Source organism: Caulobacter sp. 05T431, assembly GCF_056665975.1.
On sequence record NZ_JBFTKU010000011.1, the window covers coordinates 1 to 112878 of the forward strand.

The window sequence follows — 112878 nt, forward strand, 5'->3', positions numbered from 1 at the left end:
GCGGCCAGCTGCCGGGGCGCGCCGCGCACGGCCACCAGGCCGGTGGCCGGCCAGCGCTCGCCCGGCTCGCCCGCCAGGATCGGCGGCCGGCGGGGTCCGCCATAACCGATCGGCGGGGGCGGCCCGCCGCAGCTGACGGACTGGACCTCGCGCGCCACCAGCTGGCCGTCGCGCACGTCGAGCCGGTAGTCGACGCCCCGGCCGATGGAGAAGCAGTCGCGCGGCACGCGGACCTGCGAGCTGGGCAGGTCGACCGGCGTCACCACCGGCCCGCCGGCGCCCAGCGACACGTCGTAGAGGCGGAAGTCGCGGCCCAGCTGGCCGGAGATCACCGCCCCCGCCCCACCCTCGACGCCGCGGCCGGTCAGGGCCCTGTCGACCGTCGCGCCGCGCGCCTTCATCCCGGCCACCACGCGGTCCAGGCACGCGCCGTCCGGCAGGGTCAGGGGCTTGGGGCATTTCGGACTGGGCGTGGCCACCGACAGGGTCGCGCCCAGCACGTCGCGCAACTCGCCATAGACCGGGCCGTTGATCAGCTTCATGTCCGGCGTCTGGGCCGAGGCGGCGCCCGCCATACCGACGACGAACACGCCCAAGGCCGCGAGGCCCGCGCCAAGCTTCACGCTGATCATGATCCCTACCCCCAAGGTCGTCCGACCGACCGTGACAACCTTAACCATAAAGGGAACCTGCCGCCACCTGCCGCCAAGCTGCTGACAGTCCGTGTCAGCAGGCCCCCTAGCCTTCCCGGCCCGGCGGACCTACCTTCCCATCATGGCCCGATCCCCCCAGACCGATGCCGGCGGCGTCTCCGACGTCTCCGCCAAGTTCATCCATGACGTCGCCCTGGACGCCGAGGTCGACGCCGCCGCCACGCCCATGCTGTGGCAGCCGCACCGCCCCGCGCGGCCGGAGAAGTCGGAAGGCGGCAAGCGGTTCAAGCTGGTCAGCGACTACCAGCCCGCCGGCGACCAGCCGACGGCCATCGCCGAACTCGTGGCCGGTCTCGAAGGCCGCGAGAACGACCAGGTGCTGCTGGGCGTCACCGGCTCGGGCAAGACCTTCACCATGGCCAAGGTCATCGAGGCCACCCAGCGCCCGGCCCTGATCCTGGCCCCGAACAAGACCCTGGCCGCCCAGCTCTACAGCGAGATGAAGGGCTTCTTCCCCGACAACGCGGTCGAGTACTTCGTCAGCTACTACGACTACTACCAGCCCGAGGCCTACGTGCCGCGGACCGACACCTACATAGAGAAGGACAGCTCGATCAACGAACAGATCGACCGCATGCGCCACTCGGCCACGCGGGCGATCCTGGAGCGCGACGACGTCATCGTGGTCGCCTCGGTCAGCTGCATCTACGGCATCGGCTCGGTCGAGACCTACACGGCCATGACCTTCACCCTGGAGGTGGGCCAGACCATCAACGAAAAGCAGATGATGGCCGACCTGGTCGCCCAGCAGTACAAGCGCAACGACGCCGCCTTCGAGCGCGGCACGTTCCGCCGCCGCGGCGACACCATCGAGATCTTCCCCGCACACTACGAGGACCGCGCCTGGCGCGTGTCGCTCTTCGGCGACGAGGTCGAGGCGATCAGCGAGTTCGACCCGCTGACCGGCAAGAAGACCGGCGACCTGGAGATGATCAAGGTCTACGCCAACAGCCACCACGTCACCCCGCGCCCCACCCTGCGCCAGGCCATCGTCAGCATCCGCGAGGAGCTGAAGGAGCGGCTGGAATGGCTGACCGCCAACGGCAAGCTGCTGGAGGCCCAGCGCCTGGAGCAGCGCACCACCTTCGACCTGGAGATGATCGAGACCACCGGCTCGTGCGCCGGCATCGAGAACTACAGCCGCTACCTGTCGGGCCGCCGGCCGGGCGAGCCGCCGCCCACCTTCTTCGAATACATCCCCGACAACGCCCTCCTCTTCACCGACGAGAGCCACCAGACGGTTCCGCAGATCGGCGCCATGTACAAGGGCGACCGCAACCGCAAATGGACCCTGGCCGAGTACGGCTTCCGCCTGCCGTCAGCCCTCGACAACCGCCCCCTCAAGTTCGAGGAGTGGGACGCCATGCGCCCGCAGTCGGTGCACGTCAGCGCCACCCCGGCCAAGTGGGAGCTGGAGCGGGCCGGCGGCGTCTTCGCCGAGCAGGTGATCCGCCCCACCGGCCTGATCGACCCGCCGGTCGAGGTCCGCCCGGTCTCCAAGGACGGCGCCAGCCAGGTCGACGACGTGGTCGACGAGATCCGCCAGACCAAGGCCAAGGGCTACCGCACCCTGGTCACCGTCCTGACCAAGAAGATGGCCGAGGACCTGACCGAATACCTCAACGAGCAGGGCATCGCCGTGCGCTACATGCACAGCGACGTCGACACCATGGAGCGGATCGAGATCATCCGCGACCTGCGCCTGGGCATGTTCGACGTGCTGGTCGGCATCAACCTGCTGCGCGAGGGCCTGGACATCCCCGAATGCGGCCTGGTCGCCATCCTCGACGCCGACAAGGAAGGCTTCCTGCGCTCGGAGACCTCCCTGATCCAGACCATCGGCCGCGCCGCCCGCAACGTCGACGGCAAGGTCATCCTCTATGCCGACCGCGTCACGGGCAGCATGGAGCGGGCCATGGAGGAGACCGCCCGCCGCCGCGAGAAGCAGCACGCCTACAATCTCGAGCACGGCATCACGCCCGAGAGCGTCAAGCGCGACATCAAGGACATCCTCGACAGCCCCTACGAGCGCGGCGACCGCATCCTGGTGCCGATCGGCGGCATCGGCGACGGCAAGGACGCCAAGCCGTTCAGCGGCGACAACTTCAAGGCCGCCCTCAAGGACCTGGAGGCCAAGATGCGCGAGGCCGCCGCGAACCTGGAGTTCGAGACCGCCGCGCGGCTGCGCGACGAGATCAAGCGGATGAAGCTGATGGACCTCGAGTTCGCCAACGAGGCCCTGACGGCCCCGGGCGAGGCGGTGGACAAGGCGATGCCGAAGCGGGTGCGCGCGGAACTGCGGGCGGAGCAGGCGGAGGCGTTTCGGAAGGGAAGGCTGTAGGGGGAGATAGGAGCCGTCCCACCACCTGACGACAGGAAAAGATCGAGACGCGTCAGAACGCGTTAAACGAGAGGCGTTAACGCGAAAAAGAAAAAACTTAACCTTTGTTTCTAACGCTCGTCGCGAAGCCGTTCACAAGCAGTCGCCCATAAACAACACCCACGTGCCGCTCAAGTCTCTTTTGAGACAAATGGACAATTGATGCGGAACCAACCCCTTGCTTGTGAACACTGTTCACAGCTCCCGAGACTCCGAGATTCACACCGCTATTAAACGGCAGCTCAAATTGCTCGGTTTTCTTCACGGATTGACTCTATCGAGTTGGGATAGGGGGCTGGGCAGCAAAAAGCTTATTCAATCCACCTGTAGCTATATCCTCTCTAATCGCGAAATCGTCAAGTGGCTCCTTGATCACCGGACTCGCCGTACGCGGGTCGCTTTCGACTCTCCGACCATTGCGCTTTCGATCCAGACCGTTCTTAAAAACGGCCAGATAATTGTTCGGAGATACACCTTCATATTGAACAAATATAACTTTAGTAGATTCATCTTTTTCGTCAGTAGACACAGCGTCTTCATGCAATTCTATTGCAAGACTTTTTGCATACGGCTCTATGTAAACAGCTCTTTTAATTCCAGCTGCGACTATATGCCGAGCGCAACTATGGCATGGAAATGTTGTTGAGAATATCGTAGACCCAACAATGCCTTTACCTCCAGTTCTAGCCACAGAGACAATTGCCTCCATTTCGGCATGAACCGCCCTAGAAAATTCTATAAGTGATTTAATTTCCGAAGAAGCGATAGCTTTTCGAACATCTTCCTTCTTACCAGCCATTATTGAAGTTAAAAGATCTTCTACCGCATTATCTACAAGACTCTTTTTATGGTCGTCATTATGGCAAATACCATCTTTCCACTTATAACATCTATTATCTTGCTCTATAGAACCAGTAACCGGTCGACTCGGATACAACCCGCCGCCAAATTTTGKAACATCGTTAGTTCCAGTTCCTATAATTTCCCCATCTACGTTTACAATTACCGCCCCGACTTGCCGCGACAAACACGCGCTTCTTGATGCAGCGGCCGCCGCAGCGTACATGGAACTTTCATCAACGGTCGGTGTATTAACACCAACATTGAATATAATTTTCAGAAACCTCTCAACTGACTTTGAGAGATCATCTATGGAATCTCCATTGTTGCGGATAAAATAATCCGAAAGTTCCATAGTTTTTGCAACCTTCTGTCCAAATTTATTCTCGTCATCTTCGTCAATACGCATCGCCTTCGCTAAATCTTCCGATTTAACAAATCTGTTTTTTAACCTACGGCGTCGCTTTTCTTCCGGAGCAAAAACACCAACAAGCCAGAAGGCAGATTTATACACAGCCCTCAGCCTTCTCACTTCAGCCGGGTTTTTCACGGCGTCAATAATTGTGATGAAGCGTCGAGACTGAGGAGCGATTTTACGAATTTCGCCGTCTACGTTTTCTTCTCGCGCAGGTCTGGATTCCGATATACTACCAATCGTCAAATCGACTACTATTGTTGATCCAAATTGCTCACGTAATTTGGTGCCAGCCTTTTGAAGGCTTTCCGTACGCTCATATGGCTTGGATTCATCTATATCTACGCCAACTTTTGGCGCATATAACTTGATGAAATCACTTACTTTACTGATACCTTTAGAGGTATAATTGTACTTATCCACCAACTGACTCTCAATCAGCTTTCCACAGGCGGTTACGCCCGAGCCAATTGGTCCCACAAGTGCGATGACGATTTCCTCAGTGCCTCGGTCCTCCGGCACAGCGACCACGATCTGGTCATCGTTCACCGGAAGTTTCTCCGGCACGGGCAAGTTCAGCTCCCCCAAGCCACCACTCCCTTAATTTTGAATATTCTCCCATATTTCTCGCACCAATTACGCGAGTCGAGCAAATGCTCGCTGAAGACAGCGATTACCATCCGCCTCCATCTCTTTGGTGGCAGCAACTTGCCGGTCTGGACATGCGACCTGCCGCGAAGCGGCGGCGCGGAGCGCCGTCCTTGAGTGACCTGCCCAGACCGGCGATCGTCTCGCCGTGAGATGAAAGGCTGGCTCTCATCCGGGCGGATGAACTTAGCGGTTGTGCTGCCATTTCCGCTTTGGGCGCTCCTCATGATAGGCGCTCCATTCAATCGAAAACCGCTCTTTGAACTCAGCAAGTTCATCATCCGAGGCCAAGTGAGCCTTTGCGTTGGAAAGCGGCCGCCATCTACGGCCTTTGTAGAGCGTACTCCACGGCGCAAGAACCAGTTCCAGTTCCATGCCGGAGCAACCCGGTTGTTCCCACAGCGCGTCTTGTAGAGCTCGCAGCGCTAACCGCTCCTGAGCCTCCGTCATCTCTTTACGCCAGAAATGGTAGTGCAGCGCGACCTCGCGGCCCGGCAGCACAAGGCGTGCATCGAACCTCACAGGCAACGAGGTCTTGGCGTCCAGGGATACGCTCGTCGGAGAAAGTTGATGGACCACGCCCCCCTCCCGTTGGCGGAGGTAACCGCGCCCGAGCCGCAGCAGTTCGACGGCGTGACGCGCCTGCTCCTTCGCCGATGACGCCTTTGCTTCCTTGACCGCCCATTGGAGCGGTCTTCCGCGCAAAACGGCATCAAAACAATCTCGAGCCAAGGTGTATTTGGGCGTCGGCGGGCGCTCCAGGCGCGCTATGGCGGCAAACGTTTCCCTTCGCGTTTTCTGAAGCATGCGGATGCCAGAAACGAGCGGCGGAAACGGCAACGGGGGGTCAGCAAATAGCTGCATCCACCGAGCATGCGCCCATTTTCGAATTTACGGAATGGTAGAGCTCCGCCCCGCTTCTCGACCACCTCCTCCGCAAAGGGAGAAAGACGCTACTTCGCGTCCGCCTCAGCGAAGAACACCTGCGGACTAACCTCCAGCCCGCGCGCGATGCGGACGATGTTCACCAGCGCCACGTTGCGCTCGCCGCGTTCGATGCCGCCGATGTAGGTGCGGTCCAGGCCGCAGATTAGCGCCAGGCCTTCCTGCGAGACGCCGGCCGCCGTGCGCAGCGCCCGGAGGCGTTCGCCGAATCGTTTCTTGATGACGGCCTCGTCCGCGTCCATGGCGGCATTTGCCGCGACACGATGCCTATGGGTCCACGGACTATAGGTATCACTCCTGACCCACACTCGCGCTTTCGGACCACACGTCCAGCTTGCCGCGCGACCGTATGATGACTATAAGTATCCGGACTATAAGCCTCTGAAAGCCCCATCATGAAACCCACCGCCGGCCCCCATCCCGTCGACGTCCATGTCGGGCGGGCCGTGCGATGGCGGCGGAAGCTGCGGGGGTTGAGCCAGCAGGCGCTGGCCGAGCGGATCGGGCTGACGTTCCAGCAGGTCCAGAAGTACGAGACCGGCGCCAACCGGATCAGCGCCTCGGCCCTGCACGCCATCTCCGGGGCGCTGGAGGTCCCGATCGCCTTCTTCTTCGACGGCCTGCCGGAGACGGTCGCCGACGCGCCCGAGCCCGAAGCCTCGCTGACGGCGCGGATGCTGGGCGCGCCCGGCGGCCTGGCCCTGGCCGAGGCCTGGCTGGACCTGCCGCCCGGCCCGCTGCGCCACCGCCTGGCCGCCCTGGTCCAGACCACGGCGGCGGCGTTGCGGGGCTCGGGAGCGGTCGGCGCCTGAGCCCCGTGGGCGCGCGTCTCGCGCAGCGCCCGCCTTGCATCTCCTGGAGGCTGCAGCGTGCCTGGCTGTCCAGGTCAGTCAAGGACGACGCTCCGCGTCGCCGCGACGCGGCTGGCCGCGGGCCAGTCCTTGAGTGACCTGGACAGCCAGGCGACCGTCTCGCCGTGAGATGAAAGGCCGGCTCCCCTTCGCGAGGAAGGGAGGCGGAACGGGGACGCGCACTCACGACCGTGCGCCGGCCGGTCCGCACTGAGCATAGGGTGAGTGCGTGTCCCCCAAGTCGTCGCCGCGTTCGGGGGCTGGTCCTGTGGCGTCGTGGGCGAAGGTGGGGACACGCACTCACCCTGCGCCCGGCGGATCGCCTCCCAAGGCTCGGGCGTGAGTGCGCGTCCCCGGCGGGGATCGGGCCGCCTCTATCCCCGCCAACCGCGCCCGCAACCCCAACCCCGCCAAGGCCTCGCGGAAAAAGCAGCGTCACATCCGCCGCCGCGCTGAAACCGGCCGTACACTCATAAGCACCTCGTCGCAGGGAAAGGGCGCATGGCCAGCGACCGATGCGGCGGCGGGGGGCGATCGAGCGGGACTGGGCTGGAGGGGGTTACTCCAGCGTGTCCGGGGCCTTCCATCGTTGGGGAGCCCGCCCGCCGTCGGCGTGGCTGGGGATCGGCGCGTGTGTCTCATGATCCGCGTCCCCCAGCGCCGGGCCTCGTCGGAAACGACGGACCCGGTGTCCGGCTAAGCCTCAACAGGGCTGCCTACCGGACGCTGGCGGATAACGAGCGCGCGGAGCGATCGGCTTCGTCGAAACGGTTACAACACAAAGAACTCCGGACGTCGTCCGGCGCTCCGCGTCCCTTTCCAGCTCACAGCCATCGGCGTGGGATCACACCGACTTGCCCCCACCTGGCGGCTTCGCCGCCTGTCCGCCCCCCTAGGGGGCGGAGGACGCGTTCTCACCCCCTCTTCCCCCTCCGGGGGAAGACGACCGCGCAGCGGTCCGTAGGGGGCAAGTGTTCGCCGCACAGTCCTCAAGAGAAGGAGCCCTCCATGACCCGACCCCGCCCCAAGACGCCCGAGCCCCCGAAGCAGGGGCGGCGCCCCCGCCTCGCCAAACCCCCGCCCCTGCACCTCAGGACGCCCGAGGAACAGGCCCGGTTCGAGATCCTCTATCGCGAGATCGACCGGCGGCTGGCCGCCCTCCAGGCCGCGCGGGACGCGGCGGCCGCGCGGCGTTGAGCCCTACTCCCCCCGCTTCAGCCGCTCGCGATAGGCGCCCGAGCTCGCCACATAGCCCTCGGCGTCGCCATAGGCCTGGTAGGTCCGGTAGCGCTCGTGGCTGCCCTTGACCTTCAGGGCGTGCTTGATCGGGCACCAGTACTGCTCGGTGCGCGCGGTGATCTCGCGGGCGTAGGCGATGACGCCGTTGCCGTAGCCGCAGAACACGCAGTTGAGCTTCTGGATCGGGTTCAGGTAGCCCAGGCGATGGCGGTCGATGACCACGTATTCGCGGCGCTTGACCCGGGCGATGCCCCAGGCCGTGAAGCAGCCCAGCTGGTAGAGGCTGACGCTGAGGTCGAGGATGAACAGCGGCAGGGCCATGCCGTAGATCAGCGGCATGGTCAGCAGGGTGGGCCAGGGCGTGCGGGCCACGTTCAGGCCCTTGCGGTGCGCCTTCTGGCGGCGGAGAGCGTCGGCCTTGAAGCAGGGCTTGCCGTTCTCGATCGTGAACCCGGCCTCCGCGGCCCTGGCCGCGTCCCGCGCGGCGAACGCGGCCTCGATCTCGGTCTCCACGGCGCGGAGGCGGTCGATGAGCTGGTCGAGGGTCTGGTCGGGCATGAAGCGAGCATGGAGCGAGTCGCTGCTTGCCCCCACCTGACCGCTTCGCGGTCTGTCCGCCCCCATAGGGGGCGGAGGACGCGCGCACGAAGCTTCTTCCCCCTGTGGGGGAAGACGACCGCGAAGCGGTCCGTAGGGGGCAAGTGTTCACCGGCAAGGCGGCGCCGGAATTGCTCAGCTCCAACGACAACGACCCATTTCGAGACAAGGCCGCCGCCATGTTCGCCAAGAAGAAAGACACCGCCCCCGCCCCGGCCTTCACGCCGCTGGCCATGGAGCCCGCCGCGCCGGTCGCTCCGGCCCAGCCCGTCCCGCCGCCGCGTCCCAAGCCCGCCTCGATGCTGGCCCAGGGCGTGGCCATCAAGGGCGACGTGATGGGCGACGGCGAGGTGCACCTGGACTGCGTGGTCCAGGGCGACATCCGCGTGGGCAAGCTGGTCCTGGGCCCCAACGCCCGGGTCGAGGGCTCGCTGCACGCCCAGGTCATCGAGATCCACGGCCGGGTGACCGGCCAGGTCTCGGCCAAGCAGGTGCGCCTTTATGGGACGGCCGTGGTGGACGGCGACATCACCCACGAGCAGCTGGCCATGGAGAGCGGCGCCCAGTTCCAGGGCCGCAGCCTGAAGTTCCAGCGCCAGGCCCCGGCTTCGACGGGCGGCTCGGCCCCGGCTCAGGCCGCCCCGACGCCGGCCCCCGGCGTCCAGTMGCCGGCCATGGCCATCTATCCGGGCTGATCGCGCGTTCAGGTCTTTGGGCGGCGCGGCCAAGGCATGGGGTCTTGGCCGTCGGCCCCCGACCGCGCTAGGATTTGCCATGCGTTCCCTGGTCCAGAACCCGCGTCTCCTGGCTCCGATCCTGTTCGGCCTGATCGTCTCCGGCCTCGCCGGCTGCTCGCGGACCGACGACCGGGCCGGCGCGCCGGGGGCGGCGGGCTCGAGCGCGACTCCGGCGATGGGCGCCCAGGACGCCGCGCCCGCGGCGGGCGGTCCCACCACCCTCAAGCCCGGCCTCTGGAAGACCGTGACCAAGACCCCGGCCGGTCCCCAGGAGTCGACCCAGTGCGTGGCCGAGGGCTTCGACCMCGGCGCCGAGGCGGCCCGCAAGGTCTCGCCCTGCGGCAGTCCCAAGATGACCCGCACCGTCGACGGCTTCCTGCTCGACCTGTCCTGCCAGAAGAACCACATCGACTACGTGCTGACCGGCACGGTGAAGGGCGACTTCGTCACCACCGCGCAGTCCGACCTGCAGCTGGTCATCTCGGCCTTCGGACGCCGCCAGACCCTGCACGCCCAGGCCGTCAGCACCTACCAGGGCCCCTGCGAGCCGGGCGCCAAGATCGCGGGCAAGGATGCGGGCAAAACCGGCGCCCGATAGCCTCCGAAACAGGCGCCGGAATCCCCCGGGGCGCGAAGCTGTGGCAGGCAGGACACTTAACCCGGCCGATCGCACGGATCGGGCGAAACCCGGGGAACGGTGGAGGTCCAAGCCACCTTGTACTCACGAGGGCCGGCGCCGCGTTCGGACGCCGCCCGAGGAGTGAAGACGCCATGAATGGTCCGCTCTTGACCGTGGTCCCCGACCAGGCCCAGCCGGTCGAGGTCTACAACCTGAGCCGGGGTCCGGAGACCACCACCCAGCGCGTGCGGCGCCTGCAGCAGGAGGCCCGCCTGCTGGCCCGCGAGCAGATCGAGGCCATGGGCCGCGACCTGGACGATCTGGCCGCCCGGGCCCACGAGATCGCCGAGGGCGGCGACGCCTACGCCGTCGGGGTGCGGGAAATGGCCTCGCGCCTGGCCGCCGACCTGCCGCAGAAGGCGCAAGGGTTGCGCGCCATCCTGAACCGTTCGGGCAAGGACTAGGCGCCGGCGGAATCCCTCGCCGGAGGACGCGGCGGGCTGGTCAAACCGTCACATCGGCGCGCTAGATGGCCGACATGACCCTGCTGACCCGACGCGCCCTCACCACCGCCGCCCTGGCGGGAACCCTGACGCCCGGCCTGACCTTCGCCGCCGCGAAGCTGAAGAAGCCGATCGTCATCGCCCACCGGGGGGCCTCGGGCCTGCGGCCGGAGCACACACAGCTCTCGTACGACCTGGCCATCGACCAGGGCTGCGACTTCATCGAGCCCGACCTGGTGCCGACCAAGGACGGCCACCTGATCGCCCGGCACGAGAACGAGATCGGCGGCACCACCGACGTCGGCTCGCGCGCCGAGTTCGCCGACCGCAAGGCCACCAAGACCATCGACGGCCAGTCGATCACCGGCTGGTTCACCGAGGACTTCACCCTGGCCGAGATCAAGACCCTGCGGGCCCGCGAGCGGCTGCCGCAGCTGCGTCCCGGCAACACGAAATACGACGGCCAGGCCCAGCTTCTGACCTTCGACGAGGTCGTGGCCATCGCCAAGGCGGGCAGCCAGCGCACCGGGCGGACGATCGGGGTTTACCCGGAGATGAAGCACCCCAGCTACTTCGCCGGCATCGGCCTGCCGGTCGAGGACCGGCTGGTGGCCCTGCTGAAGAAGAACGAGCTGGACTCGGCCACCGCCCCGGTCTTCGTCCAGTGCTTCGAGGTCACGCCGCTGAAGACCATCCGGGCCAAGACCAAGGCCCGGCTGGTGCTGCTGACCGCCGGCGAGGGCGGCCCGGCCGACCTGCCGAACGTGACCTACGCCCAACTCTGCACCGCCTCGGGCCTGAAGGAGGTCGCGCTCTACGCCGACGGCCTGGGCCCGGAGAAGACCCAGATCGTGCCGCAGGACGCCAACGCCCTGCTGCCGGCCACCTCGCTGGTGAAGGACGCCCATGCCGCCGGCCTGGTCGTCCACCCCTGGACCGTGCGGGCCGAGAACTACTTCCTGCCTTCGAGCCTGCGCCGGGGCGACGCCGCGGCGGCCGACTACCTGGCCCAGCCGGGCGACGTGGGCGCCGTCTTCAAGGCCCTGTACGCCGCCGGCGTCGACGGCCTGTTCAGCGACTTCCCGGGCCTGGCGGTGGCGGCGCGGAGCCAGACCGGCGCTTGACCCGGCCGGAGTCGCGGGCGGAGACTGACCGCGGCGGGTCCGAGGCTCGTCGAGGGGGGAAGACCATGCGCGCGAAGATCCTGGCCGCCGGCCTGACGATGGCCCTTGTCCCGGGCCTGACCCAGGCCGACATGGTCGCCCCGCCGATCCTGGCCATGGGCCTGTGCGCCTCGGGCGCCGGCGACGTCGCCGCCACGGCCTCGCCGCCGCGCCAGACCGCGCTGATGAGCGGCTACGGCACGGTCCACTGGAAGATCGCCACCGCCTCGCCCGAGGCCCAGGCCTTCTTCGACAACGGGCTGGAGCTGGGCCACGCCTTCGCCCACAAGTCCGCCCTGGCCGCCTTCGAGGAGGCCTCGCGCCGCGATCCGGACTGCGCCATGTGCCTGTGGGGCCAGGCCTGGGCCGGCGGGGCCACGATCAACTTCACCGTCGACGCCAAGACGCAGGGCAAGATGGCGGCGCTGATGGCCCGCGCCGCGACCCTGGCCGCGAACGGCCCGCCCCGCGAGCGCGAGCTGATCGCGGCCATGACGCTCCGCTACAGGAACGGCGGCGGCAAGGGACCGGGCGATGACGCCTACGCCAAGGCCATGGACGCCCTGGCCCGCGCCAATCCGGACGACAACGAGCTGGCCGTGCTRGCGGCCGACGCCCTGATGGTCCCMGCTTCGCTGCGCAACGCCAAGGGCAACCTGCCGCGCGCCGTCGAATTGCTGGAGGGGACGCTCAAGCGCGATCCCGACAACGCCCCGGCCATCCACTTCTACATCCACGCCACCGAGATGAGCGGCTTCACGGCCCGGGCCGAGCCCTATGCCGACAAGCTGGAAGGCCTGGCGCCCTCGGCCAGCCACCTGGTCCACATGCCCTCGCACACCTACTACTGGGTGGGCCGCTACGAGGACGCGATGGCGTCCAACATCCGGGCTTCCAAGCTGGACGAGGCTAACGCCAAGGCCCAGGGCTTCACCGGCGACGGCGCGGCCTTCAACCTGTTCTATCACGGGCATAACGTGCAGTTCGGCCTCGCCGGGGCCCTGATGTCCGGCGACGCGGCCGGCGGCCTGGCCCTGGCCCGTCCCGCCGTCGCCAACGGCCCCAAGCTGAAGTCCGACGACGCCTGGAACCAGATGGTGGCCGGCGCGGCCTACGACCTGATGGGCCGCTACGCCCCGACCGACGAGGTGCTGGCCCTGGCCGATCCCGGCCAGCCCTATCTGCGGGCGATGTGGCGTCACGCCCGCGCCGAGGCCCTGGGCCGCCACGGCGACGTCGCCGGCCTGCGCCGCGAGGCCGCCCTGGTCGAGATCGACAAGGGCCAGCTGAAGGCCTTGGGCAAATATGCCGGTCAGATGGCCGAGGTCACCCGGCTGGCGCACCTGGTGCTGGAAGGCCGCGCGGCCATGCTGGACGGCCAGCCCAAGGTCGCCGCCGGTTTCCTGCGCAAGGCCGCCGAGCTGGAGGAGAGGCATTTCGGCGACATGACTGATCCGCCGATCTGGTCGCCGGTGCGCCGCAGCCTGGCGGCCGCCCTGCTGGCCTCGGGCGACGCCCAGGGCGCGGCGACCGAGGCGCGCGCCGCCCTGGTCCGCCGCACCGGCGACCCGGTCAGCCTCAGCGTGCTGGCCCAGGCCGAGCGCCAGCTGGGTCAGGTCGAGGCCGCCGACCAGCATCTGGCCCAGGCCCGCAAGGGCTGGATGGGCGGCGACCTGTCGAAGGTGACCCTGGCCCAGAGCTAGCCCGCTTGCGCCGGACGAAGGGTCGGGGCAGCTTGCCCGCCTTCTCCGTCCCGGAACGCCTTCGATGATCCTCCGCCTGGCCGCCACCGCCGCCGCCCTCGCCCTGCTCGCCGCGCCCGCCCTGGCGGCGCCCGCGGCCAAAACGGCGCAAAGCGCCAAGCTGGACGTCATCGCCAAGGACTTCGTGCGCCTGACCCTGGAGGCCGGCGAGCGCGAGCCGGGCTATGTCGACGCCTATTACGGCCCGGCCGACTGGGCCGCGGCCGCCAAGGCCAAGCCGCGCGAGGTTCCGGCCCTGCGCGCCGAGGCCGACCGGCTGGCGGCGGCGCTGAAGGCCGTCGACGGCAAGGCCCTCACCCCGGACGAAGTCCGCCGCAAGGCCTTCCTGGCCGGCCAGGTCAAGGCCGCCCAGACCCGCCTGGCCATGCTGGCCGGCGTCAAGTTCAGCTTCCAGGACGAGGCCGAGGGCCTGTTCGGCGTGCGTCCGCCGCTGAAGCCGCTGACCGCCTACGACCCGATCCTGGCCAGGATCGACAAGCTGGTGCCCGGCGAGGGCGACCTGGCGACGCGCGTCAGCGCCTTCCAGGCCCGCTACACCATCCCGACCGACCGGCTGGAGCCGGTGATGAAGGCCGCCATCGCCGAGTGCAAGGCGCGTACGCAAGCCCACATCGCCCTGCCCAAGGGCGAGCGCTTCGACCTGTCGTTCGTCACCAAGAAGCCGTGGAGCGGCTACAACTGGTACAAGGGCGACGCCCACAGCCTGATCGAGGTCAACACCGACCTGCCCACCCCGATCAGCCGCGCCGTCGACCTGGGCTGCCACGAGGGCTATCCCGGCCACCACGTGCTGAACGCCCTGCTGGAAGAGAAGCTGACCAAGGGCAAGGGCTGGGTCGAGTTCAGCGTCTATCCGCTGTTCTCGCCGCAGTCGCTGATCGCCGAGGGCAGCGCCAACTACGGCATCAAGCTGGCCTTCCCGGGCGAGGACAAGCTGGCCTTCGAGCGCAAGACGCTCTACCCGCTGGCCGGCCTGGACCCGGCCACGGCGGCCACCTACGACGCCCTGACCAGCGCCACGGCCGACCTCGCCAGCGTCCAGAACACCGTCGCCGATCTCTATCTGTCGGGAAAGCTGGACAAGGCCGCCGCCGTCGACGCCCTGGCCAAGTACACCCTGGCCACCCGCGCCAAGGCCGAGAAGTCGCTGAGCTTCATCGAGACCTACCGTAGCTATGTGATCAACTACAACCTCGGCCAGGACATGGTCCGCGCCCACGTCGAGCGCGCCGGCCCGTCGCAGGACGCCCGCTGGGCGCGGATGGAGGCGGTGATCTCGCAGCCGACCACGCCGGCGGACCTGGCGAAGTAGACGACGAAGGGGACACACACTCGCGCTCGGGGCCCGGCCAGGCAGGCGAGGCCTTGCCGCGAGTGTGTGTCCCCTCCTTGGCCCTCCCTCCTTAGGGGGCGGGGCTCAAGACACGCCCCTCGTCGGCGCCCGACTTGCCCTCCACCGCGGCGGCATAGGCCTCGGCGACAGCCTCCGGCCCGGCGCCCTCGACGATCCTCAGCCAGCGCGGCGCGTCGGCGACGAACGGGGCCCAGGCGGCGTCGTGGCGTTCGTCCAGTCCGCCCGGCCCCCAGTCGGTGGCGCGCTTGCGGATGCGGTCGGGGGCGAAGAAGAACTGGGGCTTGGGACCCGGCAAGGCGCCCGTCCCGCGCTCGCCCTCCCAGTGGGTGCCGCCCACCAGGCACGAATAGGCAAGGCCGTCGCCGAACCGCTCGTGCGCGGCCCGCAGCAGAGCCGCGTCGCCGGCGAAGTCGACCAGCACGACCGGTTCCTCGATCGGCGCGGTCGCCAGGTCGTCATAGACCACCACCTGGTCGTAGAAGCCCAGCCCCTCGACGAAGGCGCGGTTGCGGGCCGAGGTCAGGCCGACGACCTTGGCCTTGCCGCGTTGCTTGAGCTGGAAGGCCAGACTGATCGCGGTCTTGGACGAGGCGCTGGTCAGCACCACCGACCGCGCCCCGAACAGGTCGTTCTCATCCAGGAAGTCCTCGATCAGGAAGCCGGTGATGAACAGCGGCCGCAGCAGGGCCTGGTGGTCCTCGGACGGATCGGCCGCCCCGACCGCCTGATACTGGTTGTAGACGGGCGGCAGGCCCTGGCGGTGCGGCGCGGCGTCGGCGAAGCCCAGGCGGGTCTTGCGCGGCGTCACCGTCAGGTGGGTCGACATCGGCCAGTAGCCGTAGAACCTCTGGCCGACGGCCAGGTCGGGATCGCGGGACGCCTGGACCCGCGCGAAGCCCCAGACTGGGATCCGCCCCCAGCCCTCCGGCCCCGGGAAGAAGTCCCAGTAGCGCATGGCCTCGCCGAACAGGGCGTAGGTGATGTTGTTGGACGTCAGGGCGAAGCGCTCGATCGCCAGGCGCGCTTCGCCCTCGGCCAGAGGCGGCGGATCGACGGGCGCGATCCTGGACTGTCGGAGGTCGGCCTTGCCGACCAGGAAATCCCAGCTGGACATCGTCGTGGCTCCCATGGGCTCCCTTACTCGACGCCAAGCTAAACGCGTTCCATGACAGAACGTCAAACAGTTGTTTGAATTCCAACAAGAGCGCCGCCGCTTGACGGCCACATTGGCGCGGTCACCTTAAGGACGGCCCCGTTGGAGGACAGGCTATGGCACGGCGGAGATCGGCGGCCCTCTTGGCGCTCCTGGCGCTGGCCGCCCCGGCGAGCGGATGGGCGCGGCAGCCCCAGACGATCAGCAAGACCCAGGCGCGCGCCCTGCCGCCGGCCGAGCTGACCCACCGGGTCATGGACCTGGTCGCCGACCAGCTGGCCCCCGCCGATCCCCGCCCTACGCCCGGCCGCGTCCCGACCAAGCCGCTGCGCGACCTTGCCTTCGAGAGCAAGCCCCGCGCCACCTGGGCGCCCGGGGTGTGCGCCCGTGACGGCGTGGTCGTGACCTTCGAGCCAGCAGGTCCGGATCAAGGCGCCGACACCCCCATGCGCGCCGCCAGCCTCAAGGCCTCGACCCGCTACCACCTGGTGTCGCCGCCGGCCCGCGAGGACGACTACTATGACGGCCCGCCGCCCCCGGACGCCCAGGAAGCCTGCGGCCGCCTGGCCGGCCAGGACACGACCTACTTCTCGGCCCCCACCGCCGAGGCTGCGCTCAGCGGCGCCTGGTGGCTGAGGCGCGCGGCCGAGGGCGCGGCGGTCCCGAATCCGGCCTTCGACATCGACTGCGGGMTGGGACCGGCCACGCCGGAGTCGTGCCCGGCGATCCTGCGCCGCCTGACCCTGGACGACCTGCGCTCGGCCTGGCCCTGCACCGACGACCACAGCACGGCCGTGACCCTACGCTGCTGGTCGCTGCGGGTCGCGCCGGCCGACAAGACCTACAGCCTGCGGGTGTTCGCCCCGCGCGCTCCCGACGCCGCGATCACCCGCATCGAGATCGACGAGCAGGTGTTGACGGGCGAGACCCTCGCGGACYGAAATCCGCTCGTCCGCGCCTCGGAAGGCTGCCTCCCGCCGCGCGGGACTTGCGACGCTTGGCCGGAAGGTCCAAGTCCGGACGGCTTCACCGGATCGGACCCCGCCCATGACCGACACGCCCCTGCCCCTCCGCCACTTCCTGCTGGCGCTGGCCGTGGTCGCGGTCTGGGGCACCAATTTCGTGGTCATCCGCGTTGCCCTGGACCACCTGCCGCCGCTGCTGTTCGCCACCCTGCGCTTCACCCTGGTGCTGCTGCCGATGGCGTTCTTCGTCAAGCGGCCCAAGGTCCCGTGGAGCAACCTGGCGGCCTACGGCGTGCTGATCGGGGCCGGGCAGTTCGGCCTGCTGTTCGTGGCCATGAAGGGCCACATCTCGCCGGGCCTGGCCTCGCTGGTGGTGCAGACCCAGGTGTTCTTCACCATCGGCATGGCGATGAAGATCAGCGGCGAGCGCGTGAAGGGCTTCCAGATCGCGGCCCTGCTGCTGGCGGCCTCGGGCATCGTGCTGATCGCCGCCCACGGCGGCGGGGMGGCCACCCCGCTGGGCGTGGTCCTGGTGCTGGGCGCGGCCGCCAGCTGGKCCGGCGGCAACATCGTCGCCCGCCAGGCCGGGACGGTGAACATGCTGGCCTATGTGGTCTGGGCCAGCCTGTTCTCGATCCCGCCGCTGTTCCTGATGTCGCTGTGGCTGGAGGGCTGGCCGGCCATCGTGGCGGGCGTGGCCCACGCCGACGCCCTGACCTGGGGCGCGGTGGCCTGGCAGGCGGTGGGCAACACCATGTTTGGCTACGCGGCCTGGGGCTGGCTGCTGGCCCGCCACCCGGCCGCCACGGTGACGCCCATGGCCCTGCTGGTCCCGGTGTTCGGCATGGGCGCCTCGGCCCTCCTGCTGCACGAGAGCCTGCCGGGCTGGAAGCTGCTGGCCGCGGTGCTGGTGCTGGCGGGACTGGCGGTGAACATGCTGTGGCCTAAGATCAAGGTGCGGTTCCTGGCTCCGGCTTGACCCCTCAAAACCGCTCATCCCGGCGAATGCCGGGACCCAGATGGAATGGCTTTGAGGTGGGCTCCTCGAACTCGGAGCCTATCCAGCCCGACGCACCGCTACGGGATTTGGGTCCCGGCGTTCGCCGGGATGAGCGGATTGTTTGGGCGCGGGTTATCCACAAGACCCAGTGAGCTTTGGATGACTCGATCATCCGACGTGCGGAAATCGCACAATCCGCTTATGTTCACGCTCTAAACCGCCATGCGTTTCGACGACCACTTCCTCGACGAACTGAAGCAACGCCTTCGCCCTTCCGACGTGATCGGGAAGACGGTGAAGCTGCGGCGGCAGGGGCGCGAGTATGCGGGGCTGTCGCCGTTCACCAAGGAGAAGAGCCCGTCGTTCTTCGTCAACGACGACAAGGGCTTCTACCACTGCTTCTCCAGCGGCAAGCACGGCGACATCATCTCCTACCTGCAGGAGACCGAGCGGCTGACCTTCACCGAGGCGGTGGAGCGGCTGGCGGCCGAGGCGGGCATGGCCCTGCCCGAGCCCGACGCCCGCGCCGCCCAGGAGGACAAGAAGCGTTCCACCCTGACCGACTGGATGGAGCTGGCCGCCGCCTGGTTCGAGGGCGAGCTGCGCCGCCCCGTCGGCCAGGCCGCCCGCGACTACCTCAAGCGCCGCGCCCTGCCGGAAGACCAGTGGAGCCGGTTCCGCATCGGCTTCTCGCCCAACGGCCGCACGGCGCTGAAGGACTATCTGATCGCCAAGGGCGCCAAGCCGGCCGAACTGATCGATGCGGGCCTGCTGATCGCGCCCGAGGACGGCGGCCAGCCCTATGACCGGTTCCGCGACCGGATCATCTTCCCGATCACCGACACCCGGGGGAAGGTCGTCTCGTTCGGCGGCAGGGCCATGGATCCCGCCGCCCGCGCCAAGTACCTGAACGGGCCGGAGACCACGCTCTTCCACAAGGGCCGGCTGCTGTACGGCCTGTACGAGGCCCGCAAGCTGCTGCACGCCGCCCAGGCCGCCGCCCCCACAGAACAGACCCCGATGCTGGTGGTCGAGGGCTACATGGACGTCATCGCCTGCCAGCGGGCGGGCCTGCCGGCCGTCGCGCCCATGGGGACGGCCATGACCGAGGAGCAGATGGAGGTGCTGTGGCGCCTGCATCCCGAGCCCACCCTCAGCTTCGACGGCGACAAGGCCGGCCAGCGCGCCGCCAGCCGGGCCATCGACCGCGCCCTGCCGCTGCTGAAACCCGGCCGCTCGTTCAAGTTCTCGATCGTGGTCGGCGGCAAGGACCCCGACGACGTACTACGCGAGCAAGGGCCGGCGGCCCTGAAGAGCCAACTGACCCAGACCACGCCCTTCGTCGAGGCGCTGTTCGCCCGCGAGCGCGACCTGGAGCCGCTGGACACGCCCGAGCGCAAGGCCGGCTTCAAGCAGCGCCTGCGGGCCGCCGCCGGGACCATCGCCGACAAGGACCTGTCGGCCGCGTATCGCGACGACCTCTACGCCCGGCTGGACGCGCTGTTCCCCAAACCCAACGCCGGCGGCGGACAGGGCGGCGGTGGGTCCTGGGGCGACGGCGGCGGCCGGCCGTTCGTCCCGCGCGGCCAATGGAAGGGCGGACGCGATCGCGGCCCGCCCGATCCGGGCATCCGGGGCGTGGCCCGGGCCGAGATCACCACCCGGCTCAAGCCCTTCCACGCCGCGGTGGCGATCGCCGCCCTGCGCCATCCGGCCTGGGCCCGGCCCTATGACGAGGCGATCGAGCGGGTCGGCTTCGGCGATCCGCGCCTGTCGACCCTGGCCCACGAGCTGTTCGAGGCCCTGGCCGACGACATCGGCGACGACGCCCCGTTCCGCGCCATTCTCGAGCGCAAGGGCCTGGGCGACCACGTCGCCGAGGTCGAGCGCGTGGCCTCGGCCATCGACGCCCCGTTCCTGGACCCGAAGATGGAGCCGCACCGGGCCAAGGCCCTGTGGTCGGCCTGCTACGAGGCCCTGGTCGAGATCGGCGACAGCGAGCGGGCCCTGGAGGCCCTGCGCCGCGAAGCCGTCACGTCCGGCACCTTGGCCGCGACGCGCGACCTGCGCACCCGGATCGGCGCGCTGGAACGCCAGATCAGCGGGCTGGAGTTCTGGCAGGCGGCTTCGTAGCCGCTCCTCCATGTCCGTCATCCTCGGACTTGTTCCGAGGACCCCTGGTTCAGCCGAGAAGAACGAAGATCCGTGGAGCGGCGGGTTCTCGGCCCCCATCCAACGACAACGCGGCGGACCTAGGGGTCCTCGGAACAAGTCCGAGGATGACGGGCGTTGGGGATGAAGGACGGGCCGGAACGGCTGGGCGATGCTTCGTAGCCGCCTGAAATAGAACGATACTGATCACTACCCATCTTGACTCCTGCGTCATGCAACGCCATCTGGCGACTCAAGGATTTGCCACGCAGCTGATTGACATCACCCGGGCCGCCGTCGCGCGCGCCCTCCTTGAAACAGGATGTCACCCTCGCCGCCCCCAAGTCCCAGTGGCTGCCGAAAACCCCTCAAGGGCCGACGCTGACCGCGCGCGAAGACAGACCCTCCGCAAAGAGCCCAGCTCGCGGAGCGTTAGGTCATGGTTCTTTCGCGCGTCTCAGGCGTTTCTTGAGAATATTTTCAGCGGTTGGCTGGACAGCTTGCACGGACGACAGGGCGCTACGCGCGGGCGACCCATCACGGACACATTTCTCGACGCGCGCCACGTATCGGCGCCGCGTCGCTTCGGAGACCTGAATGAGCACCAATTCCTCGGCCGAGACGGAAGCGCCTGAAGCCACCGGCGGCGATGGTCCCCTGCTCGACCTCACCGACGCCGGCGTAAAGAAGTTCATCAAGCAGGCCAAGGCGCGCGGCTACGTCACGATGGACGAGCTGAACAAGGTGCTGCCGTCGGAAGAAGTGACCTCGGAAGCCATCGAAGACACCCTCGCCATGCTGAGCGAGATGGGCGTCAACGTGGTCKAGGCCGAAGAGGACGCCGAAAACTCGGAAGGCGGCGAAGTCGTCGCCCGCGAGGACAACCAGGCGGTCATCACCAGMGACAAGCCGGCGGCCTATGACCGCACGGACGATCCCGTGCGCATGTACCTGCGCKAGATGGGCTCGGTCGAGCTGCTGTCGCGCGAGGGCGAGATCGCCATCGCCAAGCGCATCGAGGCCGGCCGCGACACCAYGATCCGCGGTCTGTGCGAGTCCGCCCTGACCTTCGAAGCCATCATGGTGTGGCGCGAGGAGCTGGGCACGGGCCGCATCCTGCTGCGCGAAGTGATCGACCTTGAAGGCACCTACGCCGCGATCAACGGCGTGGCCGCCGCCCCGGCCGCCGAGGACGAGCCGGCCGAGCCGGTCGACGAGGAAGCCGGCGGCGAACCCAAGGCCGAGGGCGAAGGCGAGGACGACGACGACTTCGACGACGGCGCCGGCCCGACGGTCAGCGCCATGGAAGGCGAGCTGCGCGAAGGCGTGATGGCCATCCTCGACGCGATCGCCGGCGAGTTCGAGACCTTCCGCAAGCTGCAGGACAAGCTGGTCGGCAGCCGCCTGAAGGGCGAGGACCTGTCGGACAACGACCGCAAGGCCTACGAGGCCCTGTCGGCGACGATCATCCAGCACCTGAAGACGCTGAAGCTGAACAACAACCGCATCGAGGCGCTGGTCGAGCAGCTGTATGCGATCAACAAGCGCCTGATCGGCCTGGAAGGCCGCCTGCTGCGCCTGGCCGACAGCTACGGCATCAGCCGCGGCGAGTTCCTGAAGGCCTATTTCGGTTCCGAGCTGAACCCGAACTGGGTCGACCAGGTGAAGGCCATGGGCGTGCGCTGGACCAAGTTCGTCGAGAACGACCTGAACTCGGTCGGCGACATCCGCCAGGAGATCGCGGCTCTGGCCACCGAGACCGGCGTGCCGATCGACGACTACCGCCGCATCGTCCAGACCGTGCAGAAGGGCGAGCGCGAGGCCCGTCAGGCCAAGAAGGAGATGGTGGAAGCCAACCTCCGTCTCGTGATCTCGATCGCCAAGAAGTACACCAACCGCGGCCTGCAGTTCCTGGACCTGATCCAGGAAGGCAACATCGGCCTGATGAAGGCCGTCGATAAGTTCGAATACCGCCGCGGCTACAAGTTCTCGACCTACGCCACCTGGTGGATCCGTCAGGCGATCACCCGCTCGATCGCCGACCAGGCCCGGACCATCCGCATCCCGGTGCACATGATCGAGACGATCAACAAGATCGTCCGCACCAGCCGCCAGATGCTGCACGAGATCGGCCGCGAGCCGACCCCGGAAGAGCTGGCCGAAAAGCTGGCCATGCCGCTGGAGAAGGTGCGCAAGGTCCTGAAGATCGCCAAGGAGCCGATCAGCCTCGAGACCCCGATCGGGGACGAAGAGGACAGCCACCTGGGCGACTTCATCGAGGACAAGAACGCCATCCTGCCGATCGACGCGGCCATCCAGTCCAACCTGCGGGAAACCACCACCCGCGTGCTGGCCTCGCTGACCCCGCGCGAAGAGCGCGTGCTGCGCATGCGCTTCGGCATCGGCATGAACACCGACCACACCCTGGAAGAGGTCGGCCAGCAGTTCTCGGTCACCCGCGAACGCATCCGCCAGATCGAGGCCAAGGCCCTGCGCAAGCTGAAGCACCCGTCGCGGTCGCGGAAGCTGCGCAGCTTCCTGGACAGCTAGGATCGGAAKGGCGGCCCCCAGGGGCCGCCCTTTTCCGTTCGGACCTCAGTCCGCGGTCGCCCATTCCGGCCAGGTGTCGAGGGCGTCGACCTTCGCCTCGTTGACGATCACGGCCGCCAGCGTGGCCAGGAGATCGGGATGCGGATGCCCCTGGGCGACCGCAAAGGCCACGTTCTCCGACAGGTCCCAGCCCGGCGAACGCGCGCCCTGCAGCACCAGGGCCTTGGCCGCCGCCAGGCGATCCTCGACCGGCGACCGCTCGTCGTGGGCGTAGGCGTAGAACGCCAGCTCGACGCCCAGGGACGCGCGGATGCTTTCGCTCTGGGCGGGCTGGTGCAGGCGCGCGCGGTCCAGCAAGGCAAGACCGGCGACATCGCCCCGCGCCAGGAGCAGCTTGGCGTAGTTGCCCAGGTTGTTCGCGTGTTTGGGACCGGCCTCGATCGCCCGGCGATAATATTCCTCGCCCCCGACGGGGTCCCGACGGATCCTGACCAGGAAGGTCGCGTAGTTGCCCAGGATGTTGACGTCGACCGGGTCAGCCTGGAGCGCCTTCTGGTAGTAGACCTCGGCCCGCGTCGGATCCAGGCGCGTGACGTCGAGGAAAAAGGCGTAGTTGCCCAAGTTGCCGGCGTGGCTCGGCTCGAGGTCGATCGCCTCGAGGAACAGGCGCTCGGCTTCGTCGTGCCGCTTGCGCGCGACCGTCAGGAACAGAGCGTAGTTGCCGAGGTTCGAGGCATGCTTCGGATCGGCCGCGATCGCCCGCCTATAATAGTGCTCGGCCGCGTCGTAGTCCTTTTTGATCTTCCGCAGGAAGATGGCGTAGTTACCCAGCAGGACGGCGTCGTTGGGGAACTCCGCCACCCCTTCCCGATAGATTTGGTCGGCCAGGGCGGGGTCGTTGTGGGCTTCGATCGCCCGCAGGGTGTAGCCCCAGGCCCCCGACAGCGAGGCGGTGGAAGCCGCGGAACTCCGCTCCAGCGCCTCCCGGGTGGCCATGTCGCCTTCGGCCTTTTCGCCCAGCTTGTAGTCCTGCAGCGCCCTGACATATCTGTCCCGGGCCCGGGTCCAGCGGTCCTCGGCGGGGTGGTCGATCTTCAAGCTGCCACGCAGCATGTGCATGACCCGGTCGAAGTCGCGATGGTCCACCCGGATAGCTTCCCGCTTTTCCAGCCATGCCGCCATGTCCTCCGACGGATCGTCGAGCCCCACCCAGAAGATCGGCGGGGCCAGCCCCGGCAGGGGGCACTTGCTGAGGAAGGCGTTGATGCTCCGGTCGTTGCCCCCGTAGCCGAGGAAGACCATCGCGCTGTTGCGCAGGAAGGGATGTAGGTGCTCGGCCACCGCATCGTCGATGGCGGCGGTTTCGCTGCTCAGGTTCTTGGGGTCCAGGTGCGCGTCGCCGTGCAGCTTGATGATCGTCGGCCGGCTCAGGCTGATCCGCGCATAACGGGCGACGGCCTCGTGGGCGATCATCTGTGGCCGGACACCGAGATTGCCGTACAGATAGACCGCCTCGGCGATCAGGTCGTCGAAATTGGTGGTGAGGACGGTGTTGCAGCGACCGCCGATCGCCGGATTGGTGATGATCTGGGCCAGGGTGGCGTAGCCGTATGCGGCCTCGCCGCGCGCGCAGACCCGCTCGATCTCCTGCTGCCGATCGGCGGCGTTGGGGTGTCGCTCCTCGAAGACCTCGGCATAGGCCCGCGCGGGGCAGGCCGGATCGTAGGTCGCGAAGGTGCTCGTCGCCCAGGCCTGGCGCTCCAGGTCGGGCGCGCGCATCTCGTGCAGTTCCTCGACCCAGCGCGTGACCAGGCCGCCAGCCGCCGGTATTCCCGAGCTGATCGAGCATCCGGCGCCCAGGAACCAGACGACTTCCAGGCTGTCGTCGACGATCCTCTGGCGAATACGCTCCGCGAACTCCAACAGCTTAATGCGTTTCATGTGGCCCCCCGGTCCTTAACTATGACCAGAGGTTGAAGTCAGGGCAACCACACGGCGGATCCAGACAAGGACGGAAGGCGGAATGCCCTTTCACGTGGCGCTTCGACGGATCGGGAGAGAATGAGAACGCCCGCCCCGGCTAGCCGGGGCGGGCGTCCTGGTTTCAGGTCGTGACGGCGAAAAGGCCTACTTGTTGACCTTGGCGTCGGTCGAGGCGCTGCCGCCCACCGAGGCCGAGGCCCCGTCGCGAGTGGCCGAGCCGGAGACGCCGACCGAGCCGGCGCCGTTGCCCCCGCCCAGCTTGTTGCCGGCGCCGGTCGCGGTCGAACCGCCCAGCGAACCCGACACGCCGTTGGTCGACAGGTCGCCGGCCGCGTTGGCCGCGCCCGAGGCGTTGGCGGTGGCCGAACCGGCCGTATMGGTGGCCGAGCCGACGACGGCGTCGGCGGCCGAGCGGCCCTTCCGGGCGGTCCGGCCGGCGGTGTCGCGGGTGGTCTGGACCGCGTCGCCGGCGCGCTGGCGCGTGCGTTCGGTGGTGTTCTGCAGATGGGAGGTCAGGCCGCTGGTGTCGGGATTGACCTGGCCAGCGCCGCTCAGCGACCCGCCCGCCTGGCCCGTCAGCCCGCCGACCGTGCCGCCCAATCCTCCGGTGAGACCGCCCGAGGCGCCGCCGGATCCGCCGAGGATCTGGGCCTGCACCATGGGGGCGGACAGCAGGACGACCGCGGTGGCTGCGCCCGTCAGGAAGGAAATCTTGCGCATCTTGTTCTCCTATCGATCGACGACTCCGACGGTCGCCTCTCGAACGGTCAGAACGCGGCTGCGGCCGTTTGCTTCCGTGCGGCGAAGATTATTTTCGCTGCCGGAAAGGTTATCCGCCTCCGTTTTCAACCTTAGGGACTTTCAGGGACCACCGAACTGGCGACCCGCCCGCCGCGCGTTTAGAGTGTCCGCAGAGACCAAGGAGACCGCCATGACCGTTCCCGACGAAGAGGTCTTCGCCTTTGTCGACGGCGAGCTGCCGCCCGAGGCCATGGCCCGGATCGAGGCGGCCATGGCGACCGATCCGCAGCTGGCCCTGCGGGTCGAAACCCAGCGCTCGCTGCGCCGGCTGCTGTCGGGTTCCCACGGCGGACCGCCGCGCCAGCCCGAGACGCGCGGCGCGGGACCGGCCCAGCCGCCGCCCGAGGCCAAGGAGGCCGAGGTGATCGCCTTCCCGGGCGCCCAGGCCAAGAAGGACAAGGCCCGCAAGGACAAGGTCAAGGCCAAGGAACTGGTCCGGCCGCGCGAGGCCAAGGCGCCCAAGCCCGGCGACGGGTCGGGTCGGGGTTTCCCCACCTGGATCGGCCTGGCCGCCTGCCTGCTGGTCGGGCTGGCGGTGGGACGCCTGGCCGCGCCGCCGCCGGTCACCCTGAGCGGGGCCGACGATCCGCCCCCGATCGCCGCCGGACCGTTGGCCAAGGCCCTGAACGCCGACGCCTCGGGCGTCGCCGAGGGGCCGGTGCGCGTCGCCCTGTCGTTCAGGACCGCCTCGGGCGTCTATTGCCGCGCCTTCCAGGCCGCCGGCCGCGCGCCCGTGGCCGGGATCGCCTGCCGGGAAGACACCTGGCGGGTGCACGCGACCGTGCCGGACAAGGCCGGGTCGCCGCTGCCGGCCGCCGTCCTGACCGCCGTCGATGCGATGGCCGCCGGGCCGCCGCTGGACGCCGCCGCCGAGGACAAGGCGCGCGCGACCGGCTGGAAGCCGGCGCGATAAGGGGGAGCCGCCCCCCGGCGGAGCCGGAGGGCGGCGGGTCCGAGCCCGCGCAGGGGGGAATGCGGGATGGGCTCGAACCGGCTGGCGCCGGGCGTCGGGTCCTAGGCGATCATGTCCAGGAGGGCGCCCGTCATCTCGTCGGCCGTCCGGATGACGGCGGCGTTGGCCTTGAAATCGGTCTTGGCCGAAACCTGTTCGACGGCCTCGTGGGCCAGGTCGACCTTCTGTTCGGCCTGGGTCTGCTCCGCGCCCCAGGCGACGGTGCGCTGGGCGCTGGCGGTGAAGCGGTCGGCGGCGGCGAACATGCCCGCGGCGGCGGTGTTGAGGACCTGCACGACCATCTCCCTGACCCGTTTGCTTGGGGGTTGCCGGGTCAATGTGTGGCGCTTCGGTTAAGCGGTGTTCACCAAACGAGGTGAAGTTACACGGTTAATCGTGGAATCCCGCGCGGGGCGACCGCCCGTCTTCGCGGCGCCGAACTAGACGCTGATGTCGACGAGGACCCCGGCCAGTTCGCCGGTGGCCTGGCCCAGGGCCGCCCCGGCCGCGGCCGTCATCTTGACGTTGGTCTGGGCGACGGCCAGCTGGGTCAGATCGACCGGCGGCGGGGCCTGGGGCGCGGCCGGACGCTGGGTGGCGGCGCTGAAGCTGGCGGCGGCGATCTGCACGTCTTTCCCTCGGAAGTCTCCGCCAACCTCGTCGGCAACCCTTAAGTCCAGCTGACCAAGGATGGTAAACGCCGCTCCCGCCCCGGATAACGCGTTCTTTCGGCGGGACTTTTCCGGGAAGATTACAAAAGGTTCAGGTTCGAGAACCTCGACAATCCGCCTCCGTCTGGCCAAGGTTCGCCCCTTTCGCGGGCCGAGCCCGTATTTGGAGCCTGCCTTGATGCCGTTCTCCCGTCGCGCCGCGCTCGCCGGCGTCGCCTTGGCGCTGATCGTCCAGCCCGCCCTCGCCGCGCCCGCCGCGAAAGCCAAGCCGGCGACCGCCGCCAAGCCCGTCGGCTTCAAGCCGTCGGCCGACGCCATCAAGGCGCACATGGGCTTCCTGGCCGACGACCTGCTGGAAGGCCGCGAGGCCGGCACGCGCGGCTACGACATCGCCGCCAACTACGTGGCCGCCCAGTACGCGCTGATGCATGTGAAGCCGGCCGGCGACAACGGGACCTACCTGCAGCAAGTGCCGCTGACCGCCTTCCGCGTGGCCAACGAAGGCGGCGTGTCCTACACCGGCGCCGACGGCAAGTCGGGCGCCCTGACCTTCGGCGAGGACTACCTGCCCTCGGCCCAGGCCCGCCAGGACGAGACCAAGATCACCGCCCCGCTGGTCTTCGTCGGCTACGGCATCGTGGCCCCGGAACGCGGCCGCGACGACTACGCGGGCCTGGACGTGAAGGGCAAGATCGTCGTCATCCTGAACGGCGCCCCCACCGGCCTGCAGACCGAGATCCGCGCCCACTACAGCAACGTCAACACCAAGCGGGTCGAGGCGGCCAAGCACGGCGCGATCGGCGTCCTGACCCTGCCGACCACCGCCTCGGAAAAGAACCGCCCGTTCGCGCGCGGCGTCGGCAACTACCAGGAATGGCGGATGACCTGGAACGACGCCCAGGGCGTGGCCAATGTCCGCGGCGCCTCGGCGCGGGGCCTGGCCACCCTGAGCCTGAAGGGCGGCGCCAAGCTGTTCGCCGGCGCTCCGACCTCGCTGGACGCCGTGCTGGCCGCGGCCGACACGCCCGAAGGCCTGGTCAAGGGCTTCGACCTGCCCACCAACGTCACGATCCAGCTGAAGACCGAGATCGAGAAGCGCCAGAGCAGCAACGTGGTCGGCCTGATCGAAGGCTCGGACCCGACGCTGAAGGCCCAGACCATCATCCTGTCCGCCCACCTCGACCACCTGGGCATCCACGGCAAGGACGCCGACAAGATCAACAACGGCGCGCTGGACAACGCCTCGGGCGTGGCCACCCTGCTGGAGGTGGCGCGCGGCTTCAAGGAAGCCAAGACCAAGCCCAGGCGCTCGATCGTGCTGCTGGCGGTGACGGCCGAGGAGAAGGGCCTGATCGGCTCGGACTACTTCGCCAACAACCCGACCGTGCCCAAGGCCGGCATCGCCGCCGACGTCAATCTGGACATGCCGATCCTGCTGTACGACTTCCAGGACGTGATCGCTTTCGGCGCCGACCGCTCGTCGATCGGCCCGGCCGTGGCCCGCGCCGCCGGCCGCGTCGGCATCGGCCTGTCGGCCGACCCGCTGCCGGAAGAGGGCCTGTTCACCCGCTCGGACCACTACCGCTTCGTCGAGCAGGGCGTGCCGTCGGTGTTCCTGATGACCGGCTTCAAGAACGGCGGCGAGAAGGGCTTCAAGGACTTCCTGGCCACCCACTACCACAAGCCCAACGACGACCTGAACCAGCCGATCAACTACCAGGCCGGCGCCCGCTTCGCCCTGGTCAACTACGAGATCGCCCGCGAACTGGCCGACGCCCCGGCGCGGCCCAGCTGGAACAAGGGCGACTTCTTCGGGAACCTGTTCGGGAAGAAGTAGGGGTTGATCCCCGATCGGGGACAGGCGCATGCGCCTGTCCCCATCAGCTCCGCTCACCTTTCAACCGTCATCCTCGGACTTGTTCCGAGGACCCCTCGCGCCGCTGAACTGTCGTTCGATGTCATGCCGCGACCTCGCCGCTACACGGATCAACCTTCTTCGCGGTTGAAACAGGGGTCCTCGGAACAAGTCCGAGGATGACGGTCGTAGGGATCGCTCATGTTGAACCCATCACGCGACCTCATCCAACCTTGACCCCGCCCCCGCCCGGCGCGATCTAGATCGCTCTGACAAGCCGGAGGCCGGACAGGTGAAGAGCGTTGGCGTCCTGCTGAGGATCGGCCTGATCGTGCCCGCGATCATGGTGGCCGATGTCCTGGTGGCCCAGCACCTGTTCCCGGGCTTCGACGCCGGCGCCCAGTTCATCAGCGAGCTGGGCGGGCCCAAGGCTCCCAATCCGCAGATCTTCAACATCGGCATGATCCTGGCCGGCCTGGCCGGCGTCGCGGCCGGGGCCGGCTTCGCCCACGCTCTGGAGCACGCCGGCGGCCGCCGCCGGGTCTCGGCCTTCGCGGGCCTGTGGGTGGCGATGACCGGTCTGGGCGCCCTGTTCGCCGGCCTGTTCCACTGGCCCGACCCCATGCACCGCGCCTGCGGCGTGGGCCTGGCCATCCAGTTCGCCCCGCTGTTCACCGCCTGGGCCCTGTGGGGCAAGCCGGCGCATCGCCGCCTGGCGCGGTTCTCGCTGGGCTGGTTCTTCTTCTTGCTGATCGTGCTGGCCCTGCTGACAGGCGTGTGGAACGTGCGGACCGGCAGCGACGTGGGCTTCTGGCAGCGCGGCCACGCGGCCCTGGGCCTGCTGTGGCTGGCGATCGCCGCCTTCTGCCTGGAGCGCCACTGGCGGGCCCGCGACCTGATCCCGCCCCTGCCCTCTCCCCAGGCCGGGTCCGACGCCGAGACCGAAGCCGACCCTGACTACGCCCCCGCCGCCTCGTAGGTGACGATCAGGTCGTCCGACGCCAGGGCGTCGCCCTTCAGCGCGTTGACCAGGTCGGCCACCACGGTCTTCTCGTCGAACGGCAGGCGCTCGGCCAGGGCGAAGATCTGGACATGGTAGTGGTGGACGCCGTGGCCGACGGGCGGGCGCGGACCGAACCAGCCGACCGTGCCGTTGTCGTTCACGCCCTGGGTCGCGCCGCCGATCAGGCCCAGGCTCGCATCGTTCGGCAGCCCCTCGGGCAGGCTGGTGGCCTCGCCGGGGATGTTCCAGATCAGCCAGTGCACGAACGGCGTCTCGCGCGGCGCGTCGGGGTCCTCGACGATGATCGCATAGGCCGCCGCGCCCTCCACCGCCGTCCAGACCAGCGGCGGCGAGACGTTGTCGTGATAGGCGCTGTAGCGGTCGGGCAGGCGGCCGTCCGGATCGGTGACGGGCGTCGTCAGGACCAGGTTGTCCTCGCCATAGGGCTGGACACGCTGGATGGCGATCGCGGCGCCGGAATGGTCCGGKGTCTGGGCGTGGGGCATGGCCGTCCTCCTGGGCTCAGGAGATAACCCCCGCCGAGAGGCCCGGTTCACGGCCTCGCTTAGCGCCAGGCGTAGTTGAAGCTGAGGCTGATCCGCTGTTCCTCGGCCTGGTTGGGCGTCACCTCGTGGCGCAGCCAGCTTTCCCACATCAGGATCGTGCCCGGTTCGGGCTGGACATAAACGAACGGCCGCAGCTCCTCCGGGGCGTCATCGTCACGCGTCGGGGCGGCCATCATCATCGGCAGGCGCGGGTCCTCGAACTTCAGGGCCGAGGCGCCGGGCGGGATGGTCACATAGACCGTGCCTGAGATGACGCTGTGTGGGTGGATGTGGCCGGTGTGCTGGCCGCCCGGCTCCAGGATGTTGATCCAGAAACTGTCCATGACCAGCTTGCCGCCGGCCAGGTCGAAGTGGAGCGCCTTGGCGAAGGCCAGCGCGTGCTTGTCGAGTTTCTTCCTGAGGTCGGCGAACAGGCTGTCGCGCTGTGCCAGGTCGTCCAGCGAGGCGTAGGAGGTGTAGCCCAGATAGCCCTTCTTCTCGGCCCAAGCCTGGCCGGCGTCGTCGTCCTCGGCCACGGCGATGCAGGCGTCGTGGAGGTCGTCGATGAAGGCCTCGAAGCCCTTCTCGCCGACGAGGCTGGCTTCATAGAGCGGCGTAACGAAGAGCGGGCGCGTGATCATGGGGCGGGTCATAGCGCCCCTCGTGATTGACGACAAACCCCGAATGGAACATCATGAGAACATGGCTCGCGACGACGTCATCCTGAGGATCGATCCGGATCTCGCTGAACGGCTGAACGCCCGTGCGCAGGCGGCGGGACAAACCGTAGAGGACTACGCGCTCGGCATCCTGGCGCAAGCTGTCGAAGAACCGGGGTTCGGAGAAAGCGAGACCTCGTGGAGCGGAGCGCCGAATGCTCGCTTCCCCAAACGCGACGCCGCTTACTGGGAAGACATTCAACGCATTTGCGACGAGACAGACCGCGATGGCGGTATTCCTTGGGAGCAGGTCGAAGCCAGGCTGCGAAACTTCGGCCAGAAGCGCTGATCCGTGCGTCGCATTGAGCTTTCCAGGCTCGCGGGTATCGATGTCGATCGCCTGGAAGCATGGCTTGTAGGCAACGGCGCGCCATACGCTTCAGACCTGGGCGACGTGTTGGCTGACGCCATTGACAGCTTGCGAGATTTTCCAGAGCGGGGCCGTCATTCCGGCTTCGGCGAATTGCGCGAACTGGTCGTGCCGTTCCGCACCTGGGGTTACGTCGTCACCTATTCCGTGAGTGTCAGCAGCGTGATCATCGCGCGCATTCATCACGGTCTGGAAGATCGCTGACCGCGCCAGACTCGCCTATATGTCGCTCGTGAACGACGCGACCACCGACACCCCCGCCGCCAACGCCCTGAAGGGCGCCGCCCTGATCAAGGACGAAGTCACGCGCCTGCCCGACGGGCCTGGCGTCTACCGGATGATCGGCGAGAACGACGAGGTCCTGTACGTCGGCAAGGCCAAGAGCCTGAAGAAGCGTGTCATCCAGTACGCCCAGGGCCGCTTCCACACCAACCGCATCGCCCACATGGTCGACGCTACGCGGGCCATGGAGTTCGTCACCACCCGCACCGAAGCCGACGCCCTGCTGCTCGAGATCAATCTGATCAAGTCGCTGAAGCCCCGCTTCAACGTGCTGCTGCGCGACGATAAGAGCTTTCCCGAGATCATGATCCGCCGGGATCACGACGCGCCCCAGCTGCGCAAGCATCGCGGCGCCCACACGATCAAGGGCGACTATTTCGGACCGTTCGCCAGCGCCGGGGCGGTGAATCGCACGCTCAACACCCTGCAGAAGGCGTTTCTTCTCCGCTCGTGCAGCGACAGCGTCTACGAGACCCGCTCGCGGCCCTGCATGCTGCACCAGATCAAGCGCTGCGCGGCGCCCTGCACTGGCCTGATCGGCAAGGACGACTACCAGGCCCTGGTCGACCAGGCCGAGGCGTTCCTGCGGGGCAAGTCGCGCGCGGTGATGGCGTCGATCGCCCAGCAGATGGAGGCCGCCGCCGAAGACCTGGAGTTCGAGCGCGCCGCCCGCCTGCGCGACCGCATCCGCGCCCTGGCCTCGGTGGCCCAGGAGAGCCAGATCAATCCCGAGACCGTGGACGAGGCCGACGTCGTGGCCCTGCACGTCGAGGGCGGCCAGGCCTGCGTGCAGGTGTTCTTCTTCCGCGCCAGCCAGAACTGGGGCAACCGCGCCTATTTCCCGCGCGTGACCGGCAACGCCGAGGAGGGCGAAGGCGAGGGAGAGACCAGCACCGAGGAGCAGCGGATCCTGACCGCCTTCCTGGGCCAGTTCTACGACGACAAGCCCATCCCGCGCCTGATCCTGACCAATCTGGACCCGGCCGACCGCGACCTGCTGGCCGAGGCCTTCGCCCTGAAGAGCGGCCGCAAGGTGGAGATCAGCACCCCCAAGCGCGGCGAGAAGGCCGACCTGGTCGGTCACGCCCTGACCAACGCCCGCGAGGCGCTGGGGCGGAAGATGGCCGAGGGCAGCGCCCAGACGAAGCTGCTGGCCGGCGTTTGCGAAGCGTTCGGCCTGGAGGCCCCGCCCGAGCGGATCGAGGTCTACGACAACAGCCACATCCAGGGCACCAACGCCGTGGGCGGCATGATCGTGGCTGGGCCGGAAGGCTTCATGAAGGGCCAGTACCGCAAGTTCAACATCCGCTCGACCGAGCTGACGCCCGGCGACGACTACGGGATGATGAAGGAGGTCCTGCGCCGTCGCTTCTCCCGCCTGGTCAAGGAAGAGGAAGAGGGCGACAGCGAGAACCGCCCCGACCTGGTGCTGGTGGACGGCGGCAAGGGCCAGCTGGACGCGGCGCTTGAGGTGATGGCCGACCTGGGCGTCGACGACATCGCCATCGTCGGGGTGGCCAAGGGTCCGGATCGCGACGCGGGGCTGGAGCGGTTCTTCCTGCCCGACAAGGTCCCGTTCATGCTCGAGCCCAAGTCGCCGGTGCTCTACTACCTCCAGCGCCTGCGCGACGAGGCCCACCGCTTCGCGATCGGCGCCCACCGCACCCGGCGCTCGATGGACCTGAAGAAGAACCCGCTGGACGAGATCGAGGGCGTGGGTCCGGGCCGCAAGAAGGCCCTGCTGCACGCGTTCGGCTCGGCCAAGGGCGTGGCGCGGGCGGGGGTGGAGGACCTGGTCAAGGTCGAGGGCGTCAGCCAGCCCCTGGCCGAGCGGATCCACGCGTTCTTCCGGAAGGGGTAGGGCGCCCTACTCCCGCGCCGACAGCTCCAGCCAGTCGAACTCCTCCTCCAGCGCCCGATAGGCGTCGTCGCCGATCTCGCCGCGGTGGCGAAGGTCGGTGAGGGTCTGGCGCGAGACCTCGACCACCCGCCGACGCAGGGCGTTGTCGGCCGACTCGCGGGCGTTGCGGCCCTGACGGGTCTGGCTCAGCGCGTCGCCGTATTCGCGGCGCAGGGCCTCGGCGGCCGGGCTGTCGTCGCCGTCCAGCGCCGCCAGCATGGCCTTCAGCGTCGCGGCGCGGGCGATCTTCAGCTCCTTGCGCACCGGGTCGTCGTCGGGCAGCGGCAGCACGGCCAGCAGCGGCTTCAGGGTCAGGCCCTGGATCACCAGCGTGCCCAGCACCACGGCGAAGGCCGCCAGCTGGATGAAGTCGCGATAGGGGAAGCCCGCGGGCAGGGCCAGGGCGGCGGCCAGGGTGACCATGCCGCGCATGCCGCACCAGGCCACCACAAGGCCGCCGGACGCCGTGGGCGCGGCCATGCTGGACCGGGCCAGGCGCACGCCGAACCAGTGGTTCTTCAGCCGCACCCCGGTATTGTAGCTCATCACCCAGGCGATGCGGATGACGATCACCGTCGCCAGCACCACCCCGGCCCCGCGCAGATAGGTCGCTCGCTCGTGCGGCGACAGGCCCTCCAGGATCGGGCCGATCTGCAGGCCGATCAGGGTGAAGGCCAGGACGTTCAGCACCACCGTCGCCGACTCCCAGACCGCGAAGGACGGCACCCGCAGGCGGGCGGCCATCGGGCGGCTGGTGCGCCGGGCCAGGGCCACGCCGTAGACGACGATGGTGATCACCCCCGACAGCCCCAGCCGCTCGGCCAGGATCCAGACCCCGAAGGTCGAGACGAACTGGATGATCACCGAGCTGGGCACGTCGCTCAGCCGGCCCAGCAGCGGGGTGGCAGCCCGCGCCAGCAGCCAGCCGACCGCGACGCTGCCCACCGCCACCAGGGCGAAGGTCGGCGCGGCGTGGACCAGGCTGAAGCCGCCGGCCGCCGCCCCCACCGCCAGGCGGTAGATCAGCAGGGCCGAGGCGTCGTTGAGCAGGCTCTCGCCCTCCAGGATCTTGAGGATGCGATGCGGCGGACGCACCGTGCGCAGCACGGCCAGGGCCGCCACGGCGTCGGGCGGGGCGACCACCGCGCCCAGGGCGATGGCCGCCGGCCAGGGCATGGCGGGGAACAGCAGGCGGGCGACGACGGCCACGCCGACCGTGGTCAGGCTCACGGCGATCAGCACCAGGGCCGACACCGGCCGCCAGTTGTCCTTCAGGTCGCGCAGCGAGGAGTCGTAGGCCGCGTCCAGCAGCACCGGGGCGATGAACAGGGCCAGGATCAGCTCCGGCTCCAGCTCCAGCCTCGGTGTCCCCGGCATCAGGGCCACCGCCGCCCCGCCCAGGGCCAGCAGGGCCGGATAGGGCGCGCCGATCCACCGGGCCAGCGCCGACAACAGCACCGCCCCCAGCAGCAGGGCCAGGATCCATTCGAAGACCAGCATGGGTACAGCGTCGCTGGTTGGCGGCGAATTGGCAAATGGTGGGGGAGCCGACACTTGCCCCCACCTGACCGCTACGCGGTCTGTCCGCCCCCATGGGGGGCGGAGGACGCCCCACCGAGCCTCTTCCCCCTATGGGGGAAGACGACCGCGAAGCGGTCCGTAGGGGGCAAGTGGGTGCGCCGCTGAGCCCTACGCCGCCCGGCGCGCCCCGGTCCGCCCGATCCTGAACCGCCCCACCAGCGCCGACAGCCGCTCGCCCTGGCCCGCCAGGGCCTGGTCGGCGGTACGGGCCTGGGCGACCATGGCCAGATTCTCCTGGGTGAAGCGTTCCAGCTCGGCGACGTCGGCGTTGACGGCGGTCAGGCTCTGGGCCTGTTCGCGCACCGAGGCGGCGATGCGGGTGGCGGCGGCGTCGATGTCGGCCATGCGGCCGGCCACGCCGGTCAGGGCTTCGCCCGTGCGACCCACCAGGCCGACGCCGGCGGCGACCCGGGTCCCGGACTCGCTGATCAGACCCTTGATCTCCTGGGCCGAGGTGGCCGAGCGCTGGGCCAGGGCCCGCACCTCCTGAGCCACCACCGCGAAGCCGCGACCGGCGTCGCCGGCCCGAGCGGCCTCCACGCCCGCGTTCAGGGCCAGCAGATTGGTCTGGAACGCGATCTCGTCGATCAGGCCGACGATGTCGCCGATGCGGCGGGCCGAGGCGTCGATGTCGCCCATGGTCGAGGCGGCCTGGCCCACCACGGTCCCGCCCTGCTCGGCCTGGGTCCGCGCCGTGGCGACCAGGCGGCGGGTCTCGTCGGCGCCCGACGAGGTCTCGCCCATGGCGCCGGTGATGGCGTTCAGCGAGCCGGCCGTGCGCTCCACCCCGGCGGCCTGGCGCGCGGTGCGGTCGGCCAGGGCGCCCGAGGCGTCGCTGAGCGTGCGGGCCGCCTCGCCGATGGCGTCGCTGGCCTCGGCGATCTCGCCGATCGCCGTCTCCAGGCTCTCGACGGCGGTGTTGAAGTCGCGGCGCAGGGGTTCGTAGACCTCGGCGAACGGACCCCGGATGCGGCGGCCCAGGTCACCCTCGGCCACGGCGGCCAGGGCCGCACCCACCTCGCGGACCACGGCGGTCTGCTCGTCGATCGACAGGCTGAGGGCCGCGGCGCGGTCGCGGTCGGCGTCGGCGGCGCGGCGCAGGGCGTCCTGCTCGTCGCGCAGGGCCTGGGCTCGCGCCAGCTCGGACCGCAGGGTCTCCAGCGCCCGGGCGATGGCCCCGATCTCGTCGGCGCGGGCGGTCTCGGCCACCGGCTGGTCGTAGCGGTGCTCGGCCAGGCCCCGCACCGTCTCGCGCAGGCCCAGCAGCGGCCGGGCGATCAGCCGGCGCGAGGCCACGGCCAGCACGCCCAGGGCGGCCAGCAGCATCAGCAGGCCGCCGATCGCCATGCCCACGGCCAGCTTGCGGGCCGGGGCCATCAGGGCGTCCTCGGTGACGTCCACGACCATGACCCAGGTCGCGCCCGAGGCCAGGCGGATCGGGGCCACCAGGCGCTGGGCCGGGCGGCCCTTGATCTTCACGCCCTCGACCACCGCCGGACGGCCGTCGGCCATGGCCTTGCGGACCACGTCCAGCCCCGGGTCGGCATAGGCCTTCATGCGCAGCGCCGCGTCGGGGTGCGAGACCCACAGCCCCTTGGGCGAGACCAGCATGGCCCGGCCGTCGTCGAAGGGCTTCAGGGCGTTCAGGCGGGCGGCGATGTCATCCAGGGCCAGGTCGGCGCCCATGACCCCGACGGTCTTGCCGTCGACCACCACCGGATAGGTGATCGAGGTCATCAGGACCATCTTCTGCTTGCCGCCGTCGGCGACGTTGTCGGAATAGGGCTCCAGGATCGCCGGGCGACCGCTGTCGAAGCTGGTGGTGTAGAAGTCCTCGCCGAACTCGGCGTCCTCGCCCTGCTCGGCGGTCAGGGTCTGGCCGTCGCGCACCCAGTAGCCGACGAACCGGCCCATCGGGGTCGAGCCCAGGTCGGCGCGGCCGGCGACCGCGGCGTCGTCGCCCAGGGCGCCGGGCTGGAACATCAGCCAGCCGCCCAGCATGGCCTTCGAGGCCGTCGACACCGGCTTGAGCTGGGCCATGTAGAGGGCGCGGTCGCGTTGGCCCGAGGCGTAGGAGGCGGCGAACATGCCGGCGGCGGAACGCACCACCGCGTCGGCGTCGTCCAGGTCGTTCTTGACGCCCTGGGCGGTCTCCTGGGTCATGCTGGCGGCGTAGCGCTGGGCCAGGGCCTGGACCGCATGGCCGCTCTGCCACGAGATCAGCAGCGACCCCAGCAGCAGCAGCGCGCCCAGGGCCGCCCCGCCCGCGGCCATCAGCTTGCCCGCCAATGACAACCGTCCGAACGCTCCGGTCATCCTTACTCCCCCCGACTCAACTCGAACGGCGGAGGAAAGAGGGTAAACCTTGCGGAACGCTGAACGGCGAGCGCCGCTATTCGACGCTGAACGCCAACCCCGCCTTGCTCTGCAGCCGCTCCACCAGCTTCCCTCGCAGCGCCGCGCCCGGCGTCCAGACGCCGCCGGCCACCTCGGGCGAGGCGACCAGGCACAGGGCCGTCTCGGCGATCATCTTGCTGGTCGAGCCGTAGCCGGGGTCCTTGTCGCCCTTGACGCCGGCGCGGACCTGGCGGCCGTCGTCGGCGATGGCCACGAACAGCAGGTCGTAGAAGCCGGCCTCGCGCTCGTCCTTGCTGGGGCCCTCGCCCGGCTTGGGGCCGCCCTCGGCGCCCATGGCGGCGTTCATGGCGGCGACGGCCTTGGCCCCGGCCTCGCCCGCCTCGCCCGGGCCGGTCAGCATCATCTCGTCATAGACGAAGTCGGCGCCGTACGGCTGGTCCATCAGCCAGTTGGAACGGTGGACGTTGCGGGTGTTGATCGCCGCCATCACGAACGGCGCGGCCCAGGAGTCCAGGTCGTCCTCGTGGATCACCGCCGCGCCGTGCGGCTGTTTCGGGCCGGCGAAGTCGGGGGTCAGGGCGAAGGGGTCCTTCAGGTACTCCAGGATCTGCGGATCGCGGGCCGCCGCCGCCATGGTGGCCTTGAGGCTGGCCGCCGTGCCGCCCGAGAACCCGCCGCGCATGCCGCGCACCCGGCCCTTCACCCGCGCGGCCGGGGCGCCGAACACCCGGGCCGCCTCCTGCTGCACGAACCAGACGCCCAGCTCGAACGGGATGGAGTCGAAGCCGCAGGAGAAGACGATCCGCGCGCCGTTGTCCCGGGCCGTCCGCTCGTGGGCGTCGATCATCTGGCGCATCCAGGCGGGCTCGCCGCACAGGTCCAGATAGTCGGTCCCGGCCTCGGCGCAGGCGGCCACCAGGTCGGAGCCGTAGAGCTGGTAGGGACCGACGGTCGTCACAACCGCTTTGGTCCGCTGGACCAGCCGGCGCAGCGAGGTCGGGCTGTCGGCGTCGGCGACGATCAGCGGCGTGTCGACCGGAGCCCCGATCTCGTCGCGGACAGCGGCCAGCTTGTCGGCGCTGCGGCCCGACATCGCCCAGCGGACGTCGGGGTGGTGCCTGGCGAAGTGCTCGGCCACCAGCCGGCCGGTGAAGCCGGTCGCGCCGTGGACGATGACGTCGAATTCCGCTGACGGGTTCATGAGGTCGCCTCCCGAGGTTTCTTATCGTTGGGAGGCAGAGTGGCGCGGATGCGGGGCGGAGGCAAACAGGTGTTCGTGCGGCGAACACTTGCCCCCTACGGGTCGCTCCGCGACCGTCTTCCCCCAGAGGGGGAAGAGGCGCCGCGCTTTGCGTCCTCCGCCCCCTATGGGGGCGGACAGACCGCGAAGCGGTCAGGTGGGGGCAAATGGGTGAGCMACGGACTAGGAAGCCTTCGGCTTCAGCGCCAGCAACCCCACGAAGCTCAGACCCGCCGCCACGGCCAGATAGCCGCCCACCGGAACCAGCCCGCCCTTGTCGGCCAGGGCCTGGGCGATCATCGGCGCCAGGCCGCCGCCCAGGATGCCGCCGAGGTTGAAGGCGGCCGAGGCGCCGGTGTAGCGCACCCGGGCCGGGAACAGGTCGGGCAGGAAGGCGCCCAGCGGGCCGTAGACGAAGCCCATGACCAGCAGGCCGATGGCCAGGAAGGCGCCGATCGTCGGCAGCGAACCGGCCACCATCATCAGCGGCAGCAGGGCGCCGACCCCGACCGTCATGGCGCAGCCGGCCATCAGCACGCGGCGCGGGCTGGTGGCGTCGGCCCAGTAGCCGGCGACGACGATGCCGCCGGCCATGAACAGGATGGCGATCAGCTGGGCGCTCAGCATGGCCGTGCGGCCATAGGCCAGGTCCTTGGCGCCATAACCAAGCGCGAATGCGGTCATCAGATAGTAGACGGCGAAGCAGCAGACGGCCGCGAGCGTCCCGCACAGGGTGGCCTTCCAGTGGTCGCGCAACAGCTCGCCCAGCGGCACGGCGGGCGGCGCCTCGTGGGCGATGGCGGCGGCGAAGGCCGGGGTCTCGGTCAGCTTCAGGCGGATCCACAGCCCCACCCCGACCAGCACGACGCTGCCCAGGAACGGCAGACGCCAGCCCCAGGCCAGGAACTGGTCCGGCGTCAGCACCAGGCCCAGGATCAGGAACAGGCCGTTGGCGGCGATGAAGCCGACCGGCGCTCCCAGCTGCGGGAACATGCCGAAGCGGGCCCGCCAACCGGGGGGCGCGTTCTCGACGGCCAGCAGCGCCGCCCCGCCCCACTCGCCGCCCAGGCCGAAGCCCTGGCCGAACCTCAACAGGCACAGCAGGGTCGGGGCCAGCCAGCCGGCCATGGCGTAGGTGGGCAGGAAGGCGATGGCCAGGGTCGAGCCGCCCATCAGCACTAGCGACGCCACCAGGGTCGACTTCCTGCCGATCCGATCGCCGAAATGGCCGAACACCGCCGCGCCCAGCGGCCGGGCCAGGAACGCCACGCCCAGGCTGGCGAAGGCGGCCATCTGCTGCAGGCTGGGCGACTTGGACGGGAAGAACAGCTGGCCGAACACCAGCGAGGCGGCCGTGGCGTAGATGTAGAAGTCGTAGAACTCCACCGCCGTGCCCACCAGGCTGGCGGTCAGCACGCGGCGCGTGGAGTTGGTCGCGGTCGGGGAGGAGGTCATGAGCAGGCTGCTTCCGGAAACTTCGCCATGGCTTGGCGACCCGGACGCGCGGCGTCAACCGTGCGGGAGAAAAAACGACCCCGCGAGACGACCTTTTCGTGCCGGGACGATCAACTCGGTTCCGCCATCTCCAGCATGAGGGCATGGACTTGCGCGCGACGCCCGTCGCCCACCGCGCCGGCACGCTTCACCCCAAGGTTGTCTACCCCGCGCCCTATACTATAGTGACGCTTCGATTGGGGTTTGAGGGGATCCGATGACGATCAGGCCTTGGGCGCGCGCGGGCGCGGCACGTCTCGGCGCAGGCCTCGCCGGCGTCGCGCTGGCGGCGGCGTTATCGACCCCGGCCGCCCTGGCGGCGGACGCGCGGGACAGCGCCTGGTCGGCGTGCGACGGCTACGGCAAGCCGTCCAAGTCCGGCGACGGCATGAMCAAATACGCCCTCACCATGGTGATCTTCAATTCGCCGGACGCGGGCGACACGGGCCGCAGGCAGCAGGGCCGGGGCTCGGCCGCCGTCGACCTGTGCACCCACGCCGTGGCGTTCACGCCCGAGGCGCACTGGCGCCGCCGGGTCAGCCTGCTGCAGGCGCGCGGCCTGCACCGGATGGAAACCTCCGACATGACGGGCGTGCTCGAAGATTTCGACATGGCCCGGACCTTCGGCGCGGCGGGCGCCGACGACGCGCTGTACCAGCGCAGCCAGGGCGTCGGGCTGGACATCGCTCGGGCCTACGCCCTGCGCCGCCTGGATCGGATCGCCGAGGGCCGCGCGCTGGCCCTGCGGACCCTCGACGAACGGCCCTACGCCCGGTCGCCGCTATCGGCCACGCTGATGGCGCTGGGCCCAAAGGCGGAGGACGGCGACTACGCCAAGGTCAGCCGCGCCCTGGCCCGCCTCGACCCGCCCCTGCGCGGCCCACTGTTCCTCGACGCCGCCGAGCAGGGCGATTTCGCCACCGCCATCGCGCTCTACCCGTATCTGTCGCCGCCCAGGAAGTCCGACACCTGGGGCCTGGATCCCCTGGACAAGGCCATCGAGGAGATCCGGAGCTGGGCGGCGGGGGAAACCTACAAGACCGAGGCCGCCGGTCACTACGCCTACGCCCTGGCGGCGTCGGGGCGGTCAGCCGAGGCCCGCGCGGCCCTCGCGGAGGCCAAGACGCGCGTCGAGACGGCGCGACCGCCCTCGCCGGTCGACCCCAAGCCGCGTTTCGACAACGCTCGCGCGGCGGCGGTCAAGGCCCGGGACAACACGCTGCGGGACAGCCAAGCCAGTCTCGCCCTCTGGACCGATCTGGTCGAACGCCGGATCCAGGTGACCGAAGGCAAGGCGGAGGCCGTAGCCGACGGCTTGAAGACCGCGCCCCTGCCCCGCAACGCCGGCGGCGCGGACCTGCTGTCCGCCCTGACCGCCGCGTTGCCCGGCGACAACCAGCCCGCCGTCAAGGCCGTCGCGGACCTGCGGACCCAGCTGCGCGCGCGCTTGCGATCCGGCGGCCAGGACGATCCCGCCGCCCTGTCCGCGCTGCTGCCCCAGGCCGAAACCCGCGATCGGCTGGAGGCGTGGCGGGAAACCAAGCCGACGCTGCTGGCCAGCGTCTACGGCTACTACCATGTGGCCGAGACCGACGGTCGGGTCAGGGTGCATGTCCGCGGCGTGAAGGCCCCGGGCCCGGTGATCGAGGAGATGGCCCTGCTGCGCGCCGCCCAACTGGCGCTGGAAAGCGGTCACCACGGCTTCGTGCTGGTGGACCGCTCCGACGTCAATTGGACGATCAACGGCTACTACATGGGCTCGTTGGCGAGCGAGAGCCCGGGCGGCTTCGAGAGCGAGATCGTCGTGCGCTTCGTCGATCCCAAGACCACGACCGCGCCGCCCTGGCTGGTCCTGGACGCCGACGCGCTGCGGGCGGCGCTGGAACCGCTCTACGTCAAGACCTCGGTGGCGGCGGTCGCGTCCAAGGCCGGCGCCCCCTAGCCCCATAGAGCATAGCCCTTCGCCGCCTTCATGCGTTAGAACCTCCGCCATGAAAGCCCTGCCCAACATCCTGACCTCCGCGCGCCTGGTCATCGCCCTGTTCATGTTCGTGGCCCTGGCCGCGGCGGCGGGCGGCGTGCCGTGGCTGAGCGACCAGCTCAGCGTCGAGCAGTGCATGTCGCTGGAGCGCTGGGCGTTCGTGGCCTTCGTGGTCGCCGCGGTCACCGACTTCTTCGACGGCTGGCTGGCGCGCAAACTCGATGCGGTGAGCATCTGGGGCGCCATCCTCGACCCGATCGGCGACAAGATCCTGGTCTGCGGCGCCCTGCTGGGCCTGATGGCCCTGGGCCCCAATCCGCTGGTCATCCTGCCCGCCGGCCTGATCCTGTTCCGCGAGTTCGCCGTCAGCGCCCTGCGCGAGGTAGGGGCCGGCAAGGGCGTGAAGCTGCCCGTCACCCTGCTGGCCAAGTGGAAGACCACCCTGCAGCTGGTGGCCATCGGCGCCGAGATGATCCTGGCCTCGTGGGCCGCCTTCCACCTGCCGACCGACGCGTCGGTGGTGACGCCCGCCACCTACGGCGCCCACGCCCTTCTGTGGCTGGCCGCCGTGGTCACCCTGATCACCGGCGCCCAGTACTGGGAAGCGGCGCGCAAGGCGCTGGTCTAGGACCTGCGCCGTACGGCAAGGGCCGCGACATAGGCCTCCATCAGGCGCACCAGCTCGTCCTCCAGCGCTTCCGGGTCCAGGTTCAGCGCCGGCTCGGCGGCCGCGGCGCGCAGCAGACCGATCACCGCGTGGGTCAGGACGAAGGCCGTCTCGGGCGTCAGCTCGACCTCCAGCCGCGCCTTGCCGGCGATGGCGGCCAGGAACGCCTGGTGGTGGTGCAGCAGCATGCCGTCCTGGCTCTGGCGGAACAGGGCGTCCAGCAGCACCTGGCGGGTGGCGGGCGAGCCCTCGACGCCGTTCATCAGCGCCCGGACGATGGTCCGCACGCTGCCCAGGTCGGGGCGCTCGATCACCGTCCGGGCGATGGCGTCGCGCACCGCCGCCGCCCGGCGCTGGGCCAGGGCCGCCAGCACGTCCTGCTTGCMGCCGAAGTACTGGTAGAGCGTGCCGATACTGACCCCGGCCCGCTCGGCCACGTGGTTGGTGGTCAGCCGCTCGACGCCGTCGGCCTCGAGAAGTTGAAAGGCCGCGTCCAGGATCGCCTCGATCTTGGCCTCCGCTCGCGCCTGGCGCGGCGTTCTGCGTTGTCTTTCAGCCACTTGCCGGGTCCTCGACCGCCCCTCATCCCGCCGGCCGGAAGGCGAGTAGGAATGTGAGCAATGCTTACATAACCTTCCGGGCGACACCAGGATCCCGAGCGGGTCCGTCACGCCAGGAACACCGATGAGCCTCTCCATCGACCAGGTCCGCGCCAAGGTGGCGTCGCAGAAGACGCTGCTGCCGGCGCTCTACGGAAACGTCGACTTCGACGCCACGCCCGAGCGCTTCACCTGGGACCCGGCCCTGGCCGTGGTCCGCGACCGCGCGCCGATGGGCGTGGAGGTCACCCAGGAGGACCTGGACCGCGTCCACGCCTACACCATGCTGGGCGACGTGGTGGCCGACGCCTATGCGGCCCTGATCCCGCAGTTCGGCTTCCGCCGGCTGATCGACCTCCTGACCCGCGCCTGCGACCAGGGGATCGCGGCCGTGCCCGACGCCCCGCCCGAGCTGGTCGCCTTCATCGCCGCCATGGAGGCCACGCCCGACTGGGTGGACATGGACCTGGTGCGCGAGGGCGCGCGGCTGGACCTCAACGCCACCGCCCACCTGGCCCCGTTCGCGGTGCGCGGGGCGTTCATCGCCACCTTCCTGAACAAGTACTCGGCCCTGCCGATGGCCCTGACCGGCACGCTCAGCAACGACAGCGCCGCCCGGCGGGTCAACGAGACGGCCACCTTCTTCGCCACCACCGTCCTGCCCGGGGCGCTGGAGCGGCATGGGGCCGGGTTCAAGGCCGCGGCCATGGTGCGGCTGATGCACTCGATGGTGCGGTTCAACGCCCTGCGCTCGGGCCGCTGGGACGTCGGGGTCTACGGCGTGCCGATCCCGCAGGTCGACCAGATGCCGGCGGGCCTGATCCCGATCTTCCTGATGTCGTTCGACATCCTCGGCAAGGGCCGCCGTCGGTTCACCCGGGAGGAGCGGGCCCGGGTGGAACTGGCGCGCTACCGCTGCTTCCTGCTGGGCCTGCCCGAGGACCTGCTGGCCGACACGCCCGAGGGCGTGGTGCGGGCCATGACGGCGCGCAACTCGACCCTGCGCCAGGGCTTCGACGACGCCACCTGCGGGGCGCTGATCCGCGCCACCATGGCCGCCTACCTGCCGCCCGACCGCTCGCCCGCCAACCGGCTGCACGACCGCATCGAGCGCCGCTTCGCCAAGGTGTTCTTCCTCAAGCATTTCATGAAGGGCGACCGGGCCGCGGCGGCGCGGATGGGGGTCGAGGTCACTTCCGTCGACCGGGCGGTGTTCGCGGCCGTGGCCCTGGGGGTGGTGACCGAGATGACCGCCTTCCGCGCCGCGCGCCATGCGCCGGGGCTGCGGGAGCTCAGCGAGGCGGTGCTGGTGCATCGGGTCCGCCGCCTGCTGGCGCGGTACGGGCACGCGGAATATGTGACGGACGCGGCGCGGTACCGGCCGGCGCACGCGGCGGCGTGATCTACTCCGCCGCCAGAAGCGGCGCGTCCTCGTCGTCGAAAACCTCGGACTCGGTCGGCGCGTGCAGCAGCCAGTCGGCGTCGGGCGCGTCGTGGCCCGCCCGGGTCCGTTCCGCTCGCATCATCAGGGCCAGCCAGCCGGCCCCCGCCGTCAGAAACACCATGATCGCCTCCGAAGCGCTCCGTCGTTGTTGAGAATGACTATCAACAGCGACGGAGGCAAGGCGTCTTTACGGCGGGGTTCGGGTTATTTCGGTGAAACCTAAGCCGCTTGGGCGGCGGCGGCGGCCTTGCGGCGGGCGGCGGCGGCCGCGCCGCGCTTTACGGTGGCCGCTTCCAGCGTGACCTGGCGGCGCTTGGAGGCTTCCAGCTCCAGCACGGGCAGGACTTCCGCCGCGGCCAGCCGCTGAGCCGGCGTGCCCACGACGTCCAGCCGGCGGGCGTTGCCCAGGAGCGTGAGCAGCTCCCGGTCGTTCAGCAGAGGAATCCGCTCGATCAGGGTCATGGTGCAGTCCTCGAAACTCAGCAATTCCCGCAATAGCGCGAGAGAATTTGCTTAACGTTCAAGGCGCTGCTTGGGGTCCAAAACTAATCGCGATTCAAGACGATTCACGATTTCACTTGCTCCCAAGGGTTTCGAGGCCCATGGTGCATTATCGAATTCGCTGCCGTTCGGCCTGCTTTTCCATGCTCTCTTCGCGAGAGCGCCGGACGCGCCTACCGACCCCCAACGAAATTTGATCGACGCGCGGAACTCCTCCGCCGACGAATATTGACTGCAAGGACTACCACTATGGCTACCGGCACCGTGAAATGGTTCAACGGCACCAAGGGCTTCGGCTTCATCCAACCCGACGACGGCGGCGCTGACGTCTTCGTCCACATCTCGGCCGTTGAACGCGCCGGTCTGCGCGGCCTCGATGAAGGCCAGAAGATCACCTACGACCTGGAACAGGACCGCCGCAGCGGCAAGATGGCCGCGGGCAACCTGCAGGCTTAATCGCCTCCTAGGTTCGAAAGACAGATGGGTCGGCGCCTGGCGCCGGCCCATTTTTCTTGCGCGCTCGCTTAGGCGCTTGCGCGCTGTCCTTGGCCGTAACAGGGTTCGCGGGTTTCGGCAGCGAGCTTCGAGCCCATGCGTCCAGCCCGCCTTCTCGTCATCGTCCTGGCCGCCCTGAGCCTGACCGCCTGCGGGTCGCTGTCGCGCGACGCCTACACCGCCGGCGACCTGGCCGGACCGCCGCCCCAGGGCCTGGCCGGGCTGCGCTTCAACGCCAGCGACAGCGAAGCCGCCATCCGCTTCGCCGAACCCGCCCGCAAGCGCGCCTCGGCCCAGCGCACCTTCGACGTCCTGGCCCTGTCGGGCGGCGGCTCGAACGGGGCCTACGGGGCCGGGGTGCTGGCCGGCTGGACCAAGCGCGGCGAGCGGCCGGAGTTCGATATCGTCACCGGCGTCTCGACCGGCGCCCTGACCGCCCCCTACGCCTTCCTCGGCCCCACCTGGGACGACCGCCTGACCGAGGCCTATACCGGCAAGGCGGCCGGCAAGGTGCTCAAGCCCCGCGGCCTGGGCCTGCTGTTCCACACCAGCGTCTACAGCGCCGCCGGCCTGAAGGCCCTGGTCGACGCCAGCGTCACCGACGACCTGCTGCAGGCCATCGTCGCCGAGCACAAGCGCGGCCGTCGCCTGCTGATCGCCACCACCAACCTCGACACCGAGGAGACGGTGATCTGGGACATGGGCGCGATCGCCAGCCGGGGCGACCCGGCCTCGCGCCAGCTGTTCAAGGACGTGCTGGTGGCCAGCGCCAGCATCCCCGGGGTCCTGCCGCCCACCCTGATCGAGATCCAGGGCCAGGGCAGGAGGCTGTCGGAGATGCACGTGGACGGCGGCGTCACCATCCCGTTCTTCGTGGCCCCCGAGTCGCTGCTGCTGTGGACCGCCGCCAAGGGCCAGGTCCGGCCCGGGCGGCTGTACGTGATCGTCAACGGCAAGGTCGGCGGGGCGTTCGGCTTCACCAAGGGCAACGCCGGGGCGATCGTCGGCCGCTCGTGGGACGCCATGAGCAAGGCCCTGATGCGCACCCACCTGGCGGCCAGCAGCGCCTTCGCCCGCCGCAACGGCGGCCAGCTGCTGTACGCGGCCATCCCCGACAGCGCCGACGTCGACACCTCGGGCCTGGACTTCGCCAGCGACAACCGCGAGGCCCTGTTCCGCATGGGCTACGAGCGGGCCCAGGCCGGCTGGGCCTGGAGCCTGACCGACGAGCCCGCCGAGGTCCCGCCGGGGACGCCGACCGTGCCGGCCCCGCCGGCGATCAGCGGTCGCTAGAGCGCGTACTGCAGCAGGTCGGCCATGGTGAAGTCGCCAGCCGGGGCGAGGCTGGGATGCGGCCGGAATCCGGGGAAGCGTCGCAGGAACGACGCCTCGTCGTTCCAGAGCAGACCCACGAAGGTCTCGCCCACGATCCGGCTGCCCACCGGCCCCAGGTGCTGACCGCCGAACGCCGCTGTCGGCCCTTCGGCCTTGCGGCTGTCGCCGTAGAACTCGGCCTCGCGCAGCACGTAGTACCAGAGCGGCGTCGCCCCCTTCAGCCGCCCGTCGGCGACCACCCAGTCGTTGAAGACCGCCTGGCGGCGCGCGTGGGTCTCGGCCAATTCATCGGCGTCTTCCTCGCCCAGCAGCGTCGCGAGTTCGTCGGTGTTGAACCGCGTCCAGCCGCCGGCGTCGTCCGGCCGGTAGATCGTCCGCGACCCGGCGCTCCACAGCACTTCGGGCGGAAGGGCGTTGATCCCAAGGATCCGCGCCGCCTGCTCGCCCGACGGCAACCGCAGATTGACAACCCCGCGCACCAGGTTGCGATAGGCCAGGTTGCGCAGGAAGCTGGTGGACGGGGTGGAGCCCTCCTCGCGGAACTCCGGCAGCTTGGCCAGCGGCTCGACCAGCTGGGCGTCGATCCGATACGACGGCTGCGGCAGCTGGAAGCCCTGGGGCGTCCCGGCGTGGCGGGGAATTTCAAAGAAGAACGACCAGTCGATGCCCCACGTCGCCGGGAGGGCGAAGCCGAAACCGTTGAGGTTCTCCAGTTGCCGGCCGTCGGAGAACACCGGCAGGCGCGGCGGCTGGGGCGAAGTCTCCTCGTCGCCCGTCGTGCCCAGGGCGGCGTCGGCGCCGACCGTCCCGTTCAGCGCGTAGCTGGGGCGCACCATCGAGTGGCCGAAGCGATAGGCCGCCCCGGCGAACTCCACCGGCATATAGGCCCATTTCACCTGGCCGTTCTGATAGTGCCTCAGGTCAGGCGGCCCGCCGGCCACCAGGATGTCGGACAGGGCGTTCGGCTCCAGCACCCGCCGCAGATAGTCGTGCAGGACCAGCCACTGATAGTGCCAACGGACGATGTCGACCGCCGTGCGGAAGCGGCTGGCCGGATCGTCCCAGATGCCGTCGAATGCCTCGATCAGCACGCGGTCGTCCACCACCTTGTTGTGGAAGGCGATGAAGGCGGCCTGGATCTGGACGACGATCCGGTTCTCGTCGTTGCGCTTGTCGCCCAGGATCGCCGGCTTCGGCCCTTTTCCCGGTGGCGGCGGCTGGCCGTGCGGATCATCCAGGCGCAGCACGTCGCGGCGCGCCTGGACCGCTCCCGCGACAGGCGGGTCCAAGTCCGCGCCCAGGCGCAGATGCAGGCCGTCGGCTTCGTAGAGATAGGGTTGGTCGTCGGGCCCGCGGCCATAGACGCAGTCCAGGTCCACGGCGGGGGTCCGGAAATCGGTCAGGGCGGCCACGTCGACGCCCCGCGCTTTCAGCGGCGTGGTGTCCAGGGTGATGTCGTGATCGATGAACTGGCCGAAATAGGTGTAGCCGGCGGAGATCAGCGGGTTCTCGTCGACCGCTTCCGGGACGTCGATCTTCACGCCCAGGTCCCTGGGTTTGACGACGGCGGTCGCGATGGCCAGGAGGCAGGAATCGGGCAGAAGCCGTCCCTGGGCAGAGAACATGCGGCCAAAGCGGCCGAACCCCGCTCCGGGCGGGGCGGCGGCCTCCAGGCCGCGATTGTCGACGCCGTGGGCGGCGATCCTGACGCGCGGCAAGGCCGGGGCGGGAGTGTCTGGGTTAGCCATGGGATATCTCACGCGGGAAGGGGTGAAGCCGGGTTCAGGTCGCGCTGGCCGGGCCTGGCGCTCCTGGCCCAAGACTGCGTCGAGGCCCCCTCGCCGCCTGTGGCGAATGCCACGCTCCGGATGTGTCTTTAGCCAAGCTTCGACCGCCCGCCCGGCGGCGGGGTCCGGCGCGTCGCCTCGCCRAACCCCGCTCCCCGACTCTAGGGTTGCACCAAACCGACTCCCTCTCTAAACGGGCGGCTTAACCTGCAAGATGGTCGGCAGCGGGCGCGCGGATGTGCGCGACCGTGTCTCTGCGCGCGAGTTTCCTATGCCCAAAAGAACAGACATCTCCTCGATCCTGATCATCGGCGCCGGCCCGATCGTCATCGGCCAGGCGTGCGAGTTCGACTATTCGGGCGTGCAAGCCTGTAAGGCGCTGCGCGCCGAGGGCTACCGGATCATCCTGGTCAATTCGAACCCCGCCACGATCATGACCGATCCGGACGTGGCCGACGCGACCTATATCGAGCCGATCACCCCCGACATGGTCGCCAAGATCATCGAGAAGGAGCGGCCCGACGCCCTGCTGCCCACCATGGGCGGCCAGACCGCGCTGAACACCGCCCTGGCCCTGGAATCGGCCGGCGTCCTGGCCAAGTTCGGCGTCGAGATGATCGGCGCCAAGGCCGAGGTCATCGACAAGGCCGAGGACCGTCAGAAGTTCCGCGACGCCATGGACAAGCTGGGCCTGGAATCGCCCCGCTCCAAAGCCGCCCACACCATGGACGAGGCCAAGGAAGGCCTGGAGTTCGTCGGCCTGCCGGCGATCATCCGCCCCAGCTTCACCCTGGCCGGCACCGGCGGCGGCATCGCCTACAATGTGGAAGAGTTCGAGGAGATCGTCGCGCGCGGCCTGGACCTCTCGCCGACCACCGAAGTGCTCATCGAAGAGAGCGTCCTGGGCTGGAAGGAATACGAGATGGAAGTGGTCCGCGACACKGCGGACAACTGCATCATCGTCTGCTCGATCGAGAACATCGACCCGATGGGCGTCCACACCGGCGACTCGATCACCGTCGCCCCGGCCCTGACCCTGACGGACAAGGAATACCAGTGGATGCGCGCGGCCTCGATCGCCGTGCTGCGCGAGATCGGCGTCGAGACCGGCGGGTCGAACGTCCAGTTCGCCGTCAATCCGGCCGACGGCCGCATGGTCGTGATCGAGATGAACCCGCGCGTATCGCGCTCTTCCGCGCTCGCCTCGAAGGCCACCGGCTTCCCGATCGCCAAGGTCGCCGCCCGCCTGGCCGTCGGCTACACCCTGGACGAGCTGAAGAACGACATCACCGGCGGCGCGACCCCGGCCTCGTTCGAACCCAGCATCGACTACGTCGTCACCAAGATCCCGCGCTTCGCCTTCGAGAAGTATCCGGGTTCCGAACCCCTGCTGACCACCGCCATGAAGTCGGTCGGCGAGGTGATGGCCATCGGCCGCACCTTCAAGGAAAGCGTCCAGAAGGCCCTGCGCGGCCTCGAAACGGGCCTGGCCGGCTTCGACGAGGTCGAGATCGCCGGCGCCGATGACCCGGACACCGGCCGCGCGGCCGTGATCCGCGCCCTGGGCACCCCGACCCCCGACCGCCTGCGCGTGATCGCCCAGGCCTTCCGCCACGGCCTGACCGTGGAAGAGGTCAACGCCGCCTGCAGCTACGAGCCGTGGTTCCTGCGCCAGATCGCCGAGCTGATCCGCCAGGAGGGCTGGGTCCGGGCCGGCGGCCTGCCGACCGACGCGCAAGGCTTCCGCGCCCTCAAGGCCCAGGGCTTCTCCGACGCCCGCCTGGCCAAGCTGACCGGCTCGACCGAGAAGGCCGTGCGCAAGGCCCGCCAGGACCTGAACGTCCGCCCGGTGTTCAAGCGCATCGACAGCTGCGCCGGCGAGTTCGCCGCCACCACGCCCTACATGTACTCGACCTACGAGACCGGCGCCCTGGGCCAGATCCCCGAGTGCGAGAGCCTGCCGTCGAACCGCAAGAAGGCGGTGATCCTGGGCGGCGGTCCCAACCGGATCGGCCAGGGCATCGAGTTCGACTACTGCTGCTGCCACGCGGCCTTCGCGCTCGACCAGATCGGCGTCGAGTCGATCATGGTCAACTGCAACCCCGAGACCGTSTCGACCGACTAYGACACCTCCGACCGCCTGTACTTCGAGCCCCTGACGGCCGAGGACGTGCTGGAGCTGCTGCATGTCGAGATGGGCAGCGGCGAGATGGCCGGCGTCATCGTCCAGTTCGGCGGCCAGACCCCGCTGAAGCTGGCCCACGCGCTGGAAGAGGCCGGCGTGCCGATCCTGGGCACCACCCCCGACGCCATCGACCTAGCCGAGGACCGCGAGCGCTTCCAGCAGCTGCTGAACGGCCTGGACATCGCCCAGCCCGAGAACGCCATCGCCCGCACCTGGGACGAGGCCCGGGCCGAAGGCGACAAGATCGGCTTCCCGTTCGTGATGCGCCCGTCCTACGTGCTGGGCGGCCGGGGCATGGAGATCATCCGCGACCACGAGGCCATGGAGCGCTACATCGCCGGGGCCGGCGAGATCTCGCTCGAGCACCCGATCCTCCTGGACCACTATCTGAGCCGCGCCACCGAGGTGGACGTCGACGCCCTGTGCGACGGCAAGGACGTGTTCGTGGCCGGCGTGCTGGAGCACATCGAGGAAGCCGGCGTCCACTCGGGCGACAGCGCCTGCTCGATGCCGCCCTTCTCGCTGAGCGCCGAGACCGTCGAGGAACTGAAGCGCCAGACCGTGAAGATGGCCCTGGCCCTGAACGTCCGCGGCCTGATGAACGTGCAGTTCGCCATCGAGGAGCCGCACAGCGCCAATCCGCGCATCTATGTGCTGGAAGTGAACCCCCGCGCCTCGCGCACCGTGCCGTTCGTGGCCAAGACCATCGGTCGCCCCGTCGCGGCGATCGCCGCCAAGGTGATGGCCGGCGAGACCCTGGCCAGCTTCGGCCTGAAGGACGTCCCCTACGACCACATCGCGGTCAAGGAAGCGGTCTTCCCGTTCGCCCGCTTCGCCGGCGTCGACACGGTGCTGGGCCCGGAAATGCGCTCGACCGGCGAGGTCATGGGCCTGGACTGGATCCGCGAGGGCGAACAGGGCCTGGGCCCGGCCTTCGCCCGCGCCTTCGCCAAGAGCCAGCTGGGCGGCGGCGTCACCCTGCCCACCTCGGGCACGGCCTTCGTCTCGGTCAAGGAAAGCGACCGCCCCTGGATCGTCGAGCCGGTGAAGCTGCTCCAAGCGGCCGGCTTCAAGGTGCTGTCGACCGTCGGCACGCGCGGCTACCTGGCCGAGCAGGGCGTCGAGGTCGAGCTGGTCAAGAAGGTGCTGGAAGGCCGTCCGCACATCGTCGACGTGATGAAGAACGGCGGCGTGCAGCTGGTGTTCAACACCACCGAGGGCAAGCAGGCGCTCGAGGACAGCTTCGAGATCCGCCGCACGGCGCTGATGATGAAGGTGCCCTACTACACCACCAGCGCCGGCGCCCTGGCCGCCGCCCAGGCCATCTCCAGCGCCCCGGCCAAGGCGCTCGAGGTCCGGCCGCTGCAAAGCTACCAGTAAATCCCCGTCCTTCTCCCTTGCGGGAGAAGGTGGCCCGAAGGGTCGGATGAGGGGTCGATAACCAGAACCGCCGCGATCAGCCGAAAGGACCGGTCGCGGCGGTTTTCGTTTGGGCTCCGCTCGAGCGCCCTCTCCCCTTCGACGCGAAAAGCCTGGACGCCACCCCACCTTGAAAGGTCAAGCTTCGCAGTCTATGCGAGCATGACACCGGTAACCGCCGCGCATCATCCGATGACGACGGGGGCGCCGGATGGGGGGAAATCGATGTTCTTTTCGTGGGGTTCCGCGCGCAAGCAGCGCGCTTTCCATAACACCGGCGACCAGCCCTGCCCGCGTTGCGGCAAGGACGAACCGGCGACCGTCGTCCTGGCCTACACCGTGCGCCACGTCTGGTGGCTGTTCCGCTGGGTGACCGGCAAGGCCTATTACGCGATCTGCGACACCTGCCAGGGCCAGTCGCCGCTGCTCAATTCCAAGACCTTCGAGGCCAAGCTCGGCAAGCCGCCGATCGACTTCATGGATCGCCGGGGCTGGGCCGTCGGCCTGGGCGCGGTGGGCGCGCTGATCGCCACCGTCGCCGTCTCCGAGGCCGCCAACACCAAGAACGACCTGGCCTATCTGCGCGCGCCGCGCGTCGGCGACATCTACCAGATCAACTTCGGCGGCAGCGACGACAAGAGCTGCCCCGACTGCGTCTACGGCGCGGCCCTGGTCGTGAAGGCCGACGCCAAGGGCGCCTACATCCATCCCAGCAAGCGCATCTACAACAAGCTCAGCGGCGTCAGCGACTTCACCGGCGGCCCCACCGGCCACGACGCCAGCCAGTATGTCGACGAGACCTACTTCATCCCGACCGCCAAGCTGGTGGACATGCGCCAGCACGGCGAGATGTACGACGTCATCCGCTAGGACGCGCGGACGTTATCCACAGGCCTAGGGCCGGGGACACGCCCTCGCGGCGTGTCCCCCTTCGCCGCGCCGTCCCGTTGCGGCCGTCCTTCCTCCATGCTCAAGTTGGCTGTGAAGCCGCAGGAATGGCCCATGCCGAAGCCGAACCGCGCCCTGGGCGCCGCCGCCCTCACCGCCCTCGCCCTGGCCCTGGCTCTGTCGGCGTCCGCCTGTTCGCCGACCAAGCCGGGGGACGCGGCCCGGATCGCCGTCCAGGCGGCCGAGGCGGCGAACGCGGCAGGCACGGCGACGGACCCTTCCAGCGGCCGCCTGTCGCCCGCCCAGCTGGAGGCGGCCCAGCAGGGCGTGCTGCGCGGCTATCGCGAGGACGCCGCCAGGGTGACGATCCACTACTTCATGGACGACCACGGCGACCCCGCCGAACGTCGCCGCTGRCTGGGTCTGGCGGCCGGCACCGRATCGAGCCTGGCGATCCTGCGCGACGTCTATTTCCTGGCCCACACCGGCGAGCCGGGCGACTGCGCGAAGGCCCGCGCGCTGATCGCCGAGGGCAAGGCGCTGTTCACCCGCGAGATCGCCGCGGCCAAGGCCAAGAACCTGCGCGACGCCAAGGTCCAGGCCCTGACCGACCTGCAGGACCTGGAACGCCAGGTCGCCCACGAAGCCTGCGGAACGGGCGGGGCGTAGAGATTATCCACGGGGGCGGGGGGCGGAGGGACATGCCCTTCAACACCGTCGTCCCGGGCCTTGTGCCCGGGATAACGGTTGGAGGGGGACGAGAAGAGCCCTCTATCCCCGCGATTTCCGAAACCGCCCTCAACGAAATCAACGCGCTACACGAAAATACAAGTTTCCGATCCCCACCCTCCGGGACGGCCGCACACTGTCGGTATGACCCAAGCTCAAGACATCCCCACCTGGTGCTTCACCTTCCAGCAGAAGCTGATGGCCGCCCTCGACGCGGCCTGGGCGATCCTGGAACGCACCGACGATCCCGCCGAGATCCGGCGCGCCCGCGACAGGGCCAAGGCCATCGGCGACCTGGCCGCCATGGCCCGCAAGGTCGCCCTGCTCGTGCCCGCCGCCCGATCCAAGGCCTCGCCGCCCTCGATGCTCGATCACGCCGCCGCCCACCTGCACGCCGCCCAGGCGGTGGCCGACGTCGGGACGATGATCCGGACGCCTCATCCAGCGCCGAGGGCGATCGACAAGCTCAAGGGCGGCCGGCGCGGGCGGTTGTGAGCGCCACGCCACTATCCTGGATTGCGTCGGCGCGTCGCCCCTGCTATCGCCCGCCTGTTGGGGGAGTGATCCATGTTGCGTAAGCGTTTGTTTTTTGTCCTGGCCGCGATGACGGCTGTCTCGGGCTGCGCCAGCGGCGGCGGCGGATCGGGCGGCGGGACGCCCCCGGTGACCCCGCCCGTGACGCCGCCCGCGCCCTACGCCTCGAACTGCACGGCGACGCCGGGCGCGATCTCGTGCGCCAAGACGGGCACGCTCCAGATGAACGGTCCCCAGATCGGCATCCGCTTCGATTCACCGACCAGCAGCGCCACCTTCGATTCTTTCCAGATCTTCCGTAAGGACGCGCTGCCGCAGATCGCCCAGGAAACCTGGGTCCTCGGCTATCAGGGCGGCGCCAGCGTCATCAACAAGTACTACGCCAACTTCCAGAGCAAGGACGACGGCCTGGGGCCGGTGCGGATCGGCGAGAGCTATATCAACGACATCAGCGGCCTGCGGCCCGGCGGTACGGGCAACCTGACGCTGTTCGACATCACCAACGTCCTGCAGGGCGGTCTGGACTACGTCCAACTGGGCAAGGTGGCGCCCAATCCCGTCGGCGGCGCGTACACCTTCTTCGCGGTCGGCAAGATTCTGTCGTCGCCCGCCCTCCCGACCACGGGCACGGCGCGCTACGACGGCGGGACGCGCGGCCTGTACACCAACGCGTCGAACGCGACGTTTTCGACCGCCAGCGACGTGACGATGACCGCCAACTTCGCCACCGGCGCTGTGAACGGGTCGACGTCGAACTTCAAGATGCTCGACGCCTCGGGCGCGGCCGTGACGGCGCCGGCCAATCTGGCCTTCACGTTCAACGGCAACCTCCTTGGCGGCAATGGCGGCTTCACCGGTCCGGCCAGCAACACCGGCATGACCGGCGTGGTGAGCGGATTCTTCTTCGGCGAGCCCGGCGGCGCCCCCGTCGAGGTGGGCCTCATCTATCATCTGGAAGGAGCCGCCGGCGGCGGCTCGATGATGGGCGTCGGCGGGCTGAAGAAGAACTAGTGACCCCGGCCTTTCCGCGAGCGCCGATCCTGGCGCTCGCGCTGGTGGCCCTGGGCGCCCTCGCCCCGGGCGGGGCCGCCCGCGCCCAGGCGCCGGCGCCCATCAGCGACCAAGCCTTCGCCGAGGCCCTGACCCCGGCCTTGCGCGCCGGCGACTACGCCGCGGCCCTGGCCCTGCTGGACGCGCGGCCGGACATCGCCGCCCTGCCGGCGGGGGTGCGGCTGCGCGCCGAGCTCCTGGCCAAGCTGGGGCGGACCTCCGAGGCGATCGCCCTGCTGGAAGGCCATCTGGCCCGGGACGCCACCGACGCGGTCGCCCGCTTCCAGGTGGGCGAACTGCATTTCGCCGCCCATCGCGACCGTTCGGCGACCCTGGCCTACCGCCTGGCCCTGGCCGGCGACCTGGACCCCGCGCGGCGCGCCCTGGTCGTGGCCCGGCTCGACGCGATCGAGGCCCGGCGCGACCTGCGGATCACGCTGTCCGGCGCGCTCGCCCCGGACAGCAACCTCAACGGCGCCACCAGCGCCACGACGGTCGACCTGCACGGCCTGCCCTTCACCCTGTCGGACGACGCCCGGCGCCGGGCCGGCGTGACGGCCACGCTTAGCGGCTCGCTGGAGCGCCGCCTCCGCCTCGCGGGACCCTATTCCGTGAGCCTGGGCGCCTCGGCCGTCGTGCTGGACGCCTCGGGACGCGCCTTCGACCAGAACCAGGTCAGCCTGTTCGCGGGCCCGGAGATCCGGCTGGCCGACCATGCCCGGCTGAGCCTGCTGGCCACCTGGCGCGACATCGACTACGGCGGCGCCCACCTGGAGACCTGGCGCGGGCTGCAGCTGGGCGGCGAGGTCTATGGCGACGCGCATACGCGATGGGAAGGCTCGGCCCACCTGGACCGGATCGACAACGGCCGCTCGGCGGCCTTCGACGGCTGGACCTACGGCCTCCAGGTCAATCGCACCCGGTTCCTGGGCCCCAGCGCCCTCTGGCGCGCCGGCCTCAACCTCGACGCCCACGATCTGGCCAGCCCCGAGCTCAGCTATCGCGACGCCCGCGTGGCGGTGGGGCGCCTGTTCGCCATGCCCCTGTCGACGCTCGGCTATCTCGAACCCTACGGCCAGCGGCGCGAATTCGAGGGGCGGTCCTCGGTGTTCGGCGTGCGCCGCGCCGACCGCGAGATCGGGGTGTCCTTCCGGGTCTCGCGGCGCGACTGGCGCGTGATGGGGGCCTTCCCGTACGCCCAGGCCGTCGCCGCCCGGGCGACGTCCAACGTGGCCCTGGGCCGCTACAGCCGTCAGCGCCTGGAATTCGGCTTCACGCGCGACTTCTGATCGGACGGGGTCCAGCCCGCTAGGCGCGGCCCGGCGGCCGTGCTAGCGCCGAGGACATGACCGCCGCCGCCTCCTACACCGACGAAGCCGTCGCCGACCTGGCCCGCCGCCTGCTGGACCACAGCCTGCCCAAGGACCAGTGGACCCACGCCGCGCACCTGACCGCCACCTTGCGCCTCGTCCGCACGCGGAACGAAGGCCTGGAGCGCGACATGCCGGGCATCATCCAGACCTACAACGTCGCGGTCGGCGGGGTGAACGACGACCACAACGGCTATCACGAGACCATCACCCAGGCGTACCTCGCCGCCATCCGCGCCTTCGTGGCGACCCTGCCGGCCGGGATCGGCGACGGCGAGGCCTCGGCCCGGCTGCTGGCCACGCCGATGGGCGACAAGGCCTGGCCGCTGACCTTCTGGTCGCGCGAGCGGCTGTTCAGCGTGGCGGCCCGCCGGGGCTGGGTGAAGCCGGACCTCAAGCCGCTGGAGGCGCCCGTGACCCCGCCGATCGGAACGCCGGCGTGATCCTGTTCGTGGCCGTCTATCTGGGCGTGCTGAACCTGCTGACCTTCGCGATCTTCGGCTTCGACAAGGCGGCGGCGGCCGACAAGGTCCGTGGGGGGCGCTCGCGCGTGCCCGAGCGCGCCCTGCTGACCCTGGCCGCCCTGGGCGGCAGCCCCGGCGCGTTGGCGGCTCGCCCCGTCTTTCGCCACAAGACCCGCAAGCAGCCGTTCAGCGCCTGGCTGACGCTGATCGTGTTCGTGCAGGTGGTGGCCGTGGTGATCGGACTGGTGGTGTGGCGCAACGGTCTGGCCGGCGCTTGACGCCCGCGCGTCGAGCCGCCACGACAGCCTGTCGAGACGCAACCGGGGGAAGATCGTTGGGACGACATGCGATGATCGCGGGCCTGCTCGCGACCGGCCTGCTGGCCATGGCCGGCTCGGCCGCGGCCGACGACTACGGGTTCGTCGGCAAGACCGACCAGGCCGTCATGCTGATCGACCGCTCGACCGTGAAGGAAGACGGCCACATCCGCTCGGCGCGCGCCCTGATCTTCAGCCGGGACCGTCGCTTCGACCCGAAGGAGGCCTACACGATCCTGGCCTACCAGTTCGACTGCTCGGCCCTGACCTCGAAGGTCGACCGCATCGTCGTCTTCGACGAAACCGACGCGGTGATCAGCAACGACAACACCGCCGCCTCGGACTTTGAGCCGGAAAGGCCCGGGACGCTGGGCCGGGAAGCCCTGTCCATCGTGTGCGGGACCAAGGACTATCCCGTCGCCAGGAGCCTGGGCCTGCCCGCCGCCAAGGCCGTGGCCGCCGCGTTCCTGCATCCGGCGGCCAAGTAACGGCCCGAGCCCGGGGTGGCCGTTCCGCCCTTGACGGACCTCCACGTCACCCTGCCACCCTGCGCGCAACGCCTCGGGGAGCCCCAGCCATGATCGTCGTCCACCACCTGAACAATTCGCGCAGCCAGCGCGTGCTGTGGCTGCTGGAGGAGCTGGGCGTCCCCTACGAGGTCAAGCGCTACCAGCGCGACGCCAAGACCATGCTGGCCCCGCCCGAGCTGCTGGCCGTCCACCCGCTGGGCAAGTCGCCGGTGATCACCGACGGCGACAAGACCATCGCCGAGACCGGCGCCATCGTCGAATACATCGTCGAGACCTACGGCCAGGGCCGGCTGGTCCCGCCGGCCGGGACGCCCGAGCGGCTGCGCTGGACCTACTGGCTGCACTACGCCGAGGGTTCGGCAATGACGCCGCTGCTGCTGAAGCTGGTGTTCACCGCCCTGCCCGCCCGCGCGCCCGGCCTGCTGAAGGGCCTGGTCAAGGGCATCGCCGCCCGCGCCCAGAGCGGCTTCGTCGACCCGCAGCTGAAGAGCCACATCGACTATTGGGACGCCGAGCTGGCCAAGTCCGCCTGGTTCGCCGGCCCCGACTTCACCGCCGCCGACATCATGATGAGCTTCCCGCTCGAGGCCGGCGCCGCCCGGGCCGGGGCCGCCTCGCGCCCGCGGGTCAAGGCGTTCCTGGACCGCATCCATGCGCGTCCGGCCTACAAGGCGGCGCTGGAGCGCGGCGGGCCGTACGACTACGCGTGATCTGAAGAACCCCTCTCTCTTTGAGAGAGGGAGGGGCCCATGGCAAAGCCATGGGAGGGTGAGTGGTTACACCCTCACCGAATGAAGCGCGGCTTTTCATTGGCTTTGCGAGAAGCCCCAAAATCCTTACTGGCGGTCGTCTTAGTCTCGGCGGACCGCATGGAGCCTTCTCCGGCCAGCGGTGAAACCACTCACCCTCCCACCGCTTCGCGGCGGGCCCCTCCCTCTCTCTAAGAGAGAGGGGTTCCTTGGGTCCGCCCCTGCGACACGGCGTCGCCGTTAAGCTTGGTTAAGGGTTCCCTCACACCCCGCTCGCCATGCTCCCCGCTTGAATCGGGCGGAGACCGTTGTGGATCGGGGCAAGGCAGAGAGCACGCGGGGCGCGACCTCGACCGCCGGCCTGGTCCTGGCCGTCTGCGCCACCATTCTGACCACCCTGTTCGCCACCGTGGCCGCCGGCGCCGCGCCGCGTGACCCCGCCCGGGTCGCCGCCGTCTTCCCGCCCTGGTGGACCCCGGCCCAGGCCGCTTCCGCCGCCGCCTCGGCCGGCCAGATCGCCGGGGCCGGCGGCGCGCCCTTCATCCTGATCCTGCGCGGCGAGCCCGACGCCCTGGGTCCGCGCCTGCGCGCGGCCGGGGCCTGGCTGCTGCTCGACCCCGACGCGGCGGGGCGCTGCTCACCCCTGAGCTCGCCCCTGGCCCCGGAGACCCGCTGATGCGCCTGACCTTCTCCAACCTCGACGCCCAGCGCCAGGCCGGCGCCCGGATGATCGCCCTGCTGACGGCGCTGATGGTCCCCTTGGTGGTCGCGACCAAGCTGATCCTGGGCGGACCTTTCGTGGGCCTGGCGATCGCCAGCGCCGGCGCGGCCGTGCTGGGCGGCCTGGCCTTGAAGCTCAGCGCCAACGGCTCGCTGGGCCGGGCGCTGTCGGGCGTGGCCCTGATGGCCCAGGTCTCGCTGCTGGTCGCCGCCGTCGACGGCCACGCCTGGCAGATCGACATGCACATGGCCTATTTCGCGGCCCTGGCCCTGCTGGTGGTCTATTGCGACTGGACCGTGATCGCCGCCGCGGCCGCCACCGTGGCCGTGCACCACCTGGGCCTCAGCTACCTCCTGCCCGCCGCCGTGTTCCCGGGCTCGGCCAGCCTGGGTCGCGTGATCCTGCACGCCGTGATCCTGATCGTCGAGGCCGGCGCCCTGATCGGCATCTGCGCTAGCGTCAGCCACATGTTCGGCGTGGCCGAGCGGGCCCGGGCCAAGGCCGAGGCCGCCATGGCCGAGGCGCGCGACGCCGACCAGGCCGCCGAACAGGCCCGGCGCTCGGAAGAGACCGGCCGCGTCGCCCACGCCGCCGTCCAGGCCGAGGCCGAGCGCCAGCGGGCCGACATGGTCGACGCCCTCGCCGAAAGCCTGTCGCGCCTGGCCAAGGGCGACCTGTCGGTGCGTCTGGTCGAGCGCTTCGCCGAGTCCTACGAGCAGCTGCGCGCCGACTTCAACCAGGCGGCCGGCAAGCTGTCGGACGCCCTGGTGGTGATCGACGACCGCGTGGCCGGCGTGCGCCGTGGCTCGGACCAGATCGCCGACGCCGCCTCGCACCTGTCGCGCCGCACCGAGCAGCAGGCCGCCAGCCTGCAGGAAACCGCCAGCGCCATGGACGAGATCACCGCCACGGTCGGCCACACCGCCGACGGCGCGCGCCGCGCGGCCAAGGTGGTGGCCCAGGCCCGCGAGGACGCCCGCCGCTCGGGCGAGGTGGTCGACGAGGCGGTAGGGGCCATGGGCGCGATCGAGACCTCGGCCACCCAGATCTCGCGGATCATCGGGGTGATCGACGAGATCGCCTTCCAGACCAACCTGCTGGCCCTGAACGCCGGCGTGGAAGCCGCGCGGGCGGGCGACGCCGGTCGCGGCTTCGCGGTCGTGGCCCAGGAAGTGCGGGGCCTGGCCCAGCGCTCGGCCGAGGCGGCCAAGGAGATCAAGCAGCTGATCACCACCTCGACCAGCCAGGTCGGGACCGGGGTCGACCTGGTGGGCCGCACGGGCCAGGCCCTGGAGGGCATCGTCGCCCAGATCGCCGAGATCGACGGCCTGGTCAGCGAGATCGCCGCCAGCGCCCAGAGCCAGGCCGAGGGGCTCAGCCAGATCAACACCGCCGTCAACCAGATGGATCAGGTGCTGCAGCAGAACGCGGCCATGGTCGAGCAGACCGCCGCCGCCACCCAGACCCTGAACGGCGACGCCAGCGACCTGGCCGGACTGGTCGGGCAGTTCCAGCTGCCCCGGGACAAGCATTCGGAACAAGCGGTCCGCCGACGCGCTTGATCCTGGCCCGTAACGGGGTCAAGCTTCGCTTTCGGGCCGGGTACTTGCTTATCGCTAACGCGGCGCCTATCCTCTCAGCCCCCGGTCGTGCGCGCCAACGTCCGGGAGTCTTCCTCCCTTTGGGCGAACCGAGCTAAAATCCGCAATGGAAAAAGTGCCGATGACCGCCGGGGGTTACCAGACCCTCGACGAAGAACTGAAGCGTTTGAAGACGATCGAACGGCCGGCGGTGATCGCCGCGATCTCCGAGGCGCGGTCGCATGGCGATCTGTCGGAGAACGCCGAGTATCACGCGGCCAAGGAACGCCAGGGCTGGATCGAAGGCCGCATCGCCGAGATCGAGGACAAGATCGCGCGCGCCCAGGTCATCGACGTCTCGAAACTGTCGGGCAAGCAGGTGAAGTTCGGCGCGACGGTCAGCGTCGTMGACGAGGACACCGAGGAAGAGGCCCGCTACCAGATCGTCGGCGAGCACGAGGCCGACGTGAAGTCGGGCCGCATCTCGCTGAGCTCGCCGCTGTCGCGCGCCATGATCGGCAAGGAAGTCGGCGAGGTGGTCGAGGTCAACACGCCCGGCGGCGTGAAGGCCTACGAGATCCTCAAGGTCGAGTGGGTCTAGCTTAAGCCCCATTCCAGGGACATTTGCATGCGACGCGTCGAGCGGCTTAGCTTGGTCGACGCGTCGCTTTGCTATGGCCGGGATCACCGACGTGGTTGAAACCAAGAAAAACGCCGCGGCGGCGCCGAAGGCCGCCCCGAAGACGGGCAAGCCGCGCAAGGCTTCGGCCGTTGCGGCTCCCGCCGCGTCCAAGCCGGCCGCCGTGAAGGCGGCCGCGCCGAAGGCCGCCGCCAAGACCCCCAAGGTCGAAACGCCGGCGCCGGCCCCGGCCAAGCCCCGCGCGGCCGCCAAGCCGAAGCCGCCGACCGTCCCCGTCGAGACGCCGAAACCCGCGCCGCGCCGCAAGGCCGCGCCGAAGGTCGTCGCCGAGACGCCGGCGCCCGAAGCCGCCTCGCCCGCCCCCGAAACGCCCGTCAGGGAGCCGATCACCGTCTGGGCCATCTCGGACGGCCGCGCCGGCATCGAGGCCCAGGCCCTGGGCCTGGCCGAGGCCGTGGCCCGCCAGGTCCCGGCCAGGATCGTGGTCAAACGCGTGGGCTGGAGCGGCCGCACCGGCCGCCTGCCCTGGTGGGCCAACTGGCTGCCGCGCCGCTGGCTGACCCCCGAGAGCGAGATCGCCCCGCCCTGGCCCGACCTGTGGATCGCCGCCGGCCGCGMCACCCTGCCCCTGTCGATCCGCGCCAAGCGCTGGTCGGGCGGCAAGACCTATGTCGTCCAGATCCAGGACCCGCGCGTCCCGGCCAACATGTTCGACCTGGTGATCCCGCCCAAGCACGACCGCCTGACCGGCGACAACGTGCTGCCGATCACCGGCTCGCCGCACCGGGTCACCAGCCAGCGGCTGGACAGCGAATACGAGAAGTTCAAGGAGCGCATCGACGCCCTGCCCCATCCGCGCGTGGCGGTGCTGCTGGGCGGCAAGTCCAAGGCCTTCGACCTGTCGTCGCTGCGCGCGGCCGAGATCGCCCACCAGATCCAGTTGCCCCTGGAGCAGGAGGGCGGCAGCCTGCTGATGACCTTCTCGCGGCGCACGCCCGAGCAGGCCAAGGCCCTGCTGACGGCCCGCCTGCGGCACCTTCCCGGCATGATCTGGGACGGAACGGGCGCCAACCCCTACTTCGCCTTCCTGGCGGCGGCCGACTACATCCTGGTCACCGAGGACTCCACCAACATGGCCACCGAGGCGGCCTCGACGGGCAAGCCGGTGTTCATCCTGAAGATGGACGGGACCAGCCTGAAATTCCGCCTGTTCCACCAGGAGCTGGAGAGCATGGGCGCGGCCCGCCCCTATGGCGGCGCGTTCCACGGCTGGACCTACGAGCCCGTCGACGAGACCGGCCGCGCCGCGGCCGAGGTGGTGGCGCGGATGGACGCGCGGGGCGACAGCGCGACAAGCGCTTAAGGCGAGCTGGAGCGCGGCTTGCGCGCGAAGATTGTTCTTGTTATGTTCACGGCATGACGGAGCCCGCCATTCCAGCGCCACGGCCAGGCAAGGCCGCTCGCAACGAAATGAGGAAGGCCTTGGCGACCACGGGCAACGCCCTGTCGATCGCCATGCTGGTGACGGTCTTCCTGCAGCCCGTGTCGTCCGGCCGAACCGTGGGGCTCGCCGGCGCCTCTGCGGTCGCCGCCTTCATTGCCTTGCAGGTCGCCGCCCACTATGTTTTGCGCAAGATGGAGGACTGAGCATGGATCCGATCTCCATACCGCTGACGTTCCTGCTGGCCGGCGCCTTGGCCTATGGCGTCTACTGGGCCTTCAGCAAGTTCGACCGCCGCTGATCCTCGCCGTCCTCCAGGCCCGCATGGGCTCCGAACGCCTGCCGGGGCGGCCGTCGATGCCGTTGGCCCGGGCGCCGCTGATCGTGCGCCAGATCGAGCGGATGGCGCGGTCGCGGCGGGTGGACCGGCTGGTGGTCTCGACCACCACCGACCCCGCCGACGACGTGCTGGAGGCCGTGGTCCGGCGCGAGGCGATCGCCGTCCACCGCGGTCCGCCGCAGGACGAACTGGCGCGCCTGGCCGGGGCCCTGGAGGCCCATCCGGCCGACCATGTGGCGCGGGTGGGCGACGACAGCCCGCTGATCGATCCCGACCTGATCGACGCGACCCTGGACCTGCACCTGGCCGAACACGCCGACCACACCACCAACCGCTCGCCCGGCGCGGCCTGGCCGGCCGGCCAGGGGGTGGAGGTGATCACGGCCGAGGGCCTGCGCCGCCTGGCCGCCGAGAACGCGGCCCTGCGGCTGCGGGCGGGCKACGCCCCGGAGGTCCCGCCCGCGCCGGTCCGCTGGTCGTCCCTGGCCCTGCTGGCCCAGCCCGACCAGGGCGAGGTGCGCTGGGCCGTCGAGAGCCCGGCCGACTACGCCTTCGTGGCGGCCGTCTACGACGCCCTCTATCCGGTGAACCGCGCCTTCACCTCGGCCGACGTGCGGCGCCTGCTGGAGACCCGGCCCGACCTGGCGACGTTCGGCGGGGTGAGGCGGCTGTGACTGGTCATCCCCTCCCCTCTCAACCGTCATCCCGGGCCTTGTGCCCGGGACCCCTGGTTCAGCTGAACTGTGAGATGCAAGCGGTTCGCCAGCGAACCGCCCCCGCTGCACCTGCGGCGGACAGAGGGGTCCCGGGCACAAGGCCCGGGATGACGGCGCAAAGGGGGGAAAGGTCGCGGACATGACCTCCTCCCCCCGCATCCTCTTCGTCGCCGACGCCGGCCCCCGCGTGGGCGGCGGCCACGTCATGCGCAGCCTGACCCTGGCGCGGGCCCTCCAGGACGACGGCGCGGCCTGCGCCTTCCTGGCCCCGCCCGCCGTCACGGCGGTGCTGGACGCGTTCGGCGCCGAGGTCGCCCGGATCACGACCGACGCGGCCACGCCGGCCGACCTGGCCTCGGCCGCCGCCCTGGCGGCCCGAGGCTTCGACGCCGTGGTCGTCGACCACTACGGCCTGTCCGCCCCCGACCATCGCGCGATCGCCGACGGCCGCCCGACCCTGGTCATCGACGACCTGGCCGACCGGCCGCTGGACGCCGACCTGGTCCTGGACTCCGGCCCCGCCCGCAAGGCGGCCGACTATGACGGCCTGGTCCCGGCCCGCGCCGAGCTGCTGCTGGGCCCCAACCACGCCCCGGTCCGCCCGACCTTCGCCGCCCTGCGCAAGGAGGCCCTGGCCCGCCGGGCCGAGGCCCCGCCGGTGCGGCGGATCCTGGTCTCGCTGGGCCTGACCGACGTGGGCGGGATCACCGGCCGGGTCGTGGACCTGATGCGGCCGCGCCTGAAGGGCGACACGACGCTGGACGTCGTGCTCGGCTCCGGCGCCCCAAGCCTGCCGGGCCTGCGCGACCGGGCCGCTCGCGAGCCGCGCCTGGCCCTGCACGTCGACACCCAGGACATGCCGCGCCTGACCCTGGAGGCCGACCTGGCCGTCGGGGCCGGCGGCTCCACCAGCTGGGAGCGCTGCGTCCTGGCCCTGCCGACCCTGCTGCTGGTGCTGGCCGCCAACCAGCGCGAGGCCAGCGCGGCCCTGGCCGGGGCCGACGCCGTCCTGGCCCTGGACGTCGCCGATCCGGATTTCGAGGCCGCCTTCGCACAGGCCTTCGCCCGCCTGCTGGCCGAGCCCGACCTGCGCGACCGCCTGTCGGCCGCCTCGGCGGCGGTCTGCGACGGCCGGGGCGCGGCACGGGTCGCCGAGCGGTTCCTGGACGCGATCGCGCGAAAGCGGGCTGGATAACAGCGTTCACCTATCCCATCTTGGCCATGAGCGTTTTCAAGCGAAGTGGGCGCCGGTTCGCGTGAAGAAAACGCGCCAAACAAGAGACCTGGGCGCGTTTGATCCCATCAAACGCGCCCAGACCCAAGGGGAGCGAACATCATGAGCGGACAGGCCAAGGGCTCGGTCGTCGTCACCGGCGCCTCCACCGGCATCGGCTGGGCGGTGACCCAGGTGCTGACGAAGCGCGGGTTCCACGTGTTCGGCAGCGTGCGCAAGGCCGCCGACGCCGAGCGGCTGAAGGCGGCGTTCGGCGCGGCGGTCACGCCCCTGGTGTTCGACGTCACCGACGAGGCGGCCGTGCGCGCCGCGGCCCGGACCGTCGAGGCCACGCTGGACGGGCGCCCCCTGGCGGGCCTGGTCAACAACGCCGGCATCGCCGTGGCCGGTCCCCTGCTGCACCTGCCGGTCGACGAGTGGCGCAAGCAGCTGGAGGTCAACCTCACCGGCGTGGTGATCACCACCCAGGCTTTCGCGCCGCTTGTCGGGGCGCGTTTGCCGGCCGCTGGCCGGCCGGGGCGGATCGTCAACATCGGCTCGGTCGGCGGCCGCAACGCCAACCCGTTCATGGCCCCCTACTGCGCCACCAAGTTCGGGCTGGAGGGCCTGTCGGAATCCCTGCGCCGCGAGCTGCTGCCGTTCGGCGTCGACGTGATCGTGGTCGCGCCCGGGGCGGTGGCGACGCCGATCTGGGACAAGGCCGACGAGACCGACACCAGCGCCTACGCCAACACCGTCTACGCCCCGGCCCTGGACCGGCTGCGGGCCTACATGCTGTCGATCGGCAAGAACGGCCTGCCGCCCGAACGGATCGGCGAGGCGGTGTTCACCGCCCTGACGACCGCCAGGCCCAAGGTCCGCTACACCATCACGCCCCAGCCGATGCAGATGCTGATGGCCGACGTCCTGCCCAAGCGCACCCTGGACCGGATCGTGGGCAAGCGGCTGGGCTTGCTGCCGGAGTAGGCTGATCGCCGAAGGGGCGGATTTCCCCTTCGGCGACCGCGTGGTCCTACAGTCCGTCGTCGAGCACGCCGGCCAGGACGCGATTGTGGTTCACGTCACGATAGGCGCCGCCCGACAGGGTGGTGACGGGCGTCCCGTTGATGATGATCGGCGCCGTGACCGTGCCGGGATTGATGTTGTAGTCGCCGATCGTGTTGTAGGTCGACGACGCGTCCAGCCGGATTCCGCAGGCGATCCCGCCGGGACCGTCCAGGATCCCGTTGTTGATCTTCACGCGGCTGGCCCCGTTCGTCAGGGAGACGCCCGTGGTCATCGGCTGGTCCGCATGCGGTTCGCACGACACCGAGACGATCCCCAGCGAGGACGCATCGACGGCGACCCCGGTCTTGGCGCCGGTGATGTTGCATTCGACGATGAAGCGTGCCGAGCCGCTTTCGACCGACACCGCCGTATGGTTGGCGTGATTGGCGCCGCCCTTGGCTTCGAAGGATCGGCCGATCGTCACCCCCGAGGAGGCGATGATCTGCACGCTGGGACCGAGCGCCGGATCGGCCAGGCCGGGGGCCGAATAGCCGTCCACCACGGCCAGCTTGGAACCCGCCGGCAGGTTGATGATCCGCAAGCCGGTCTTCTTCCAGCCGTCCAGCACGCAGAACGCGACGTGGATGTCGAAGGCCTGGACGCCTGCGGCGACCGGCGCGGCGATGTCGAAGGCGTGAGATCCGCCCGCGGTCTCGACGCTTTGCCAGAAGCCGTCACGCAGATCGGCGCCGTAGACGAAGACGCCCCAGGCCTCGCCCTGATAGCCGCCGTTGACCACGTCCACGACCCGCTTGTAGCTGGACCCGTTGGCCGAGGCGTTGGTGAAGCCGGCGATCGTGCAGTCCGACACGACGCCGAACCGGCGGTTCGTGGCGCCGGTCAGGGCGCTGCGCGTGGTCAGGATGTCGACCCGCGCGCCCGAGGTCTGGGCTTCGTAATAGTCGATGGGATTGTCGGCGAACTCGCCTTGGATCAAGGCGTTCGTGGCGAAGCGATGGACGAAGCCCCGGCCGCCGGTCGGAATGGGATCGACGAAGGTCGCGGTGCTCACCGCGTCGCGAAGGACGCCGATGCCGACGTGCTGGCATTCGTCGATCGGGAACGAGCTGGAGGGGTTGAAGTCAGGCTGCGCCGTGCCGTCGATCCCCGTGACGTCCCCGGTCGACGATTTCGTCTCGAACACCGTGCCAAAGCGACTGTCGCCTTCGAACCGGATGTAGCTGCGATTGATCGGCACGTAGTCCGACACCAGGAACGCGCCGGCGGGGAAGCGGACGGTCCCGCGTAGGGTGATGCTTTCGCGGGCCGCGCGACGGGCCGCGTCGTTGACGGCGGCCGAAGCGTCAGCGCCGAAGCCCCACCATTCGGGACGCACGGCCTCGACGGCGCCGTCGGCGAAGATCACCTGCCCGGCGCCGGTGAAGACCCGCTCGCGCGGAGCGTCGAACGGGCCAGTGAAGGTCAGGGTCACGCCCGAGGCGATGTCGAAGACCGCGCCGGGCAGCAGCTGGATCGCCCCGTGCACGATCGTGTCGGCGGTGATCGGATGGGATGAAGTCATGATGGTCATAATATGATTTCCAAAAATGGCTGGACGAGCCGACGCGAAGTCCGCGCCGGCGTCAGAAGGTTCTTGTTTTGTTCTGACGACAGCCAAGATGCGGCCTCCTTCCGACAGTTCGGGACGTACCTCCCGTGACGCGTCAGGCTGAAGGCCGGCTTCCTCGTGGCCCCCTCACAGCGGCTTGGACCGGAACGCCGCGCGCAGGTCGCTGGTGAAGGCCTCCGGCTGCTCCCAGGCCGCGAAGTGGCCGCCCTTGGGATGGCGGTTGTAGTAGACCAGCTTGGGGAAGGCCTTCTCGGCCCAGCTGCGCGGGGCCTGGTAGAGCTCGTCGGGGAAGGCGCTGACCGCGACCGGGACGGTCACCCCCTGGGGCGCGAAGAACGGCAGCTTGTTCTCCCAGTAGAGCCGGGCCGAGGACACCGCCGTGTTGGTCAGCCAGTACAGGCTGACGTTGTCGAGGACGTCGTCCCGCGTCAGGCCCTCGGGCGCGCCGTCGAAGACCCGGGCGATCAGGGCGTAGCTGAGGGCGTCGTGGTCCAGCATCCAGGCGGCCAGGCCGATCGGCGAATCCGCGAGCGCGTAGAGGGTCTGGGGCCGGCCGGTCATCTCCTGGGCGTAGCCCAGCCCGTGCTTGAAGAAGAAGTCGAGCTGGTCCCAGGCGTGCTTCTCGTCGGCCGAGAGGCCGGCCGGCGGCGGCGCCCCGGCGTTCAGGGCGGCGGCGATCTCCGGCGGCACGGCCGAGGGCATGTTCAGGTGGACGCCCAGCACTTTCGTCGGCGCCAGCACCGCCATCTGCTCGGTCACCGGGTCGCCCCAGTCGCCGCCCGAGGCGAAGAACCGCTCGTAGCCCAGCCGCCCCATCAGCACGGTCCACGCCTTGGCGATGCGGACGGGGTCCCAGCCGGTCGCCGTCGGCTTGGCCGAGAAGCCGTGGCCCGGCAGGGACGGGATCACCACGTGGAAGGCGTCGGACGGCTTGCCGCCGTGCGCCGTCGGGTTGGACAGCGGATCGATGACCTTCAGCTCCTCGATGATCGAGCCGGGCCAGCCATGGGTGAGGATCAGCGGCGCGGCGTCAGCCTGCTTGGAGCGGACGTGGATGAACTGGATGTCCAGGCCGTCGATCTGCGTCACGAACATCGGCAGGGCGTTCAGCCGGGCCTCGACCTTGCGCCAGTCGTAGTCCGCGGCCCAGTAGCGGGCCAGCTTCTGCATCGTGGCCAGCTGCACGCCCTGGGTGGCGTCGCCGACGGTCTCCCGTTCGGGCCAACGGGTCGCGAGGATCCGGCGGCGAAGGTCCGCCAGGGCCTCGTCGGGGGCGTGGAACTGGAACGGCCGCACGGCGACGTTCGAAGCGCCTCCCGGCGCGGCGGAGGCGGCCAGGGTGGTGGTGGCGTCGGTCATGACGATCGCGGCTCCTGCAAGCGTGGTGGCGATCAGGGCGCGGCGATCCGGCCCTTCCGATTTCGCCGACATGGATTGGCCCCCTGTCGAAGTGGACGCCGCGCCTTTCACCGATCTCCATGCGAGGCATGGAAAAGCGTCGTCGAAGACGGCGGAAAGCCAGTCATCGACGCCTCATGGAAAGTCCACGCGAACGTTCGGATTGATTTTGATGCAATTGTAGTCATGCAGGCGATGTAACCGTGCGCCTGCGTCACGTACTCGCTCAGAAACTCGGCGCCGAAATTGCGCTCAAAACTGACGATGGCAAGATGTATGCCTCACACGTTTTCGTGTTTGCGGCGCCGCTTCGCGCGACGCGTTGAAGCTTCAGCGCGCATCCTGGACGAAACCGTAGGGACGAAAGGCCTCCAGCACGGCCTCGAGGTCCGGCTCCAAGCCTTCGGCCGGGACGAACGCCCCGCGCGCGCCGTCCGGCCGGATCAGGCTGAACCCCGTCTGATGGTTCTTGCCCGTCAGGGCGTGTTCGAGGCGGACGACCCGAATCTCGGACCAGGGCAGGAAACGGTAGCGCTCGAAGAACGGGCTGCGCCGCCAATGCACGCCGGTCTCGTCGACGAGGACGATGCTCCGGTCGCCCCAGAGGGCGATGGCCACCCGCAGGATCGCGACGACGACGGCCAGGGCGAAGAAGATCGCGGCCGCGCGCGAGACACCGTCTTGGCGATCCGCCAGCAGCCAGATCATCGCGACCAGGACCGCCAGGAGCAGCAGGGTCTCGGGCAGCCGCGCCCAGCGCGACAGGCGAATGGCGACGCCCGTGGCCGGCATGCCTAGCCCACCATGTCCCAGGCCAGCGGCTCCCCGCGCTTCAGGGCCCGGGCGGCGGGCCTTCCCAAGACGGCCTCGTAGTCGGCCGGCGGCAGGCCGTTGCCCGGGCGGACCGAGCGGACATTGGCCTTGGTCAGGACCTCGCCGGCGGCGACGTCGGCGGTGACGTAGAGCGAGCGGCGGAACTGGCGGTTGCCGCGCTCGCTGCCCAGCAGATCGTAATTGACGCCGCCCAGGGCCTTCCAGGCGTTGCGGGTGTCGTCGCACAGGGCGCGGAACTCGGCGGGCTCCAGGCTGAAGGCCGCGTCCGGGCCGCCGTCGCTGCGGGCCAGGGTGAAGTGCTTCTCGACCGCACAGGCGCCCAGCGACACCGCCGCCACGGAAGCCGCCGTGCCCGGCGTGTGGTCCGAGAGGCCGATCGGGCAGCCGAACCGCGCGGCCATGTCGACCACCGTGCGGACATTGGCGTCCTCGAAACTGGCCGGATAGCTGGAGACGCAGTGCAGCAGCAGCACCCCGCCCGCACCGGCCTCAAGGGCGGTGTCGAGCGCGGTCTGCATTTCCGCGAGGTTGGCCATGCCCGTCGAGATGATCAGCGGCTTGCCCTGGCGGGCGGCGTAGCGGATCAGCGGCAGGTCGACGGCCTCGAACGAGGCGATCTTGTAGGCGGGGGCGTCCAGGCCCGCGAGCAGGTCGACGGCGGTCTCGTCGAACGGGCTGGAGAAGATCGTCACGCCCCGCTGGGCGGCGCGTTCGAAGATCGGCGCGTGCCATTCGTAGGGGGTCTGGGCCTCCTGGTAGAGCTCGTGCAGGCTGCGCCCGTCCCACAGGCCGCCGTGGATCTTGAACTCGGGCCGGTCGACGTCCAGCGTGATGGTGTCGGCGGTGTAGGTCTGCAGCTTGATGGCGTCGCAGCCGGTGTCGGCGGCGGCGTCGACCATTTCCAGCGCCCGCTCCAGGCTGCCGTTGTGGTTCCCCGACAGCTCGCAGATCACGTAGGGCGGATAGTCGGCGCCGATCCTGCGGCCGGCGATCTCGATGTAGGGGGCGGTCATGGTGCGGGCTCTAATGTTCGTTCTACGCACATTAACCCTGAATTCGTGGACGAGGCGTCAATCGCCTGGCTCAAGCGGCTCACGCACTTGCCCCCTACGGATCGCTTCGCGATCGTATTCCCCCATAGKGGGAAGAGGCCGCGCGCTTTCAGCCTCCGCCCCCTATGGGGGCGGACCGGCGACGAAGTCGCCAGGTGGGGGCAAGTGGGTGAGCCACCGCCCTTCCAAAACCCCCGCAAAACCGTCCAGACGCCATCGCATCCAGCCGGAATCGGCCCTATATCTGCCCCCATGTCGACTCCCGAACCCCGCCACACCCGCTGCCTGATCATCGGATCGGGTCCCGCCGGTTACACCGCCGCCATCTACGCCGCCCGCGCGCTGCTGAAGCCCGTGCTGATCGCCGGCATCCAGCCGGGCGGCCAGCTCACCATCACGACCGACGTCGAGAACTATCCGGGCTTCGCCGACGTGATCCAGGGCCCCTGGCTGATGGACCAGATGAAGGCCCAGGCCGAGCACGTGGGCACCGAGTTCGTCAGCGACATCGTGCTGAGCGCCGACCTCTCCAAGCGCCCGTTCCACATCAAGACCGACAGCGGCCAGGAGTGGTTCGCCGAGACCCTGATCATCGCCACCGGCGCCCAGGCCAAGTGGCTAGGCCTGGAGAGCGAGAGCAAGTTCCAGGGCTTCGGCGTCAGCGCCTGCGCCACCTGCGACGGCTTCTTCTACCGCAACAAGGAAGTGGTCGTGGTCGGCGGCGGCAACACGGCCGTCGAGGAGGCCCTGTTCCTGACCAGCTTCGCCAGCAAGGTGACCCTGGTGCACCGCAAGGACGAGCTGCGGGCCGAGATGATCCTGCAGGAGCGCCTGCTGGCCCATCCCAAGATCGAGGTGATCTGGGACAGCGCCATCGACGAGGTCCTGGGCGACAGCGATCCGATGGGCGTCACCGGCGTGCGGCTGAAGAACGTCAAGACCGGCGAGACCCAGACCGTGGCCTGCGACGGCGTGTTCATCGCCATCGGCCACGCCCCGTCGTCGGAGCTGTTCAAGGGCCAGTTGGAAACCGGTCCGGGCGGCTATCTGAAGGTCAAGCCGGGCACCACCTCGACGGCCGTGCAGGGCGTCTACGCGGCTGGCGACGTCACCGACGACGTCTACCGCCAGGCCGTCACCGCCGCCGGCATGGGCTGCATGGCGGCCCTGGAGGCCGTGCGCTTCCTGGCCGAGGAAGACCACAAGAAGGCCCACCACCCGATCAGCCACCACGAGGCCGAGAAGATCGGCGTCTGGTGATGCTTCTCAGGGAGGCCACGGTCGAGGATCGCGCCGAGATCCACGCCGTGGTCGCCGCCGCCTTCGACGAGACCCCTGAAGGCCACCAGGGCGAGGCCAACCTGGTCGACGCCCTGCGCACCGATGGCGACGCCCTGGTCGAACTGGTGGCGGAAGAAGACGGCTTCATCGTCGGCCATCTGCTGTTCAGCCGCCTGACGACCGACACCGGCCAGCGCTTCGCCGCCCTGGCCCCGCTGTCGGTGCTGCCCGCGCGCCAGCGTGACGGGATCGGCCTGGCCCTGATGCAGGTCGGCCACGAACTGTGCCGCAAGGCCGGGGTCGAGGCCGTGATCGTGCTGGGCCATCCCGACTACTATCCCCGCGCCGGCTATTCGGCCCAGGCGGCCAAGCGCGTGACCGCGCCGTTCTCGGGCCCCTCGTTCATGGCCCTGGCCCTGACGCCGGGCGCCCTCGATGCGCCCGTGACGATCAGCTACGCCCGGGCCTTCGGGCTCTAGAGCCCCGTCAGCAGCTTCTTGAGCAGCCCGTTCAGCTGCTCCTGCTCGACCTGGCTGAGGACCGAGATCATCTTGGTTTCCATGGCCACCATCCGGCCGATCATGTCGTCGATCACCCGCTTGCCCTCGGCGGTTAGGGCGATCTGCCGGCCGCGGCGATCCTTGGGATCGGGCCGGCGCTCCACCAGGCCGGCGCGCTCCAGCCGGTCCAGCCGGTTGGTCATGCCGCCCGACGAGATCAGGGCCGCCTCGTAGAGTTGGGTGGGGCAGAGCATGTAGGGCTCGCCCGAGCGCCGCAGCGGAGTCAGCACGTCGAACTCGCCCACGTTCAGGTCGGCTTCCGCCAGGAGCGGGTTCATGTGGTCGCGCGTGACCCGCGCGGCGGCGTCCAGCAGCCGGCCGATGGTCTCKACCGGCAGCATGGGCAGTTCGGGGCGCTCGCGGGCCCACTGGCGCGAGGCGGCTTCGGCACGATCCAAGGCGCAATATCCCTTGACGTGAAGTATCTTGATATCAAGATACTTCACGTCTACATACTCAACGCCGCAACAATAGCGCCAGGTCTCCGCTCCGGGAAGGCGAGGCGGCCAGAAGGGGATGATCATGTCGAAGATGCTTTTCGTGAACCTKCCGGTCACGGACCTGGCCCGGTCGGCGGCCTTCTACGAGGCGCTTGGCCTGAACAAGAACCCGCAGTTCAGCGACGAGACGGCGGCCTGCATGGTGCTGTCCGAGACGATCTTCGTCATGCTGCTGACCCACGACAAGTGGCGCACCTTCACCGACCGCCCCATCCCGCCGGCAACGTCCAGCGAGGTCATGCTGGCCGTGTCGTGCGACAGCCGCGAGGCGGTGGCCGCCATGGTCGACGCCGCCGCCGGGCGCGGCGGGACGGCCGACATCAATCCCGCCCAGGACTACGGCTTCATGCTGAACCGCACCTTCGCCGACCCCGACGGCCACGTCTGGGAAGCGGTGTTCATGGACATGGCCGCCGCCGGCGGCGCGGCCTAGGTCGTCGCGCCCGGCGCCAGCGGCGGCGGGGCGGGCTCGGCCAGCAGCGGGGTGATCAGGGCGTCGAAGGCCTGTTCGCTGAAGGCGCCGGCCTGGGCGTGGCGGATCACGCCCGCCCGGTCGATCACGAAGCTGGTCGGCACCGCGCCGCGGATCGCGCCGTAGGCGGAGCCCTTCAGCCGCTTGGCCAGCGGGAAGGCCAGTACGTCGGACAGCTCCTTGAGCTTGCGGTCGGGGACCGCGCTCTCGACGGTGACGGCGAAGATGCGCAGGTCCTTGACCCGGCGCCGGCGCAGATAGGTGTCCATCACCAGCATCTCGGCCCGGCACGGCGCGCACCAGGTGGCCCAGTAGTTCAGCAGCACGACCTGGCCCCGCAGGTCGTCGCGCGAATAGGTCTGCAGGTCGAAGGTGGTCACCCGGAAGTCCGGCGCCGGCTGGCCGACCTTCGGAGTCCCGCCGGCCAGGGCCGGCCGGGCCGCGCCCGTCGCCATCGCGCCCGCCAGCAGCCCCGCGGCCATGTCTCGTCGTCGCAGCATCCCATCCCCCTGTTGTCGACGACGCAGGTGTCGCGGCTGGAGGCGGCCGTGTCAAAGGCCAAGCTTGCCCTGACCCAGGTCAGAGGGCCTTAGTTCAGAGGAGTGACCAGGCTGGGCGGACGCGGCTTGGGCGGCGGCGGGGGCGGAGCCGGCGGCGGGGCGGCCTCGACGGTCTTGACCGTCGTGTCGACCACCGGGGTCTCGAGCGCGCCCAGGGCCTTGTTGATCTTGTCGATCTCCTCGGGCGTGGGCAGGCGGCGGCCGCCGCGCATGGCGGCGGCGGGATCGCCGGTCATCGGCGGCAGGATCTCGACCACGCCCTCGGGGCTGACGATCTTGGCCGGCTCGCCGGTGGCCACCGGCAGGACCCCGCCCGAGGCGGCCATGGCGGCCATCGAGCCCGGCGGCGCGGCCTCCAGGGTGCGCGGGTCGGCGCCCATCAGGATGTCGGCCGACACCGTCTCGTCGCCCGAATAGCGGCCCCGGAACGCCGCCTGCGTGCCCGACGGTCCCGTCCAGCGGTAGAAGACGTGGGTCCCCAGCGTGCGCAGCTTGACCAGGGTGGGCGCCCAGTACGGATAGACGTAGTCGGCGTGGTAGTGGGTGGCCGCGCCCACGTCCTTCATCACGAAGCCGGCCAGGGCCCGCCGGGCGACGATCTCGGCGTTGGTCCAGACGGCGGGGCTGATCGGGCGCTGCAGCGAGCCGTCGCAGGTGAAGCTGAACTGGCAGCCCGTGCCCCGCGCCGCGCCCTCGTAGATCACGCCGCAGATCGACTTGGGATAGCCCGGGTGGCGCACCCGGTTGATCACCGTCTGGGCCACGGCCTGCTGGCCGGCCACGGGCTCGAAGCCCGCCTCGAAATAAACCGCCTGGGTCAGGCAGTGCAGAGCCTTGTCGCGCTCGGCCTTGGCCCCGGTCAGCAGGAACGGGCGGGACGGCTCCAGGGCGCCCGGCGAGGCCGCCTTGAAGCCGTTGATCACCCGGGCCTCGTCGAAGTCGGGGTCGCGGTCGCCCAGGCGCGGGATCAGGTGCAGGTCCAGCTTCTCCCAGCCGGGCACGCGGCCCCAATAGTCCTTGTGCGGACGCGGATCATGCCGACGGGCCAGGGCCAGCATGGCCGGGTCCATGTCGGCGGTGTAGCGGGCCAGGCCCGCGTCGGAGAGGCTGCCGGCCAGCCGGGCCACGCCCGCCGCCCGCCCCGCCCCGGCCGGCAGGTAGTAGGTCGCGCACGCGGAAAGGCCGCCGAGGGCGACGAGCGCCCCGGCGGCCTTCACGAGCCTGTATCGGGCTAGGTCGAGCACGCGTGCTCCCAAACGATCACTTCCCGCCGAGCGTGGAACGGATCATCCAGGCGTGCTTCTCGTGGGCCGCCAGGCGCTGGGTGTAGAGGTCGGCCGTGGCCTCGTCGCCGGCCTCGTCGGCCGCGGCGAAGGCGTCGCGCAGAGTGGCGATGACGGTTTCGTTGTCGGCCAGCAGTTCCTTGAACATGCCCTCCCACTCCTTCTCGGCGTCGCCGTCCTTGATGCTGGAGAGGTTGCCGAACGCGCCGTAGCCCATCGGGGCCAGCTCGCCCAGCGCGCGAATCCGCTCGGCGATGGAATCGAGCGCCGTCCACTCCTCGGTGTACTGGCCTTCCAGCAGCACGTGCAGCGCCTGGAAGTTCGGGCCGCGCACATTCCAGTGGTAACCATGGGTCTTCAGATACAGCGCATAGCTGTCGGCCAGAACCTTGTTCAGCCCCGCGACGATGTCGGTGCGTTGCTTCGTCGTGAAGCCCGTGTTCAGGTTCGCGGCCATGATGATCTCCCGTGTTGCGTGTTCTAGGTAAGCGTGTCCATGCTCATGGCAAGCCGTTAGCGTATGGAGTCCCATGAAGATTGAAGATCCGCACGCAAAAGCTCGGGGCCCGGTTTCGCCCGACGCGATAAGCGCGTGGCTCGTCTCGAGGATCCCGCCGTCACCGGCGCACGCCGCCCTGGTGACGCTGGCGGCCATCGTCTTCGCGATCGGGTTCCGGATCGTCGCGATGGGCACGGGGAACGACCTTGGGGCGACCCAGCCGTTCTTCCCCGCCGTCATCGTCGTGACGCTTTACGCCGGTTGGCGCTGGGGGCTGGCGCCTATCCTGGCCTGCCTGGCCTTCGCCTGGTGGTTGCGGATGGGGGTCGAGGGCCATGCGCCGGACGGGGCCCGGATCGGCGCCATCCTCCTGTTCCTGTTCTCGGCGGCGGTCACCACGGTGGTAACCCAGGTGCTGAGGAGCAGCCTGATCAGCCTGGCCGAGGCCCGTCGCCGCCAGGTCGAGGCCGAGGCCCGCCTGCAGGTCACCCAGGCCTCGGCCGGGGTGGGCCCGTGGGAATGGGACATCCAGAACGACGTCCTGACCCTGTCGGCCACCGCGCGCCGGAACCTGGGCCTGGCCGAGGACGCGCCGACGGACATGGACACCCTGACCGAGCTGGTCCATCCCGACGACCGCCCCCTGGTCCGGAGCCGGATCCGCGAGGCGATCAAGAAGGGTCCGCACTACGAGGTCGAATACCGGCTGGCCAACCATCCCGAGGGCGAGCGTTGGATCCACGGCCAGGGCCAGGTGGTCCGCGACGAGACCGGCCGCGCCCTGCGGGTCATGGGCGTCAATTTCGACGTCACCCAGCGCCGCCGCGCCGAGGACAGCCTGCGTGAGAGCGAGGCCCGCTTCCGGTCGCTGGCCGACAGCGCCCCGGCCCTGATGTGGATCAGCGGCGAGGACGGCGTGCGGGTGTTCGTCAACACCGCCTATGTCGACTTCGCGGGGGTGTCTTATGACGAGGCCCTGGTGCTGGACTGGCGCTCGCGCCTGCACGCCGACGACCTGAACCGGATCCTCAAGGCCCAGATCGCCGGCGAGGCCTCGCGCAGGCCGTTCAGCCTGGAGGGCCGCTATCGCCGGGCCGACGGCGAGATGCGCTGGCTCAAGTCGTTCTCGCAGCCGCGCCTGGGCTGCGGCGGCGAGTTCATCGGCTTCATCGGCATCGCCTTCGATTTCACCGACACCAAGGAGGCCGAGGCCAAGCTGACGGGGCTGAACGAGCTGCTGGCCGACCGCGTGCAGGAGGCGCTGTCCGAGCGCGACGAGGTCCAGGCCGCCCTGACCCAGTCGCAGAAGCTGGAGGCCATCGGCCAGCTGACCGGCGGGGTCGCCCACGACTTCAACAACCTGCTGACCGTGATCATCGGGGCGCTGGACGTGCTGGAGCGCAACCCGGCCGACGAAGAGCGCCGCAACCGCATGCTGTCCGCGGCCCAGGCCGCCGCCCGGCGCGGCGAGAAGCTGACCCACCATCTGCTGGCCTTCGCCCGCCGCCAGCCGCTGAACCCGGAGATCTGCCGGATCGACGCCATGATCGGCGAGAGCGAGGGGCTGCTGCGCCGCGCGGTCGGCGAGGGCGTGGAGCTGACCCTGGACCTGAAGGCCGGCGGCCGCACCACCCTGACCGACTCCGGCCAGTTCGAGGCGGCCCTGCTGAACCTGGTGGTCAACGCCCGCGACGCCACCCCGCAGGGCGGCCGGATCACCGTCTCGTCCCAGGGCCTGGACCTGGCCGAACCGCGCGGCGAGCTGCCGGCCGGGCGCTATCTGAGCGTCGCCGTGGCCGACACCGGCGCGGGCATGGACGCCGAGACCCTGCAGCGCGCCTTCGAGCCGTTCTACACCACCAAGCCGGTGGGCAAGGGCACGGGCCTGGGCCTGTCGCAGGTCTACGGCTTCGTGCGCCAGAGCGGCGGCGAGGTGACCATTGACTCGGCGGTCGGCAAGGGCACGACCGTGTCGATGCTGCTGCCGGTCCGCGAGGCCTTCTCGCCGGTCGAGGTGCTGGCGGTCCGCCCGCCGGCCACCCGCGCCAGCTCGCACGTGCTGCTGGTCGAGGACGACGTCGAGGTGGGCGACCTGATCTCGGCGATGATCGACGAGCTGGGCCACATGGTCAGCCGCGCGGCCAACGCCGACGAGGCCCTGACCATCGCCCGCGCCGATCCGACCCTGGCCCTGGTGATCACCGACGTGATCATGCCGGGCGGCAAGAGCGGGGTCGACCTGGCCATGACCCTGGCCCAGGAGCGGCCGGAACTGCCGGTCCTGCTCAGCTCGGGCTACACCGGCCAGGAACTGACCCGCGCCCACGACACCCCCTGGCCGCTGCTGAGCAAGCCCTACGCCCTGGACGCCCTGGCCCAGGCCATGGCCGACGCCTGGGACCGCCACGCGCCGGTCCAGGCGCCGACGAAGAAGGGCAGCAAGGCGAAGGTGTAGGTCCTCCCCCGTGGKGACGTGTCGGCGAAGCCGACGGAGGGGGAGTAAGGACCTGTCCCGCTTTTTGCCTATTGATCCGTCATCCCGGGCCTTGTGCCCGGGACCCCTGGTTCAGCCCGCACGTGAAGAGCAAGCGGTTCGCCAGCGAACCGCCCCTTCCGCGCTTGCGGCGGACAGAGGGGTCCCGGGCACAAGGCCCGGGATGACGAATTGAGAAGTGTTGGCGTGGCCTACGAGACCTCCGCCGCCAGCGCCTCCGCCACCTCGGCCATCACGCCCGACCAGTCGTTGTAGTCGGGCGGCGAGAAGACACGGGCTTGCGGATACCAGGGATAGGTCTTGCCCCCCAGCCGGGTCCAGGCCGCCGCGCCCGTCAGCAGCCAGACCGGCGCGCCGCACGCCCCGGCCAGGTTGAAGGTGGCGTTGGAGAAGCCGATCGTCAGGTCCATGGCGCAGCACAGGGCGGCGACGTCGTCGAGGTCGTACTTCAGGTCGATCCCGCGCGGCTCCCAGATCTCGACGCCGAACTGTTCGCGGGCCAGGGCGATCTCGGCCTCGCAGTCGCCGTACTGCAGGTTGACGAAGGTGACTCCCGGGGTCTGGAGGATCGGCCGCCACTGCTCGAACGGCGAGAACTGMCGGCCCCGCTCGGCCTGCAGGCTGAGGCTTTTCCACAGCAGCCCCACCTTGCGCCCGGGCGTGGCGGCCAGTTGGTCCCGCCAGTAGGCCACCCGTTCGGGATCGGCGACCAGATAGCCCGCCTCGCGCGGGAAGGCGTCCGCGCTGGACCGGAAGGTGGTCAGCAGCGACGCCATCGGCGTCCACAGGTCGATGGCCGACCAGTCCTCGATGAACGGCGCCGACCAATAGACCCGCCCCTCGTGCCGCACCGTCCGGTGAGGCGTGACCGAGGCCTTGGGGAAGCTGCGCTTGAACAGAGGCACCAGCCGGTATTCCACCACGATGCTCAGCAGGCTCTCGTCGCCGACCGCGGCGACGGCGTCGCGCAGGACGTTGGCGAACAGCACTTCGTCGCCCAGCCCCTGCTCGCCGCAGACCAGCAGCCGCTTGCCGGCCAGGCTCTCGCCCGGGTTCCAGCGCGGCTTGGCGATCACGAAGGTCGCCACCTGCAAGAGGTCGGGCGACAGCCGCGCCTCGTAGGCCTCCCAGCCCTCGCGCAGGCGGCCCAGCGACAGCAGCGCCGTCGCGCGCGAGAACCGCATGGTGGCCAGGTCGTTGGCGTCGGTGTCCTCGCCGTGACGCAGCGCCGCCTCGCAGTCCTCCAGCGCGCCGACCGCGTCGCCCAGGTCCTGCCGCGCGAACGCCCGGTTGTGATAGGCCTTGCCATAGGCCGGCTGCAGCCGCAGCGCCTCGTCGAAGAAGGTCAGCGACGCCGCGCCGTCGCCGCGGCTGACCAGCACCGTGCCCAGGGTGTTCCACAGGCCTTCGGCGCCGGGATTGGCGACGATCGCCGTCCGCAGCAGTTCGATCGCCTCGTCGGACCGGTCGGTGTCGCGCAGGGCGCAGGCCAGGTTGTTGATCGCCTCCAGATCGCCGGGGCGGCTGGCCAGGAAGTGGGTGAAGAACTGGGCGGCCAGTTCGGGCAGGCCCAGGCGGAAGGCCAGGCGCCCCAGGTCGCCGGCGACCGGCCCGTGGTCCGGCAGCAGCTTCAGCGCCGCCTCGTAGCAGCGCATCGAGCTGCCGAAATCGCCCAGTTTCTCGCGCGAGACGCCCAGCACGTGCCAGGCGACGCCCTGGCGCTCGTCGCGGCCCAGGGCCTCCAGGGCCAGGGCCTCGCCCCGGCCGAAGTCGCCCGCGTGCAGCGCGTGGATCGCCCCGTTGAGCAGCTCKACCATGTCGAGGTCGGCCAGGTGGTCGACCGCCGTCTTGAGGTCGTCCAGGGCCTGGGCCGAGGCGGCGTCGCCCAGGGTCGGCGCGGCCATGCCCGGCACGATCGGGGCGGCGGCCTCGAAGGCGTCCGACGCGCCCTGCAGGCGCGCCATCAGCGCGGCCTGGGCGTCGGCGGGCTTTGAGGTGGCTTCCATGTCGGACCCCTGGGAAACGATCGCTTCGGCGGACCCTAGCCGCCGCCCCTTAACCTTGTGTTGGTGGATGTATCACGGTTGCGACCGTCGCGGACCTCGCCGCCGGGGCCCCGCGGTTACGCCGTGATCGGATTTTCATGCTCACGCTTTGCAATCGGCGTCGGAAGGTCTATATGTGATCCATCCCTTTTGCTCAATTTCAGCATAAGGGGCGACGTCGGAGCGGGATTTAGCGATTTGTCCTCCGTTTCCGGCGTTTTTTGAGGTTCTGGAAATGCTCAGTTTGAGCATAAGAGAGGATCACATGGCCGACGGCTTCGCGCCCTCCACGGCGCCCCTCGCCTTCACTCCCGCCGTCGAGGCGGAAACCGCCTTGGCGTGGGAGAAGGTCAAGCACCACGTGACCCCGCTGGAATGGCGGCTGCACGCGCCGCTGATCGCCGAGATCAATCGGCTGAAGCGCGAGAAGAACGCCGTCATCCTGGCCCACAACTACATGACGCCCGAGATCTTCCACGGCGTGGGCGACTTCGTCGGCGACAGCCTGGCCCTGGCCCGCGAGGCCGCCAAGTGCGACGCCGCCGTGATCGTCCAGGCCGGCGTGCACTTCATGGCCGAGACCAGCAAGGTGCTGGCGCCGGAGAAGAAGGTGCTGATCCCCGACCTGAAGGCCGGCTGCAGCCTGGCCTCCTCGATCACCGGCGCCGACGTGCGGCTGATCAAGCAGCGCCACCCGGGCATCCCGGTCGTGACCTACGTCAACACCACCGCCGACGTGAAGGCCGAGACCGACATCTGCTGCACCAGCGCCAACGCGGTGCAGGTCGTCGAGTGGGCCGCCCGCGAGTGGGGCGTCGACAAGGTGATCCTGATCCCCGACGAGTTCCTGGCCCGCAACGTCGCCCGCCAGACCGACGTCAAGATCATCGCCTGGGCCGGCCGCTGCGAGGTGCACGAGCGCTTCACCGCCCAGGACATCGCCGACATGCGCTTCGCCTGGCCGGAAGCCGAGATCCTGGCCCACCCCGAGTGCCCGGCCGAGATCCTGGAGGCCGCCGATTTCGCGGGTTCCACGGCGGCGATGAACGACTACGTCGCCCTGCGCAAGCCCAAGCAGGTGGTGCTGATCACCGAGTGCTCGATGGCCTCCAACGTTCAGGCCGAAAGCCCGGGCACCCAGTTCATCGGCCCCTGCAACATGTGCCCGCACATGAAGAAGATCAGCCTGCGGAACATCTACGACGCCCTGGTCCACGACCAGTTCGAGGTGACGATCGACCCGTCGGTCGCCATCCGCGCCAAGCTGGCCGTCCAGCGGATGATCGACCTGCCGCCGCCGACCGTCCCGGCCCGCTACGACCTGGTCAAGGCCCAGCACCACGTGGATGTGGAGCTGATCTGAGATGGCTGCGATGAGCGTCATCCAGGCCGACATCACGACCCTGGACGTCGACGCCATCGTCAACGCCGCCAATTCCAGCCTGCAGGGCGGAGGCGGCGTCGACGGCGCTATCCACCGCAAGGCCGGTCCGGAACTGGCCGTCGCGGGCCGGATGCTGGGCGGCTGCAAGACCGGCGACGCCAAGCTGACCGAGGGCTTCCGCCTGCCGGCCCGCTTCGTGATCCACACGGTCGGTCCGGTCTGGAACGGCGGCGGAAACGGCGAGCCGGACCTGCTGGCCAGCTGCTATCGCCGGTCATTGGAGATCGCGGCCGACAAGGGTTTCGAGACCATCGCCTTCCCGGCCATCTCGACCGGGATCTATCGCTTCCCCGCCGACCTGGCGGCCGAGATCGCCGTGACCACCGTCGCGGCCTTCGAGGGCGTCCCGCCGGCCGAGGTCATCTTCTGTTGCTTTGACGAAGCGTCGGCCGGGCGTCACCGCGCGGTTCTGGAGTCGTACAATGCTTGACCGCGTCACCTTCGACGGCCCCGTGATCCTCGGGGCGGGCCTGGCGGGCCTGACCGCCGCCCTCGCCGCCACCGAGGTCGGCGGCAAGGCCCTGGTGCTGTCGCCGACGCCCCTGGCCACCGGCTGCTCCAGCGCCTGGGCCCAGGGCGGCATGGCCGCGGCCCTGTCGGACGAGGACGCCCCGGCCCTGCACGCCGCCGACACCATCGCCGCCGGCGCGGGCCTGTGCGACCCGGCCGCCGTCGCGCTGTTGACCACCGAAGGCCCCGCCGCCGTGCGGGCCCTGGCCGCCCTGGGCGCGCCGTTCGACCGCCAGGCGGACGGCGGCTTCGTGCTGAGCCTGGAAGCCGCCCACGCCAGGGCCCGGGTCGCCCGGGTCGGCGGCGACGGGGCCGGCGCGGCGATCATGGCGGCCGTGATCGCCACGGTCCGCGCCACGCCGGCCATCGAGGTCCGCGAGAACGCCCGCGCGCGCCGGCTTCTTCAGGACGCGACAGGTCGCGTGGTTGGGCTGATCGCCGAGATCGACGGCGCCCTGGTCGAGATCCTCTGCCCGGCCGTCATCCTGGCCACCGGCGGCGTCGGCGGCCTCTACGCCGTCACCACCACCCCGGCCCAGGTGCGCGGCGAGGGCCTGGGCCTGGCCGCCCTGGCCGGCGCCGAGATCGCCGATCCCGAATTCGTCCAGTTCCACCCCACGGCCATCGACATCGGCAAGGACCCCGCCCCCCTGGCCACCGAGGCCCTGCGCGGCGAGGGGGCGATCCTGCGTGACCGTGACGGCCGGGCCTTCATGGCCGACTACCACCCGGCCCGCGAGCTGGCTCCGCGCGACGTGGTGGCCCGCGCCATCCACGCCGAGCGGGCGGCCGGACGCGGCGCCTTCCTGGACGCCACGGCGGCGGTGGGCGCGCACTTCCCGCACGAGTTCCCGGCCGTCTTCGCCGCCTGCACGGACGCCGGGATCGACCCGCGCGTCCAGCCGATCCCGGTGACGCCGGCCGTGCACTACCACATGGGCGGGGTGGCCACCGACCTGGACGGCCGCGCCAGCCTGCCGGGCCTCTACGCCGCGGGCGAGTGCGCCTCGACCGGGGTGCAGGGCGCCAACCGCCTGGCTTCCAACAGCCTGCTGGAAGCGGCCGTGTTCGGGGCCCGCGCCGGTCGCGCGGCGGCCGCCGAGCCCGCCGCCGGCGGCGAGCCCCTGCCCGCCGAAYCGACCCCCGACCTGCCCGAGGCGGCGCTGCAGACCCTGCGCAAGGCCATGAGCCGCGACGCCGGCGTGATCCGCGACGCCGAGGGACTGGAGCGGCTGGCGGCCCAGATCGAGGCGCTGGAGCCCGCCTACGGCCCCTGCCCCACGGTGGTCGCCGCCAAGCTGATCGTCCGCGCCGCCCTGGCCCGCCAGGAGAGCCGGGGCGGCCACTTCCGCGCCGACTTCCCCGCCACGGGCCTGGCCCAGCGGACCTTCGTCACCCTGCAAGACCAGGAAGCGGGCCGCGCGGTCCGTTACGCCGCCGAATGATCACGCCCCTCGACGACCTGCTGGTCCGCCCGATCATCGACATGGCCCTGGCCGAGGACCTGGGCCGGGCCGGCGACATCACCGGCCAGGCCTGCATCGATCCGGACGCCCGCCTGTCGGTGGTGTGGGCCGCGCGGCAGGACGGCCGGATCGCCGGCCTGTCCTGCGCTCGCCTGGCCCTGGCCGCCCTGGACCCCACGGCCCGCTTCGAGGTGGTCACCCCCGACGGCGCCGACGCCGCGCCGGGCGCGATCCTGGCCCGCGCCGAGGGCAACGCCCGCGCCGTGCTGGCCGCCGAGCGCACGGGGCTGAACCTGCTGGGCAAGCTGTCGGGCATCGCCACCCTGACCCGGGCCTATGTCCGCCTGGTCCAGGGCACCAAGGCCACCATCGTCGACACCCGCAAGACCACGCCGGGCCTGCGGGCGTTGGAGAAGTACGCCGTGCGCTGCGGCGGCGGGATCAACCACCGCTTCGGCCTCGACGACGCCATCCTGATCAAGGACAACCACGTCGCCGCCTGCGGCGGGGTGGGCGAGGCCGTCCGCCGGGCCCGCGCCTTCGCCGGCCACTTGGTCAAGGTCGAGGTCGAGGTCGACGGCCTGGATCAGTTGGAAGACGCCCTGAAGCACGGCCCCGACGTGGTCATGCTCGACAATTTCAGCCTGGACGACCTGAAGACCGCCGTGGCCCTGGCGCGAGGCCGGGCGGTGCTGGAAGCCTCGGGCGGCGTCAACCTGACCACCGTGCGCGCCATCGCCGAGACTGGTGTGGACGTGATCAGCGTGGGGGCCCTGACCCACTCGGCCCTGAACCTGGACATCGGCCTGGACGCGGTCTGAACTGGGCGGTCCGATACGACGGCGCCCTTCACCAACAGGCGCCCAGACTTTGAAGGAAACGCGCTTGTCCGCACCTAAGCACCCGACTGCATCAGCGCTGCCCGGCATTGCTCATTTGAGCCTCCGCGTGGACTTCCAGAACCGGAACGCGTGCTTCACTGACGCTCAACAGCAACAACATACACTGACCTACAACTTCATCGCCGACGACGATGGCGTAGTCCTCACGGTGACGGCGGATGACGGCTCCGTCTGCAGTTTCGCGCCGTGCCTTCCACCGAACGATAAGCTTTGGTTTGCTACCGGGCTCGTGGTGAACACGCCGAGACGCGGCATAGCCTCGCACATCTACGCCTTGGTTCGTGACCTGCTGAAGCCGCACAGCGCAGCGATTACCCCTTCCGGCAACCTGTTCCCCGACGGCGTGAAGCTCTGGGCGACGCTCGATCCAGGCGTGAGGTTCCAGGAACAAGCCGACATGCCGGGCTACTACGAGCCGGCCTGAAACGCCGCCGGCGATCCGCCACAGAACACTGGCGGGCCGGAAGAGGGAGCCGGATATCCAAGGCCGTTTGCGCGCCGCCCCGTCCCATTTCCGGCGCTGCGACATGGAGCCTCACCCTCCGGGCGACAGCGGTTTCTTAACCCTGTTCAGTCATAGGGTAGCGGTCCCGGGCGTTCGCGGGACGGGGCGGAGCGCGTCGGGGTCTTGCAGCCAAGTCAGTACATCAATCTGGACAAGGCCAAGGCGCTGGTCGTCGACGACAATCCCCAGTCGCTCGACATCCTGATCGGCGTCCTGACCAGCTTCGGGCTGCGCAACATCACGCGCAAGGCCGACGGCAAGGAAGCCCAGGAAGAGCTGAAGTACACGGCCTACGACCTGGTGCTGCTGAACGGCGCCCTGCCCGAACTGGACGGCTACGACCTGACCCGCTGGCTGCGCCGCGAGGCCGACGAGGCCAACCGCATGACGCCGGTGATCATCGTCACCTCCCACACCCGTCGCAGCCAGGTCGAGAAGGCCCGGGACTGCGGCGCCAATTTCATCGTCACCAAGCCGATCTCTCCGGCGGTGATGCTCGAGCGCATTCTCTGGGTCGCGCGGGGCGACCGGATGTTCATCGAATGCGACGCCTATATCGGCCCCKACCGCCGCTGGCGGAACCTTGGCCCGCCGGTGGAGTTCCCGGACGGCCGGCGCCGTGACGATCAGTCCATTGAACTGGGCGAGCCCGAAGGCGCAAACATGAGCCAGGACGAGCTGGACGCCCTGATTAAACCCATGAAGTCGATCGCATGACCCAGGTCAAAAAGAGCCGCATGAAGCCCCGCCTGGGCCAGCTGATGAAACAGGCGGGCGGCATGTACGTGGCCGAGGCCCTCAAGCGCGCCGACGCCACCATGGAGACCCTGCGCGAGCCGTCGCTGACCGGGATCGACGACTACATCACCGCCCTGGACGCCCTGCTGGCCTCGGGCCAGGACGAGGCGGTCGTGATCGAGGGGCTGTACGCCCGGGCCGGCGACATCGTCAGCCTCAGCGGCGCCGAGCGCAACGAGGCGGTCCAGATCGCMGCCCGCTCGCTGTGCGACCTGCTGGACGAGGCCACGGGCCTGACCCCGTCGATCGTGGCCGGGATCAAGGTCTACATCGCCTCGATCAAGCTGCTGCACCGCGCGCCCGACAATCCCGACCTGCAGCAGCCGATCCTGCAGGGCCTGGCCGCCGTGCTGGAGAAGCATCGCGGCGAGAACCGGGCCGCCGCCGCCGACTAGGCCCCCGGTCGCGCCCCCGCGGCGCTTCGCAGACGAACGCTCGCGGCCGCGCTTGCGCCGTGCCACGCCTTCGCCGACGCGGAGGGACCCGGCATGAAAGCGGCCTGCCTGATCATCATCCTTGCGGCCCCCTTGGCGGCCCTGCCCCTGGCGGCGGCCGACGCGCCCGCGCCCAGCCCGGACTTCCCGGACGGCTATCGCGACTGGCGCCACATCTCGACCGGCCTGGTCGGCCCGCACGCCCCGGCCTATGCGGTCAACGGCGGCTTCCACCACATCTACGCCAATCCGGCGGCCCTGAAGGGCTATCGCGAGGGCCGGTTCCCCGACGGGGCGGTGCTGGCCTACGACCTGATCGAGGCCGTCGACAAAGGCGGCGACGTCACCGCCCAGGGCGCGCGGCGGCACGTGGACGTGATGGTCAAGGACAGCCGCCGCTTCGCCGCCACCGACGGCTGGGGCTACGCCGAGTTCGCGGCCGGTGAACGCACGCCCCGGCCGGGGATCGCCGCCAGCCAGGACACGACCTGCCACGCCTGCCACCGGCGGGCCCAGGCGCGGGACTTCGTGTTCAGCGGGTTGCGGGATTGAAGTGCATCTCTCCCTCAACACCGTCATTCCCGCCCTTGTGGCGGGAACCCCTCTGTCCGCCGCAGGTGCGGAGGGGTGGCGCGCCAGCGCGCCAAAGCGCTTCACGTGTCAGCTGAACCAGGGGTTCCCGCCACAAGGGCGGGAATGACGACCGTGAAAGAGGGGCTTTAACGCCCCTACCGCTTGCCCCGCAGCCACGGCGCCAGGCGGTCCTGCAGCGGCTGGTCGATATAGGTGTGGAACAGCCAGGCCGCGCCGATGGCGATCGGGAACGAGGCCAGCCACATCAGCCATTGCCAGCCGATGCCGATCGGCACGGTCTCGATCAGCTTGTGCACCGCGCTCCAGTAGATCACGCCCACGAAGATGTGGGTGATGAACAGGGCGAACGACAGCTTGGCGCCCTCCTCGATCCAGGCCCGGGGATGCTTCACCGGCAGGCGGCCCGCGCCCAGCACGATGGCGGCGATGGCGGCCAGGCAGGGGATGTCGAAGATCAGCTCGTCGGGCAGGGCGTAGCGGTCCAGCGGCTGCATGGCCACCAGCACCACGATCCCGCCGACCAGCAGGCCCTTGGCGGCCTTTTCCGACGGCCAGTCCATCTCGACCGCCCGCGCCAGGCAGACGCCCAGGATKAACAGCGGCAGGGCCCGCACGACGCCGAAGCGGAACTGCAGGTCCGACAGGGCGTGGTCGAACACGGTCCGCGCGATCACCTCGCAGGCGGCGAAGGCCAGCGCCCCGATCAGCGGCAGCACCCAGGGGTGGCGCACCTTGTCGGCGGCCCGCCACAGCCAGGGGAACACCGCGTAGCAGACGATCAGGGCCGACAGCGACCAGCTGGGCAGGTTCCAGCCGTCGCTGTTGAAGCCCCAGGCGTGGACCAGCAGGGCCTGGACCGGCAACTGGTCCCAGGCGAAGCGCGAGGGCTTGTGGGCGTCGGTGCCCAGGGCGTTCAGCACCAGCACCAGGGCGGCCATCATCAGCAGCACGATCAGGTGCCCCGGCCAGACCCGGCCCACCCGGCGCACCCAGAAGCGGCCGTGGCTGATCCGCCCGGTCAGGGTCGAGGCGCCGTAGGCCCGGCCCAGTACGTAGCCCGACAGCATCAGGAAGAAGTCGGTGGCCAGGAACCCGCGCGAGAACACCTGGCCGAAGCGCTCGATCCGCATCGGGCCCTCGGCCCCGAAGTGGTAGATGACGATCAGCAGCGAGGCGAGCAGCCGCAGCAGGTCCAGGGCGCCGCCGCGCGTGGAGGCGCGAGGCGGCCTGACCGCCACCGGTTCGGCGACCGGCTCGCCAAGGGGCTGAGAGGCCGGAAGGGGGGATTGGACGGGTACGTTCACAACGTCCGTGCCTTAACAAAGCCGGGCGGCTCGGGAAAGCGCGCGCAGCCCCTGTGCGCGCGTCATGGCGACACAGCCTGGGACTGTGGCGGATGGGGCGCGGTTTCGCACCACTCCCTCTCCCCTTGCGGGAGAGGGTGGCCCGGCGGAGCCGGGTCGGGTGAGGGGGTGCACGGACTTGCCGGACAGGACTTTCGACCCCTCATCCGACCGCCTTCGGCGGCCACCTTCTCCCGCAAGGGGAGAAGGACGCGACATTGAAATGCGCGACCAGCACCCCATCTGTAACTCCAACAGTATCTAATCGGACGCCCCGCCCATGACCGCCCGTCTGCCCGTCCTGTTCCTCGGCCACGGCTCGCCGATGAACGCCATCGAGGACAACGCCTGGAGCCGCGCCTGGGCGGCGCTGGGCGCCGAGCTGCCGCGCCCGAAGGCGGTGCTGATGATCAGCGCCCATTGGGAGACGCGCGGGGCCAGCGCCGTCAGCGCGGCCGAGCGCCCCGAGACCATCCACGACTTCGGCGGCTTTCCCCAGGCCCTGTTCGACGTGCGCTACGACGCGCCCGGCGACCCGGCCCTGGCCCAGCGGGTGGCGCAGGTGCTGTCGCCCGACCTAGTCGTCCAGCATCCGACCCGGGGCCTCGACCACGGCGCCTGGGGCGTGCTGCGGCCGATGTATCCCGACGCCGACGTGCCGGTGGTCCAGCTGAGCCTGGATCGCGGTCGTCCCGATCGCTGGCACTACGAGGCCGGCAAGCGCCTTGCGGCCCTGCGCGACGAGGGCTTGCTGATCGTCGGCAGCGGCGACATCGTCCACAACCTGCGCGCCGTGAACTTCCGCACCGGCGAGGTCCCCGACTGGGCGCCGCGCTTCAACGCGACGGCCAAGGCCCTGATCGCCGCCGGCGACCACGACCCGCTGATCGACTGGCGCGGCCTGGGCCCCGACGCCGAGGCCTCGATCAACAGCGCCGAGCACTACCTGCCCTTGCTCTACGTGCTGGGCGCGCAGCAGCCGGGCGAGCCGGTCTCGTTCTTCACCGACGACGTGTTCGCGGCGATCTCGATGACCAGCGTGCGCATCGGCTAGGGCATGCAACCGCGATCGACGTGACGCGCTGAGTCGCCACGGACGTGGAGCAGGCGCGATGACAGGACTCTCACGCGAGGCGCTGGTCGAGCGCCTGGTGAAGGCGGGCGAGGCCGAGGTCGCCGGCGCGCCGCCCGAGGAGATCGCAAGCTATTTCGACACCGAGGCCTTCCGCTTCCACGGCCCCGACGGCTTCGAGTCCGACTACGCGGGCCTCAGCGCCTATTTCGCCTCGATCCGCGCCGCGTTCGCCGACCGGACGATCCGGCGCGGGATCATCGTGGTCGAGGGCGACACCGCCGCCTGCCAGACCTGGATCGAGGGCACGTTCGTCAACGAATTCACGATGTCGCCCGCCGGTCCGCTGCCGCCCAACGGCGCGCGGGTCACCTGGGACCTGATCAACATCTTCCGGTTCGACGACGAGGGGCGCCTGGTCGAGGAGTTCGTGCGCACGGACTACCGCGGCTTCCTGCGGCAGCTGGGCGCGGAACATCGCTAGGGGACCGCCCGCATGACCTACCACCTGCATTACTGGCCCACGATCCAGGGGCGCGGCGAGTTCGTGCGGCTGGCGCTGGAGGAGGCCGGGGCGGCCTATGTCGACGTGGCGCGCGGCGGCAAGGATGAAGGCGGCGGCGAGCGGGCCCTGATGGCCGACATCGGCGACCACGACCATCCGTCCTTCGCCCCGCCCTATCTGGTCGACGGCAAGCTGGTGATCGGCCAGACGGCCAACATCCTGCTGCACCTGGGCGCCCGCCACGACCTGGCGCCGAAGGCCGAGGCGGGCCGGCTGTGGGTCAACCAGCTGCAGCTGACCATCACCGACCTGGTCGCCGAGGCCCACGACGTCCACCATCCGGTCGGCATGGGCCTCTATTACGAAGACCAGAAGGCCGAGGCCGCGCGGCGGGCGGAGGAGTTCCGCACCCAGCGGATGAAGAAGCACCTTGGTTGGTACGAGACGGTGCTGGAGAAGGCCCCGAAAGGCGGGTGGCTGACGGGCGCGGACCTGACCTATGCCGACCTGTCGCTGTTGCAGGTGGTGGAAGGCCTGCGCTACGCCTTCCCGCACGCGATGAAGCGGCTGGAGCCGAGACTGAAGCGGGTGATCGCCGTGCGCGACGCCGTGGCCGAGCGGCCGAACATCGCGGCCTATCTGGCGTCGGAGCGGCGGATCCCGTTCAGCACGGAGGGCATCTTCCGAGCTTACCCGGAGCTGGATCCAGCCTAGGGCGTGACCACCACCGTATAGCTCAATGCCGTGTTTTTCGCCCTGGCCGGCGTCTGTTCGTCGCTGACCATCAGTTGACGGAAACGGCCGGCGCTCGCGGCTTCGACGGCGTCGCCGTTGGTGATCAGCGGCCTGGGACCCGCGCCCGTACGGGAATAGAACCACTCCCGTGCGAAGTTGTCGGCGCTGTAGGGCTTTATCGGCCCGACGACACCCTCCGCGAAAGTGATCACGGCCTTGGGGTCATCGACCCTCGCGAAGACTCGGCACACCTTGTACCGGACCCGGATCCTTTGCTTGCCGTCGGCTCCCAACAGGTCGCCGGGGTTTTCGCTCACCAACAGAACCCTGTCGCCTGACCGTCTGGCCTCGATGAAGGTTTCATTGCCTTGGGCCAGGCCCTTCGTGGAGGATTGGACCCAATGGCGCTTCTCCGCCTCGGCGAGCGCCCCCTCCCGGCTGGCGTTGGTGGCCATGCACATCGTCCGAAAGTCGGAAACGAGCGTCGCGGAGGACACGGTTTGCCCCGCGGCCGCCAGCGGCGTCGCCGTCGCGGTCAATACCGTCAGGCATAGGAGCCGACTCGCGACGTTGCGCCTCGCGTCGGCGCGCTCTGGGTTTGGAAATGCCATGTCGGATCCCGCTCGATTACGGTCAAGCTTACCGTCCGCCCGAGCGTCCGCAAGCGAAAGAGATCGACATGTTCGCGCAGGTTGAGCTGCTGGGTTGGCGGCCTGGCTGAAAACACCCCAGCTTGGCCGGACTCGGGAGCGCCCGCCTAGCTCGACGGGCTTCCGCCCGCCACCACGTCCACGCGGCGCCAGGTCTGCGACTTGCACAGGAAGCCGCCGATCAGGCAGCCCTTGGCCTTCATCGTGGTGGCGTCGGGGAAGTCGGCGGTGCCGTTGAAGTTCATGTTCAGGTCGGGGACGAACACCTTGCCCTTCCAGCTGCCGTTCTTCTGCAGCTGGAAATCACGCAGCAGCTGCAGGCCGACCAGCTCGGGCGTGCCGCCCTTCTTGGCGTCGGCCTTGGCCTCGTCATTGGCCCAGACCACCACGCCGCAAGCGCGACCGCCGCCGCACGGCTTGATCTCGACATGGACGCTGTTCTTGGGATTGCGCCAGACGCCGTAGTTGAACGAATCCCCGGCCAGGGCGGGCGAGGTCAGGGCGGCCATCAGGCCGGCGGCCGTGGTCAGCCCGACGAGGAACGACTTGATCCGACGCATGCACGAGGTCTCCACCTGAGATCGTTGTGATGCAGGTTCGCGTTCGGATCAAGTCGGGCCACTTCTCCAATTCCGCTCATCCCGGCGAATGCCGGGACCCAGATGGAATGGCTTCAAGGCTGACGCCAAGGGCTCCGAGCCCCTCCAATCATCCACGCCGCCCTGGGATCTGGGTCCCGGCATTCGCCGGGATGAGCGGATATTGAGAAGCCTCACGCGCCCACCTTCAACGCCTCGCCCGCCTTGCGGGCCGCGGCCCAGCGCTCGTCCATGCCGCGGCCGTAGATCGCGGTGATCCGTTCCAGCACGGCGGACGGCGCGGTCTCCGGGCGGCCGGCGTGGAAGGGCGGGTCGGGAGCGTATTCCACGGCCAGCTGGATGGCCTGGGCCATCTCGTCGCCCGCCACCTCGGCCACCACGGTCAGGGCGAAGTCGATGCCGGCCGTCACCCCGCCGCCGGTGAAGACGTTGCCGTCGCGGACCACCCGGGCCGGGTCGGGCGTGGCGCCGAACAGGGCCAGCTGGTCGCGCCAGGCCCAGTGGCAGGCCGCCCGCCTGCCCTGCAGCAGCCCGGCCGCGCCCAGCACCAGCGAGCCGGTGCAGACCGAGGTCACGTAGCGCGCCCCGGCCGCCAGTCGGCGAACCTGGTCCAGGAAGGCCTGGTCGGCCATGGCCTCCGTCGTGCCGAAGCCGCCGGGCACGCACAGCAGGTCGCACCGCTCGATGTCGGCCAGGCGTGGCAGGCGGGCGAACACCAGGCCGTCGGCCTCGATCTCGCCGCCCGCCTCGCTGGCGACCGTCACCTGGGCGCCGGGCAGGCGGGCGAGGATCTGATGCGGGCCGGTGAAGTCGAGGTGGGTGACACCGGGGAACAGGGCGAACACGATGTGGAACGGCGCGGGTTTCGGCATGGGAGGCCCTCCTGTTGACGCCGCAGCATCGCCCGCCTAGCGTCTGACCGGAATGACATAGTTCCCTCGAAATCCGCCAGGTCGGCCTCGGAGGCGTTCATGACCCGCGACATCGGCTTCCTGATCTTCCCCGACTTCCAGCTGCTGGACGCGGCGGGGCCGATCGCGGCGTTCGAGATCGCCGGGCGGCTGGTCCCCGGCGCCTACCGCCTGCACCTGCTGGCCCGCGACCCAGGGGCCGTTCCCAGCTCGTCCGGCGTGGCCATGACCGCCAAGGCCTTCGCCGAGGCGCCGCCGCTGGACACCCTGATCGTCTCGGGCGGCGAGGGCACGCGCAGCCCGGCCATCTGCGAGGCGACCCTGGCCTTCGCCCGCGCCACCTTCCGCTCGGCCCGGCGCACCGCCAGCGTCTGCTCGGGGACCTATGTCCTGGCCGCCGCGGGCCTGCTGGACGGTCGGCGGGCCACCACCCACTGGCAGCGCTCGCGCGACTTCCAGCGCCGCTTCCCCACCGTGCGGCTGGAGCCCGACAAGATCTTCGTCCAGGACGGGGCGCTGTGGAGCTCGGCCGGCATCACCGCCGGCATCGACATGGCCCTGGCGATGATCGGGGCCGACCTGGGCGAGGAGGTCGCCCGCCGCACCGCCCAGCAGCTGGTGGTCTATCACCGCCGCCCCGGCGGCCAGTCGCAGTTCTCGGCCCTGCTGGAAATGCGCGGCGGCCGCTTCGACGGCCTGCTGGCCTGGGCGCGCGAGAACCTGGCCCTGCCCCTGACCGTCGAGCAGTTGGCCGAACGGGCGGCGATGAGCCCGCGCAACTTCGCCCGCCAGTTCGCCGTCGAGACGGGCAGCACCCCGGCCAAGGCGGTCGAGCGCCTGCGGGTCGAGGCCGCCCGCGCCCTGCTCGACAACCAGCCCCTGCAGGTCGAGGACGTGGCCCTGGAGACCGGCTTCGGCGACCAGGAACGCATGCGCCGCGCCTTMCTGCGGGCGTTCGGCCAACCACCCCAGGCCCTGCGCCGCGCCGCCCGCGCCTCGCAACCGAATGTTGCAACGGCGCCATAGCTCGCAATAATACGGTCAAGCTTAAGCAACCTGAGATTTACGACACCGGTGAACCTCTCTACCGGGGCTTGGTCCGATCAAGGACCAGTACCTTTTGGGGGGAATATCTATGCGTCTGTTCATCACCACCGCCGTGGCCGCCCTGGCCATGGCCGGCGTCGCCTCGGCCCAGACCGCCGGCCCGGCGCCCGCGCCGAAGGCCGCCGCGCCCGCCGCCGGCCAGTACATCTCGGTCTCGGGCGGCCTGGTCGCCAAGACCGACTACGACTTCGGCTTCGCCGGCGGCTACAAGGCCAAGGCCGACGTCGACGCCGGCGCCCAAGGCGCCGTGGCCTGGGGCTCGACGATCGGCAACGGCTGGCGCGCCGAGATCGCCCTGGGCTACCGCAGCCAGGACAGCAAGACCATCGTCACCTGGAACGGCTCGTCGATCGGCTCCACCGACGGCAAGGTCCAGGCCCTGAGCATCGATATCAACGGCTACTACGACTTCCCGGTCTCGGGTCCGGCCAAGCCCTATCTGGGCGCGGGCATCGGCGTGGCGCAGGTCAAGTTCAGCGACGACCTGATCGACGACAAGGGCGACGCCCTGACCCTGCAGGGCATCGCCGGCGTCAGCTTCGCCGTCACGCCGACGGTCTCGCTGTTCGCCGAGGGCCGCTACCAGTACACCGGCTCGATCAAGATCAAGACCACCAGCCCGTCGGGCGAGCAGAACTCGCACCTGAACATGACCGGCCCGGCCGCCCTGGTCGGCGCGCGCTTCGCGTTCTAGGACCGGTTCGGACGACGACGGGGACAGGCGCCCGCGCCTGTCCCCAACCTCGCGCTCATCCCCGCTCTTCCGCCATCCTGGCCACCTCGGCCTTCAGGATCTCGAGCGTCTCGGTGTTGCAGCGCAGGATCTCGACCATCTCCTGCTGGCGCAGGTCGTCCAGCTTGTCGTGCAGCCGCATGATCTCCAGCTCGGCCCGCAGGTTGACGACATAGTCGTGCTCGGCGTTCAGCCGGTCCTTCGTGGCCTGGCGGTTCTGGCTCATCATGATCACCGGCGCCTGGATCGCCGCCAGGGTCGACAGGATCAGGTTGAGGAAGATGAACGGATAGGGGTCGAACGCCAGGTGCAGGGGCCTAAGGCCCAGGTTCAGGCCGATCCACAGCGCCAGGCACAACGAAAAGCCGCCGATGAACGCCCACGAGCCGCCGATCGCCGCCACCGTGTCGGCCAGGCGGTCCCAGTAGCCGCGGTCGTCGACCACCAGCGCCTTGTTCAGCCCCGTGGGGGCCTCGGCGGCGATCAGGTCGATGACGCTGCGCTTGACCTCCGTCAGTTCGGCGTACGGGACGCCCAGCAGCTCGCGGGACAACTGGTCGAGGCGTTGATCGGGGGTCATGGGCGTCCCTGATGTGAAGGTTCCTAGAAGATGCGTCTTGAATGGTCCTGCGCAAGCTCCCGCGATTGACGGCGGTGTCCGCCGGGCGCGAGGGTGCCCGGGTCGGCGTGACGACACAGTTCAGAGCACAAGGAGAAATCCCCATGGCCCATACGTTCCAGATCAAGAAGAACAAGGCGGGCGAGTTCGTCGCCTACTTCGTCTACAACAGCGAGACCCTCTTCTGGACCGAAGGCTACAGCTCGAAAGCCGCGGCCAAGAACGCCATCGAGTCGATCAAGAAGAACGGCCCCGGCGCCGAGGTGGACGACCAGACGGACTGATATCGACGACGGGGACACGCGCCGGCGCGTGTCCCCACTCGAACCCTTGACCGGCCTGCCCTCCCGGGCGTCTGATCAGCGATAACAAACCAAAACGGGAGGGACGCATGAGCGCGACAGCGAAAGGCCGCAAGGCCGTCTTCATCACGGGCGCCGCCAGCGGCATCGGCCTGGCCAGCGCCAAGCGCTTCGCCGCCGAGGGCTGGTTCGTGGGCCTTTCGGACATCGACGTGACCGGCCTGAAGGCCGCCCTGGTCGCCATCGGGCCCGAGAACGGCGCGACCTTCCGGCTGGACGTGCGCGACCGCTCGGCCTGGAACTCGGTGCTGGCTGACTTCGCCAAGCTGACCGACGGCCGCCTGGACGTGCTGCTCAACAACGCCGGGGTGGCCAAGTTCGGGCCGTTCGACAGCCATCCGGACGCCGACATCGACCTGCAGCTGGACATCAACATCAAGGGGGTGATCACCGGCGCCCGGTCGGCCCTGCCCTGGCTGAAGGCCACGCCGGGCTCGCGCCTGATCAACATCTCGTCCTGCGCGGGCCTGTACGGCTCGCCGGGACTGGCGGTCTATTCGGCCACCAAGTTCGCGGTGCGGGGCCTGTCGGAAGCCCTGGACGTGGAGTGGAAACCCTACGGCGTCGGCGTGGCCTGCGTGATGCCGTGGTTCGTCGACACCCCGATCCTCAACGCCGGCGCGCCGGGCAGCAACGCCAACATGTCGGACGTGCTCAAGAGCGGCGGCCTGCCGGTCTATCCCGTGGAGGACGCCGCCGAGGTGATCTGGCGGGCCGTCCACGGGAAGGAGCTGCATTACTTCGTGGGCAAGCGGGCCAAACAGATGCGCTTCGCCAGCAGCCACATGCCCGGAGCGCTTAGGAAGCAGCTCCGGTCCCGGCCGATCCTCCAGCAGACTTGATCGTCTCGCCGGAGGTCTTGGTCGGGTGCATGGCCGGGGCCGAGGCGGGCTCGGGGACCGGGCCCAGCGGGCCGCCCATGCCGCCCGCGACCGTGGCCGGCTTGTCGGGCGACGAGATCACCACGGCGCTGGCCAGCTGGATCGGCGCGGCCTTGCCGTCGGCGACGCTGGTCGTGGGCAGGCTGGCCAGGGTCACGTTGGGCAGGTCGTCGGCCGTCGACGGCCGCGGCGTGCGGCTGAAGGCGTCCGGCGCGCCCGAGCGGCCGCCGAAGCGGTAGAACACGTGCATGCCCACCTGGGCGACGCGCAGCAGGCGCGGACCCCAGCCCGGCGCGACGCCGGTGGTGTGGAAGTGGGTGGCGGCGCCGACCTCGGTCATCACCGCGCCCGACAGCGCGCGGGTGGCGACCTTCTGGGCGCGGGCCCAGGCGCCCCGATCGCGCGGCGCGCGCATCGAGCCGTCGCAGGCGAAGCTGAACTGGCAGCCGGTGTGGGTGTAGGCGCCCTGGAACACCACGCCGCAGATCGATTTCGGGAACGAAGGGTGGCGTACGCGGTTTAGTACGACTTGAGCCACGGCCGCCTGGCCGTTCGGGGTCTCGCCGCGGGCCTCGTAATAGACCGCCTCGGAAAGGCACTCGAGTTCACGCGAGCTTTCCAGGGCGTTGGTCAGGCGGAACGGGGCCACGGCCGGATTGAACGGGCCGCCGAAGCTGGCGCGCAGCAGGAGAGGCTGGCGATCATCGTCCGATTGCTGGCGCTGCTCGAGGCGTTCGACCAGCAGGGCCGATTGTCGGTCGCGCTGGGCGCCGCCGGCGACGGTGTAGGGATCATGGCGGCGGGCGATCGCTAGAGCGCCGGCGTCCATGCGAGACGCGGCCTGATACAGCGCCGCGTCGGAGAAGTTCCCCTCGGCGCCGTCGGCCAGGCGAGATACGCGAGCGTGCTGACTGGCGGTCTGGGCCATGCCCCCCGCAAGGTAAACGCCGCCGAGCGCCACGCCCGTGGCGGCTCCAACCAATACGGCGCCGATCAGCGCGCGCGCGTCTGCGCACGTCTGCGACTTGATAAACAAAACTCGTGTCCTGCGCGGCGAGGGCGGTCCGCCCCCCGACAAAAACGCCCTCGGAAAACCCGGAAAAATACTGTCGGGCAGTCCTGAAAGCGGAGGCTCGGCCGGTTCACGATGGTGGCCGAAGTCCTACTTATGGACCGCCTTATGACGCATCCGTGACCGACTCGCAAGCGCACGCGGCGCCACGGCTTGAATTTTGGGCGACCGCGCGTCAGACCCAATGGTTAATGCTTTGATTACAAGGAAAAAACGCGACAGTCCCGAGAATCGGCGCGGAGGCGAATATTCGCCTGTCGCGACAGACTTCCGCCCCCTCGCTCTCAAAGGAACCCCAGTCGCGCGACGCCGTTACTCTAGCGGGAAGCTGTAATTGTCTCGGAGGACATAATGTCTGCTCTACGCTGGGTCCCGCTATGGGTTGCGGCGGGGTTAACCCTGTCGGCCTGCGGCCACAACATGGAGCAGAGGGCGGCCACCGGGGCGATCGCCGGGGCGGTCGTCGCCGGCCCCGTGGGCGCGGCCGTGGGGGCCGGCGCCGGGGCCGTGGTCGACAAGGTCTCGAAGTAGGGAAATCCCCTAGACGACCACCTAGGCGACGGCCGAGACGGGGGCCCGATCGCCCCTGAACAGACGCCAAAGCTCGACGGCGATCTTAACCGTAAGCACCACCATCATCACCGTGGCGGTGAGGTGCAGGCTGAGGTCCAGCGCGGTTTGCAGGCCCGCGATCGCGTCGGTGCGCGGCTCGACGCCGTCCAGGGGGGCGACCACGACGATGCGTCCCACCCGCCAAAGCACCACAGCCAACGCCAGGCCGGCCAGGCCGCACACGACCTCCAGCGCCGCCCGGACCCGCACCCAGGCGGGACGCAGCAGGCCGATCAGGCTGGAGACCAGCTGCACGCCCGCCCAGGCCAGCAGCGGCCAGTACAGCGTCGCCCAGATCGAGGCCGGCCGCAGGACCATGTCGCTGTCCGTCACGCGGTTGGACCACGGCGCGGGGACGACGCCCGTCCACCACAGCACGAACAGCGTGGTGAGGATCACCTCCAGCAGGGCCTCGAAGCGTCGGCGGTTCGGCCCCTTGCGCCCGAAGCCCTTCCCGGTCGCCCCCAGGGCGTCCAGGCGCGGCAGGTCGGCGACCTTCCAGTTCGTCAGGCCGTCCAGGGGGATCCAGCCGCGCTCGATCGCGAAGCCCAGCACCGTGGCGACGCCGATCATCGTGAAGGCGGCCGAGATGAAGCTGGAGAGGAAGTCGGAGAAGACATGGGGCGCCTGGCCCGGCGCCGTGATCACCGTGATCACCGCCGGGATCGCCGAGACCACCGCCGCCACCACCAGCAGCGCCTTCACCCCGAACATGTAGAACGGATAGAGCTCGGGCCCGATCAGGGCGCGGGTGGTCCCGAACCGGCCCGCCACGGCGATCGGATGGCCGAACGCCTTGAGCACGGCCTCGCACTCCCGGGCGTTCAGGGGACGCCCCAGCTCGACCTCCTTCTCCTCCATCTGGTTGAGCAGGGTGTCGCGCAGCTCGGCGACGATGTCCTCGCGCTGGTCCTTGGGCAGCAGGGCCGCGACGGCGGCCAGATAGCGATCGAGCAGGTCCATGTCCTGGCCTCCTTCGTCAGATCAGGTTTTGCAGGGTGTCGTTCATCGCCCGCCACTCGGCGGACAGGCGGGCCAGCACGGCCTCGCCCTCGGACGACAGGCGGTAAAAGCGCTTCTTGCGCTTGTCTTCCTCGCGCCACTCGCTGGTCAGCAGGCCCTGGCTCTCGAGCCGGCGCAGCATCGGATAGAGGGCGCCTTCGTCGATCTCCAGCCCCACCTCGGCCAGGGCCTGACGCAGGCTGTAGCCGTAGCGTTCGACCTTCAGCTGGGCCAGCACGGCCAGGATCAGCGTCCCGCGCCGCAACTCCTGGCGCAGGGTTTCGAAGATGTCGGCGTCTTGCGGCATGGTGTACGTCACATGGTGTGCGTCACTTGGTGTGTGACGTACACTGTGTGACACACAGGTAAGTGGCGAGTCAAGTCGGCGAAACGATGTTCGCTCGACGCCGAAGCGCGGACCTAGGGTTTCACCTGCCGCTCCAGCACGGCGGCGCGCGCCTCGGTCCGCTTCAGCAGGCACCGGGTCACCTCGAGATTGCCCTCCAGTCCCACGCGGACGTCGGGACCGACGTCGATGATGGCGTTGCACTCAGCGTCGCGCGTCTTGATCCATGACCGCTGGGCGTTGCGCAGGGCCGTCCGTCCGGGCTCCGGCTGGGCCAGGGCGGCCTGGTAGGCCCGGTTGAGGCGGGCGTCCTGCGCGTCCAGCAGCTCGCTGATGCACTCCAGGACCTCGGAGGTGTCGCCGTCGCAGCGGGCGGCCTCCTGGACGGCCGAGACCGGCGCGGGTTTGTGCGCCGGGTAGCGGTCCAGCTCGTCCGCCCGTTCACCGGCGCGGTGGTAGTAGCAGGCGTTCATCAGGATCCGGAGCCGGTTGTCGTGGTTGTCCGGGTCGGATGGCGAGAGGTAGTCGGTGCAGTTGAGGTCCCGCCAGGTGATCCAAGCGCGCTGGGCCTTGCGCAGGGCCTCCTTCCGGGCCGGCGTGTCCAGCCGGCCGAGGGCGGCGGCGTAGGCTCGGTTCAGACGGTCGTCTTCCTTGTCCGCCAGCTTGACGAGGCAAACCCGCGCCCCGTCGACATAGTCGCCGTCGATCCGCTGGACGCACGCGGCCGCCCGGCGCGCCCGGACCTCGCCGTCGCCCTCCGCGCCGACGGCCCTGAAGACGTCGGTGCGGGGACGGCGATCGTGGTCCAGCTCGTCGGYCCGGCGCCGCGCGCGGTCGTAGGCGCAGGCCGCCGCCCGCTCCGGCCCTCGCGTCTCCATGCCGGTCTGGCCGATATACGAGGCGCAGTCGGCGTCGCGGAAGGCGACCCAGGCCGTCTGCATCTCCTCCAGGTCCAGGCGCTGCATCTCGTTCAGGCGGGTCATGGCCGCGTCGTACGCCCTGTCGAGACGCGCTTCCTCCTGGGTCGCCAGGCCCCGGATGCAGGCGGCGACCTGGCCCGTGTCGCCGCGCCCCTCGGCCGTGCACCGCTCCACCGGCGTGACGGCGACCCGAGGCTCGGCGGCCAGGACCGTGGCGGGCGCCGCGAACAACAGCGCGACCGCGAGGACGACAGACCGGATCATGACGAGCTCCCCAAAGGCGGAGCCAAGCTAGACCGTATTCCGCGGAAGACCAGGGAACAGGCTACCCAAAACGAGCCGCGGCCCGGCGCCTAGGTCGACGCCGTCAGCCGCTTCAGCCGCGGGACCATCAGCGTGTCCGGATCGTCCTTCGAGACAGGGACCGTGATCTGGACGGTGAAGCGGCTGCCCTGGCCCAGGACGCTCTCCACCCCGATCTCGCCCTGCATCAGGGCCACGATCTGCCGGCTGATGCTGAGGCCCAGGCCCGTGCCGTGGTTACGGTCGACCGCCTCGCCCGCCTGCTCGAACGGACGGAAGACGCTCTCCAGCTGGTCGGCCGGAATGCCGACACCGGTGTCTTCGACGACGAAAGCCAGGCGCGCCGTTTCGCCGGCGGCGTCCAGGACGACGACCCGCAGGTCGATCCGACCGTCGGTCGTGAACTTGACCGCGTTGCCGACCAAGTTGATCAGCACCTGGCGCACCCGCTTCTCGTCGGCCTCGACCAGGCGCGGGACGCCGGGCGCGATCTCGACGGCGAAGTCCAGGCCCTTCTCCTCGGCCGGCAGGCGGAACATCTCGCCCACCCCCTCGACGCACGCGTGGAGGTCGAAGGGCGCGGCCAGCAGGTCGAAGGTCCCGGCCTCGATCTTGGCCACGTCCAGGATGTCGCTGATCACCGCCAGCAGGTGCTCGCCGCTGGCCTGGACGGTCTTGACCGCCGCGCGCTGCTTGGCGTTCAGCTCGGTGCGGCCCAGCCAGTAGGTGTAGCCGATGATGGCGTTCAGCGGCGTGCGCAGCTCGTGGCTCATATTGCCCAGGAAGCGCGACTTGGCGTTGCTGGCCGCCTCGGCCTCGGCGTGGGCGTCGGCCAGCAGCTGGGCCCGCCGCAGATGGCCCTGCTGCCGCGCCTCGTAGTCGTGGCGCACGTGCAGGAAGCGGTAGACCAGGAACCCGGCCGAGCCCACCAGCCAGACGCCCAGGATGATCAGGTAGAACTGCTCGGTCGACAGGTAGGCGCCCTGGAAGGTGATGTCCTCGACCGTCACCGCCAGCGTGTCGCCCGCCTTGGCGCCGCTGGTGGCGATGGCCACGGACTGGACCTGCTTGAAGTCCGGCGCGGCCTGGGCCGCGGTCAGGCCGTGGCTGGCCAGCCACCAGTCCTCGGCCGCCAGCTGGCTGAGCGGCACGCGGACCACGTTATGGCCCTGGACCACCGGGATGTCGGTCGCCAGGTGCATCGGCTCGCCCTTGAGCTTGTCGCGCACGGCGCGGCCCGGCTCGGGCTTGACGATCAGCCTCAGGCGATCGGCGGAACCCCGGTACGAAAAGCGCAGGGTGGCCGTCTGCAGGTGCGAGAAGTCGAGCCCGCCGCCCACGCGCGCCAGGTCCAGGCCATAGCCGCAATAGGGATAGGTCGTCCCCTGGCGGATCTCGCACGACCACGACAGGGGCCGGGCCGGATCGACCGAGACGGTCGACCCGCCGCCGTTCTCGGCGTCGGAATAGCCGTAGCCGATGAACCGGCCCGATTGCGGCGACAGGACCAGGGTCTGGTCGGTGATGGCGCTCTTGCCCAGCACCGCGGCGAACGACACGGCCACCAGCAGGAAGACCGCCGCCTCCAGCCGCAGATTGGCGTAACCCAGCCACGGCTTGCGGGCCTGTCCGCCCGCCGCCGCGACCGGCGCGAGATCCGTTGGTTCCTGCACGACGCTCCCCCGGGACCTCCCAACCGGACCGGGACGCCCTCAAACTCCACCGTAGGATTAATCCCAGCAAAGTTTCCCCAAGGTTTATCGGCCGGACGCGTGCGACGTTTTGGCGTCGCCTCTAGGTCTTCCGCAGGGGCGCGAAATAGGCCTTCCGCTCGCCCTCGGCCTGGGAGGTCGAGGCGTGGATCTGGAGCAGGTCCTTGCGGGCCAGCAGCCCCACCAGCCGGCCTGTGGCCGGGTCGGTGACGGGGATGCGGCCCTGGCCGGTGGCCAGCATCACGTCCACGGCCCGGGCGACCACGTCGTCGGGATGGGCGACGGGCAGGGCCGCGTCCGAGATCCGCTCCGCAAGGGTCTGGCTTTCGAGCGTCTGGGCGTCGAGACCGCCCTCCACCCGCCAGGCCAGGGCGTCGGCCCGCGAGGCCAGGCCCACCAGCCGGCCCGAAGCGTCCACCACCGGATAGACCTGGTGGCGGCCGGCCTGCAGCACCTCGACGGCGGCCGGGATCGGCAGGTCGGCGGGCAGCGTGTCGACCGCCCGGACCATCACGTCGGCCACCCGGACCAGTTCGTAAGGGTCGACGCCGTATTCGCGGGTGATGTGACGGCCGCGGCGGGCGATCTTCTCGGTCAGGATCGAGCGCTTGAGCAGTAGCACCGTCGTGGCGTAGGCCGCCGCCGAGGCCGCCAGCAGCGGGGCCAGCATCCGCCAGTCGCCGGTCAGCTCGACCGCGAAGATCACCGCCGTCAGGGGCGAGCGCATGGTCCCGCCCAGCATGGCCGCCATGCCCAGCAGGGCCCAGAAGCCGGGATCGCCCGGCAGGACCTGGCCGACCAGCCAGCCCATCGCCCCGCCCAGGATCAGCAGCGGCGCCAGCACCCCGCCCGAGGTCCCCGACGACAGGGCCACCAGCCAGATCGTCGCCTTGACCGCCAGCAGCACCAGCACCGCCTGGACCACCAGGTGTCCGGTCAGCAGGTCGCGGATGACGTCGTAGCCCACGCCCAGGGCCCGGGGCTCGATCAGCCCGCCCAGGCCCACGCCCAGCCCGCCCAGGGCCGGCCACCACATCCAGTGGATCGGCAGGCGCTCGAAGGCGTCCTCCAGGCCGTAGAGCAGCTTGGTCAGCAGGCCCGACTGCAGGCCGGCCAGCACGCCCAGGCCGGCGCAGAGGCCGAGACCCCACCAAGGCAGGACCGGGTCGGCGGCGAATGGGAACAACGGGCCGGTCCCGAACAGCAGCGGCCGCCAGGCCGTGGCGGCCACGGCCGCGACGGCGACGGGGATGAAGCTGCGCGGCCGCCATTCGAACAGCAGCAGCTCGACGGCCAGCAGCACCGCGGCCACCGGCGTGCCGAAGATGGCCGTCATGCCCGCCGCCGCCCCGGCCACCAGCAGCGTCTTCCGCTCGGCCGCGCTGAGGTGGAAGAACTGGGCGAACAGCGAGCCGATCGCCCCGCCGGTCATGATGATCGGCCCCTCGGCCCCGAACGGCCCGCCCGTGCCGATCGAGATCGCCGACGAGATCGGCTTGAGCACCGCCACCTTGGGCGACATCCGGCTGCCGCCGATCAGGATCGCCTCGATGGCCTCGGGGATGCCGTGGCCGCGGATCTTCTCCGAGCCGAACCGCGCCATCAGCCCGATGACCAGCCCGCCCAGCACCGGCGCGGCCACCATCCAGGGCGAGGGCGTCAGGGCGTCCAGCGAGCGGGAGACGACGTCCAGCCGTCCAAACCAGACCAGGTTGGTGGTCAGGGTGATCAGGCGGATCAGCACCCAGGCCGCGCTCGCCCCGCCGCTGCCAACCACGAGGGCCATGGCGGCCAGCATCAGCAGGCGGCGATCGGCGGTGAAATCGCCCAGCGCCCGGCGCGGCGCGGCGGCCGCGCCGGAAGCGGCGTCGGATTTGGCGTTGGCGGCTTTCATGCTTTCCTCTAGGTCGGCCTCGTGTAGAAGGGCCAGTATGTCGTATTACGACATTTTCCAAGAGAGGAACGACCGGTTGGGCGAGAAGATCGGCGAGAAAGGCGGCGACGGGGCCAGCCTGACGCGGGCCCAGTACGTGGCGCTGGCGACCTTCCGTTACGAACTGCGGCGCTTCATGGCGTTCAGCGAGAACGCGGCCCACGGGGCGGGCCTGCCGGCCCAGCAGCACCAGGCCCTGCTGGCGATCGCCGGCTTCGACGGCGAGGGCGCCCCCACCGTGGGGACCCTGTCGGAACGGCTGATGATCGCGCCGCACACGGCCACCGAACTGACCTCGCGGATGGTCGAGGCCGACCTGATCAGCAAGATCCCCTCGGCCGAGGACCGCCGCAAGGTCCGGCTGGCCCTGACGCCCAAGGCCGAGGCCATGCTGGCCGAGCTGAGCGCCGCCCACCTGCGGGAGCTGAAGTCCCTGGAGCCCGCCCTGAACGCCGCGCTCTCCCGCCTGACGCGCGACCGCGCCTGACCGTCGAAAAGCCCATGCGACAGACCCTCGTCCAGGCCCTGCGCGGCCGCGCTCCCCTTCGCCCCCAGGACATCCTGCGGTCCGGCCTGGGCGCGCTGCTGGGCATCCCCGTCACCGGCCTGCTGGCCCACCTGATCGCCAGCGGCAAGGCCTCGGCCCTGCCCCTGCTGGTCCCGCCGATCGGCGCCTCGGCCGTGCTGGCCTTCGCCGTGCCGGCCAGCCCCCTGGCCCAGCCCCGGGCGATCATCGGCGGCAACATGGTCTCGGCCCTGGCCGGGGTGACCTGCGCCCTGGCCTTCCACGCCCACCCCGCCCTGGCGGCCGCCATGGCCGTGGCCTGCGCGATCGTCGCCATGGGCCTGTTGGGCTGCCTGCACCCGCCCGGCGGCGCCGTGGCCCTGGGGGCGGCCCTGGCCGCCGGTCCGGTGGGCGCGGCCTCTTACGGCTATGTCTTCGTGCCGGTCGGCCTGTGCTCGACCCTGCTGGTGCTGAGCGCCATGGCCTACGCCAAGGCCGTCGGACGCTMGTACCCGCACCGCGCGCCTCCGCCGCCGTCGAGCGTCCACGCCACCCAGGACGCCCCGCCCCTGCGCCGCGTCGGCTTCACGCCACAGGACATCGACAACGCCCTGGCCCACTACGGCGACCTGCTGGACGTCGACGCCAAGGACCTGGACGCCCTGTTCCGCGAGGTCGAGTTGCAGGCCCACCGGCGCATCCACGCCCACATCCTGTGCAGCGACATCATGTCCCGCGACGTGCTGAGCGTGGACCTGCACCAGAGCGCCCAGAGCGCCCTGGCCTACATGCGCGCCCACGACCTGCGCTCGGCCCCGGTGGTCGACAGCGAGCGCAGGGTGGTGGGCATGGTGCGCCGCGCCGAGCTGCAGACCGGCCGCGACGGCCCGGTCGAGGCCGTGGTCGACCCGTTCGTGCACAAGGTCCGCCCCGGCACGGCCATCGAGGCCCTGCTGCCGATCCTCTCCAGCGGCGTGGCGCACGAGGCCATGGTCGTGGACGAGCACCGCGTGCTTCTGGGCATCATCACCCAGACCGACCTGCTGGGCGTGCTCTACCGCGCCCACATCGTCGAGGCCGTGGCCCTGCAGAAGGCCGAGGACGCGGGGTCGTTCGACCCGGCGATCTAGGGGGGGGGGCCGGCGGCCATCACCACTAAGGTCGGCCTGTCGCCGCCTTCCTCCCCCGCACCGTCATTCCCGCCCTTGTGGCGGGAATGACGGTTGAGAGGGGTGTGGATAAGGTCGATCGCCCTAGCCCTTCGGCGGGATCCAGCCGAAGAAGTCCCCCACCCCGGTCAGCAGGAACTGCATGCCGATGCAGATCAGCAGGAAACCAAAGATGCGGGTCATGGCGTCCATGCCGCCCTGGCCCAGGAAGCGGACCATCAGCTCGGCGGCGCGCAGGATCACGAAGGCGATGACCAGGGTCACGGCCATGCCCAGGATCACCCCGCCGTAGACGATCACCCACTGGTCCGGATAGTTGCTGCGGATCGCGGCCGCGGCGCTGAGCACCACCGAGATCGAGCCCGGACCGGCCAGGCTGGGCATGGCCAGGGGCGTGAAGGCCACGTCCAGTTCCTGGGCCTGGCTCTCGCTGGCGACGGCCTCGGCGGTCGACGGCTTGGGGAACAGCATCCCGAACCCGACGCTGAGGATGATCAGCCCGCCGGCCGCGCGGATGCCCGGGATCGAGATGCCGAAGAACTCGACGATCGCCGAGCCCAGCAGCAGGAAGGTCGCCAGGATGGCGAAGGCGTAGATGCAGGCGCGGATGGCCTGCTGCTTGCGCTTCTTCGCATCGAACCCCGCGGTCAGCGACACATAGAGCGGCGCCGTGCTGAACGGGTTCATGATCGGGAACAGCGCGCCGATCGTCAGGACCAGGGCTTCGACGAAGATCGGAATGGCGCTCTCCCGCGGGTCGGCGCGCGCGACGGAGTTCGCGCAGCGCGGCGAGTCTGACCGTGGGCGGACCGTCCAGGCCATCCAGCGCAGACCTGATAAGCCCCGCCGAAACCCCGCAGTCGCGGCCCGCCGCCCTTGCCCGCCAAGGCCGCGCCGGGCAGAACGGTCGCGTAGCGTATCCGGGGGCGATCGATGCGGACTCTTCTTCAAGCGGCGGCGATCGCCGCGACCCTGGCGCTGGCCGGTCCGGCCCTCGCCCGTGACACCCAGCCCCGGCAGCCCGCCTCGGCGGCGTCCGTGGACGAGGGGCTGATCCTGGCCTTCCAGGACGCCAACGACCACATCCAGCGCGGGGAATACACCCAGGCCTATGCGACGCTGGAAGCCCTGACCGCCAAGCCGGCCTTCCAGTCCGCCACGAGCGAGCTGCGCCACGCGACCTGGCTCCTGATGGCCGGCGCCGCCGGGGAGGCCCGCGACTGGCCCAAGTCGCGGGCGGCGATCGAGAAGGCCACCGCCTTTCCGGAAGCGAACGCCTACGACTGGCAGGTCCGCGTCCGCATCGCCCGCTCCAGCGGCGACATGACCGACGGCCTCAGAAGCATCGCCATCCTCGCCCGGCGCTTCCCGGACGGCCTGGCCGTCTTTTCGGACGAAGACATCGGACGTTGGTTCGATCGCGCCAAGCTCGAGACCGACCAGGACCTGGCCTTCGACTTCGTCGACGCCCTGCTGACCCACTGGACGCCCAACGACCCGTTCGTCGATCCCTTCGTCGAGCTGAACGGCATGCGGCAGGTCCAGGTCGAGGGCCTGCTGCGCCAGGGCCGGACGGCCGAGGCGATCGCGGCCACGCGGAAGATCGACAACCCCGACGTCCTGATCGCGATGCGCGCCGACAAGCGTTTCGACGCGCTTTCGGCGGCCGATCCCGCCCTGCTGGACCCCAAGCCCGCCGCCCTGCGGCAACTGGCCAGGATCGACGCCCTCTACCCCGCCCACACCGACCTGCTGTCCGGCGTCGATGCGCGGACCAGCGCCCTGCTGGACCTGAATCGCGGCGAGGAGGCCCTGGCCTTCGTCGAAGCAGCCATCGTCCGCGCCCAGAAGGATCCCCGCGCCTTCAAGGACATCGACACTCGGCTGGGTTGGACGATCAACCTGAAGAACCACGCCCTCGGCGTGCTGGGCCGGGACGACGAGGCGCTCGAGGCCCTGGAGACCGCGGCCCGGATACCCGAGAAGGGCAAGGCCAACATCAACCAGACGCTCAATCTCGCCGCCCAGCAGATGGACATGGGCCGCTACAAGATCGCGCTGGCGACGGTGGCCTCGGTGCGCGACGACCGCCTCAGCCCCTACGGCAAGGCCGTGGGCCTGCGGATCACCACCTGCTCGGCCACCCTGCTCGGCGACCTGGCGACCGCCGACGAGGCGCTGCGGCAATTACGCGGCGTGAAGCTGGAGGCCAAGCKGCAGCTGGAGGACGCCCTGCTGTGCCGGGGCGACCTGGACGGCGCGGCGGCCATGCTGATCGAGCGGCTGCAAAATCCCGTCCAGCGCAACCTGGCGCTGGCCGGCCTGCAGGTCGCGCCGCTGCGCCCCTCGCCGCTTCCGCTGGACGTGACGCTGCGCCAGCGCCGCGCCGAGCTCCGCGCCAGGCCCGACGTCCGCGCCGCCGTCGACGCGGTCGGCCGCGTGATCACCTACAGCCCCGAGGACCTGTGGCCGCCGAAGCCGGCGGCGGCGGGCAAGGCGCGCTGAGCCGCCGAGCCGGCGGTTTGACATTTCGCGGCCGGGCTGGCGCCCTGCCCGCATGACCCAGCTCTTTCGCCTTTCCGGCGCCGTGCGGAGCGACCCCGAGGTCGAGGCCTGGTTCGCCGCGCCCGACCACGACCTGCGCCGCCTGGCCCGGCCGTGGTTCGAGCGCCTGCGCGCGGCCGGGCCCGACGTGGGCGAGCTGCTGCACGACGGACATCCCACCGCCTGCGTCGGCGGCGCGGCCTTCGCCTATGTCGACGCCTTCAGCGCCCACGTGAACCTCGGCTTCTTCCACGGCGCCGAGCTCGACGACCCGGCCGGCCTGCTGGAAGGCGCGGGCAAGCGCATGCGGCACGTGAAGATCCGCTGGGGCAAGCCGGTCGACGAGCCGGCGCTGGAGGCGCTGATCGCGGCGGCCTATGGGGACATCAAGGCGCGGCTGGCGGGGGAGTGGGCCCCATCTTCCTAACCCGTCATCCCGGGCCTTGTGTCCGGGATGACGGTGGTCTTGAAATGACGAGTTGAATAACGAGCGCCCCGGCGCCCCTCAATCCGGCATGGCGTCGTACTGCGGCAGGTCCAGGGGCTTGACCCAGTGCAGCCGGCGCATGTCGAACATCTCCAGCATCGGCGCGATCAGGTCCGGCCGGTCCAGGCTGCCCAGCTGGACGAAGACCGTTCCCGGAAAGGTCTCCAGATTGTCGGTGAACACCCGCGAGCCGCACTCCGGGCAGAAGTTGCGGTCCAGGCCCTTGCCGGAATTGGCGATGTAGTGGAACGCCTTGGGCTGGCCGCTCAGCAGCTCGAAATCGTCGGCCGGCACCCCGAAGAAGGTCGCCATCTCGCCGCCCGACGCCCGCTTGCAGTCGTTGCAATGGCAGTTGGCGATGAAGCTGGGGTCGGTGTCGAACTGGAACTTCACGGCGCCGCAGGCGCACTGGGCCGTATACTTCTTGGGCATGTCGTCTCCGTTCGGTTGGGCGAGGAAGGCGAGAAGTCACGCAAGGGTACGGGCGGCGATGCTTCCATCGCTCCGGGCGTCAGGCAAGCAAGATCAGCGGTCGAACTTGGTCGACAGGATGATCGACGACGTCGTGCGCTCCACGCCCGCCACATGCCCGATCCGGTCCAGCACGGCGTCCATCTCGGCGACGGTGGCCGTGGCGGCGAAGGCGATCATGTCGTAGTCGCCGCTGACCGAATGCAGCAGCCGCACCTGCGGGATCGCGCGCAGGGCGGCCTCGACGGCGCGGGCCTCCTTGGGGCCGATCTTGATCATCACGTGCACCCGCACCGCGCCGTGCTCGAGGTCGGGCGCCAGGCGCGCGCCGTCGCCCAGGATCACCCCGTCGCGCTCCAGCCGCTCGATCCGGCTCTGGACCGTGGTGCGCGAGCGGCCCACCCGCCGGGCCAGGTCGGCGGTCGAGGCCCGGCCGTTGTCCTTCAGCGCGGCGATCAGCTTCTGGTCGATGGGGTCGATAGGCATTTCGTCGATGTTTCCCTACATATCGCCGAAACTTAGACGGCGAACCGACGAAACCGCCACTAGGATTCGACGAAACGGCGGGGATGATGTCCGCCCCTGGAGGTTCACCACCCGTGCTGGACAAAGCCCATCAAGAGGCCCTCGCCGCCATCGTCGGTCCCAACGGCTTGATCGTGGACGCGCCCGACCGCGCCGCCTACGAGACCCCGGCCCGCTACGCCGGCGGGACGGCGGCGGCCGTGGTGCGGCCGGCGACCACCGCCCAGGTCTCGGCCGTGGTCGGCTACTGCGTGCGCCACGGCCTCCCCTTCGTGCCCCAGGGCGCCAATACCGGCCTGGCCGGCGGCTCGACGCCCGACGCCGGCGGCGGCCAGGTCGTGCTGTCGCTGGACCGCCTGATCGGGCCGCTCGAGATCGACGCCGAAGACCGCACGGCCACCGTCGGCGCGGGCGTGCGCCTGTCGGCCCTGAACGCGGCGCTGGAGCCGCAGGGCCTGTTCCTGCCCATCGACCTGGGCGCCGACCCGACCCTGGGCGGCATGGCGGCCACCAACACAGGCGGGGCGCGGTTCCTGCGCTATGGCGACATGCGCCGCCACGTGCTGGGCCTGGAAGTCGTGCTGGCCGACGCCGCGGGCACGGTGCTGACCCTGTCGCACGGCCTGCGCAAGGACAACGCCGCCGTCGCCCTACGCCAGCTGTTCGTCGGCGGGTGCGGGGCGTTCGGGGTGATCACCAAGGTCACCGTCGAGGTCCACCACCGTCCGCGCCAGAGCGCCGCCGCCCTGCTGGTCCCGCGCGACGCCGACGCCGTCCTGCCGCTGCTGCTGGCCTTCGAGGCCGAGGCGGGATCAACCCTGACGGCCTTCGAGGGCATGTCGAAGGCGGCCATGACCCGGGCCATCGACCACGTGCCGTCGCTCAGCAATCCGTTCGCCGGCGGGGTCCCCGACTACGCCGTGCTGGTCGAGCTGACCCGCACCTGGGCTCCGCGCGAGGGCGAGGTCGGCCTGGACGAGGTGTTGCAGCAGATCGCCGGCGCAGTGCTGGAACAGGACGACGGCCCCCTCGTCGACGCCCTGTTCGGCCCGGCCGAGAAGATGTGGGCCCTGCGCCACGGGTTGTCGGAGGGCTTGCGGGCCAGCGGGCCCGTCGTGGGCTTCGACCTGTCGTTCCGCCGCCGGGATCTCGCCCGCTTCCGCCGCGAGGCGGTGCTGATGCTGGAGGCCGAGTTCCCCGACTTCGCCCTGTGCGATTTCGGCCACGTGGCCGACGGCGGGGTGCACTTCAACCTGGTCGGCTCCACCGATCCGGAGCGCCGCGCGGCCCTGCGCGAGGCGGTGCTGGGCCTGGCGGTCGACGGCTTCGGCGCCAGCTTCAGCGGCGAGCACGGCCTGGGCCGCGCCTTCCAGGACGCCTACGACCGCTTCACGCCCCGGCTGGTGCAGGACTATTCGGCCGCCGTGGCGGCGGTGTTCGGGACGGGATCGGCAAG

At 69.9% G+C, this 112878-nt stretch carries 109 protein-coding genes and 2 pseudogenes (1 of these 111 only partly in view); 67 read left to right on the top strand and 44 right to left on the bottom strand.

The window, feature by feature from the left end; all coding sequences use genetic code 11:
• Positions 1-632, bottom strand: a pseudogene (locus tag AC1U89_RS11650) (hypothetical protein); the annotation flags it as partial.
• Positions 633-774: 142 nt separating this feature from the next.
• On the opposite strand from AC1U89_RS11650, the gene uvrB reads away from it, so the two are divergent.
• Complete coding sequence (gene uvrB, locus AC1U89_RS11655; protein WP_479899863.1) at positions 775-3054, top strand: excinuclease ABC subunit UvrB; 2280 nt, start codon at positions 775-777, stop codon at positions 3052-3054.
• Positions 3055-3367: 313 nt separating this feature from the next.
• Here the strand turns inward: uvrB and AC1U89_RS11660 are convergent, their stop codons facing one another.
• The 3 genes from AC1U89_RS11660 to AC1U89_RS11670 all read right to left on the bottom strand — a co-directional run bounded on the left by AC1U89_RS11660 (position 3368) and on the right by AC1U89_RS11670 (position 6183).
• Positions 3368-4936, bottom strand: a complete 1569-nt coding sequence (locus tag AC1U89_RS11660; protein ID WP_479899864.1) for an anti-phage dCTP deaminase — start codon at positions 4934-4936, stop codon at positions 3368-3370.
• Between the two features lie 246 nt (positions 4937-5182).
• Entirely contained in the window at positions 5183-5803 is a 621-nt protein-coding gene (locus tag AC1U89_RS11665; protein ID WP_479899865.1) for a hypothetical protein, read from the bottom strand.
• 146 nt (positions 5804-5949) lie between these two features.
• Complete coding sequence (locus AC1U89_RS11670; RefSeq protein WP_165190486.1) at positions 5950-6183, bottom strand: helix-turn-helix domain-containing protein; 234 nt, start codon at positions 6181-6183, stop codon at positions 5950-5952.
• A 153-nt stretch (positions 6184-6336) separates the two neighbouring features.
• Here AC1U89_RS11670 and AC1U89_RS11675 point away from each other — a divergent pair, with 153 nt between their 5' ends.
• Both AC1U89_RS11675 and AC1U89_RS11680 read left to right on the top strand, forming a co-directional pair.
• Positions 6337-6753: a helix-turn-helix domain-containing protein gene (locus AC1U89_RS11675; protein WP_479899866.1), complete on the top strand. Its 417-nt coding sequence runs from the start codon at positions 6337-6339 to the stop codon at positions 6751-6753.
• A gap of 1047 nt (positions 6754-7800) precedes the next feature.
• On the top strand, positions 7801-7989 hold the full coding sequence (locus tag AC1U89_RS11680; RefSeq protein WP_479899867.1) for a hypothetical protein: 189 nt from the start codon (positions 7801-7803) through the stop codon (positions 7987-7989).
• Positions 7990-7992: 3 nt separating this feature from the next.
• On the opposite strand, the gene AC1U89_RS11685 is transcribed toward AC1U89_RS11680, so the two are convergent.
• The gene (locus tag AC1U89_RS11685) at positions 7993-8589 is read right to left on the bottom strand and encodes a hypothetical protein (protein WP_479899868.1); all 597 of its coding nucleotides are present in this window, start codon (positions 8587-8589) and stop codon (positions 7993-7995) included.
• A gap of 218 nt (positions 8590-8807) precedes the next feature.
• Here AC1U89_RS11685 and AC1U89_RS11690 point away from each other — a divergent pair, with 218 nt between their 5' ends.
• From AC1U89_RS11690 to AC1U89_RS11715, 6 genes are all read left to right on the top strand, one after another.
• Positions 8808-9323: a bactofilin family protein gene (locus AC1U89_RS11690; protein ID WP_479900012.1), complete on the top strand. Its 516-nt coding sequence runs from the start codon at positions 8808-8810 to the stop codon at positions 9321-9323.
• 79 nt (positions 9324-9402) lie between these two features.
• Positions 9403-9963 (top strand): hypothetical protein, encoded by a 561-nt coding sequence (locus AC1U89_RS11695; RefSeq protein WP_479899869.1) that lies wholly within the window; start codon positions 9403-9405, stop codon positions 9961-9963.
• Between the two features lie 173 nt (positions 9964-10136).
• Positions 10137-10448 (top strand): hypothetical protein, encoded by a 312-nt coding sequence (locus AC1U89_RS11700; protein WP_479899870.1) that lies wholly within the window; start codon positions 10137-10139, stop codon positions 10446-10448.
• 65 nt (positions 10449-10513) lie between these two features.
• Positions 10514-11611, top strand: coding sequence for a glycerophosphodiester phosphodiesterase (locus AC1U89_RS11705; RefSeq protein ID WP_479899871.1), 1098 nt, complete (start codon positions 10514-10516; stop codon positions 11609-11611).
• Positions 11612-11676: 65 nt separating this feature from the next.
• On the top strand, positions 11677-13353 hold the full coding sequence (locus AC1U89_RS11710) for a tetratricopeptide repeat protein (protein ID WP_479899872.1): 1677 nt from the start codon (positions 11677-11679) through the stop codon (positions 13351-13353).
• Positions 13354-13417: 64 nt separating this feature from the next.
• A complete protein-coding gene (locus tag AC1U89_RS11715; RefSeq protein ID WP_479899873.1) occupies positions 13418-14725 on the top strand; it encodes a hypothetical protein in 1308 nt (435 codons plus the stop codon).
• Positions 14726-14816: 91 nt separating this feature from the next.
• Here the strand turns inward: AC1U89_RS11715 and AC1U89_RS11720 are convergent, their stop codons facing one another.
• Both AC1U89_RS11720 and AC1U89_RS11725 read right to left on the bottom strand, forming a co-directional pair.
• Positions 14817-15881: a DUF2855 family protein gene (locus tag AC1U89_RS11720; protein WP_479899874.1), complete on the bottom strand. Its 1065-nt coding sequence runs from the start codon at positions 15879-15881 to the stop codon at positions 14817-14819.
• 622 nt (positions 15882-16503) lie between these two features.
• Entirely contained in the window at positions 16504-16758 is a 255-nt protein-coding gene (locus tag AC1U89_RS11725; protein ID WP_479899875.1) for a hypothetical protein, read from the bottom strand.
• A 209-nt stretch (positions 16759-16967) separates the two neighbouring features.
• Here AC1U89_RS11725 and AC1U89_RS11730 point away from each other — a divergent pair, with 209 nt between their 5' ends.
• The 3 genes from AC1U89_RS11730 (at position 16968) to rpoD (ending at position 22586) form a co-directional block, all read left to right on the top strand.
• The gene (locus AC1U89_RS11730) at positions 16968-17864 is read left to right on the top strand and encodes an EamA family transporter (RefSeq protein ID WP_479899876.1); all 897 of its coding nucleotides are present in this window, start codon (positions 16968-16970) and stop codon (positions 17862-17864) included.
• Between the two features lie 243 nt (positions 17865-18107).
• Complete coding sequence (gene dnaG / locus AC1U89_RS11735; protein ID WP_479899877.1) at positions 18108-20018, top strand: DNA primase; 1911 nt, start codon at positions 18108-18110, stop codon at positions 20016-20018.
• A gap of 615 nt (positions 20019-20633) precedes the next feature.
• On the top strand, positions 20634-22586 hold the full coding sequence (rpoD, locus tag AC1U89_RS11740; RefSeq protein ID WP_479899878.1) for an RNA polymerase sigma factor RpoD: 1953 nt from the start codon (positions 20634-20636) through the stop codon (positions 22584-22586).
• 45 nt (positions 22587-22631) lie between these two features.
• On the opposite strand, the gene AC1U89_RS11745 is transcribed toward rpoD, so the two are convergent.
• Both AC1U89_RS11745 and AC1U89_RS11750 read right to left on the bottom strand, forming a co-directional pair.
• A complete protein-coding gene (locus AC1U89_RS11745) occupies positions 22632-24527 on the bottom strand; it encodes an SIR2 family protein (RefSeq protein ID WP_479899879.1) in 1896 nt (631 codons plus the stop codon).
• A gap of 186 nt (positions 24528-24713) precedes the next feature.
• Complete coding sequence (locus AC1U89_RS11750; protein WP_479899880.1) at positions 24714-25289, bottom strand: hypothetical protein; 576 nt, start codon at positions 25287-25289, stop codon at positions 24714-24716.
• 211 nt (positions 25290-25500) lie between these two features.
• Between AC1U89_RS11750 and AC1U89_RS11755 the strand changes: the two genes are divergently transcribed.
• On the top strand, positions 25501-26283 hold the full coding sequence (locus AC1U89_RS11755) for an anti-sigma factor family protein (protein WP_479899881.1): 783 nt from the start codon (positions 25501-25503) through the stop codon (positions 26281-26283).
• A gap of 101 nt (positions 26284-26384) precedes the next feature.
• Here AC1U89_RS11755 and AC1U89_RS11760 read toward each other — a convergent pair whose 3' ends face one another.
• Together AC1U89_RS11760 and AC1U89_RS11765 are read right to left on the bottom strand one after the other, a co-directional pair.
• Positions 26385-26624, bottom strand: a complete 240-nt coding sequence (locus tag AC1U89_RS11760) for a flagellar basal body rod C-terminal domain-containing protein (RefSeq protein WP_479899882.1) — start codon at positions 26622-26624, stop codon at positions 26385-26387.
• Positions 26625-26762: 138 nt separating this feature from the next.
• Positions 26763-26951: a hypothetical protein gene (locus tag AC1U89_RS11765; protein WP_479899883.1), complete on the bottom strand. Its 189-nt coding sequence runs from the start codon at positions 26949-26951 to the stop codon at positions 26763-26765.
• A gap of 220 nt (positions 26952-27171) precedes the next feature.
• Here AC1U89_RS11765 and AC1U89_RS11770 point away from each other — a divergent pair, with 220 nt between their 5' ends.
• Together AC1U89_RS11770 and AC1U89_RS11775 are read left to right on the top strand one after the other, a co-directional pair.
• The gene (locus tag AC1U89_RS11770; RefSeq protein ID WP_479899884.1) at positions 27172-28830 is read left to right on the top strand and encodes a M20/M25/M40 family metallo-hydrolase; all 1659 of its coding nucleotides are present in this window, start codon (positions 27172-27174) and stop codon (positions 28828-28830) included.
• A 310-nt stretch (positions 28831-29140) separates the two neighbouring features.
• The gene (locus AC1U89_RS11775; RefSeq protein WP_479899885.1) at positions 29141-29827 is read left to right on the top strand and encodes a DUF998 domain-containing protein; all 687 of its coding nucleotides are present in this window, start codon (positions 29141-29143) and stop codon (positions 29825-29827) included.
• On the opposite strand, the gene AC1U89_RS11780 is transcribed toward AC1U89_RS11775, so the two are convergent.
• Together AC1U89_RS11780 and AC1U89_RS11785 are read right to left on the bottom strand one after the other, a co-directional pair.
• Positions 29806-30357: a YbhB/YbcL family Raf kinase inhibitor-like protein gene (locus tag AC1U89_RS11780; protein ID WP_479899886.1), complete on the bottom strand. Its 552-nt coding sequence runs from the start codon at positions 30355-30357 to the stop codon at positions 29806-29808. The genes AC1U89_RS11775 and AC1U89_RS11780 overlap by 22 nt on opposite strands.
• 59 nt (positions 30358-30416) lie before the next feature.
• A complete protein-coding gene (locus AC1U89_RS11785; RefSeq protein ID WP_479900013.1) occupies positions 30417-31037 on the bottom strand; it encodes a TIGR02466 family protein in 621 nt (206 codons plus the stop codon).
• A gap of 61 nt (positions 31038-31098) precedes the next feature.
• On the opposite strand from AC1U89_RS11785, the gene AC1U89_RS11790 reads away from it, so the two are divergent.
• The 3 genes from AC1U89_RS11790 to uvrC are packed head-to-tail and all read left to right on the top strand — an operon-like array spanning position 31099 to position 33628.
• Entirely contained in the window at positions 31099-31404 is a 306-nt protein-coding gene (locus tag AC1U89_RS11790; RefSeq protein WP_479899887.1) for a hypothetical protein, read from the top strand.
• Between the two features lie 3 nt (positions 31405-31407).
• Entirely contained in the window at positions 31408-31689 is a 282-nt protein-coding gene (locus tag AC1U89_RS11795; protein ID WP_479899888.1) for a type II toxin-antitoxin system RelE/ParE family toxin, read from the top strand.
• Positions 31690-31708: 19 nt separating this feature from the next.
• Positions 31709-33628: an excinuclease ABC subunit UvrC gene (uvrC, locus tag AC1U89_RS11800; RefSeq protein WP_479899889.1), complete on the top strand. Its 1920-nt coding sequence runs from the start codon at positions 31709-31711 to the stop codon at positions 33626-33628.
• Positions 33629-33634: 6 nt separating this feature from the next.
• On the opposite strand, the gene AC1U89_RS11805 is transcribed toward uvrC, so the two are convergent.
• From AC1U89_RS11805 to AC1U89_RS11820, 4 genes are all read right to left on the bottom strand, one after another.
• Positions 33635-35167, bottom strand: coding sequence for a cation:proton antiporter (locus AC1U89_RS11805; protein WP_479899890.1), 1533 nt, complete (start codon positions 35165-35167; stop codon positions 33635-33637).
• Positions 35168-35356: 189 nt separating this feature from the next.
• Positions 35357-37564, bottom strand: coding sequence for a methyl-accepting chemotaxis protein (locus tag AC1U89_RS11810; protein ID WP_479899891.1), 2208 nt, complete (start codon positions 37562-37564; stop codon positions 35357-35359).
• 76 nt (positions 37565-37640) lie between these two features.
• Positions 37641-38807 carry a saccharopine dehydrogenase family protein gene (locus AC1U89_RS11815; RefSeq protein WP_479899892.1) on the bottom strand — a complete coding sequence of 389 codons (1167 nt, stop codon included), beginning with the start codon at positions 38805-38807 and terminating at the stop codon, positions 37641-37643.
• A 222-nt stretch (positions 38808-39029) separates the two neighbouring features.
• The gene (locus tag AC1U89_RS11820) at positions 39030-40301 is read right to left on the bottom strand and encodes an MFS transporter (protein WP_479899893.1); all 1272 of its coding nucleotides are present in this window, start codon (positions 40299-40301) and stop codon (positions 39030-39032) included.
• A 256-nt stretch (positions 40302-40557) separates the two neighbouring features.
• Here AC1U89_RS11820 and AC1U89_RS11825 point away from each other — a divergent pair, with 256 nt between their 5' ends.
• A complete protein-coding gene (locus AC1U89_RS11825; protein ID WP_479899894.1) occupies positions 40558-42282 on the top strand; it encodes a hypothetical protein in 1725 nt (574 codons plus the stop codon).
• A 49-nt stretch (positions 42283-42331) separates the two neighbouring features.
• Positions 42332-42949, top strand: coding sequence for a CDP-diacylglycerol--glycerol-3-phosphate 3-phosphatidyltransferase (gene pgsA, locus AC1U89_RS11830; RefSeq protein WP_029908355.1), 618 nt, complete (start codon positions 42332-42334; stop codon positions 42947-42949).
• On the opposite strand, the gene AC1U89_RS11835 is transcribed toward pgsA, so the two are convergent.
• Complete coding sequence (locus AC1U89_RS11835; RefSeq protein WP_479899895.1) at positions 42946-43548, bottom strand: TetR/AcrR family transcriptional regulator; 603 nt, start codon at positions 43546-43548, stop codon at positions 42946-42948. The two genes, pgsA and AC1U89_RS11835, sit on opposite strands and share 4 nt — an antisense overlap.
• Before the next feature lie 124 nt (positions 43549-43672).
• Here AC1U89_RS11835 and AC1U89_RS11840 point away from each other — a divergent pair, with 124 nt between their 5' ends.
• Positions 43673-44989, top strand: coding sequence for an oxygenase MpaB family protein (locus tag AC1U89_RS11840; RefSeq protein ID WP_479899896.1), 1317 nt, complete (start codon positions 43673-43675; stop codon positions 44987-44989).
• A 1-nt stretch (position 44990) separates the two neighbouring features.
• On the opposite strand, the gene AC1U89_RS11845 is transcribed toward AC1U89_RS11840, so the two are convergent.
• Positions 44991-45152, bottom strand: coding sequence for a hypothetical protein (locus AC1U89_RS11845; protein WP_479899897.1), 162 nt, complete (start codon positions 45150-45152; stop codon positions 44991-44993).
• Positions 45153-45250: 98 nt separating this feature from the next.
• Positions 45251-45493, bottom strand: a complete 243-nt coding sequence (locus AC1U89_RS11850) for a hypothetical protein (RefSeq protein ID WP_479899898.1) — start codon at positions 45491-45493, stop codon at positions 45251-45253.
• Positions 45494-45781: 288 nt separating this feature from the next.
• On the opposite strand from AC1U89_RS11850, the gene AC1U89_RS11855 reads away from it, so the two are divergent.
• Entirely contained in the window at positions 45782-45988 is a 207-nt protein-coding gene (locus AC1U89_RS11855; RefSeq protein ID WP_029908363.1) for a cold-shock protein, read from the top strand.
• A gap of 135 nt (positions 45989-46123) precedes the next feature.
• Positions 46124-47320, top strand: a complete 1197-nt coding sequence (locus AC1U89_RS11860; RefSeq protein WP_479899899.1) for a patatin-like phospholipase family protein — start codon at positions 46124-46126, stop codon at positions 47318-47320.
• Here the strand turns inward: AC1U89_RS11860 and AC1U89_RS11865 are convergent.
• The gene (locus tag AC1U89_RS11865) at positions 47317-49110 is read right to left on the bottom strand and encodes a peroxidase family protein (protein ID WP_479899900.1); all 1794 of its coding nucleotides are present in this window, start codon (positions 49108-49110) and stop codon (positions 47317-47319) included. The genes AC1U89_RS11860 and AC1U89_RS11865 overlap by 4 nt on opposite strands.
• A 310-nt stretch (positions 49111-49420) precedes the next feature.
• Between AC1U89_RS11865 and carB the strand changes: the two genes are divergently transcribed.
• The 18 genes from carB to AC1U89_RS11955 all read left to right on the top strand — a co-directional run bounded on the left by carB (position 49421) and on the right by AC1U89_RS11955 (position 67022).
• Positions 49421-52714 (top strand): carbamoyl-phosphate synthase large subunit, encoded by a 3294-nt coding sequence (gene carB, locus AC1U89_RS11870; protein ID WP_479899901.1) that lies wholly within the window; start codon positions 49421-49423, stop codon positions 52712-52714.
• A gap of 264 nt (positions 52715-52978) precedes the next feature.
• Positions 52979-53623 (top strand): zinc ribbon domain-containing protein, encoded by a 645-nt coding sequence (locus AC1U89_RS11875; RefSeq protein ID WP_479899902.1) that lies wholly within the window; start codon positions 52979-52981, stop codon positions 53621-53623.
• 132 nt (positions 53624-53755) lie between these two features.
• Positions 53756-54310 (top strand): hypothetical protein, encoded by a 555-nt coding sequence (locus AC1U89_RS11880; protein WP_479899903.1) that lies wholly within the window; start codon positions 53756-53758, stop codon positions 54308-54310.
• A 204-nt stretch (positions 54311-54514) separates the two neighbouring features.
• On the top strand, positions 54515-54865 hold the full coding sequence (locus tag AC1U89_RS11885; RefSeq protein ID WP_479899904.1) for a hypothetical protein: 351 nt from the start codon (positions 54515-54517) through the stop codon (positions 54863-54865).
• A 72-nt stretch (positions 54866-54937) separates the two neighbouring features.
• The gene (locus AC1U89_RS11890; RefSeq protein ID WP_479899905.1) at positions 54938-55915 is read left to right on the top strand and encodes a HupA family protein; all 978 of its coding nucleotides are present in this window, start codon (positions 54938-54940) and stop codon (positions 55913-55915) included.
• The gene (locus tag AC1U89_RS11895; protein ID WP_479899906.1) at positions 55915-57243 is read left to right on the top strand and encodes a surface lipoprotein assembly modifier; all 1329 of its coding nucleotides are present in this window, start codon (positions 55915-55917) and stop codon (positions 57241-57243) included. The genes AC1U89_RS11890 and AC1U89_RS11895 overlap by 1 nt, the downstream gene beginning before the upstream one ends.
• Positions 57244-57299: 56 nt before the next feature.
• Entirely contained in the window at positions 57300-57767 is a 468-nt protein-coding gene (locus AC1U89_RS11900; RefSeq protein WP_479899907.1) for a hypothetical protein, read from the top strand.
• Positions 57764-58066: a DUF1294 domain-containing protein gene (locus AC1U89_RS11905; RefSeq protein WP_479899908.1), complete on the top strand. Its 303-nt coding sequence runs from the start codon at positions 57764-57766 to the stop codon at positions 58064-58066. Before AC1U89_RS11900 ends, AC1U89_RS11905 begins: the two co-directional genes overlap by 4 nt.
• A gap of 71 nt (positions 58067-58137) precedes the next feature.
• The gene (locus tag AC1U89_RS11910) at positions 58138-58593 is read left to right on the top strand and encodes a surface-adhesin E family protein (RefSeq protein ID WP_479899909.1); all 456 of its coding nucleotides are present in this window, start codon (positions 58138-58140) and stop codon (positions 58591-58593) included.
• Positions 58594-58682: 89 nt separating this feature from the next.
• Entirely contained in the window at positions 58683-59345 is a 663-nt protein-coding gene (locus tag AC1U89_RS11915; RefSeq protein ID WP_479899910.1) for a glutathione S-transferase family protein, read from the top strand.
• A 349-nt stretch (positions 59346-59694) separates the two neighbouring features.
• Positions 59695-60060, top strand: coding sequence for a hypothetical protein (locus AC1U89_RS11920; RefSeq protein ID WP_479899911.1), 366 nt, complete (start codon positions 59695-59697; stop codon positions 60058-60060).
• Positions 60060-61667: a methyl-accepting chemotaxis protein gene (locus tag AC1U89_RS11925; RefSeq protein WP_479899912.1), complete on the top strand. Its 1608-nt coding sequence runs from the start codon at positions 60060-60062 to the stop codon at positions 61665-61667. The genes AC1U89_RS11920 and AC1U89_RS11925 overlap by 1 nt, the downstream gene beginning before the upstream one ends.
• Positions 61668-61812: 145 nt before the next feature.
• Entirely contained in the window at positions 61813-62286 is a 474-nt protein-coding gene (gene greA, locus AC1U89_RS11930; protein ID WP_018061146.1) for a transcription elongation factor GreA, read from the top strand.
• Between the two features lie 424 nt (positions 62287-62710).
• Positions 62711-63688, top strand: coding sequence for a mitochondrial fission ELM1 family protein (locus AC1U89_RS11935; protein WP_479900014.1), 978 nt, complete (start codon positions 62711-62713; stop codon positions 63686-63688).
• A gap of 119 nt (positions 63689-63807) precedes the next feature.
• Positions 63808-63972, top strand: coding sequence for a hypothetical protein (locus AC1U89_RS11940; protein ID WP_479899913.1), 165 nt, complete (start codon positions 63808-63810; stop codon positions 63970-63972).
• A gap of 91 nt (positions 63973-64063) precedes the next feature.
• Positions 64064-64780 carry a cytidylyltransferase domain-containing protein gene (locus AC1U89_RS11945; protein ID WP_479900015.1) on the top strand — a complete coding sequence of 239 codons (717 nt, stop codon included), beginning with the start codon at positions 64064-64066 and terminating at the stop codon, positions 64778-64780.
• Between the two features lie 181 nt (positions 64781-64961).
• Positions 64962-66017, top strand: coding sequence for a UDP-2,4-diacetamido-2,4,6-trideoxy-beta-L-altropyranose hydrolase (pseG, locus tag AC1U89_RS11950; RefSeq protein ID WP_479899914.1), 1056 nt, complete (start codon positions 64962-64964; stop codon positions 66015-66017).
• Between the two features lie 141 nt (positions 66018-66158).
• A complete protein-coding gene (locus tag AC1U89_RS11955) occupies positions 66159-67022 on the top strand; it encodes an SDR family NAD(P)-dependent oxidoreductase (RefSeq protein WP_479899915.1) in 864 nt (287 codons plus the stop codon).
• A 46-nt stretch (positions 67023-67068) separates the two neighbouring features.
• Here AC1U89_RS11955 and AC1U89_RS11960 read toward each other — a convergent pair whose 3' ends face one another.
• The 4 genes from AC1U89_RS11960 to pseI all read right to left on the bottom strand — a co-directional run bounded on the left by AC1U89_RS11960 (position 67069) and on the right by pseI (position 71918).
• Positions 67069-68634, bottom strand: coding sequence for a hypothetical protein (locus AC1U89_RS11960; RefSeq protein WP_479899916.1), 1566 nt, complete (start codon positions 68632-68634; stop codon positions 67069-67071).
• A 165-nt stretch (positions 68635-68799) separates the two neighbouring features.
• On the bottom strand, positions 68800-70104 hold the full coding sequence (locus tag AC1U89_RS11965; RefSeq protein WP_479899917.1) for an epoxide hydrolase family protein: 1305 nt from the start codon (positions 70102-70104) through the stop codon (positions 68800-68802).
• 297 nt (positions 70105-70401) lie between these two features.
• Complete coding sequence (locus tag AC1U89_RS11970; protein WP_479899918.1) at positions 70402-70863, bottom strand: hypothetical protein; 462 nt, start codon at positions 70861-70863, stop codon at positions 70402-70404.
• A gap of 2 nt (positions 70864-70865) precedes the next feature.
• Positions 70866-71918 (bottom strand): pseudaminic acid synthase, encoded by a 1053-nt coding sequence (gene pseI, locus AC1U89_RS11975; protein ID WP_479899919.1) that lies wholly within the window; start codon positions 71916-71918, stop codon positions 70866-70868.
• A gap of 291 nt (positions 71919-72209) precedes the next feature.
• Between pseI and trxB the strand changes: the two genes are divergently transcribed.
• Both trxB and AC1U89_RS11985 read left to right on the top strand, forming a co-directional pair.
• Positions 72210-73217 (top strand): thioredoxin-disulfide reductase, encoded by a 1008-nt coding sequence (gene trxB / locus AC1U89_RS11980; protein WP_479899920.1) that lies wholly within the window; start codon positions 72210-72212, stop codon positions 73215-73217.
• Complete coding sequence (locus AC1U89_RS11985) at positions 73217-73717, top strand: GNAT family N-acetyltransferase (RefSeq protein ID WP_479900016.1); 501 nt, start codon at positions 73217-73219, stop codon at positions 73715-73717. The genes trxB and AC1U89_RS11985 overlap by 1 nt, the downstream gene beginning before the upstream one ends.
• Here AC1U89_RS11985 and AC1U89_RS11990 read toward each other — a convergent pair.
• Positions 73714-74196, bottom strand: coding sequence for a MarR family winged helix-turn-helix transcriptional regulator (locus tag AC1U89_RS11990; RefSeq protein ID WP_479899921.1), 483 nt, complete (start codon positions 74194-74196; stop codon positions 73714-73716). The two genes, AC1U89_RS11985 and AC1U89_RS11990, sit on opposite strands and share 4 nt — an antisense overlap.
• Positions 74197-74320: 124 nt before the next feature.
• Between AC1U89_RS11990 and AC1U89_RS11995 the strand changes: the two genes are divergently transcribed.
• Positions 74321-74731 (top strand): VOC family protein, encoded by a 411-nt coding sequence (locus tag AC1U89_RS11995; protein WP_479899922.1) that lies wholly within the window; start codon positions 74321-74323, stop codon positions 74729-74731.
• Here AC1U89_RS11995 and AC1U89_RS12000 read toward each other — a convergent pair.
• The 3 genes from AC1U89_RS12000 to AC1U89_RS12010 form a co-directional block, all read right to left on the bottom strand.
• Positions 74728-75270 carry a TlpA family protein disulfide reductase gene (locus tag AC1U89_RS12000; protein ID WP_479899923.1) on the bottom strand — a complete coding sequence of 181 codons (543 nt, stop codon included), beginning with the start codon at positions 75268-75270 and terminating at the stop codon, positions 74728-74730. The genes AC1U89_RS11995 and AC1U89_RS12000 overlap by 4 nt on opposite strands.
• Positions 75271-75359: 89 nt before the next feature.
• Positions 75360-76574 (bottom strand): cell wall hydrolase, encoded by a 1215-nt coding sequence (locus AC1U89_RS12005; RefSeq protein ID WP_479899924.1) that lies wholly within the window; start codon positions 76572-76574, stop codon positions 75360-75362.
• A 16-nt stretch (positions 76575-76590) separates the two neighbouring features.
• Positions 76591-77070: a Dps family protein gene (locus AC1U89_RS12010; RefSeq protein ID WP_479899925.1), complete on the bottom strand. Its 480-nt coding sequence runs from the start codon at positions 77068-77070 to the stop codon at positions 76591-76593.
• A gap of 181 nt (positions 77071-77251) precedes the next feature.
• On the opposite strand from AC1U89_RS12010, the gene AC1U89_RS12015 reads away from it, so the two are divergent.
• Positions 77252-79567 (top strand): hybrid sensor histidine kinase/response regulator, encoded by a 2316-nt coding sequence (locus AC1U89_RS12015; protein WP_479899926.1) that lies wholly within the window; start codon positions 77252-77254, stop codon positions 79565-79567.
• A gap of 230 nt (positions 79568-79797) precedes the next feature.
• Here AC1U89_RS12015 and AC1U89_RS12020 read toward each other — a convergent pair whose 3' ends face one another.
• Positions 79798-81612 carry a tetratricopeptide repeat protein gene (locus tag AC1U89_RS12020; protein WP_479899927.1) on the bottom strand — a complete coding sequence of 605 codons (1815 nt, stop codon included), beginning with the start codon at positions 81610-81612 and terminating at the stop codon, positions 79798-79800.
• Between the two features lie 304 nt (positions 81613-81916).
• Between AC1U89_RS12020 and nadA the strand changes: the two genes are divergently transcribed.
• The 9 genes and pseudogenes from nadA to AC1U89_RS12065 form a co-directional block, all read left to right on the top strand.
• Positions 81917-83014 carry a quinolinate synthase NadA gene (nadA, locus tag AC1U89_RS12025; protein ID WP_479899928.1) on the top strand — a complete coding sequence of 366 codons (1098 nt, stop codon included), beginning with the start codon at positions 81917-81919 and terminating at the stop codon, positions 83012-83014.
• A gap of 1 nt (position 83015) precedes the next feature.
• Complete coding sequence (locus tag AC1U89_RS12030; RefSeq protein WP_479899929.1) at positions 83016-83525, top strand: O-acetyl-ADP-ribose deacetylase; 510 nt, start codon at positions 83016-83018, stop codon at positions 83523-83525.
• Entirely contained in the window at positions 83518-85050 is a 1533-nt protein-coding gene (locus tag AC1U89_RS12035) for an L-aspartate oxidase (RefSeq protein ID WP_479899930.1), read from the top strand. The genes AC1U89_RS12030 and AC1U89_RS12035 overlap by 8 nt, the downstream gene beginning before the upstream one ends.
• The gene (gene nadC, locus AC1U89_RS12040) at positions 85047-85892 is read left to right on the top strand and encodes a carboxylating nicotinate-nucleotide diphosphorylase (RefSeq protein ID WP_479899931.1); all 846 of its coding nucleotides are present in this window, start codon (positions 85047-85049) and stop codon (positions 85890-85892) included. Before AC1U89_RS12035 ends, nadC begins: the two co-directional genes overlap by 4 nt.
• 64 nt (positions 85893-85956) lie before the next feature.
• The gene (locus tag AC1U89_RS12045; protein ID WP_479899932.1) at positions 85957-86397 is read left to right on the top strand and encodes a hypothetical protein; all 441 of its coding nucleotides are present in this window, start codon (positions 85957-85959) and stop codon (positions 86395-86397) included.
• Positions 86398-86601: 204 nt separating this feature from the next.
• The gene (locus AC1U89_RS12050; RefSeq protein WP_479899933.1) at positions 86602-87195 is read left to right on the top strand and encodes a response regulator; all 594 of its coding nucleotides are present in this window, start codon (positions 86602-86604) and stop codon (positions 87193-87195) included.
• The gene (locus AC1U89_RS12055) at positions 87192-87671 is read left to right on the top strand and encodes a hypothetical protein (RefSeq protein WP_479899934.1); all 480 of its coding nucleotides are present in this window, start codon (positions 87192-87194) and stop codon (positions 87669-87671) included. The genes AC1U89_RS12050 and AC1U89_RS12055 overlap by 4 nt, the downstream gene beginning before the upstream one ends.
• 93 nt (positions 87672-87764) lie before the next feature.
• Complete coding sequence (locus AC1U89_RS12060) at positions 87765-88262, top strand: cytochrome P460 family protein (protein WP_479899935.1); 498 nt, start codon at positions 87765-87767, stop codon at positions 88260-88262.
• Positions 88259-88412: pseudogene (locus tag AC1U89_RS12065) on the top strand (hypothetical protein); the annotation flags it as partial. The gene AC1U89_RS12060 and the pseudogene AC1U89_RS12065, both read left to right, overlap by 4 nt.
• A gap of 26 nt (positions 88413-88438) precedes the next feature.
• Here AC1U89_RS12065 and AC1U89_RS12070 read toward each other — a convergent pair.
• On the bottom strand, positions 88439-89542 hold the full coding sequence (locus AC1U89_RS12070) for an acyltransferase family protein (RefSeq protein ID WP_479899936.1): 1104 nt from the start codon (positions 89540-89542) through the stop codon (positions 88439-88441).
• A 385-nt stretch (positions 89543-89927) separates the two neighbouring features.
• On the opposite strand from AC1U89_RS12070, the gene ygiD reads away from it, so the two are divergent.
• From ygiD to AC1U89_RS12085, 3 genes are read left to right on the top strand one after another with little or no spacing between them, the layout of a single operon-like run.
• Entirely contained in the window at positions 89928-90701 is a 774-nt protein-coding gene (gene ygiD / locus AC1U89_RS12075) for a 4,5-DOPA-extradiol-dioxygenase (RefSeq protein WP_479899937.1), read from the top strand.
• Positions 90702-90759: 58 nt separating this feature from the next.
• Positions 90760-91203 carry an ester cyclase gene (locus AC1U89_RS12080; protein ID WP_479899938.1) on the top strand — a complete coding sequence of 148 codons (444 nt, stop codon included), beginning with the start codon at positions 90760-90762 and terminating at the stop codon, positions 91201-91203.
• Between the two features lie 12 nt (positions 91204-91215).
• The gene (locus tag AC1U89_RS12085; RefSeq protein ID WP_479899939.1) at positions 91216-91938 is read left to right on the top strand and encodes a glutathione S-transferase; all 723 of its coding nucleotides are present in this window, start codon (positions 91216-91218) and stop codon (positions 91936-91938) included.
• Here AC1U89_RS12085 and AC1U89_RS12090 read toward each other — a convergent pair.
• The 3 genes from AC1U89_RS12090 to AC1U89_RS12100 form a co-directional block, all read right to left on the bottom strand.
• Positions 91935-92414, bottom strand: coding sequence for a hypothetical protein (locus AC1U89_RS12090; RefSeq protein ID WP_479899940.1), 480 nt, complete (start codon positions 92412-92414; stop codon positions 91935-91937). The genes AC1U89_RS12085 and AC1U89_RS12090 overlap by 4 nt on opposite strands.
• A gap of 302 nt (positions 92415-92716) precedes the next feature.
• Positions 92717-93169 (bottom strand): DUF2147 domain-containing protein, encoded by a 453-nt coding sequence (locus AC1U89_RS12095; protein ID WP_479899941.1) that lies wholly within the window; start codon positions 93167-93169, stop codon positions 92717-92719.
• Between the two features lie 212 nt (positions 93170-93381).
• Complete coding sequence (locus tag AC1U89_RS12100; RefSeq protein WP_479899942.1) at positions 93382-94080, bottom strand: DJ-1/PfpI family protein; 699 nt, start codon at positions 94078-94080, stop codon at positions 93382-93384.
• Positions 94081-94179: 99 nt separating this feature from the next.
• On the opposite strand from AC1U89_RS12100, the gene AC1U89_RS12105 reads away from it, so the two are divergent.
• Complete coding sequence (locus tag AC1U89_RS12105; protein ID WP_479899943.1) at positions 94180-95145, top strand: GlxA family transcriptional regulator; 966 nt, start codon at positions 94180-94182, stop codon at positions 95143-95145.
• A 109-nt stretch (positions 95146-95254) separates the two neighbouring features.
• Entirely contained in the window at positions 95255-95920 is a 666-nt protein-coding gene (locus tag AC1U89_RS12110; RefSeq protein ID WP_479899944.1) for an outer membrane protein, read from the top strand.
• Positions 95921-95975: 55 nt separating this feature from the next.
• On the opposite strand, the gene AC1U89_RS12115 is transcribed toward AC1U89_RS12110, so the two are convergent.
• Entirely contained in the window at positions 95976-96539 is a 564-nt protein-coding gene (locus AC1U89_RS12115; RefSeq protein WP_479899945.1) for a DUF1003 domain-containing protein, read from the bottom strand.
• 143 nt (positions 96540-96682) lie between these two features.
• Between AC1U89_RS12115 and AC1U89_RS12120 the strand changes: the two genes are divergently transcribed.
• Positions 96683-96862: a YegP family protein gene (locus tag AC1U89_RS12120; RefSeq protein WP_479899946.1), complete on the top strand. Its 180-nt coding sequence runs from the start codon at positions 96683-96685 to the stop codon at positions 96860-96862.
• 107 nt (positions 96863-96969) lie between these two features.
• On the top strand, positions 96970-97782 hold the full coding sequence (locus tag AC1U89_RS12125) for an SDR family oxidoreductase (protein WP_479899947.1): 813 nt from the start codon (positions 96970-96972) through the stop codon (positions 97780-97782).
• Here the strand turns inward: AC1U89_RS12125 and AC1U89_RS12130 are convergent.
• On the bottom strand, positions 97739-98857 hold the full coding sequence (locus AC1U89_RS12130) for a cell wall hydrolase (protein ID WP_479899948.1): 1119 nt from the start codon (positions 98855-98857) through the stop codon (positions 97739-97741). The two genes, AC1U89_RS12125 and AC1U89_RS12130, sit on opposite strands and share 44 nt — an antisense overlap.
• A gap of 387 nt (positions 98858-99244) precedes the next feature.
• Here AC1U89_RS12130 and AC1U89_RS12135 point away from each other — a divergent pair, with 387 nt between their 5' ends.
• The gene (locus AC1U89_RS12135) at positions 99245-99424 is read left to right on the top strand and encodes a hypothetical protein (protein ID WP_479899949.1); all 180 of its coding nucleotides are present in this window, start codon (positions 99245-99247) and stop codon (positions 99422-99424) included.
• 21 nt (positions 99425-99445) lie between these two features.
• Here AC1U89_RS12135 and AC1U89_RS12140 read toward each other — a convergent pair whose 3' ends face one another.
• The 5 genes from AC1U89_RS12140 to AC1U89_RS12160 form a co-directional block, all read right to left on the bottom strand.
• Complete coding sequence (locus AC1U89_RS12140) at positions 99446-100468, bottom strand: HAAS signaling domain-containing protein (protein WP_479899950.1); 1023 nt, start codon at positions 100466-100468, stop codon at positions 99446-99448.
• Positions 100469-100484: 16 nt separating this feature from the next.
• A complete protein-coding gene (locus AC1U89_RS12145; RefSeq protein WP_029908469.1) occupies positions 100485-100814 on the bottom strand; it encodes a PadR family transcriptional regulator in 330 nt (109 codons plus the stop codon).
• Positions 100815-100927: 113 nt separating this feature from the next.
• Positions 100928-102037: a lysozyme inhibitor LprI family protein gene (locus tag AC1U89_RS12150; RefSeq protein ID WP_479899951.1), complete on the bottom strand. Its 1110-nt coding sequence runs from the start codon at positions 102035-102037 to the stop codon at positions 100928-100930.
• 89 nt (positions 102038-102126) lie between these two features.
• Entirely contained in the window at positions 102127-103749 is a 1623-nt protein-coding gene (locus tag AC1U89_RS12155) for a sensor histidine kinase (protein WP_479899952.1), read from the bottom strand.
• A gap of 121 nt (positions 103750-103870) precedes the next feature.
• Entirely contained in the window at positions 103871-105682 is a 1812-nt protein-coding gene (locus AC1U89_RS12160; RefSeq protein ID WP_479899953.1) for a chloride channel protein, read from the bottom strand.
• Between the two features lie 76 nt (positions 105683-105758).
• Here AC1U89_RS12160 and AC1U89_RS12165 point away from each other — a divergent pair, with 76 nt between their 5' ends.
• Both AC1U89_RS12165 and AC1U89_RS12170 read left to right on the top strand, forming a co-directional pair.
• Positions 105759-106208: a MarR family winged helix-turn-helix transcriptional regulator gene (locus AC1U89_RS12165; RefSeq protein WP_479899954.1), complete on the top strand. Its 450-nt coding sequence runs from the start codon at positions 105759-105761 to the stop codon at positions 106206-106208.
• A gap of 14 nt (positions 106209-106222) precedes the next feature.
• A complete protein-coding gene (locus tag AC1U89_RS12170; RefSeq protein WP_479899955.1) occupies positions 106223-107356 on the top strand; it encodes an HPP family protein in 1134 nt (377 codons plus the stop codon).
• Positions 107357-107479: 123 nt separating this feature from the next.
• Here the strand turns inward: AC1U89_RS12170 and AC1U89_RS12175 are convergent, their stop codons facing one another.
• Positions 107480-108217, bottom strand: a complete 738-nt coding sequence (locus tag AC1U89_RS12175; protein ID WP_479899956.1) for a MarC family NAAT transporter — start codon at positions 108215-108217, stop codon at positions 107480-107482.
• Positions 108218-108328: 111 nt separating this feature from the next.
• On the opposite strand from AC1U89_RS12175, the gene AC1U89_RS12180 reads away from it, so the two are divergent.
• A complete protein-coding gene (locus AC1U89_RS12180; protein WP_479899957.1) occupies positions 108329-109900 on the top strand; it encodes a hypothetical protein in 1572 nt (523 codons plus the stop codon).
• Between the two features lie 52 nt (positions 109901-109952).
• Positions 109953-110366, top strand: a complete 414-nt coding sequence (locus AC1U89_RS12185; RefSeq protein ID WP_479899958.1) for a DUF1801 domain-containing protein — start codon at positions 109953-109955, stop codon at positions 110364-110366.
• A gap of 78 nt (positions 110367-110444) precedes the next feature.
• Here the strand turns inward: AC1U89_RS12185 and AC1U89_RS12190 are convergent, their stop codons facing one another.
• Together AC1U89_RS12190 and AC1U89_RS12195 are read right to left on the bottom strand one after the other, a co-directional pair.
• On the bottom strand, positions 110445-110858 hold the full coding sequence (locus tag AC1U89_RS12190) for a GFA family protein (protein WP_479899959.1): 414 nt from the start codon (positions 110856-110858) through the stop codon (positions 110445-110447).
• Between the two features lie 93 nt (positions 110859-110951).
• On the bottom strand, positions 110952-111383 hold the full coding sequence (locus tag AC1U89_RS12195; RefSeq protein WP_479899960.1) for an Lrp/AsnC family transcriptional regulator: 432 nt from the start codon (positions 111381-111383) through the stop codon (positions 110952-110954).
• A 113-nt stretch (positions 111384-111496) separates the two neighbouring features.
• Here AC1U89_RS12195 and AC1U89_RS12200 point away from each other — a divergent pair, with 113 nt between their 5' ends.
• Positions 111497-112878: the 5' portion of an FAD-binding oxidoreductase gene (locus AC1U89_RS12200; RefSeq protein WP_479899961.1), read on the top strand. Its footprint extends 31 nt past the window's final position; the window shows 1382 of its 1413 coding nt (coding positions 1-1382); its start codon is at positions 111497-111499; the stop codon falls past the right edge of the window.

Bases quoted from the DNA above. Each gene is read 5' to 3' on its own strand.
- AC1U89_RS11865 (WP_479899900.1), bottom strand. From the start codon at position 49,110: ATGGCTAACCCAGACACTCCCGCCCCGGCCTTGCCGCGCGTCAGGATC.
- AC1U89_RS11855 (WP_029908363.1), top strand. From the start codon at position 45,782: ATGGCTACCGGCACCGTGAAATGGTTCAACGGCACCAAGGGCTTCGGC.
- AC1U89_RS11900 (WP_479899907.1), top strand. From the start codon at position 57,300: ATGACCGCCGCCGCCTCCTACACCGACGAAGCCGTCGCCGACCTGGCC.
- AC1U89_RS11685 (WP_479899868.1), bottom strand. From the start codon at position 8,589: ATGCCCGACCAGACCCTCGACCAGCTCATCGACCGCCTCCGCGCCGTG.
- AC1U89_RS12175 (WP_479899956.1), bottom strand. From the start codon at position 108,217: ATGGCCTGGACGGTCCGCCCACGGTCAGACTCGCCGCGCTGCGCGAAC.
- AC1U89_RS11910 (WP_479899909.1), top strand. From the start codon at position 58,138: ATGATCGCGGGCCTGCTCGCGACCGGCCTGCTGGCCATGGCCGGCTCG.
- AC1U89_RS11670 (WP_165190486.1), bottom strand. From the start codon at position 6,183: ATGGACGCGGACGAGGCCGTCATCAAGAAACGATTCGGCGAACGCCTC.
- AC1U89_RS12185 (WP_479899958.1), top strand. From the start codon at position 109,953: ATGACCCAGCTCTTTCGCCTTTCCGGCGCCGTGCGGAGCGACCCCGAG.
- AC1U89_RS11875 (WP_479899902.1), top strand. From the start codon at position 52,979: ATGTTCTTTTCGTGGGGTTCCGCGCGCAAGCAGCGCGCTTTCCATAAC.
- AC1U89_RS11960 (WP_479899916.1), bottom strand. From the start codon at position 68,634: ATGACCATCATGACTTCATCCCATCCGATCACCGCCGACACGATCGTG.
- AC1U89_RS12160 (WP_479899953.1), bottom strand. From the start codon at position 105,682: ATGAAAGCCGCCAACGCCAAATCCGACGCCGCTTCCGGCGCGGCCGCC.
- AC1U89_RS12125 (WP_479899947.1), top strand. From the start codon at position 96,970: ATGAGCGCGACAGCGAAAGGCCGCAAGGCCGTCTTCATCACGGGCGCC.
- AC1U89_RS11680 (WP_479899867.1), top strand. From the start codon at position 7,801: ATGACCCGACCCCGCCCCAAGACGCCCGAGCCCCCGAAGCAGGGGCGG.
- AC1U89_RS11850 (WP_479899898.1), bottom strand. From the start codon at position 45,493: ATGACCCTGATCGAGCGGATTCCTCTGCTGAACGACCGGGAGCTGCTC.
- AC1U89_RS11860 (WP_479899899.1), top strand. From the start codon at position 46,124: ATGCGTCCAGCCCGCCTTCTCGTCATCGTCCTGGCCGCCCTGAGCCTG.
- AC1U89_RS11785 (WP_479900013.1), bottom strand. From the start codon at position 31,037: ATGATCACGCGCCCGCTCTTCGTTACGCCGCTCTATGAAGCCAGCCTC.
- AC1U89_RS12120 (WP_479899946.1), top strand. From the start codon at position 96,683: ATGGCCCATACGTTCCAGATCAAGAAGAACAAGGCGGGCGAGTTCGTC.
- uvrB (WP_479899863.1), top strand. From the start codon at position 775: ATGGCCCGATCCCCCCAGACCGATGCCGGCGGCGTCTCCGACGTCTCC.
- AC1U89_RS11965 (WP_479899917.1), bottom strand. From the start codon at position 70,104: ATGTCGGCGAAATCGGAAGGGCCGGATCGCCGCGCCCTGATCGCCACC.
- AC1U89_RS12080 (WP_479899938.1), top strand. From the start codon at position 90,760: ATGACAGGACTCTCACGCGAGGCGCTGGTCGAGCGCCTGGTGAAGGCG.
- AC1U89_RS11755 (WP_479899881.1), top strand. From the start codon at position 25,501: ATGACCGTTCCCGACGAAGAGGTCTTCGCCTTTGTCGACGGCGAGCTG.
- AC1U89_RS12000 (WP_479899923.1), bottom strand. From the start codon at position 75,270: ATGCTGCGACGACGAGACATGGCCGCGGGGCTGCTGGCGGGCGCGATG.
- AC1U89_RS11955 (WP_479899915.1), top strand. From the start codon at position 66,159: ATGAGCGGACAGGCCAAGGGCTCGGTCGTCGTCACCGGCGCCTCCACC.
- AC1U89_RS12190 (WP_479899959.1), bottom strand. From the start codon at position 110,858: ATGCCCAAGAAGTATACGGCCCAGTGCGCCTGCGGCGCCGTGAAGTTC.
- ygiD (WP_479899937.1), top strand. From the start codon at position 89,928: ATGACCGCCCGTCTGCCCGTCCTGTTCCTCGGCCACGGCTCGCCGATG.
- AC1U89_RS11840 (WP_479899896.1), top strand. From the start codon at position 43,673: ATGAGCCTCTCCATCGACCAGGTCCGCGCCAAGGTGGCGTCGCAGAAG.
- AC1U89_RS12095 (WP_479899941.1), bottom strand. From the start codon at position 93,169: ATGCGTCGGATCAAGTCGTTCCTCGTCGGGCTGACCACGGCCGCCGGC.
- pseI (WP_479899919.1), bottom strand. From the start codon at position 71,918: ATGACCGCCCCCTACATCGAGATCGCCGGCCGCAGGATCGGCGCCGAC.
- uvrC (WP_479899889.1), top strand. From the start codon at position 31,709: ATGTCGCTCGTGAACGACGCGACCACCGACACCCCCGCCGCCAACGCC.
- trxB (WP_479899920.1), top strand. From the start codon at position 72,210: ATGTCGACTCCCGAACCCCGCCACACCCGCTGCCTGATCATCGGATCG.
- AC1U89_RS11810 (WP_479899891.1), bottom strand. From the start codon at position 37,564: ATGACCGGAGCGTTCGGACGGTTGTCATTGGCGGGCAAGCTGATGGCC.
- AC1U89_RS11700 (WP_479899870.1), top strand. From the start codon at position 10,137: ATGAATGGTCCGCTCTTGACCGTGGTCCCCGACCAGGCCCAGCCGGTC.
- AC1U89_RS11705 (WP_479899871.1), top strand. From the start codon at position 10,514: ATGGCCGACATGACCCTGCTGACCCGACGCGCCCTCACCACCGCCGCC.
- AC1U89_RS11760 (WP_479899882.1), bottom strand. From the start codon at position 26,624: ATGGTCGTGCAGGTCCTCAACACCGCCGCCGCGGGCATGTTCGCCGCC.
- AC1U89_RS11720 (WP_479899874.1), bottom strand. From the start codon at position 15,881: ATGTCCAGCTGGGATTTCCTGGTCGGCAAGGCCGACCTCCGACAGTCC.
- AC1U89_RS12110 (WP_479899944.1), top strand. From the start codon at position 95,255: ATGCGTCTGTTCATCACCACCGCCGTGGCCGCCCTGGCCATGGCCGGC.
- AC1U89_RS12145 (WP_029908469.1), bottom strand. From the start codon at position 100,814: ATGCCGCAAGACGCCGACATCTTCGAAACCCTGCGCCAGGAGTTGCGG.
- nadA (WP_479899928.1), top strand. From the start codon at position 81,917: ATGGCCGACGGCTTCGCGCCCTCCACGGCGCCCCTCGCCTTCACTCCC.
- AC1U89_RS11745 (WP_479899879.1), bottom strand. From the start codon at position 24,527: ATGAAACGCATTAAGCTGTTGGAGTTCGCGGAGCGTATTCGCCAGAGG.
- AC1U89_RS11815 (WP_479899892.1), bottom strand. From the start codon at position 38,807: ATGAACCCGTCAGCGGAATTCGACGTCATCGTCCACGGCGCGACCGGC.
- AC1U89_RS12010 (WP_479899925.1), bottom strand. From the start codon at position 77,070: ATGGCCGCGAACCTGAACACGGGCTTCACGACGAAGCAACGCACCGAC.
- AC1U89_RS11915 (WP_479899910.1), top strand. From the start codon at position 58,683: ATGATCGTCGTCCACCACCTGAACAATTCGCGCAGCCAGCGCGTGCTG.
- AC1U89_RS12030 (WP_479899929.1), top strand. From the start codon at position 83,016: ATGGCTGCGATGAGCGTCATCCAGGCCGACATCACGACCCTGGACGTC.
- dnaG (WP_479899877.1), top strand. From the start codon at position 18,108: ATGCGTTTCGACGACCACTTCCTCGACGAACTGAAGCAACGCCTTCGC.
- AC1U89_RS11885 (WP_479899904.1), top strand. From the start codon at position 54,515: ATGACCCAAGCTCAAGACATCCCCACCTGGTGCTTCACCTTCCAGCAG.
- AC1U89_RS11925 (WP_479899912.1), top strand. From the start codon at position 60,060: ATGCGCCTGACCTTCTCCAACCTCGACGCCCAGCGCCAGGCCGGCGCC.
- AC1U89_RS12195 (WP_479899960.1), bottom strand. From the start codon at position 111,383: ATGCCTATCGACCCCATCGACCAGAAGCTGATCGCCGCGCTGAAGGAC.
- AC1U89_RS11985 (WP_479900016.1), top strand. From the start codon at position 73,217: ATGCTTCTCAGGGAGGCCACGGTCGAGGATCGCGCCGAGATCCACGCC.
- AC1U89_RS12085 (WP_479899939.1), top strand. From the start codon at position 91,216: ATGACCTACCACCTGCATTACTGGCCCACGATCCAGGGGCGCGGCGAG.
- AC1U89_RS12140 (WP_479899950.1), bottom strand. From the start codon at position 100,468: ATGGACCTGCTCGATCGCTATCTGGCCGCCGTCGCGGCCCTGCTGCCC.
- AC1U89_RS11665 (WP_479899865.1), bottom strand. From the start codon at position 5,803: ATGCTTCAGAAAACGCGAAGGGAAACGTTTGCCGCCATAGCGCGCCTG.
- AC1U89_RS11820 (WP_479899893.1), bottom strand. From the start codon at position 40,301: ATGACCTCCTCCCCGACCGCGACCAACTCCACGCGCCGCGTGCTGACC.
- nadC (WP_479899931.1), top strand. From the start codon at position 85,047: ATGATCACGCCCCTCGACGACCTGCTGGTCCGCCCGATCATCGACATG.
- AC1U89_RS12115 (WP_479899945.1), bottom strand. From the start codon at position 96,539: ATGACCCCCGATCAACGCCTCGACCAGTTGTCCCGCGAGCTGCTGGGC.
- AC1U89_RS12090 (WP_479899940.1), bottom strand. From the start codon at position 92,414: ATGGCCACCAACGCCAGCCGGGAGGGGGCGCTCGCCGAGGCGGAGAAG.
- AC1U89_RS11805 (WP_479899890.1), bottom strand. From the start codon at position 35,167: ATGCTGGTCTTCGAATGGATCCTGGCCCTGCTGCTGGGGGCGGTGCTG.
- AC1U89_RS11715 (WP_479899873.1), top strand. From the start codon at position 13,418: ATGATCCTCCGCCTGGCCGCCACCGCCGCCGCCCTCGCCCTGCTCGCC.
- AC1U89_RS12060 (WP_479899935.1), top strand. From the start codon at position 87,765: ATGAAAGCGGCCTGCCTGATCATCATCCTTGCGGCCCCCTTGGCGGCC.
- AC1U89_RS12135 (WP_479899949.1), top strand. From the start codon at position 99,245: ATGTCTGCTCTACGCTGGGTCCCGCTATGGGTTGCGGCGGGGTTAACC.
- AC1U89_RS11770 (WP_479899884.1), top strand. From the start codon at position 27,172: ATGCCGTTCTCCCGTCGCGCCGCGCTCGCCGGCGTCGCCTTGGCGCTG.
- pgsA (WP_029908355.1), top strand. From the start codon at position 42,332: ATGAAAGCCCTGCCCAACATCCTGACCTCCGCGCGCCTGGTCATCGCC.
- AC1U89_RS11845 (WP_479899897.1), bottom strand. From the start codon at position 45,152: ATGGTGTTTCTGACGGCGGGGGCCGGCTGGCTGGCCCTGATGATGCGA.
- AC1U89_RS12100 (WP_479899942.1), bottom strand. From the start codon at position 94,080: ATGCCGAAACCCGCGCCGTTCCACATCGTGTTCGCCCTGTTCCCCGGT.
- AC1U89_RS11890 (WP_479899905.1), top strand. From the start codon at position 54,938: ATGTTGCGTAAGCGTTTGTTTTTTGTCCTGGCCGCGATGACGGCTGTC.
- pseG (WP_479899914.1), top strand. From the start codon at position 64,962: ATGACCTCCTCCCCCCGCATCCTCTTCGTCGCCGACGCCGGCCCCCGC.
- AC1U89_RS11675 (WP_479899866.1), top strand. From the start codon at position 6,337: ATGAAACCCACCGCCGGCCCCCATCCCGTCGACGTCCATGTCGGGCGG.
- AC1U89_RS11970 (WP_479899918.1), bottom strand. From the start codon at position 70,863: ATGCCGGCCACGGGCGTCGCCATTCGCCTGTCGCGCTGGGCGCGGCTG.
- AC1U89_RS11790 (WP_479899887.1), top strand. From the start codon at position 31,099: ATGGCTCGCGACGACGTCATCCTGAGGATCGATCCGGATCTCGCTGAA.